This window comes from Geodermatophilus nigrescens (genome assembly GCF_900129495.1).
In the GTDB taxonomy this organism is placed as follows: Bacteria; Actinomycetota; Actinomycetes; order Mycobacteriales; family Geodermatophilaceae; genus Geodermatophilus; species Geodermatophilus nigrescens.
In genome coordinates this window covers 1,183,259-1,296,010 of sequence record NZ_FQVX01000001.1, presented here as the reverse complement: position 1 = coordinate 1,296,010, position 112,752 = coordinate 1,183,259, and the positions used below count along the sequence as shown (strand labels likewise).

Sequence of the window (112,752 nt, the reverse complement as noted above, 5' to 3'; positions counted from 1 at the left end):
GATGGCGGTGACCGGCGCGGCGTCGGGCTCGGTGGTGGTCAGGACGTCGGCGAGGTGCACGACGCCGACGACGTCGCCGGTGCCCGACTCCAGCACCGGGTAGCGCGAGTGCCCGGAGGCCATCAGCTCGCGCAGCCGGCCGACCGTCTCGGCGTCGGACACGGTGCCCACCCGGGGCCGCGGGATCATCGCGTGCTCGACGTCGCGGTCGGGGAAGTCGAGGATCCGGTCGACCATCATCGACAGCTCGGGCGTCAGGTCACCGCTCTCGCGGGACTCGTCGACGATGTGCTCCAGGTCGCGGGCGGTGGCGGCGTGCTCGACGTCGTGCACCGGCTCGATGCGCAGCGCGCGCAGCAGCAGGTTCGAGGCCTGGTCGAACACCCGGATCAGCCAGCCGAGCACCGTCAGGTAGACGGTGGTGGAGGCGGCCAGCCAGCGGGCCACGGGCTCGGGCCGGGCGATGGCGAGGTTCTTCGGGAACAGCTCGCCGAAGAGCATCTGCACCAGCGTGGAGAACAGCAGCGCGAGGACCGCGCCGATGCCGACGCCGACCGCCGTCGGGATGCCGACGCCGCCGAGCAGCGAGCCCAGGGACTCCCCGATCAGCGGCTCGGCGACGTAGCCGACCAGCAGGCCGGTGACGGTGATGCCGAGCTGGGCGCCGGACAGCATGAACGACGTGCGGCGGGTGACCGCCAGCGCACGCTTCGCCGCGCCGTCACCGGCCTCGGCGCGGGCGGCCAGCGTCGAGCGGTCGACCGCCATGTAGGCGAACTCCTGCGCCACGAAGTAGCCCGTGGCGGCGGTGATCGCGAGGACGACCAGGACGCCCAGGAGCAGAGACAGGACCTCGGTCACCGGCCACGCACCCCCTCAGCGGTTCCGGGGGACGTGGCCTGGGGACTGTGATAGGGGCTCATGACTCTCTTCGACGGCCGGATGGGCACAGCGGCGTTGTCCCCCGAGAACGGAGCAGCCCCGGCGCGCGTTCCGGGGACGCCCCCACCGGGAGGCGGGTCACAGGGCGGCGTAGAGGGCGCCGAGGTACGCCTCCGACCGCGGCGACCCGACGATCCCGGGCGCCATCCGGTTCATCATGTAGCTCGTCGTCACGCGGCGGTCGAGGTCCATGACGATCAGCGAGCCGCCCCAGCCGCCCCAGAACGCGACCCGCCCCTCGGGCAGGTAGGGCACGGCGGCCGACGGCGAGAGCCCGAAGCCGATGCCCATCCGGAACGGCACCCCGAGCACGAGGTCGACGCCGTCGGCCTGGACCTCGAAGACGCGGTCGATCGTCTTCTCCGACAGCAGCCGGACGCCGCCGGCCTCCCCGCCGAGCGAGAGCACCCGCATGACGTCGAGGACGCCGCGGGCGTTGGAGTGCCCGTTGAGCGCGCCCATGTCGGCGGCCCGCCACTCCGGGGTGTTGGCCCGGCTCGCGTCGGCGACGGGGCCGGTGAAGCAGCGCACCATCGGGCTGGCCGGGTCGAGCGCGGCGAGGTCCATCGGCAGCGGCGGGGGCGGGACGACCGGCGCGATCCGGCCCTCGTCCTCCGGCCGCGCGCCGATCTGGAAGTCCGCGCCCAGCGGCCCGGCGAGCTCCTCGGCCACGTACCGCTTGAGCGACCGCCCGTCGACCCGCCGCAGCACCTCGCCGAGCAGGTGGCCCTGGTCCTGCGCGTGGTAGCCCGACGCCGTCCCCGGCTCCCACCACGGCGCCTGCGCGGCGAGGCGGGCGACCGAGGTCTCCCAGTCGTACATGTCCTCGAGGGCGAACGGCGGGTCCCAGCCGGCGACGCCGGAGGTGTGCGCCATCAGGTGCCGGACGAGGACGCCGGCCTTGCCGTTGGCGGCGAACTCCGGCCAGTACTCGGCGACCGGGGCGTCGAGGTCGAGGCGGCCCTGGTCGGCCAGCGTGAGGACCGCCAGCGCGGTGACCGTCTTCGTCGTCGACCAGACGTTGACGATCGTGTCCCGCGTCCAGGGCGTCGTGCGCGCCTCGTCCCGCCAGCCGCCCCAGACGTCGACGACGGTCTCGCCGTCGACGTCGACGGCGATCGAGCCGCCGAGCTCGTCGCCCTCCAGCTGCGCGGCGAAGGCGTCGCGAACCCCGCGGAAGCGGTCGTCGAACGTGCCGTGGACCTCGGCCATGAGCCCTCCCGGGGCGCCCGCGCGACCCCGGTGTCGCGTCGGCCGGATCACACCACGGTGCTCGCGGCAGGGGCAACGAGCACGGGCGCCGCGCCGCCGCCCGCCAGGGCCCGCTCGGCAGCACAGCGGACAGGATCTGACCTGCAGGTTCCCCAGGATGGGTGCACCGGCCACCCCGAGACCCAGGGAGCTCCCGTGCAGCCCTTCCAGCTCGACATCTCCGCCGCCGACATCGAGGACCTCCGCGACCGCCTGGCGCGCACCCGCTGGCCCGAGCAGCTGCCCGGCGACACGGGCTGGGCCAAGGGCGTCCCCGTGGCCGAGGCCCGCGCCTGGGCCCGCGACCTGGCCGCGTTCGACTGGCGCGCCCTCCAGGACGAGCTCAACGCGCTGCCGCAGTTCACCACCGAGATCGACGGCGCGACCGTCCATCTCGTGCACGCCCGCTCCGCGCGCGCGGACGCCGTCCCGCTGCTCGTGCTGCACGGCTGGCCGGGCACCGTCGTCGAGCTGGTCGACCTGGTCGAGCCGCTGACCTCCCCGGAGTCCGACGACGACCCGGCCTTCTCCGTCGTCATCCCCTCGCACCCCGGCGTCGGGCTGTCCGGCCGGACCGCCGAGCCGGGCTGGGGCGTCCCGCGCACCGCCCGGGCCTACGCGGAGCTGATGGCCCGGCTGGGCTACGGGTCCTACGTGGTGCAGGGCGGCGACCACGGCGCGGTGCTCGCCCCGCAGGTGGGACGCGTCGACCCCGCCCATGTGCGCGGCGTGCACGTGAACGCCGCGACGGTCGGCTTCATCCCGATGGGAGAGGTCGACGAGGAGACCGCGGCGGGCCTGTCGCCGCTCGAGCAGCGCCGGCTCGCCCGCATCGCCGAGTTCATGACCGACGGCAACGGCTACACCGTCATCCAGGCGACGCGGCCGCAGACGATCGGCTACGGCCTGGAGGACTCCCCCGCCGCCCTGCTGACCTGGATCGTGGAGAAGGTCGAGGCCTGGACGCACGACCCGGCGCGGCTCGGCGACCGGCACTACCGCGACCGCCACCTGGCCGACGTGCTCGTCTACTGGCTGACCCGGACGGCCACCTCCGCCGCCGACGTCGTCTACGCCTCCTACGGCGACCTGTTCGCCGACCCGCTGGCCTTCGCCGACTCCGGGGTGCCGACGGCGGTGCTGGCCTACGCCGAGGACGTCGCCATCCGCCGCTTCGCCGAGCAGGGCAACACCATCGTGCGCTGGACCGACGTCGACGACGGCGGGCACTTCGCCGCACTGGAGCAGCCGGCGAGCCTGGTCGCCGACCTGCGGGCGTTCGTGCGCGGGCTCGGTCCCGTGCGGCGGGACTGACGCCGTCGCCGCCCGGCCGCCGGGGAGGCGATGGGCTCCGTCACCTCCGGGCTCGGCGTCAGCAGCACCGACGCGCTCGCCCTCTCGCCCGCCCCGTCCCCGACGACGCGGGCGCGACCCGGCGCCGCGCAGCTCGTCGTAGCGTCACGCGTCCCCCGGCGAGGACGGCCCTCCCCGTCCCAGCAGGTGCAGCAGCCGCGCGGGCTCGTCGGTGATGACGGCGTCGACGCCCAGCGACAGCACGAAGCGCATGTCCTCCGGCTCGTTCACGACCCAGACGTGCACCTGCGCGCCCGCCCGGTGCAGCCGGGCCACGAGCGCCGGGTGCTGGCGCAGCAGGGCCAGCGAGGGCCCGACGACGCGGCCCGCCAGGTGCGGCCGCCGGGCGGACATCCACGGCCGCACCTGCCCGAAGAGCTGCACGGTGGGCAGGTCCGGCGCCAGCAGCCGGACCCGTCGCAACGCCGTCGGCGAGAAGCTCATGACGCGCACCGCGGCCCGCCCCGACCACTCCAGCGGGCGCCCACCGGTGAGCAGGCCGAACCGCTGCAGGCTGGCCAGCAGCGCCACCTCGACCTGGCCGGAGTGGCGCGTCGGGTGCTTGGTCTCGATCGCCAGCCGCACCCGCCCGGGAGAGGAGGTCGCGTAGTCCAGCAGCCGGTCCAGGGTCAGCACCCGGCCCGCGTCCTCGTCGGCCTCCACGTCGTCGGCCTCCAGGTCGTCGTCCTCCCCGAGCACCGGGGCGGCGACCGGGGCCGCGGCGCGTCGGGCGCCGCGCGGACGGCGGTGCACCACCTGGTACTGCTCGAGCTCGGCCAGGTCCAGTGCCGACACCACGCCCCGGCCGGTCGACGTCCGGTGGATGCGGCGGTCGTGCACGCACACGAGGACGCCGTCGCGGGTCATCCGGACGTCGCACTCGACGGCGTCCGCGCCGAGCGCCACGGCCTGCCGGTACGCCGCGAGGGTGTGCTCCGGCGCGGTCGCGGAGGCGCCGCGGTGGGCCACGACCTCGACCTCGGGACGGTCGGGCGGCTGGGTGCTCACACCGCCTCCGCCGGGACGCCACGACCGCATCGGGCGACGGCAGCGGTGCGCGGCCTGCGGTGGTGCTCCCCCGATTGGACTCGAACCAATAACCCTGCGATTAACAGTCGCATGCTCTGCCAATTGAGCTACGGGGGACGGGCGGGGACGACCCGCGCGCCCGTCGAGAGTACCGCACGCCTCCGGGCGTCCCGCGGAGGCTCCTCCGATCGCGGACGACGGCGTCCGCCCGTAGCGTGATCACCCGGTCCGTGTCCGTCTCGAACCCGGAGGTCCCCGTGGCCAAGTTCTCCTTCCTGCTCGGCTTCGGTGCCGGCTACGTGCTCGGCGCGAGGGCCGGCCGCGAGCGCTACGAGCAGATCGTCGGCCTGTGGTCCGACGCCAAGGACAACCCGCAGCTGCAGGGCCTGGCCGGCATGGCGCAGGCCCGCGCCGACGACGTCGTCAGCTCGGTGAAGTCGAAGATGGGCCGCGACACCGGAGCCGACAGCGACGGCGCGCTCAGCGCCCGCAGCACCGGGACCACGACGATCCCGCCGGCGACGACGACCGAGGCACCCGACCTGACCGCGCTGCCGGCGGACCCGCCGCCCGTCGGCTGAGCCGCACCGCCGGGCGGCCGGGGCGCACTCAGCCCGGCTGCTCGGCGGCCAGCGCCTCCTCGAGCTTCGCCCGCGCGGCCGCCCGCGCCCCCGGGTCGCCGCGGTCGGCGTCGTCGTCGAACACGACCGTCCACTCCCGCGCGGCCTGACCCGGCACGCGGCGGGCCACCAGCAGCACCCCGCCCCCGCCCGGCAGCGGCGAGCGCCGGCTGGCCACCACCGTCTCGTCCACCCGGCGGCGCACCACGGCCGGCAGGTCGCCGGCGTCGGCGAGCGCGTACCGCTCGGCCGCCTCGCGGGCCTGCACCCCGGGCTCGACCTCGGTCAGCGCGGTCACGGTGAACGAGCCGCCACCGTCGTTGGTGGCCGCCCAGCGGGCCGCCCCCACCTCGTGCCAGCGCAGCACGCCGACGTCGCCGGCCTCGCCGAGCGACAGGTCGGCCGGCACGACGCGCAGGCCCCGGCTGGTGGCCACCAGCCAGCCCCGCTCCCGCACCAGCGCGCCCCACGCGAGCACCCGCTCGTCCGGGTCCGGGGACGCCTGGACGACAGCGCGCACCGGCTCCGGCGGGCGGGTGAACCGGCGGCGCAGGTGCGCGGCCAGCCTCACTCGGCCAGCCCGCCGATCGCCCGCTTGCGCAGCGAGATGGCCTTCTGCTCCAGCTCCATGAGCGAGGAGAACAGGCGCATGTACTCGTCGCCCTGCTCGACGGGGTTCATCCGCTGCAGCCGGCCCTTGATGCCCCCGACCTGCCGGTTGGTGTGCATCTCCTCCAGCCGGGCGAGCACCGCCGCCACGTAGCCGGCGTCGGCCTCCCCCACCGACCGCAGCGGCTCCACCGCCAGCGCGGTGAGCTGGGCGCGGGCGGTCTCCCGGTCGCAGTGCGCGGCCACCTCGTCCAGCCACGCCGGCCCGGTGACCGTGGCCGCCGCCGCGCCCCCGGCCTGCGCCACGGCCGCCGCGACCGCGGCGTGGTCGGGATCGGTGAAGGCGTCCACCGGCACCGCGTCGAACGACGGGCCGGCGACCTCGGGCACCTGCAGCGCGGCCTTCAGCGCCTCCCGCTCGACGGCGAGGGCGGCGTCGTCGGGCGTGCGCCGCGGCGTCCGCGGGCGGCGCGGCGGCGCGGTGTCGCCCCCGGTGACCCGGCGCACCCGCTCGAGCACCTCGGCCTCGTCGGTGTCGCCGATCAGCCCGGCCAGGCGCCGCGCGTACGCCGGGCGCAGCGCGTGGTCCTTGACCTGGGCCAGCAGCGGCGCCGTCCGGTCGAGCGCGGCGACCCGCCCCTCGACGGTGTCGAGGTCGTACTCGGCGAGCGTGGTGCGCAGGACGAACTCGATCAGCGGCGTCCGGCGGGCCACCAGGTCGCGGACGGCGGCGTCACCGTGCGCCTGGCGCAGCTCGCAGGGGTCGCGCCCGTCGGGCTCGACGGCCACGAAGGTCTGCGCGACGAAGCGCTGGTCCTCCTTGAACGTCTTCATCGCGGCGGCCTGGCCCGCGGCGTCGCCGTCGAAGGTGTAGACGACCTCCCCGCGGAACTCGTCCTGGTCCATGAGCAGCCGGCGCAGCACGCTGATGTGCTCGGGCCCGAAGGCGGTGCCGCACGAGGCGACGGCGGTGGTCACGCCGGCCAGGTGGCAGGCCATCACGTCGGTGTAGCCCTCGACGACGACGGCCTGGTGCCTCTTGGCGATGTCGCGCTTGGCCCGCTCGATGCCGTAGAGGACGGTGCTCTTCTTGTACAGCGGCGTCTCGGGGGTGTTGAGGTACTTCGGCCCCGGGTCGTCGTCCATGAGCTTGCGGGCGCCGAAGCCGATCACGTCGCCGGTGATGTCGCGGATCGGCCAGACCAGCCGCCGGTGGAAGCGGTCGATGAGCGTGCCGCGCGAGCTCTCCTTCGCCAGGCCCCCGGTGACCAGCTCCTGCTGGCTGTACCCCTTGCCCCGCAGGTGCCGGGTGAGGGCGTCCCAGCCGGCGGGCGCGAAACCGCAGCCGAAGTCGAGCGCCACCTGCCGGTCGAAGCCGCGGTCGGCGAGGAACTGCCGGGCGGGGGCGGCGTCGGGGCTGCGCAGCTGCTCGGCGTAGAAGGCCGCGGCCTCGGTGTTGGCCGCGACCAGCCGGGCACGCTGGCCGGCCTGCGGGCGGTCGGGCGCCCCGGTCGGCCGGCCGCCGTCGTCCTCGTACTTGAGGTCGATGTTGGCGCGCCCCGCCAGCCGCTCGACGGCCTCGGTGAAGCTCAGGTGGTCGATCTGCTGCACGAAGCTGATGACGTCGCCGCCCGCCCCGCAGCCGAAGCAGTTCCCGGTCAGGACGTTGTCCTCGAGCGTGAAGGCGTGCGTGCCGGGCACCTCCGCGCAGTAGACCTCCTCCACGCGGTCGCTCCACTCGACCGACCGGACGACCCAGCGCTTGCGCTCGTCCTTCTTCCGGTTCCCCAGGATCCGCTCGCGGTGGTGTGTGAGGAGGAAGAAGGAGTCGGGCAGGCCCTTCGTCATGAAGCGGACGTTGTAGATGTCGCTCACGACACCGTCGATGCCGAGCCGGGTCTGCTTGGCGACGCCGTAGGTGCCGATGCCGAGGCGCGTGCACAGCGTGCGGACGTACTCGAGGTCGTCGACGCGCGCCGAGCTGAGGATCGCGTCGCCGTCCTCGACCACGCAGCCGTCGGCTGCGAAGTACCCGGCCAGCCACCCGAGCAGGTAGGACGCGTCCTCGTCGAGTGACGGCCGCTCGTCCTTGAAGTAGGCCGGGAGGCCGTAGTAGCGGGTCCCCCGCTCATCGGACCAACTGCGGCACCCCTCGAAGAAGCCGGCGAGCTCGGCGTCCTTCTCGCCGTAGAGGACCGCGATCGAGCCGGCTCCGGAGCGGGTCCCGTCGCCGTAGACCAGACCACGCGCGATGCCGACCGGGGACGGCCGGGTCGCCGGGTTGAGCACCCGGCTCATCGGGAACGACGCCGACAGCTGGTCACCGGGCCGCAGGTCCCTGGTCAGCTTCTCCCGGCGGTCCTGCCGCAGCCTCCCGGACGGGACGAACCAGCGGTGCTCGTCGGTGGCGAAGAGCTCCTTCTCGCGGCCGTTGCGGGACAGGACGACCCGCATGAGCCGTTGCACGCCGTACGAGCGGAACGGGGCCTCCACCCAGCCGCCGTCCCCGTTGAGGACCCGGACCGTCCGTCCTGCCAGCTCGGCGATCGGGACCACGCCGTCCTCGGTGAGGACCCCGGTCTCCCCCGCCAGGCAGTGGAAGAGGTTCCTCGCCGGGGTGACGTGGAACGACGGCGACTTCTCGTCGTGGAACGGGCACAGGCCCTTGAGGCTGCCGCCCCCGGCGCGCTTGAGCTGCAGGTGCTCGCCGACCACCTCGTCGATCCGGCTGCGCTCGCGCACCAGCGCGATGTCCGCTGCCCGGATGCGTCCCCGGCCGGCCATGGGCCCCCTCCGTCGTGCTGCTCGCCGGGACGCCGGCGGGCGTCCCGCACCGATCATCCCCTCCCGCGACGACGGGGCGGTGACCCGTGTGGACTCAGCTGCTCCCCGCCACGGCCCCGCCGGCGACCGCGGCCCCGATCGCCGCGCCGTACGTGCGCCGCTGCAGCACGAGGACCAGCCACAGCAGGAACACCTGGGCGTCGAGGGGCAGGTCCTCGCCGGCGGTGAGCGTCGGCCGCGGTGACCAGCCGCCCGTCGTCCCGCTCTCGGCGACCGTGCGCTCCCCCGCGGTGAACCGGTAGGTGCCCTGCCACCACGAGGCGGGGGCGACGTCGACGACGGCGCCCTCCAGGTCGGCGCGCCAGGTTCCCCGCCACACCGACACCTGCTCGGCGCGCAGCCGGGCGGCGTCCTCCGGCTCGGTCGCCCAGCGGCCGACGAGCGCGCCCCCCTTCCGCCGCTCGAGGACCCACTGCCGGTCCCCCACGACGGCGGCCGAGCCCTCCTTCCAGAAGTCCGTCGACCGTAGCCGGCCGACCGGCTCCCCGTCGCGCAGGACGGGCACCTCACCCCGCTCCGCGCCGGCGGTCCCGGCCCTCCCCAGCTCCAGCACGCTGCCTCCCGCGGTGTCAGCCGATGCCCGGCGCCCCGGCGACGCTCTCCCCGGTCACGCGGTAGAGCAGGTAGGCGGCGGTCTCCCTGAGGATGTACCGGAACTGAGTGCCGCGCGTCTGCACGGCCGGCCCCTGGCGGGTGGGCGAGCTCTCCGCGGTCATGCCGGCGTCCTCGGCCATCCGCTCCGCGCGCATCGCGTGCCACGGGTCGGTGACCAGGACCGCGCTGGACCACCCGCGCTCCGCGAACGCCGCGCCGACCGCGCGCATGCTCTCCAGCGTGTCCACGCCCTCGGGCACCGCGAGCAGCGCGTCCTCCGGGACGCCGGCGGCCCGCAGGTAGTCGCGGCCGGCCTCGGCCTCGGTGAACTGGTCGCCGGCCGCCTTGCCGCCCACGGTGACGACGACGGGCGCGACGCCGTCCTCCCACAGCGACAGCGCGTGCTCCAGGCGCGCCTCGAAGATCGACGAGGGGACGCCGTTGTACTGCGCCGACCCCAGCACCACGATCGCGTCCGACGCCGGCCGCGCGTCCTGCCGGGCGGTCCACCAGATGGCCACCGCCGTCGACACGACCAGGAGCAGGCCGGCCAGGACGGCCGCGGCGAACACCCGCGTCACCAGCGCCCCGACCCGTGTCACCGGTCGAGGATGACACGGGCCGCGCGACGCCCGTGGCAGCCGGGACAGGCGTGGCGCGGGCTCCGCGGGCGCCCGGGAGCCGCGGCGGCCGGACGCTGTCCCGTCCGCGGGGAGATCAGCCGACCAGCAGGAACCCGATCACGGCGAACAGCACGGTCAGGACGACGACGAGGGTGCCGACGTAGAGGCCGGTCCGGTTCACCGGCGACGGCGGCGGCGGGACGTAGTGCGGGAAGCCGGTGGCCGGCGCGGCGTGCCGGGCGGCGGCCTGCTGCGGCGTGGGCGCGTACTGCGGCTGCGGCGGCAGCTGCACCTGGCCCGGGTACACGACCTGGGTGGCCGCGGCCGGGGCCGGGACGGCGGGGGGCGCGTACGGGGCCGCCGGCGCCTGCGGGGCGGCGGGCGCGTACGGCGCGGGCGGCGGATACGGCTGCGACAACGGGGGTTCCTCTCGAGCGGGCCCGGGCGGTCTCCCCCGGCCGGGCGGCGCACATCGTGGCAGCCCCGGGGCGGGCCCGGAAGGGATCCCGGCGCGGCTCGGAGGTCAGTCGCCGGACGTGGTCCCGCAGACCCGCGGGCCGTCCTCCAGCACCACCAGGAGCGTGCTCTCGCTGCCGTCGTCCCAGCGCACGCCGACCTGCCGGGCGTCCTTGCCGTCGAGCTCGCCGGGCTCGACGCCGGTGACCTCGCCGCCGCTCCCGGCGCCGCCGGCCGGGGCGTAGGCGACGGCCAGCTCCTCGGCGGTGCGGCCCTCGGCGTCGGCGCGGTCGCGCTCGGCCTCGCAGAGCAGGTCGCCGGCGGTCTCGGTGTCGCCGGCGGCGAGGGCGGCGGTGAAGACGCCGACCGCCTCGCGCGCCTGCTCGTCCCCCGACCCCTTGACCAGCGGCAGCGCGACGACCATGCCGACGCCGACGGCGAGGGTGGCGCCGAAGACGGCGAGGATGAGCCCGTTGCGGCGGCGCGGGGTGCCGGTGTGCAGCGCCTCGGGGCCCTCGTCGTAGAGGTACGGGCCGGTCATCCGCCGCTCGTCTCCAGTTCCGCGCCGGCGGGCGGCCGCGGGTCGTCGCGGTCGTCGAGCCAGCCCTCGGGCAGCGCCACCGGGCGGGGGCTGCTGGTGCGCCCGCGGGGGCCGCCGAGCACCGCCGTCGGGTAGGGCTGGTCCTCGATGCGGGCGAGCAGGCCGGCGAGCTCGTCGAGCGAGCTCACCATCGCCAGGGCGCGGCGGACGTCGGAGCCGACCGAGAAGCCCTTGAGGTACCAGGCCACGTGCTTGCGGAAGTCGGTGCAGCCGTGCAGCTCGCCCTGCTCGGCCGACAGCAGCTCGGCGTGCCGGTACATCACCCCGGCGACCTCGCGCAGCGTCGGCAGCGCCCGCCGGGACCCGCCGGCGAAGGCGGCGGCGAGGTCGCCGAACAGCCACGGCCGGCCCAGGCAGCCGCGGCCGATGACGACGCCCGCGCAGCCGGTCTCGGCGACCATCCGCAGCGCGTCGTCGGCCTCCCAGACGTCGCCGTTGCCGAGCACCGGGATGTCGACGGTCTCCACCAGCCGGGCGATCGGCGCCCAGTCGGCGGTGCCGCTGTAGAGCTGGTCGGCGGTGCGCCCGTGCAGGGTGATCGCCGCGGCGCCCTCGTCCTGGGCGATCCGGCCGGCGTCGAGGTAGGTGACGTGGTCGGCGTCGATGCCGATGCGGGTCTTGACCGTGACGGGCACGTCGCGGGCGGCGCGGACGGCGGCGCGCACGATGTCGCGGAACAGCACCCGCCGCCACGGCAGCGCCGAGCCGCCGCCCTTGCGGGTCACCTTGGGCACCGGGCAGCCGAAGTTGAGGTCGACGTGCGCCGGGCGGGTGCCGGCCACCTCCTCGTCGACGAGCATCTCGACCGCGCGCCCGACGGTGGCCGGGTCGACGCCGTAGAGCTGCACGGAGAAGCCGGCCGCCGCCTCCTCGGGCGTGGCCCGGATCATCCGCAGCGTCTTCTCGTTGCGCTCCACGAGCGCCCGCGTGGTGATCATCTCGCACACGTAGAGGCCGGCGCCGAACTCGCGGCACAGCGTGCGGAACGCGGGGTTGGTGATGCCGGCCATCGGCGCGAGCACGACGGCGGGGTCGACGGTCAGCGGCCCCAGCCGCAGCGGGGCGACCGCCGGCGCCAGGGTGCTCGTCACGCCGTCCAGGGTAGGTGGCGGCGCCCGGTGGCCGGGGTCACCCGGGCGGGCCTCGCCGCACCGGAGCCGCCGCCACGCGTGCGGGCGGCCGTGCTGGGCACTGCCGGGGGACCACCCCGACCGCCAGGAGGACTCATGAGGATCACCGCCGCCGTCGTCGAGGAGCTGCACGGCCCGTTCGTCGTCCGGGAGGTCGAGATCGACGAGCCCGGTCCCGGCGACGTGCTCGTCGAGGTGGCCGGCACCGGCTTCTGCCACACCGACGGCATCGCGCGCGACGGCGACCTGCCCTTCCCGCTGCCCGGGGTGCTCGGCCACGAGGGCGCCGGCACCGTCGTCGCGGTCGGCGAGGGGGTGACCGGCGTGCGGGAGGGGCAGGCCGTCGTCCTGGGCTGGCCGTCCTGCGGCGCGTGCCGCAACTGCCAGGCCGGTCAGCCGCGCTACTGCCTGCGGATGGGCGAGCTCGTCGGCGGCGGGCACCGCCTCGACGGCGCCTCCGCCCTGCGCACGACGGACGGCGCCCCGCTGTCGAGCCACTTCTTCGGGCAGTCGTCGTTCGCGACGCACGCGATGACCACCGCGTCCTCGCTCGTGCCGGTGCCCGAGGGCCTGCCGGTCGAGATCGCCGGGCCGCTCGCCTGCGGCCTGGCCACCGGCGCGGGCGCGGTGCTCAACACCGTCCGCCCGGAGCCCGGCACGTCGATCGTCGTGTACGGCGTCGGGACGGTGGGGCTGGCCGCGGTCATGGCGGCCCGCAACTCGGCCGCCACGACGATCATCGCCGTCGACCGGCACGCCTCCCGGCTGCGGCTGGCGAGCGAGCTCGGGGCCACGCACACCGTCGACGCCACCGACACCGACGCCGTGCAGGCGGTCACCGACATCTGCGGCGGGCCGGCCGACGCCGCGCTGGAGTGCACCGGCGTGCTGCCGGTCGTCCGGCAGGCCATCGACTCGGTCGGCATGCTCGGCACCGCCGTCCTCATCGGCGGCGCGCCCGCGGGCGCGGAGTTCACCGCCGACCACCTGACGACGCTGTGGGGCAAGACGATCCGCGGGACGCTCGGCGGCAGCGGCCACGGCCAGGCGCTGATCGCCGCGCTCATGGACCTGCACCTCCAGGGCCGCTTCCCCTTCGACCGGCTCGTCGAGTCCTTCGCGCTCGAGCGCATCGAGGACGCCGCCGAGGCCTCCTACAGCGGCGAGGTGGTCAAGCCGGTCATCCGCATGGGCGGCTGAGGAGCGGCTCAGGTTCGGGGGACGGCGCGTCCGGGCAGGGGGGCGTCCCCCACACGGTCCAGGAGGGTGCTCGTGCGCAGGTCGTCCCCCGCCCCGCCGGCGGCCGGCGGTGCGCCGGTCCCCGGCGTCACGAGGATCGCGGTGCTGCGCGCCAACTTCCTCGGCGACCTGGTGCTCACGCTGCCGGCGCTCGAGGCGCTGCGGGCGGCCTATCCGGACGCGGAGGTCACCTACCTGGGCGCGCCGTGGCACCCGGGCCTGCTGGAGGGTCGGCCGGGGCCGTGGGACCGCGTGGTCGTCGTCCCGCCGTGGCCGGGCGTGCGCGACGAGCCGGGCGCCGACCGCGGGAGCCTCGCCGTCCGCCGCTTCCTCGCCGAGCAGCGCGCGGAGGGCTACGACCTCGCGCTGCAGCTGCACGGCGGGGGCGGCAACTCCAACCCGCTGGTCGCCGCGCTCGGCGCCCGGGTGACCGCCGGCGCCCGCGACACCGGCGCCCCGCCGCTGGACCGCTGGCTGCCCTACGCGCACGACCAGCACGAGGTGCTGCGCTGCCTGGACGTGGTGGGCCTGGTCGGCGCCGCGCCGGTCACCCTGGAGCCGCGGCTGGCGCTCACCCCGGGCGACGCTGCCGCGGCCGCCGCCGTGCTGCCGGCCGGGCCCGCGCCGCTGGTGGTTCTGCACGCCGGCGCCCAGGACCCGCGCCGCCGCTGGCCGCCCGGCTGCTTCGCCGCCCTCGCCGACGCGCTCACCGACGCCGGCGCGCGCGTCGTCCTCGTCGGTTCCGGCGACGACGACCGGCGGGCGGCCGACGCGATCCGCGCGGCGTCGTCGGCCCCGCTGCTCGACCTCGTCGGCGCCCTCTCGCTGCCGGCGCTCGCGGGCGTGCTGGCCCGCTGCCGGCTCGTGGTGGCCAACGACTCCGGCCCGAGGCACCTCGCCGCGGCGGTGGGGACCGCGACCGTGGGCGTGTTCCTCGAGCGGAACCTGCTCAACGCCGGCCCGCTCACCCGGGCCCGGCACCGGGTCGCCGTCTCGGCCCGCACCGACTGCCCGGTCTGCGGCACCGACCAGCGCGTCACCCGCTGCGGGCACGACCGGTCACTGGTGGCCGGCGTGTCCCTGGAGACGGTGCGGGCCGCCGCCCTCGATCTCCTCGAGGACGACGGCCCGGCGGTGTCCGGCCCGGTTCAGCAGCCGGGCAGGCGGGCGGCCAGGTAGGACTCCACCTGCGCCAGCCCGATCCGCTCCTGGCTCATCGAGTCGCGCTCGCGCACCGTCACCGCGTCGTCGGTGAGGGTGTCGAAGTCGACGGTGAGGCAGAACGGCGTGCCGATCTCGTCCTGGCGGCGGTAGCGGCGGCCGATCGCGCCGGCGTCGTCGAAGTCGACGTTCCAGTTGCGGCGCAGCGTGGCGGCCAGGTCCCGGGCCTTGGGCGAGAGGTCGGCGTTGCGCGACAGCGGCAGCACGGCGGCCTTCACCGGCGACAGGCGCGGGTCGAGCTTGAGCACCGTGCGGGTGTCGACGCCGCCCTTGGCGTTGGGCGCCTCGTCCTCGGTGTAGGCCTCGACGAGGAACGCCATGAGCGACCGGGTGAGCCCGGCCGCCGGCTCGATGACGTACGGCGTCCAGCGGGTGTTGCTCGCCTGGTCGAAGTAGGACAGGTCCACGCCCGAGTGCTGCGAGTGGGTGGACAGGTCGAAGTCGGTGCGGTTGGCGATGCCCTCGAGCTCGCCCCACTCCGAACCCTGGAAGCCGAAGCGGTACTCGATGTCGACGGTGCGCTTGGAGTAGTGGCTGAGCTTCTCCTGCGGGTGCTCGAAGTGCCGCAGGTTGTCCGGCGCGATACCGAGGTCGGTGTACCAGCGGGTCCGCTCGTCGATCCAGTACTGGTGCCACTCCTCGTCGCTGCCCGGCTCGACGAAGAACTCCATCTCCATCTGCTCGAACTCGCGGGTGCGGAAGATGAAGTTGCCCGGCGTGATCTCGTTGCGGAACGACTTGCCGATCTGGCCGATGCCGAACGGCGGCTTCTTGCGCGCGGCGCCCATGACGTTGGCGAAGTTCACGAAGATGCCCTGCGCGGTCTCCGGGCGCAGGTAGTGCAGCCCCGACTCGTCCTCGACCGGGCCGAGGTACGTCTTCAGCATCATGTTGAAGTCGCGCGGCTCGGTCCACTGGCCGGTGACGCCGCAGTTCGGGCAGGTGATCTCGGCCAGGCCGTTCTCCGGCAGCCGGCCCTTCTTCTCCTCGAAGGCCTCCTCGAGGTGGTCGGCCCGGAACCGCTTGTGGCAGTTCTGGCACTCGGTCAGCGGGTCGGTGAAGACGCCGACGTGACCGGAGGCCACCCAGGTCTGGCGCGGCAGGATCACCGAGGAGTCCAGGCCGACGATGTCGTCGCGGCTCTGCACGACGGTGCGCCACCACTGGCGCTTGATGTTCTCCTTGAGCTCGACGCCCAGGGGCCCGTAGTCCCAGGCGGAGCGGGTGCCGCCGTAGATCTCGCCGGAGGGGAAGACGAACCCCCGGCGCTTGCAGAGGTTGACCACCTTGTCGAGGCGGGCGGGGTCGTGTGTGGTGCTGGCGCTCACGGGCGGGGTGCTCCATCCGGCTGGCGGTCGGCGGTCGACCCGCCAACGGTAGTCGCCGCCGGTCGCCCGCCCGCCGCCGGTCAGGGCCGGGTGTACCCGCAGACGGTCGGGCCGCCCTCGTCGGCGACGGTGACCACGAACGTGGTCTGGCTGCCGGTGTCGAGGGTGACGTCGAAGGTGACCTCGTCGACATCGCCGGCGGGCGCCGCGTCGGTCGCGGTGCCCTCGGTGATCTGGCCGCCGAGGAACGCGTCGAAGTCGGCGAGCAGGGCGTCCGCGTCGGCGAACTGGGCCCGCCCGTCGCCGCACAGGCCCTCGTAGGCGGCCGCGCCGTCGCGGTCGACGACCGACTGCACCCACGACGCCGCGAACTCCGGGCTGGCGGGGACGTTGAGCTCCCCTCCCCCGGTGCCGCCCCCTCCGGGCGTGGGGGTGGACGCCCCGCCGCCGAAGCCGCCCTCGTCGCCCGGCTCCGCCGACGACGACGGGGCAGACGACGAGCCCGGGGACGACGAGGACGACGGGGACGAGGACGCGGTCGACGACGGCGCGGCGACCGGCGCCTCGTCGTCGCGGCCGAGCAGGAGGAACAGCAGGACACCGCCGCCGACGAGCAGGACGGCGAGGGTGGCCAGCGCGGCGATCAGCGGGCCGCGGCCGCGCTTCCGCGGCGGCGGCGCCGGGTAGCCGTACCCGCCCTGCCCGGGCGCCCCGTACCCCGGCTGGCCGGGGCCGCCCCAGGGCGGCTGCTGCCCGTACCCGGGCCCGCCGTACGGCGGCTGCTGCGGGGGCTGCTGGCCGTAGGGCGACTGCTGCCCGTAGGGCGGCTGCCCGTACGGCGGCTGCTGCCCGTACGGCGGCGGCTGCTGCGGTACCGGGCCGCCGAGGCGCAGGGTGGGGTCGCGCTGGTCGGGCGGGCCGCCGGCGAGCCGGTCGGTGGGCTGGTCCGGCGGCACCGGCGGCACCGGCGGGCGGCCCGCGGGCGGCGGCGGGGGGAGGCGCACCTCGCGGGTGCGGTCCGGCGGTGTCCCGTCCTGCGGCGGCTGGGTCATCGCGCCCGTCCTCCCTGCTGGTGCTGTCCGACGCAGGCTACGCACCCGGACGCGGGCGGGCGCGGCGGTTCACCCGGGCGGCAGGAAGGCGCCGGGCTCGTCGACGGCGTGCACCCAGACCGGCGCCCCGGCGATCTTCACCTCGGCGGCCGACAGCGCGCGGCGGTAGGAGCCGACGCCGTCCCAGCGGGTCACCAGCGCCCAGAGGCCCGGGTCGTCGGCGCAGCGGCCGGCCTCGCCACCGAGCCAGCCGGGCCGGGCCGCCAGGGCGGCGAGCAGCCGGTCGAGGTCGGCGGGCAGGCCGGCCGCCGCCTCCGGGGACACCCGCAACCGGGTCACCGCGAACACCGGCCCATCGTGCCCGGGCCGGTGTCCGCGGTGCCGGTCGGGAGCGGGTCAGTAGAAGTCGCAGACCGTCAGGGTCTGGTCCACCCACAGCTCGACGACCTGGGTGCCGCCGCTCTCCAGCGTCAGCTCGAAGGTGGCGACGTCGACGGCGTTGGCGGCGTCGTGCTCGAGGGCGACCAGGGTGCCCGCGGTGATGCCCTCGCCGCCGAGGGTCTGCGTGTAGAAGTAGTAGGTCAGGTACTCGTCGGGGGTGTAGTCGGTGCCCGCCGAGCCGGCGATCGCCGCGGCCTGCAGCGTCGAGCAGGACAGGTCGAAGACCGTGGCGGTGTCGAGGTCGTAGACGGCCTGCACCCAGGCCAGCGCGACGTCGCCGGAGCCGGGGATCTCGCTGGTGTCGGCGCCCCCGCCGGTCTGCTCGGTCATGCCGCCGCCGGAGCCGGTGCCGGAACCGCTGCCGGACCCGGTCCCCGAGCCGCTGCCGGAGCCGCCGCCGGAGCCGCCGCCGCCCGGGGAGCCGGCCCCGCCGGGGACCTCCACCGGACCGCCCATCTCCATGCCGGAGCCGCCCTCGGACCCCGAGCCGCTCTCGGACCCGCTCTCCGGCGCGCTCTCGGACGCCGGCGCGCTCGTGGTGGCCGACGCGGCCTGCGTCCCGTCGTCGTCGCGGCCGAGCAGGAGGAACAGCAGGACGCCGACGCCGGCCGCCACCACGACGACGGCCGTGATGACCCACGGCAGCACGCTGTTCCTCCGCGGCGGCTGCCCGTACCCGCCGGGGCCGCCCGGGCCGGGGCCGTACTGCCCGGGGGCGCCGTACGGGCCGGGCGCTCCGTACTGCCCGGGGGCGCCGTACTGGCCGGGTGCGCCGTACTGGCCGGGCGGCGCGGAGGGGGCGGGGGCGCCGTAGGGGCCGGGGGGCTGGGACATCGTGGGGTTCCGTTCCGGGAGGGAGCGGGCCCGAGGGCCCGGGGAGCGGGAGCAAGCTAGTGACGACCCGGCGTCCCGGCCACGGGTTCGCGCGCGCCTCGGGTCACGTCCCGGTCACGGATCGGAGCGGACACCTCCCCGCGGCGTCGGCGCTGGTCGGGTCCGGTCGGCGTCCCTACACTCCGCCGACGACCCGCACGCGCCGCCCGGGACCCGTGGGCGCCGGCGCAGCGGCACACGGAGGACGACCGGTGGAGTTGCAACAGTTCGGCCCGTATCGCATCGAGTCGCTGCTCGGCCGCGGCGGGATGGGCGAGGTCTACCGCGCCTTCGACACCGAGCACGACCGCACGGTCGCGCTCAAGGTGCTCAGCGAGCACCTGGCCGCCGACAGCGGCTACCGCGAGCGGTTCCGGCGCGAGGCGCACCTGGCCGCCCGCCTGAACGAGCCGCACATCGTGCCGATCCACCGCTACGGTGAGATCGACGGGCGGCTGTTCCTCGACATGCGCCTGGTGCCCGGCCGCGACGTCGCCGCCGCGCTGGCCGAGGACGGGCCGATGAGCCCCGAGCGCGCCGTGTCGATCGTCGGCCAGACCGCCCGGGCGCTCGACGCCGCGCACGCCGACGGCCTGGTGCACCGCGACGTCAAGCCGTCCAACGTGCTGCTCAGCGGCAGCGCCGACGACGAGTTCGTCTACCTCGTCGACTTCGGCATCGCGCGCTCCACCAGCGACGGGCAGGGCCCGGCGCTCACGCAGACCGGCGCGGCGCTCGGGTCGTTCGACTACATGGCGCCCGAGCGGTTCCTCGAGAAGCCGATCGACCGGCGGGTCGACGTCTACGCGCTGGCGTGCGTGCTCTTCGAGTGCCTCACCGGCCGCCGCCCCTTCACCGGCGACGGCCTGGCCACGCTCATGTACGCGCACCTGAACACGACGCCGGTCGCGCCCTCGCAGTTGCGCCCCGACCTGCCCCGCGCGCTCGACGACGTCGTGCAGAAGGGCCTGGCCAAGGAGCCCGACGAGCGGTACGCGACCTGCGGCGAGCTCGCCGCGGCCGCACGGGCCGCGCTGACCTCGGCCGGCGTCACCCCGCGCGCCGAGGCCGCGCCGCCGACGTCGGTGTCCCCGCTGTTCCGGCCGCAGACGGTCGGCTTCTCCAACCCCGGCCCGCCCGGCGGCTACGGCCCGCCGTCGAACCCGGGCGGGTACGGCCCGCCGTCGAGTCCCGGCGTGCCCGCGGCCTACGGCCCGCCGTCCCAGCCCGGGCCCCCCGGCTACCGGCCGCCGTCGCACCCCGGCGCGCCCGGGTACGGGCCGCCGTCGAACCCCGGCCCGCCGGCCGGCTTCGTGGCGCCCCCGCCCGGTGGCTTCCGCCCGCCGACGGGACCGGTCCCCCCGCACGGCGGCGGCGCGACGCCGTCGGGCCAGAAGCAGCCCAACCGCATCCCGCTGGTGCTGGCCGGCCTGGCGGTGCTGCTGGTCCTGGTGGTCGTGGGCGTGATCGCGCTGACCAGCGGCTCCGGAGGTGGCGGCGACGTCGCCGACGACTCGTCGTCCTCGTCCTCCTCCTCGTCGTCGTCCGGCGACACGGGCGGCGGCTCGACCGGGGACCCCGCCTCCCCCGAGGAGCAGCTGCGCGCCGCCCTGCCGGCCGGCTTCGACGCGGCGTCGTGCACCACCGAGCCGCTGGTGGGCGACGGCGACCTCGCCGCGCTCCGATGCGGCCCGGCTACCTCCCAGCCCGGACCGCAGGTCGCCTTCTTCTACCTGTACGAGGACGCGGCCGCCGTCGACGCGGTCTTCCTGTCCGACGTCGCCGACGTCGGCCTCGCACCGCTGACCGGCGAGAACGGCTGCCCCGGCACCCAGGGCCACCAGCCCTACCGCGACGGCGACGGCCAGCAGGCCGGCCGCGTCGCCTGCTGGGTGGACACCGAGGGCGACGCGAACGTGGCCTGGACGCAGGACGACGTCGGCGGCGAGGCCGTGGTGTCCATCCCCGGCGGCGGCGAGACCGGGCTGGCCGACCTGTACGCCTGGTGGCGGATGGGCGAGCAGAGCGACTTCCAGACGCCCTGACGGACGCCCCGCGGCCCCGCACGACGACGGGCCCCGCTCCTCCGGCCGGAGGAGCGGGGCCCGTCGTCGTGCGGGGCGGTCAGGCGGTGGCGGTCGCGGCCAGCCGGTCGAGGCGCTCGGCCACCTGCAGCGCGGTGACCGGCCGCTGCCCGACCGGGGCGAGGCAGGCCGACACCAGGGCGGCCTCGTCGTCGGTCAGGCCGGGGCTGATCGCCGGCTCGGCGCTCATCACCCGGCGGATGGCCAGCAGCGGCTCGCCGTCGGGCAGCTCGCCGTACAGGCCGGTGCCGGTGAGCGCCCGGTTCAGCGTGGCGCCGAGCGCGAAGACCTCCGTGGCGCGGGAGGGCCGGTCGCCGCGCAGCAGCGCCGGGTCGAGGTACTCGACCGAGGCGGCGCTGGCCATGCCGGTGAGCGTGACGCCGGGTGCCAGGTAGCGGGCCAGGCCCAGGTCGGAGAGCTTGCCGCCGTCCTCGGTGAGCAGGATGTTGGCCGGCTTGATGTCGCCGTGGGTGAGGCCGGCCTCGTGCAGCGCGTGCGCGGCGTGCGCGGCGTGCGCCACCGCGCGCAGCACCTCGCCGCGGCTGAGCGGCCGGGCCGGGGCGGCGAGGCTGCCGAGCGGGCAGTACTCCATCGCGTACAGGAAGCTGTCCTGCAGGACGGCGTCGTACACCTTGACCAGGTAGGGCGAGGCCACCTGGGCGAAGGCCCGCAGCTCGCGGACACCCCGCTCGTAGGCCTGCTCGCTGTGCGTCCCCGTGAAGACCTTCACCGCCACGTACTCGTCGGGCAGGCCGAGCCGCGCCGGCGGCCGCGCGAGGTAGAAGCGGCCGTTGTTGCCCTCCCCGAGCACCCGGACCACCTGGTAGTCCGCGATGGTGGCGGGCGCCGCGCCCACCAGGCCGACGGCATCCATCCTGAGTCCTCCTGAAGCTGCTGTTCCCCCCGGGGCGGCCCGGGACGCCGCCGGTGCGGCAGCGCGACAGTGTGCCCCGCCGCCCGCCGTCCGGGAACCCCGATCGGCCCCGTCGGACGCCGCGCACGGAGGGGTCCCGCGTGGCGCGGAGCGCCGATACAGTCCGCGCCCGGTGCGGTGCCGTGACCGGCACGCACCCCATCCCCCGCGCTGTCCCGCGCGGCTCGCGACGACCCCGGAGACCCAGTGGAAGCGCACTCCGTCGCGGAGATCACGGCCTACGTGTTCCTCGACCTCGCCGTGATCATCGTGATCGCCCGCCTCATGGGACGGCTGGCGGTGATGCTCGGCCAGCCCGCGGTCATGGGCGAGATCGTGGCCGGCATCCTGCTCGGCCCGACGCTGCTCGGCGCCCTCCCGGGCGACCTGGACACCGCGCTCTTCCCGCCCGACGTGCGCCCGTTCCTCAACGTGCTGGCGCAGCTGGGCCTGGTGCTGTTCATGTTCCTGGTCGGCCTCGAGGTCGACCTGTCGTTCATCCGCGGCCGCGAGCGCATCGCCGTCTCGGTGTCGGTCGCCTCGATCGTCCTGCCGTTCGCGCTCGGCGTGCTGCTGGCCACCTACCTGCACGAGGCGCACGACGTCTTCACCGCCGACGACGGCGCCACGTCGACGATCTCCTTCGTCGGCTTCGCGCTGTTCATGGGCGTGGCCATGTCGATCACGGCGTTCCCGGTCCTGGCCCGGATCCTCGCCGAGCGGCAGATGCACCGGATCCCCACGGGCGTGCTGGCGCTCGCGTGCGCCGCCGTCGACGACGTCCTGGCCTGGGCGCTGCTGGCGGTCGTCGTCGCGGTCGTGTCGGCCGGGTCCTTCAGCGGGGTGCTGCTGATCCTGCTCTGGTCGGTCGTCTTCGCGCTGGTGATGTTCCTGGTCGTCAAGCCGCTGCTCAAGCAGCTGGTCACCCGGTACGAGCGCCTGGGCCGGCTGACGCCGGAGATGCTGGCCCTCGTGCTCGTCGGCATCCTCGGCAGCGCCTGGGTGACCGAGGAGATCGGCATCCACTTCATCTTCGGCGCCTTCGTGTTCGGCGTCGTCATGCCGCGTCAGGGCGCCGGCGCGCTGAACCACGAGATCATCGACCGGCTCGAGCAGGTGAGCGTCCTGCTGCTCCTGCCCGTCTTCTTCGTGGTCACCGGCCTCAACGTCGACGTCGGCGCGATCGACCTGACCGGCGTCGGCGAGCTCGGGCTGATCCTGCTCGTGGCGATCTCCGGCAAGTTCGTCGGCGCGTTCACCGCCGCCCGCGCGCAGCGGGTGCCCCGCCGGCAGGCCACGGCGCTCGGCGTCCTCATGAACACCCGCGGACTGACCGAGCTGGTCATCCTGAACCTGGGCCGCGAGAACGGCGTGCTCGACGACACCATGTTCACGCTGATGGTGATCATGGCGATCGTCACCACGGTGATGACCTCGCCGCTGCTCAACCTCGTCTACCCGAAGCGGGTCCTCGCCCGGGACATCGCCGCGGCCGAGCGCGCCGCCATGGGGCTGACCGACGCCTACACGGTGGTGGTCGTCGTCGACGACCCGGTGCGCGACGCCGGGCTGGTCGACCTCGCCTGCGACCTGGCCGGCCGGGAGCGTCCGGCGCAGGTGGTGCTCACCCGGGTGGTGCGTCGCTCCCGACCCAAGCCGGAGGTCTCCAGCGGCCTGGGGGCCGACCTCGCGCTCATGGCGACCGTGGCCGGCGAGCTCCGGGCGCTGGCCCGGCGGGTGGAGGAGCGGGGCATGCAGGCCTCGGTGGCCTCCCGCTTCAGCGAGGACCCCTGGGCGGAGGTCACCGACCTCGCCGGCAGCAGCGAGGCCGACGTCGTCCTCGTGCGCAGCGGCTGGGGCATCGCCGAGGGCGCCCTCGCCGACGGGCAGGCGGGCACCCCGTGGCCGGCGTCCCTGCACGGGTCGGTGGTCACGGTGTCCGGCGAGCTCGGCGAGCCGGGCCTGGCCCCGCGCGGCGCGGTGGCGGTCGTGCAGGACGGCGGCGCCGACGGCCGGGCCGCGCTCCGGCTGGCCGCGCACGCGGCGCTCGGCCGGTCGGCGCCGCTGCAGCTGCGCGCCGGTGAGGGCCGCCGCGGGCTGCGCCGCGGGGTGGCCGACTCGCTGCGCAAGGCGGGGGTGACCGTCGAGCCGGAGAGCACGGCGCTGCCCTCCCTGCTGGTCGCCCCGGCGGATGCCGGCACGGTGCCGCCCGCCGACGACCTGACGCCGATCCTGCTGGTGCACGCCGGCACGGCCGACGCCGACCGCGACATGGACGAGACGCTGGCCGGGATCGCCGCCGGCAGTGCGGCCCGGCCCGGGACCGTCTGAGCGCCGGTCCTCCCCGTGGTGGAGCCCGCGTCCCGTGCGAGGGGACGCGGGCTCCGTCGTCTCCGGGCACCTCTCCCCCGCGGCGGCTCGTGCTCTGCCCCGCCTCCGTGGGCAGGGCACGAGCCCGTCCGGGGCACGCCCTCGTGCTCTGCCCCGCCGTGGTGGGCAGAGCACGACCCAGCTCCGGAGGTCAGGTGCCTCCTCCCGGCGGGTCGTGCTCTGCACGCCCCCGCGTGCAGAGCACGACGGTGCGCCGGAGGGGCTGCGGTCGGGGGGCGGTCGGAGGGGACGCGGCCGGACGGGACGGGGACCTCCGGGGACGCGACGGCGCCCGCCTCCCCGGAGGGAGACGGGCGCCGGAGGTGCCGGAGGCGGTGCCCCGCGGTCAGAAGCCGCCGTGCGGGGACTCGAACGCGAACTGGCGGCCACCCATCCGCACGGCCATGCCGGGGGTGAGCCGCACCGGCTGGTGCGGCACCAGCGACGACCAGCCCGGCGCCCCGCGCGGGGCGACCAGGGTGCCGTTGGCCGAGCCGGTGTCGAGCAGCAGCACGTCCCAGCCCTCGAGCCGGATCTCCGCGTGGTGCCGGCTGACCCCGCCGGTGTGGTCGACGACGAGCAGCGGCCGCAGCAGCCCGGACGCCACCCGCTCGTCGGTCTCGGGCTCCCGGCCGAGCAGGTAGTCCATGTCCAGGCTGACGGTGGCGCCGTCGTCGAAGACCAGCAGCCCGAGCGGCGGGCGCACGCCCTCGATCAGGACGGCGGTCTGCTGCGTGGTGCGGATGCCGCAGAGCGCGCAGAAACCGGCGCGGGGGTCGTTGAGGTGCCCGTTCTTGCAGAGGATCCCCTTGACCGTGGCGCGGCCGTCGTCGGGCTCCTCCGCGCCGGCCGAGGCGGGCTCCGCGCCCGGCGTCGGCAGCGGCTCGCGGGGAGGCTCCGCCTCGGCGGGCCCGCCGAACAGCAGCGTCGACTTCTTCGGTGCCGGCAGCTCCACGACCGGCGCCGGCGGCTCGGCGGCGACCGGGGCGGCGTGCCCGTGGTCGTGACCGGCATGGTCGTGACCGGCATGGTCGTGACCGGCATGGTCGTGACCGGCGTGGTCGTGGTCCGCGTGCGCGGGTGCGGGACCGGCGGCGGGCTCCTCCGCGGGCGGCGGAGGCGGCGGCGGCGTCGAGCCCGCCGGGGTGCGCGCCGGCCGCGGCGGGACGAGCGGCAGGCCCGGCTTCGCGGCGTGCGGCGCGGGCAGGCGCACCATCGTCGTGCCCGACGGCGGCGGCGCGGGGGCCGCCGACGGGGCGGGCGCGGGCGAGAGCACCGCGGCCGCGCCCGGGACCGCGCCGGCCTCGAGGTCGGCCAGCGGGTGCGGCGCGGAGTCGGCCGGCGACCCGGCCGACAGGTGCAGCGCCGCGGGCGGCCAGGTGACGAAGCGGTCGAGCACGAGGGTGCCGTTGTCGAGCTTCTCCCCCTGCGCCGGCGTCAGCCGCAGGCCCAGGTCGGGCACCTCGGCGGTGCCGCCGCCGGCCAGCACGAGCGCCAGCCCGTCCTCGGTCGCGGCGGCCACGGCGAACGACGGCGGCTCGGCGACCGTGCCGAGCCAGCTGCGCAGCTCCTCGTGCAGCCGGGTGCCGGGAGCCCGGCTGCCGGCCGCCGAGACGCGGCGGCACAGCTGCACGAGCTCCCCGACGACGGCGTCTCCGGCCGGGGCGGCCGCCGGCGGCGCCGGGACGGGCGCCGGTCCCCAGCCGACCAACGCCGGCCGGGCGGGCGCCGGGGCGGCACCGGCCGGCCGGGGGGTCACGCCGACGACGAGCAGCACACCGGGGACCCGGACGACGAGGTCGGGGCCGGGGGCGACCCGGACGGCGACCTGGTCGAAGGGCGGCACCGTGGCAGGCGCCCCGCTGGTGCCGGTGAGCGGTGGGGTCGGAGCCGACATCAGATGAGCCTCCCACCGTTGATCCGCCAGTGGATGAAGGGGACGCGCATCGGGCCGTTGGCCACCAGCCACACGATCAGCCAGGTGCTGGCGAAGTGGATGACGAACGCGGCGCCGGGCAGCGAGCCGATCCAGGTGACCCCGCCGGCGAAGAGGAACCACACCAGCAGGCCCTCGGGGATGCCGGTGAGCAGGCCGAACAGGGTCGGCCAGTCCTTCTCCCACCGGAACTGCTGGATGCCGTGGTAGACGAACTCCCACAGCACGCCGAGCACGAGGGTGACCACCAGGACGGAGAAGGTGGCGCCGTAGGACGCGGCGAGCGTCGTCCCGGTCGGCAGGACGGGGGTGATGAGCAGGGTCCAGATCGAACCGACCACGGCCAGCAGGAAGACCCTGGTCTGGATGCGGCCGTTCAGGGTGGGCAGCACGGTTGTCTCTCTCGGTCGTCGCGGGTGTCGGGGTCGGGCCGGTCAGATCTGCTTGTTGCGGACCCACTTCCACCACTGGCTGGTCGACCGGCCGGGGCCGAGCTTCTGCGCGAAGCCCGCCCGGATGAGGTCGTCGGCGATCTCCTGGGCGGCGATCTGCAGGCCGAAGAAGGTGTCGACGCCGGGGAACGGGCCGCCCAGGGTGGCGCTGCCGGAGGCGTACATCTTGCCGCCGTTGCGGGTGCCGGTGACCTCGAAGTCGCGCTGCACGTCGAGCCGGCCGACCGGGTTGCGCTGTGCGTTGGAGTGGTCGAGCAGGTCGGCCAGCAGCCGGTGCTCGCGGATGTCGGCCTCGAGGCCGGTGCAGTCGATGACGGCGTCGAAGGTGCCCACGTGGCGGCCCTGGTCGGGCGTGGTGACGGTGACCTCGACCAGGTCGCCGACGGGCTCCATCTCGTCGATCTTGCCGATCATGACCCGGTACCAGCCCTCGGCGCGCCCGCGCCGCAGCTGCTCCTGCCAGTCCCGCCGGACGGGCGTGTTGGTGCCGCCCATCTCCTCGTACAGGCGCTTGCGCTCGGCGCCCTCGCTGTTGCGGACCTGCTGCTTGAGCTGCCCGCCCCACACCGACTTCGGGTAGTTGAAGCCCTGGTAGGCCCAGCCGTCGGCGCCCTTGCGGCGCTTGAGGATGCCGGTGCCGTGCGGCTTGTCCACGTAGGTGCGGAACAGGTGGACGATCTGGGTCTGCAGGCCGCGGGCGTCGCGGTCGTCGATGAGCCGCTGCAGCACGCGCGAGGCGACGATGCCGCCGCCGCGGATGAGGATCGTGCCGGGGCGCTGGTGCAGCCGCTCGTACACGTGCTCGTGCCGCTCGTAGGCGTTGACCACCTTCGAGTAGTCGTTGTGCTCGGTGCGGTAGCGCTGCAGGTCGGGGAGGAACTTCAGGCCCGGGTAGCCGACGGCGATGTGCACCCACTGGCTGCGGTAGGCGATCCGGCGGGTCGGCGTCGCGCCCTCCGGCGGGGTGAGGATGGTGAAGTACCCGCCGCCCGCGCGGCGCCGGACCATCCGGACCTGGCCGTGCACGACCATCTCCGGGTACCGGATCCGGTGCATCTCCTTCTCCATCGACTCGAACGCGTGGCCGGCCTTCGGCGTGTAGTAGTTCGCGAAGATCGGCTCGACCAGCACGTTCCAGGCCTGCTTGACGTTGCCCTGCAGCGCCTCGCGGATGGCATAGCTCGGGAAGCCCCAGATGTTGTCGGGGCACGACGAGGAGTCCGACCGCAGCCGCTCCCCGCGGGGGATCTGCGACACCGTCGTCAGGTACTCGTAGCTCTCCCACGGGGTGCGCAGCGGGGTGAGCACCCGCATCGCGCTCGTGGGGACGCCGCAGATGCGCAGGTAGTCGACGGTGACGAAGGAGCCGATGCCGCCGCCGACGGTCACGAACGGGACGTCGACGATCGGGATGCCGGCCTCGGCCAGCATCTGGTCGGTCCAGACGTCGGTGGCGACGAGGGCGTCGGTGAGGTCGCCCGGCTGCGCCGGGGCGGGGGCGTGCTGGGGGGAGATGGTGCGCTCGCTCACGGGGGGTTCTTCCGTCCTCTGTGGGGAGCCGCCACTGTCGGGGCGACCTCGCGGGACTGTCAACGGATTCCGGCGCGGGTCCTGCGACCTGTCGCCGCAGGTCCCGGCGGCGTCCGCGGCGGTCCCGCGCAGGCACCCGCCGCCTACACTCCGCGACGTCCGTCGTGGCCGGCCCGGGGCCCGCCACCGCCGCGGGAGGCCAGGGTGGAACAGCGCCAGTTCGGTCCCTACCGGCTCGAGGAGCTCATCGGCCGGGGTGGCATGGGCGAGGTCTACCGGGCCTTCGACACCGAGCACCAGCGGACCGTGGCGCTCAAGGTGCTCACCGAGAGCCTGGCCGCCGACCGCGCCTACCGCGAGCGCTTCCGCCGCGAGGCGCACGCCGCGGCCCGGCTGTCCGAGCCGCACGTGGTGCCCATCCACCGGTACGGCGAGTTCGACGGGCGGCTGTTCCTCGACATGCGCCTGGTCCGCGGCCGCGACCTCGCCACCGTGCTCACCGAGGAGGGCCCGCTCGCGCCGGCCCGCGCCGTGTCCGTCGTCGGGCAGGTGGCGCACGCGCTCGACGCCGCGCACGCCGAGGGCCTGGTGCACCGCGACGTGAAGCCGAGCAACGTGCTCGTGTGCTCCACCTCCGGCGAGCCGGCCGAGGACGACGACGAGTTCGTCTACCTCGTCGACTTCGGCATCGCCCGCTCCGTCGGCACCGACGGCGGCACCACCGTGCTCACGCAAGCGGGCTCGGCGGTCGGGTCCTTCGACTACATGGCGCCCGAGCGCTTCCTCGAGCGGCCGGCCGACGCCCGCGCCGACGTCTACTCCCTGGCGTGCGTGCTGTTCGAGGCGCTGACCGGGCGCCGCCCGCACCTGGCCCGCGACCTCGCGCCGCTGATGTGGGCGCACCTCAACGACACCCCGCCGCCGGTGTCGCGCCTGCGGCCGGGGCTGCCGGCGGGGCTGGACGACGTCGTCGCCCGCGGGCTGGCCAAGGACCCCGACGACCGCTGGCGCTCCGCCGGCGCGATGGCCTCCGCCGCCCGGCGCGCGCTGGCCGCCCCGGCGCCCGCGCCCGCCGCCGTCCCCGCCGCCGTCCCGCGGGCCGGCACCGCGCCGCTCCCACCGTCCGCGCCGCGGCCCGTCCCGCCGTCCGGGTCGGCGTCCGTGCCGCCGTCCGGGCAGCCGCCCGTGCCGCCCGCCCCGCGGCCGCTCCCCCTCGCCGGCCCGGCACCCGTCCCCTCCCCCACCCCCGCCCGGCGCCGGCGTCCGGTGCTGCCGGCGCTGCTGCTCACGGCGGCGGCGCTGCTGGCCGCGGCGGTGCTCGTCGTCGCCCTGGTCGCCGGGTCGGGCGGCGCGGCCGGGGCGGACCCGCCGGAGCGCCCGACCGCCGGACCGCAGCACGACGCGCTGCTGGCGATCGTGCCCGCCGACTTCGACCCGTCCTCCTGCCGGCCGGCGCCGTCGGCCGGTGACGGCGACGTGGCCGCGGTCGACTGCGGGCGGTCGGCCAGCGAGACCGGCCCGCGCACCGCCCGGTTCTTCCTCTACCCCGACGGCGCGACCGCCGACGAGGTCTTCACCGCCGACGTCACCGGCCTCGGGCTGCCGGCGCTGGAGAACGGCGCGAGCTGCCCGGCGTCGCAGGGCCACCAGGACTGGACCGTCGACGACGTCGTCATGGGGCAGGTGGCCTGCTACGTCGACGAGACCAACACCGCGGTGCTCATCTGGACCGAGACCGACGACGCCACCGAGGCGGTGGTGACCGTCCGCAACGGCGGCACGGCGGGCCTGGCCATGCTGGTCGAGTGGTGGAACGAGGCCGACCTGTCGGGCTTCGGGGCCTGAGCCGGTCGCCCGCTCAGGCCTTGCCGAACCGCCGCTGGCGGGAGGCGTACTCCTCGCACGCCGCCCAGAGGTGCCGGCGGTCGAAGTCGGGCCAGAGCGTGTCGAGGAAGACGAACTCCGCGTAGGCCGACTGCCACAGCAGGAAGTTGCTGGTGCGGTTCTCCCCCGAGCTGCGCACGAACAGGTCGACGTCGGCCATGTCCGGCTCGTCGAGGAAGCGGGCGACGGTGTCCTCGTCGACCTTGCCCGGGTCGAGCCGGCCGGCGGCCACCTCGCGGGCGATCGCGGCGGCGGCGTCGGCGATCTCGGCCCGGCCGCCGTAGTTCACGCACATGGTGAGGGTGAGGACGTCGTTGTCGCGGGTGAGCTCCTCGGCGACCTCGAGCTCCTTGATGACGCTGCGCCACAGCCGCGGGCGGCGGCCGGCCCAGCGCACCCGCACACCCAGCTCGTGCATCTCGTCGCGGCGGCGGCGGATGACGTCGCGGTTGAAGCCCATGAGGAAGCGGACCTCCTCGGGGCTGCGCCGCCAGTTCTCCGTGGAGAACGCGTAGGCGCTGATCGCCTTCACGCCGAGTTCGATGGCGCCCTCGACGCAGTCGAACAGCGAGGACTCCCCCGCCTCGTGGCCGGCCGTGCGGGGCAGGCCGCGCTCCTTGGCCCACCGGCCGTTGCCGTCCATGACGATCGCGACGTGGCCGGGCACCCGGTCGGCGGGGATCGCCGGCGGGCGGACGCCGGAGGGGTGCGGGTTCGGTGCCTTCACCTCACGCCTCACGGAGCAGGTCCACCTCCCGCCGCGGGGCGACGTCGGAGCGGTCGACGAGCGGCAGGGAGCGCAGCCCGCGCTCGAGGTGCCACTGCAGCAGCGCGGCGACCAGGCCGCTGCCCTCGCGGCACTGGGCCCGCTCGCTGGCCTCGGCCGTCTCCCAGTCGCCGGACAGCAGGGCCTCCAGGTGCTCGATGGTGACCGGGTTGGGCATCGCCGACCCGGTCGGGCGGCACTCGCGGCAGACCGAGCCGCCGGCGGGGACGGAGAAGTGCCGGTGCGGGCCCTCGACGCCGCAGCGCGCGCAGTCGCCGAGCGCGGGCTCCCAGCCGGCCACCGACATCGCGCGGAGCAGGAACGCGTCGAGCACGAGGCCCGCCGGGCGGGTGCGCTCCGACAGCGTCCGCAGCGCCCCGACGACGAGCAGGAACATCCGCAGCGAGGGCTCCTTCTCCTCCGCGGTGAGCCGGTCGGCGGTCTCCAGCACGGCGGTGCCGGCGGTGTAGGCCGGGTAGTCGCCGACGATCGCCGGGCCGTAGGAGCGGATCGACTCCGCCTGGCTGACGATGTCGAGGGTGCGGCCGGTGTAGAGCTGCAGGTCGACGTGGCTGAACGGCTCGAGCCGGGCCCCGAACTTGCTCTTGGTGCGGCGCACGCCCTTGGCCACCGCGCGCACCTTGCCGGTGCGGCGGGTGAGGACCGTGACGATCCGGTCGGCCTCGCCCAGCTTCTGGGTGCGCAGGACGATCCCCTCGTCGCGGTACAGCGACTTCGGCGTCGTGCTCACGTCAGTACCCGAGCCTGTTCAGCTTCTTCGGGTCGTCCTGCCACTCGCCGAGCACGGTGACGTGCAGGTCGAGGTGGACGCGCGCGCCGAGCAGCTGCTCCAGGCCCGCGCGGGCCTCGGTGCCGATCGCCTTGATGACCGACCCGCCCTTGCCGAGCAGCATCGGCTTCTGGCTGGGCCGCTCGCAGTGCAGCAGCGCGTGCACCTCGACGAGCTCCGAGCCCTCCCGCTTGGGGTCGGGCCGGCGGTTCAGCTCCTCGACGGTGACGGCCAGGGAGTGCGGCACCTCCTGGAACACCTTCTCCAGCGCCGCCTCGCGGATGAGCTCGGCGATCTGGCGGTCGGTGTCCTCGTCGGTGACCTGCTCCTCGGGGTACAGCGGCGGGCCCTCGGGCAGCAGGCCGACCAGCAGGTCCTCCAGCAGCTCGACCTGGTCCCCCTCCACCGCGCTCACCGGCACGACCTCGGCGGCCTCGACCAGCTGGCTGGCCGCCACGAGCTGCTCGGCGACCTGCTTCTTCGAGGCGGCGTCGGTCTTGGTCACCACGACGACGACCGGCGCCTTCACCTCCCGCAGCTGGCGGGCGATGAACCGGTCACCGGTGCCCACCGGCTGGTCGGCGGGGATGCAGAACACCACGACGTCGACCTCGGACAGCGTGTCCCGGACGACGTCGTTGAGCCGGCGGCCGAGCAGGCTCTTGGGCTTGTGCAGGCCGGGGGTGTCGACCAGCACGAGCTGACCGGCGGGCCGGTGCACGACGCCGCGGATGGCGTGCCGGGTGGTCTGCGGGCGGTTGCTGACGATGCCGACCTTCTCGCCGACCATCGCGTTGGTCAGCGTGGTCTTGCCCGCGTTGGGACGGCCCACCAGACAGGCGAAGCCGCTGCGGTACGGCTGGTCCGGCGTGCTCACCGGCCCAGTCTCCCACTGCACACCGACACCCCGGCGGAGGCGCCGGCCCTCAGACCGTGGTGCGCAGCACCCCGTCGGGGCCGGCGAGGTGCACGGGCGCCGACGGCGTCAGGTCGTGCACGGCGGCCAGGCCGTCGGCCTCGACGGCGTCGGCGGCGGACACGACCGCCGCGGCCTCCAGGCCCTCGACGCCGCTGGACACCGCCGCGGCGACGGCGGCCTGCAGCGCGGACAGCCGCAGCGAGGGCAGCGCCACCGACGCGGCGACGTAGGTGCGCCCGTCGGTGTCGCGGACCGCGGCGCCCTCCGGCGCGCCGGTGCGGCCGCGCGCGGAGCGGGCGAGCGTGACGAGCTTGGCGTCCTCGGGCTGCAGGTCGGGCACCGGATGAGTGTCCTACCGGTGGATCCGGCCCTCGCGCAGGGGCCCGCCGCGAGCCTGCGAGCGGTGGGGGCGGGAGGGTCCTCCAGGAGCCTTCCACGTCAGCTCTCGGCGCCGGCCGGGACCTCCGCGCGGGTGGCCCCCGACTGGGCGTCGGGATCGGTGTCGGGCGCCTTCGTGACGACGATCGTGTCGATGCGGTTGCGCCGCCCGCCGGTGCTCTCCGCGACCAGCCGCAGCCCCGCCACCTCCGCCGACGAGCCCTCGATCGGCACCAGGCCGAGCTCGCGGGCGAGCAGGCCGCCGACGGTCTCGACGTCGTCGTCGGAGGGCAGCTCGACGTCGAACAGCTCGGCGAGGTCCTCGACCGGCAGGCGGGCGGTGATCCGCACCGAGCCGTCGTCGAGGCGCTCGACCGGCGGGCGCTGCACGGCGTCGTGCTCGTCGGCGATCTCGCCGACGATCTCCTCGAGGATGTCCTCGATGGTGACGAGACCCGCGAACCCGCCGTACTCGTCGACGACGACCGCGATGTGGGTGCGGCGGGCCTGCATGTCGCGCAGCAGCTCGTCGACCGGCTTGGACTCCGGCACGAACGCCGGCGGGCGCATGAGCTCCTCGACCCGCGGGCCGCGGCCGTCGCCGAGGTTCTGCGACCGGCGGACGAGGTCCTTCAGGTAGACGATCCCGACGACGTCGTCGACGTTCTCGCCGATCACCGGGATGCGGCTGAACCCGCTGCGCAGCGCCAGCGCCAGGGCCTGCCGGACGGTCTTGGTGCGCTCGATCCACACGACGTCGGTGCGCGGCACCATGACCTCGCGGGCGATGGTGTCGCCGAGCTCGAACACCGAGTGGATCATGTTGCGCTCGCCGGACTCCACGACGCCGCGCTCCTCGGCGAGGTCGACGAGCTCGCGCAGCTCGACCTCGGTGGAGAACGGGCCGTCGCGGTAGCCGCGGCCGGGCGTGATGGCGTTGCCGAGCAGGATGAGCAGCGTCGCGACCGGCCCGAGGAGGCGCACCAGCAGCCGCACGACGCCGGCGGTGGCCAGCGCGATCGGGTAGGCGTGCTGGCGGCCGAGCGTGCGCGGGCCGACGCCGACCAGCACGTAGCTGACGACCACCATGACGCCGGCCGCGGCGAGCACCGCCTGCCAGCCCGTGCCGAGGGCCCGCACGGACAGCACGGCGACGAGCACCGCCGCCACCATCTCGCAGGCGATCCGCAGCAGGAGCAGCAGCGCGACCGCGCGGGCGCGCTCGCCGAGCACCTGCTCCAGGCGCGGTGCCCGGCGGACGCCGTCGCGACGCAGCTCCTCCACGCGGGCCGGCGAGACCCGCTGGAGCGCGGCGTCCATGGCGCCGAAGGCACCCGCCAGCGGCACCAGGCAGACCGCGACCACCAGCAGGGTGACCGCGCCGGCGCTCATCGGGACCCGGGTCCCCGTTCCGCCGGCTCGCCGGTGACCGGCTGCCGCGGGGCCGAGCGCCAGCCCTCCAGGAGGCGGGTCTGCAGGCCGAACATCTCCCGCTCCTCCTCCGGCTCCATGTGGTCGTAGCCGAGCAGGTGCAGCACGCCGTGCGTGGCGAGCAGCAGCAGCTCGTCGTCCATGGAGTGACCGGCGGCGCGGGCCTGCCGGACGGCCACCGACGGGCACAGCACGACGTCGCCGAGCAGTGCCGGACCGGGCTCGGGGTCGTCCGGGCGGGCGGTGTCGAGCTCGTCCATGGGGAAGGCCAGGACGTCGGTCGGGCCCTTCTCCCCCATCCAGCGCTCGTGCAGCACCGACATGTAGTCGGGGTCGACGCACAGCACCGACAGCTCGGCCATCGGGTTGACGCCCATCTCGGCGAGCACGTACCGGCAGATCCCGGTCAGCTCCGCCTCGTCGACGGCGATCTCGGACTCGTTGGCCACCTCGACCGGCACGGCGCTCAGTTCCCCTGCCGGCGCGGCCGCGCGGGGCGGGCGGGCACGGCGGGACGGCCGGCGCCCTGCTGGTGGGCGGCATCCCAGCGCTCGTAGGCGTCGACGATGTCGCCGACCAGGCGGTGGCGGACGACGTCGGAGCTGGTCAGGTTGGCGAAGTGCACGTCCTCGACGCCGTCGAGGATCTCCCGCACCACCTTGAGGCCGCTCTGCGCGCCGCCGGGCAGGTCGACCTGCGTGACGTCACCGGTGACGACGATCTTCGAGCCGAAGCCGAGGCGGGTGAGAAACATCTTCATCTGCTCGGCGGTGGTGTTCTGCGCCTCGTCGAGGATGACGAACGCGTCGTTGAGCGTGCGCCCGCGCATGTAGGCCAGCGGGGCGACCTCGATCGTCCCGGACTGCATGAGCCGCGGGATCGACTCGGGGTCGACCATGTCGTGCAGCGCGTCGTACAGCGGCCGCAGGTAGGGGTCGATCTTCTCGCTGAGCGTGCCGGGCAGGTAGCCCAGCCGCTCGCCGGCCTCGACCGCGGGCCGGGTGAGGATAATCCGGTTGACCTGCTTGGTCTGCAGCGCCTGCACGGCCTTGGCCATCGCCAGGTACGTCTTGCCGGTACCGGCCGGGCCGATGCCGAAGACGATGGTGTGCTGGTCGATCGCGTCGACGTAGCGCTTCTGGTTCAGCGTCTTGGGCCGGATGGTGCGGCCCCGGCGGCTGATGATGTCGAGGCTCAGCACGTCGGCCGGGCGCTCGGAGCCGCCGCTCTTGAGCATGCCGATGACGCGGCGCACCGAGTCGGGGCGCAGCGCCTGCCCGGTGCCGAGCAGCGCGATCAGCTCGTCGAAGACGCGGACGGCGAAGGCGTTGTCGGCCGGCTGCCCGGTCACGGCGATCTCGTTGCCGCGGACGTGCACGTCGGCCTCGACCTCGCCCTCGACCAGCCGCAGCAGCTCGTCGCCGGAGCCGAGCAGGGCGACCATCGAGACGGAGTCCGGGACGGTGATCGTGGCGCGGACCGCGGTGGGGGCGGCGCTCGCGAGGGCGCTGGCGCTGTCGGCGGCGACGGCCTGCGCGGAGGCCTCACGGGACGTGGGCGCGCCCGGCACGGGGACGTTCGGGGAGGTGTCGGGCAAGAACCCTCGACCCTGCCTTCCTGGCACGGGGATGAGACCTTCCCGAGTCTACCCGCGCGCGTCGAGGGGGAATCCCGCCCGGACGGGCGTCACCGGCCCCGGTAGCCGGCCTTCCCGGGGCCCTCCTCGAGGAAGGAGACGACGGCGCCGCGCAGGTCGTCGGTGGCGAACAGCGGGCCGGAGACCTGCGGCGTCACGTCGTCGGCGGCGCGGACCCCGTGCCGGACGGCGGTGGCCACGAGCCTCTTGGTCGCCGCGTGCGCGGCGGTCGGGCCGGCGGCGACCCGGCGGGCGTACTCGCGGGCCGCCTCGGCGAAGCCCTCGTCGGGCAGCACCCGGTTGACCACGTCCCAGCGCTCGAGCACCGCGGCCGGGTAGCGCTCGCCGGTGAAGATCAACTCCTTGGCCCGCGCGGGTCCGGCGCGCTCGGCAAGCCGCTGCGGCCCGCCCATCGACGGCGTCAGCCCGACGACGATCTCGACCAGCCCGAACGACGCTCGCTCGGCGGCCAGCAGCACGTCGCAGGCCAGCGCCAGCTCGAACGCGGCGGTGAGGGTGAGCCCGTGCGCGGCGAACACCGTGGGCACCGGCAGGTCCTCGACCGTCTGCGCCACCCGCAGCAGCCGGGCCCACAGCGCGGCCCCCTCCCCGGCCGGGTCGGGGCCCTCGGCGATCGCCCGGAAGGCGGTGACGTCGACCCCGCCGGAGACGACCTTCCCGCGGGCCTCGACGAGCACCGCGCGGGCGCGGTCGGCGCGGCCGGGGGCGGTGAGCGCGGCCAGCTCGGCGGCCACCTGCTCCAGCGCGGCGAAGACCGACTCGTCGAACAGGTTCAGCGGCGGCCGGTCCAGCACGACGACGGCGACGTCGCCGTCGCGCTCGATCCGGACGGGGGCGACGGCGCTGTCGGTCATGGCGGCCACCCTGCCAGCCCGGGCGGGGACCCTCCCCGGCGGCTCAGCCCGGAGGCCAGCCCAGCGAGCGGCCGCCGAGGACGTGCAGGTGCAGGTGGTGGACGGTCTGCCCGGCCGCGGGGCCGGTGTTGGCCACCAGGCGGTAGCCGGGCTCGGGCCCGTCCTGCGTCGCGAGGCCCTCCTGGACGGCGACGGCGTGCGCGGCCGCCACGACCTCCGCCAGCAGCTGCGGGTCGGCGCCCACGAGCAGCCCCGCCGTCGCGTGGTGGTCCTTCGGGATGACCAGGACGTGCGTGGGGGCCTGCGGGTTGACGTCGCGGAACGCCAGCGTGCGGTCGGTCTCGTGCACGACGTCGGCGGGGATCTCCCCGGCCACGATCCGGCAGAAGAGGCAGTCGCTCACCTCCCCGACCCTAGGGGGCGGGGGCGGGCGCCGCGGGCCAGGATGGCCCGGTCAGCGCCCGGCGGGGCGGGCCCTGCGCTGAGCGCGTCCTCCCTCACCGCCGCGCCTCCTCCCTCACGTCCCACCACGAGGGAGGAGGCGCCACGATCAGGCGACCTGATCGTGGCGCGTCACTCATGCCCAGCGGGTGCGGACCGACAGGGCGGCGAGCGCGGCGGCGCCGGCGGTGGAGGTCCGCAGCACCTCGGGGCCGAGCCGCACGGCCTGGGCACCGGCGGCGCGCAGCGCCACGACCTCGCCGTCGGTGAGCCCGCCCTCGGGGCCGACGACGACCGCGATCGTGCCGCGGGAGGGCACGTCGATGCCGGACAGCGGCCGGCGGGCCTGCTCGTGCAGCACCAGGGCGAGGTCGACGTCGGCGAGCTCGCCGCACACCTGGCGGGTGGTCATCAGCTCACCCACCTCGGGCACCCGCGGCCGGCGCGACTGCTTGGCCGCCGCCCGCGCCGCCGCACGCCACTTCGCCAGGCCCTTGTCGACGCGGTCCTCGCGCCAGCGGGTGACGCAGCGGGCCGCGGCCCACGGGACGATCCGGTCCACGCCGAGCTCGGTGGCCAGCTCCACGGCCAGCTGCCCGCGGTCGCCCTTGGGCAGCGCCTGGACGAGCAGGAACTCCGGCTCGGGCGCGGGCACCTCGTGGCGGGCGGTCACCTGCACGCGCAGGCCGCGCGGGCCCGCGTCGAGGACCGCGCCCTCGACGACGGTGCCGCGGCCGTCGCCGACCCGCACCGGCTCCCCGGCGGCCAGCCGCAGGACGTCGACGGCGTGCCGGCCCTCGGCGCCGTCGACCAGGACCTCGGCCGCCTCGGGCAGCTCGTCGAGCAGGAACAGCGGCGAGCCGTCCTGCACCGGGCGCTGGTCGTCGGCGGCCGGGGCCGTCACCGGAAGGGCTTCCGGACGCGGGAGAACAGCCCGCCGTGGCCCTCGCCGGCCGGTTCCCGGCGGTCCTCCCCGCGCAGCGCGGCGAGCTCGCGCAGCAGCTTCTCCTGCTCGGCGTCGAGCTTGGTGGGGGTCTGCACGTCGACGTGCACCTGCAGGTTGCCCCGGCCGGTCGCGCGCAGCCGCGGCGCGCCCTTGCCGCGCAGCGTCGTCACGGTGCCCGCCTGCGTGCCGGGGCGGACGTCGACGTCGGTCTCCTCGCCGTCGAGCAGCGTCAGCGGCAGCGTGGTGCCCAGCGCCGCGGCCGTCATCGGCAGCGTGACGTGGCAGTGCAGGTCCTCCCCGTCGCGGGTGAAGACCTCGTGCGGGCGCTCGCGGATCTCGACGTACAGGTCGCCGGCCGGGCCGCCGCCGGGGCCGACCTCGCCGCGGCCGGTGAGCCGGATCCGCATGCCGTCCTCGACGCCGGCGGGCACCTTCACCGGGATGGTCCGGCGGGCGCGCACGCGGCCCTCGCTGCCGCACTCGGGGCACGGGTCGGGGATGACCTGGCCGGTGCCCGCGCAGGTCGGGCAGGGGCGGGTGGACACGACCTGGCCGAGGAAGGAGCGCTGCACGCTCTGCACCTCGCCGCGGCCGGAGCAGGTGGCGCAGGTGGTCGGGTGGGTGCCCGGGGCGGTGCCGGCGCCGCTGCAGGTGCCGCAGAGCACCGCGGTGTCGACGGTGATGTCCTCCGTGGTCCCGAAGACCGTCTGCTCCAGGTCGAGCTCGAGCACGATGAGCGCGTCGTCGCCGGCGCGGACCCGGCTGCGGGGGCCGCGGCCGCCCACCCCGCCGCCGAAGAACGCGTCCATGATGTCGCCGAGCCCGCCGAAGCCGGCCCCGCCGAACGGGGAGCCCGCGCCGGCGCCGGCGCTGCTGTCGAACGGGTCGCCGCCGAGGTCGACGATGCGGCGCTTGTCCGGGTCGGTCAGCGCCTGGTAGGCGCGGCTGACCTCCTGGAAGCGCTCCTTGGCCTCGGGGTCCGGGTTGACGTCGGGGTGCAGGTCGCGCGCCAGCCGCCGGTAGGCCTTCTTGATGTCGGCGTCGGACGCGCCCCGGGCGAGCCCCAGGACGCCGTAGTAGTCGGTTGCCATCAGGTGTTCGAGTCCTCAGCTCTCGGCCAGCAGGTGGCCGACGTAGCGGGCCACGGCGCGCACCGCGGCCATGTTGCCCGGATAGTCCATGCGGGTCGGGCCGACGATGCCGAGCCCGCCCAGTGCGCGGTCGCCGGTGCCGTACCCGACGGAGACCACCGACGCGCCCGCGAGCGCCTCGTGCGCGTTCTCCTCGCCGATGCGCACCAGCACCGTGCCGCCGCTGTCGACCTCGCTGATCAGCTTGAGCACCACGACCTGCTCCTCGAGCGCCTCGAGCAGCGGCCGCAGGCTGCCGGGGAAGTCGACGGCGACCCGGGCGAGGTTCGCCGTCCCGCCGACGACGAGCCGGTCCTCCCCCGGCTCGACCAGCGTCTCCACCAGGGCGGCGCCGACCGCCGCGACGAGCGCCCGCAGGTGCGGCGGGGCGGTGTCGAGCAGCTCGGGCACCTTGCCGCCGGCGTCGGCCAGGCGCGCGCCGGTGAACGCGGAGTTCAGCAGCGCCCGCAGGTCGGCGACGTCGTCGCGGGCCACGTCGGCGGGGCACTCGACCACGCGCTGCTCGACCCGGCCGGTGTCGGTGATGAGCACCAGCAGCAGCCGCGAGCCGGTCAGCTGCACCACCTCGAGGTGGCGCACGGCGCTGCGCGACAGCGTCGGGTACTGGACGACGGCGACCTGGTGGGTCAGCTGCGCGAGCAGCCGCACCGTGCGGCCGAGGACGTCGTGCAGGTCGACGGCGCCGTCGAGGAACCGCTCGATCGCCTTGCGCTCGGCGCCCGACAGCGGCTTGACCGACGACAGCCGGTCGACGAACAGGCGGTAGCCCTTGTCGGTGGGCACCCGGCCGGCGCTGGTGTGCGGCTGGGTGATGTAGCCCTGCTCCTCGAGCACCGCCATGTCGTTGCGGATGGTGGCCGGCGAGACGCCCAGGTCGTGGCGGTCGGCCAGGGCCTTGCTGCCCACCGGGTCGTTGGTGGAGACGAAGTCCTGGACGATGGCCCGCAGGACCTGGAGCCGGCGTTCGTCGTGCGCCACGGTGACACCTCCCCGTACCGGTCGACGTCTGCCGTGCGGGCCGCCGCGGGGCGGCCCCGGCGGCGGTGCCGGCGGCCCCGGAGGGCTGGCACTCGCACGGACTGAGTGCCAGCCCAGCATACGACCGGCGGGGCGTTCCGTCGCGGAGCCGGACGGGCGCCACACCCTCCGGGGGGCGGCGGCGGGCTGCCCGCACGGTGGATAGGGTGGCCGCGGACGGTGCCGGTGCGGGGTGGTCGGACGGAGGTCGGGCCCTGATCTTCAAAGCGGTGCGCAACGGGCGTCCCTATCCCGAGCACGGCCTGTCCACCAAGGACTGGGCGATGATCCCGCCCCGTCAGATCCGGCTCGACACGCTGGTCACCACCAAGAGCGAGCTGGCGCTGGACACGCTGCTGGCCGACGACTCGACGTTCTACGGCGACCTGTTCCCGCACGCCGTCCAGTGGCACGGCGACCTCTACCTGGAGGACGGGCTGCACCGGGCGCTGCGGGCGGCGCTGCAGCAGCGCACGGTCATCCACGTGCGGGTGCTCGACCTCGACGCGCTCATGCCCGCCGACCCCACCCGTCCCCTCTGAGCGCCGTCCCGGCCGACCTCGGCGGCGGGGTCGTGCTGCGCCGGATGGTGGCCGCCGACCTGCCGGCCGTCGTCGCGCTGCTGACCGACGACGTGCTCGGCGCCGGCCGGGAGACCGCCGACCCGGCGCCCTACGAGCGGGCGTTCGCCGCCGTCGACGCCGACCCCGCGCACCTGCTGGTCGTGGCCGACGACGGCGGCACGGTCGCCGGCACGCTGCAGCTGTCGTTCCTGCCGGGGCTCTCCCGCGGCGGGGCGCTGCGGGCGCAGGTCGAGGGCGTGCGGGTGGCCGCGGCAGCGCGCGGGCGGGGGCTCGGCGAGGCGATGCTGCGCTGGTGCGCCGCGGAGGCCCGCCGCCGGGGCGCGGCACTGCTGCAGCTCACCACCGACGTCCGCCGTCCCGACGCCCGGCGGTTCTACGAGCGGCTGGGCTTCGAGGCGTCGCACGTCGGGATGAAGCTGCCGCTGTAGGCCGCGACCGCAGCGGCCGGGGTCAGGTCCAACTCCCCTGTCCGGCGGGGTGGGCCGCTCCTAGCGTCGGCCCATGACTCGGAAGCCGATGCGGTGCCGGTTCGGGATGCACTCCTACGTCCGGCGCCCACCCGACCGCGAGCGGCCCTCCGGGCCGGACGACAAGGTGTGCCGGCTCTGCGGGAAGCAGACCGGCGCCCCGTTCGGGAACGCCCCGTGGGTCTTCCCCGGCTGACCGTCTAGAGCCAGCCCTTGTCCGCGGCGACGCGGGCGGCCTCCACCCGGGTGCGGGCGCCGGTCTTGCCGATCGCCGAGGACAGGTAGTTGCGCACCGTGCCCTCGGACAGGAACAGCTTGCGGGCGATGTCGGCGACGGTGGCGCCGTCGGCGGCCTCGCGCAGCACGTCGGCCTCGCGCCCCGACAGCGGTGTGGCCCCGATGGCGAGGGCCGCGGCGGCGAGGTCGCGGTCGATGACCCGCTCCCCTGCGACGACGGCGCGGATGGCCTTCGCCAGCTCGGCCACGGGGGCGTCCTTGACGAGGAACCCGGCGGCGCCGACCTCCATGGCGCGGCGCAGGAAGCCGGGTCGGCCGAAGGTGGTCAGCACGACCGCGCGCACGTCGGGCAGCTCGGCGGCCAGCTCGCGGGCGGCCTCCAGCCCGTCCTGCCCGGGCATCTCGATGTCGAGCAGGGCGACGTCGGGCCGGTGCTCGCGGGCGGCGGCCAGCACCTCGTCGCCGCGGCCGACCTCGGCGACGACGGTGAGGTCGGGCTCGAGTTCCAGCAGCGCCCGGAGGGCCCCGCGGACCATCGACTGGTCCTCGGCGACGAGCACCCGGATGACACCGGTCGCGCCGTCGGTCACCCCGTCGCTCACGGGGCCGTCCCGGCCGGCACGGGGGCCAGCGGGAGGACGGCGCGCAGCTCGTAGCCGCCGTCGCGCCCGGCGCCGCCGGTGAGCGCCCCGCCGAGCTTGCCGACCCGCTCGGCGAGGCCGGCCAGCCCGGAGCCGGGCTCGGTGTCCTCGGCCGGGCCGCGGCCGTCGTCGGCGACGGTGAGGACCGCCTCGACGCCGTCGTCGGTGAGCGTGACGGCGACCGCCCGGGCGCCGCTGTGCCGCAGCACGTTCGTCGTCGCCTCGCGGACCACCCAGCCCAGCGCCGCGTCGACCGGCCCGGGCAGGGTGGGCACGCGGGCGGGCAGCCGGACGGCGATGCCCGCGCCCGACAGCGCCGAGCGCGCCTCGGCGAGCGCCTGCGCGCAGCTGACCTGGCGGTAGCCGCTCACGGCGTCGCGCACCTCGGCCAGGGCCCGGCGGGCCACCCCCTCGACGTCGGCCATCTCGGTGCGGGCGCGCGCCGGGTCGGCCTCGGCCAGCCGGCCGGCGAGCTCGCTCTTGAGCGCGATGAGCGACAGGCTGTGGCCGAGCAGGTCGTGCAGGTCGCGGGCGAAGCGCAGCCGCTCCTCGGCGACGGCGTTGCGGGCCAGCTCCTCGCGCGCCGCGGCGAGCTCGGTGTTGACCGAGACGAGGTGCCGGGTGCCGAGCAGCGCGAACGCCGTGAGCACGCACATCACCGGCAGGATGAAGAGGTTGGCCAGCTGGCCGTCGGCCGCCACGACGGCGACGCACACGGCCGCGGCGCCGACGACCGCCCACCACACCCGGCGCTGGGGCAGGGCCACCGCCGAGGCCGCCGACACGTAGATCATCAGCCCGGCCCAGGACGGCCCCATCGCGACGGCGAGCCCGACGCCGAGCGCTCCGACCACCGCCAGCCGGACCAGCGTCCCCTCGGTGCGGCAGCCGCCGAAGGACCGGCGGAACACGTCGAGGTAGACGACGGTGAACGCCAGCAGCGCCGCGCCGGCCAGCACGCGGACCGCCAGGGGCCGCTCGGTGGTGACCAGGTCCGCGGCGGGGAACACCTGGAAGAGCAGCCAGGGCAGCGACCAGCCGATCTGCTGCCAGCGGCTGTGGACGTCCACGGCGCGACCGTATCCGGGTCAGCCGGCGGTCGCGGTCAGCGGGCGACGGCGCGCGACCCCGACCGCGAGCGCGGCGAACGCGACGGCGAACCCGGTGAGCAGCGCCAGTGGCAGCACCGCGGGCACCCCGCCGGCGGCGACGTCCCGGCCGGCCTCGGCGTACCAGTACGAGGGCAGGACCCGTGCGAACGCCCGCAGCCCCGACGGGAACAGCTCGACCGGCACCCACAGCCCGCCCAGCGCGGCGAGCACGGTGGTGAGGATGCCGATCGCGCCGCCGGCCGCCTTCTCCTCCAGCGCCCAGCCGAGCAGCAGGCCCAGCGCGACGAACACCGCCGAGCCGAGCCACAGCACGCCGACCAGCCCGGCCCACTCCGCGGCGCCGAGCCGCACGCCGTTGACGAACCGGCCGACCCCGGCCACGACCAGCAGCGGCGGGAGGGTGAGCAGCATGCCGACGGCGACGTCGACGGCGACCACCGTCGTCTGCGGCACCGGCGTCACCCGCAGCTGGCGCAGCCAGCCCGACGCCCGGTCGAACGACAGCCGGACCGTGGCGCCGAGGGCCGCCCCGATGGCGCCGTAGGCCATCATCGCGACCATCGTGGCGGCGGCCTGCTCCTGGCTGACGCCGCCCGGCGCGCCGGCGAAGACCTGGGTGAAGAAGACGGTGAACGCGGCCGGCAGCACCACGGTGAACAGCAGGTACTGCCGGTTGCGGCCGACCCGGCGCAGCTGGAAGGCGAACAGCGGGCTCATCGGGCGGCTCCCGTCGTGAGGCTGAGGACGGCGTCCTCGAGGCTGGCGCCGCGGACCTCGAGGTCGGTCAGCGGGACGCCGGCGTCGAGCAGCCCGCGCAGGGTCGCTTCGACGTCGGTGGTGGCGAGGGTGACGACGCCGCCCCGCCGGGTGCCGGCGGTGACCCCGGGGACGTCGTCGGGGACCCGGTCGGCGGTGAGCCGGACGCTGCGCCCGGCCACCGCGGAGCGCACCGCGGCCGAGGACCCGTCGGCGACGACCCGGCCGCCGGCGAGGACGACCACGCGGTCGGCGACGGCGTCGGCCTCCTCGAGGTGGTGGGTGGCGAAGACGACGGTGGTGCCGCGCGCGGCGAGGTCGCGCATCGTGGCCCAGAAGGCGCAGCGTCCCTCGACGTCCATGGCCGAGGTGGCCTCGTCGAGCAGCAGCAGCGGCGGCTGGCCGGCCAGCGCGAGGGCCAGCATCACGCGCTGGCGCTGACCGCCGGACAGCGCGTCGACCGGCCGGCCGAGCAGCCCGCCGATCCCGGTGGTGGCGACGAGGTCGTCCAGCGGCCACGGGTCGGGGTAGCTGCGGCGCACCAGGTGCACGACCTCCCCGACCCGCGCCTCGCCGGGCAGCCCGCCGTGCTGCAGCATCGCGCCGACGCAGCCGGCGCGGACGGCGTCGGCCGGGGCGCGGCCGAGCACGCGGACCCTCCCGGCGGCCGGGCGCACCAGCCCGAGGACCGCGGAGACGGTGGAGGACTTGCCGGCGCCGTTGGGGCCGAGCAGCGCGACGGTCTCGCCCTGGCCGATGCGCAGGTCGAGGCCGTCGACGGCGAGCACGTCGCGGTGGCGGACGGTGAGACCGGCGACGTCGAGGGCGTCCGAGGGCATGCGCCGAGCCTGGCCGCGGGGCCCGCCCGGGCAGTAGTGCGGGACGTCGTCGTCCCGCCGTGACACCTGTCAGTCGGTCAGGTCGCGGACGACGGCGTCGGCGAGCAGGCGGCCGCGGTCGGTGAGCACCGCGCGCCCCGCCTCGTGCGCGCCCGGGTCGAGCAGGCCGCGGGCGACGGCGTCCGCGGCGCGCAGCCGGCCGGCGTCGGACAGCGCCGTGAGCGGCAGGCCGTCGCGCAGCCGCAGGCCGAGCATGACCGTCTCCAGCGTCCGGTCGGCGGGCTCGAGCACCTCGCGGTCGGCGGCCGGGCTCTCCCCCGCGGCCAGCCGCTGCGCGTACGCGGCCGGGTGCTTGACGTTCCACCAGCGCACGCCGCCGACGTGGCTGTGCGCGCCCGGGCCGATCCCCCACCAGTTGGCGTTGGCCCAGTAGAGCTCGTTGTGCCGGCAGCGGGCGGCGTCGCCGCGCGACCAGTTGCTCACCTCGTACCAGTCGAAGCCGGCGCCGCGCAGCACGGTGTCGGCCTGCACGTAACGGTCGGCGAGGACGTCGTCGTCGGGCATGGGGAGCTCGCCGCGGGAGATCCGGCGGGCCAGGCGCGTGCCGTCCTCCACGATCAGCGCGTAGGCGCTGACGTGGTCGACCGGCGCGGCGAGGACGGCGTCGAGCGAGGCGGCCCAGTCGGCGTCGGTCTCGCCCGGGGTGCCGTAGATGAGGTCGAGGTTGACGTGCTCGAAGCCCGCGGCGACCGCCTCACGCGCGGCCTGCGCGGCCCGGCCGGGGGTGTGCCGGCGGTCGAGGACGGCGAGCACGTGCTCGGCCGCGGACTGCATGCCGAGGCTGAGCCGGGTGAAGCCGGCCGCGCGCAGGGTGGCGAGCGACGCCGGGGTCACCGACTCGGGGTTGGCCTCCGTGGTCACCTCGACGCCGGGCGCGACGGGGAACAGCTCGCGGACGGCGGCCATGACGGCGGCCAGGTCCTCGGCGGGCAGCAGGGTCGGGGTGCCGCCGCCGACGAAGACGGTGGAGACCGTCGGCAAGTCGGGGCCGAGGACCTCCGCGGCGCGGCGCAACTCGGCGATCGCGGTGCCGGCGTACTCGGCGCGGTTGGCGCCGGGGCCGAGCTCGTCGGAGGTGTAGGTGTTGAAGTCGCAGTAGCCGCAGCGCGTGGCGCAGAAGGGCACGTGCACGTACAGGCCGAAGGGCGTCGTCGTCAGGTGCTCGCGGGCGCCGGCCGGCAGTGCGTCGTCCGCCGGCGGCCGCGCCGGCAGCAGCGGCAGGGTGGTGGTCATCTGCTCCCAGTGTGCCGCGCGGCCGCCACCCCGGGCAGGATGCCCGGGTGAGCTCTGCGCCCGTGGGTGAGGACCGGCTGCTGCAGGTGACCGTCGCGGGGGGCGTGGCCCGGCTCGTCCTGGACTCCCCCGCCAACCGCAACGCGCTGTCCCGGGCGATGCGGGCGCAGCTGCGCGGGGCGCTGGACGCGGCGCTGGACGACGACGCCGTCCGCGTCGTGGTGCTCGACCACACGGGGCGGGTGTTCTGCTCCGGGATGGACCTGTCCGAGGCGGCCGGGGCGGGCGCGGGCGACCAGGGCGTGCGGGAGCTGCCCGACCTGCTCGAGACGATCTGGACCTCGCCCAAGCCGGTGCTGGCCGTGGTCCGCGGGCCGGCGCGAGCGGGCGGGGTGGGGCTCGCGGCCGCCTGCGACGTGGTGGTCGCGGCGTCGACGGCGACGTTCGGGATGTCGGAGGTGCGGCTCGGGCTGGTGCCGGCCGTCATCTCCGCCGTGGTGCTGCCGCGGATGCTGCCGCACGTGGCGCACCGGCTGATGCTCACCGGCGAGGTGTTCGACGCGCCCGCTGCGGCCGCCGGCGGGCTGGTGGACCTCGTGGCCGCCGACGACGAGCTCGACGCCGCGGTGGATGTGCAGGTGCGGGCGCTGGCCGCCGGGTCGCCGTGGGCGCTGGCCGAGACGAAGCGGCTGCTGCGCGCGGGCGGGCTGCGGGGCTCGTTCGACGACCTGCTCGAGCTCTCGGCGCGGGCCTTCGCCGGCGAGGACGGGCAGGAGGGCATCGCGGCGTTCCGGGAGAAGCGCCCGGCCCGGTGGGTGCCCTCGCTCTAGCGCCGGGCCCGTCCCCGCGGGACGCTGCGGCCGTGACCACCCCGCCCGAGGACCCGCGCGAGCGGTTCCGCACCCTCCCCGAGCCGGTCCGCTCCGAGGACACCGTGACCTCACTCGACACCGACGCGCGGCCGCTGCTCGACGACGGCGACGCGCGCGACGCGCTGCTCCGCGAGGCCGGCGGCTGACCTCCCGGACCTCTCCGGCCGGGTGCCCTCTCCGGCCGGGTGCCCTCCCCGGCCGGGTCGTGCTCTGCCCCGCCCCCGTGGGCAGAGCACGACCAGCCCTGGGTCAGAGGACGCGACTGGCGACCAGCTGGCCGAGGGCCCGGATGTCGGAGTTGCCCTTGAACTCCAGCCGCACCTTGCCCAGGCCGCTGAACCACAGGTCCAGCTCGGCGTCGAGGTCGAAGGTGCCGGCCGTCTCGACGGAGAAGGCCTGGATCTTGCTGTACGGCAGCGAGGTGAAGTCCCGCTTGCGGCCGGTCATGCCCTGGATGTTGACGGCGATCAGCCGCTTGTCGGTGAAGACGACGAAGTCGCGCACCGTCTTGAAGGCGTAGTACAGCTGCTCACCCGGGACGAGCAGCGGGGCCACGTCGCCGGCGACGTCCTGGGGGTTGCACTGGCTCAGCTTGAAGACCGAGCCGCTGGAGAAGTCGATCACCCGGACACGCTAGGTCGCCGGAACGTCACCGTCCGCCTCCCACGCCGCCGCGGTGTCCCGATACCGCGGCGGGTCGTGCTCTGCCCCGCCTCCGTGGGCAGAGCACGACCGCGCCCGGGACAGGTGTCGCGCTCCGGCCGGCGTACCTCAGCGCAGCCGGCGGGAGGCGTCGGGCAGCCGCTCGGTCACCCCGCGGGCGTCCAGCCACTCCATGAGGGGCACCGCCACGCGCCGGGTCGTGCCCCACGCCGACCGCGCCTGGCTCAGCGTGAACGGCGGCGGCACCGCCGCCAGCCGCTGCCGCGCCGCCGCCTCCACGCCCGGCGCCAGGTAGACGCCGTCGGCGATCCGCACCAGCTGCCCGTCGCGCACCGCCGCCGCCAGCTCCCGGGGGCCCAGCCGCGCGGCGCGCAGCTCCTCGGCGTCCGGCGCCGCGAACGGGTCGGACGCCAGCCGGGCGCGGATCCCGTCGACCGCGCGCTGCACCGCCGGCGGCAGCCCCGCCGCGGCCACCACCACCCGGCCCTCGCGCAGCGCCAGCGGCGGGCGGACCACGAGCGCCACCAGGTCGTCGGCCGGCAGCTCCAGCTCCCGGCGCACGACGGCGACCGGCGGCCCCGGCTCCAGCGGGTGCGCCTGGCGGTGCGCGGCGACCAGCCCCGGCACCCGGCGGGCCAGGGTGTCCACGAGACCCGGCGCCAGCAGCCAGGGCCCGGACCGCACCGCGTCCTCGGGCACCGGCCAGCCCATCGCGGTGAAGTCGTCGGCCCGCACCACCCGGCGCCTGGCCAGGTCGGCCACCGCGCCCGCGGGCCCGGCCGACTGCGCGTCGAGGTCGGCGGCCCGCTGCCGGGCGGCACCGCGGCGGCGCAGCTCCGGCGGGGCGACGTCGCGGACGTCGGCGCCCAGCACCCGCCGGGCACCCGGGTCGCGCAGCAGCACCCGGTCGCCCACCCGCAGCGGCAGCGGCGCGGCCAGCCGCAGGCGCACCGCCGTCCCCTCCAACGGCCGCAGCCGCGCGGCCACCGCCGCCGAGCCCACGTGCAGCACCGCCTCGGCGGGCAGCCGGTCGGCGGGCTCGCGGGCCAGCGTGACGTCGACCTCGGCGGTGTCCCGGAACGCATCCGGCGTGAGCAGCGCGTCGCCGCGGGAGAGGTCCTCGACGGCGATGCCGCGCAGGTTCAGTGCCACGCGCGCGGTCGCCCGCGCCCCCTCCACGGGCCGGCCCAGCGACTGCACCCCGCGCACCGCCACCTCCCGGCCGCCCAGCGCCAGGCGGTCCCCCGCCGCCACGGAGCCCGCGGCCAGCGTGCCGGTGACCACCGTGCCCGCCCCGCGGATCGGGAAGGCCCGGTCGATCCACAGCCGCACCGGCGCCGCGGGGTCGGGCGCCGGCAGGCCCGCCAGCAGCGTCTCCAGCGCGGCCGCGAGCTCCGGCACGCCCCGTCCCGACGGCGCACTGACCGCCACGCCGGGCACCGCACCCATCGACGTGGCCGCCAGCCGCTCCGTGGCGTCGGCGAGCACCGGCCCCGGGTCGGCGATGTCGGCCTTGGTGACGGCGAGCAGCGCGTGGCGCACGCCGAGCGCGTCCAGGACGGCGACGTGTTCAGTGGTCTGCGCCGACCAGCCGTCGTCGGCCGCCACCACCACGAGCGCCGCGGGCACCGACCCGACGCCGGCGAGCATGTTGCCGACGAACCGCTCGTGGCCCGGCACGTCGACGACGGCCAGCACCCGGCCCGAGGGCAGCGTCGTCCAGGCGAAGCCGAGGTCGATGGTCAGCCCGCGGCGGCGCTCCTCCTCCCACCGGTCGGGCTCCATCCCGGTGAGGGCGCGGACCAGCGTCGACTTGCCGTGGTCGACGTGCCCCGCGGTGGCGATCACGTCCACCGGCGGGCCACCTCCAGCACCGCGGCGGCCAGGTCGTCGTCGGCCGACGGAGGGACGCTGCGCACGTCGAGCAGGGTGCGGCCGTCGGCCACGTACCCGACGACGGGACGCGCGCCGCGCCGCAGCGGCTCCGCGAAGGCCTCCGGCAGCGAGACGGCGGCGCTGGGCAGCGGGTGCTCCGGCGCTCCCCCGCCGCCGACCCGGGCGGCGGAGTCGACGGCGCGGGCGTCGATCCCCGCGGCGGCCAGCCGGGCAGCCAGCGCGCCGGCGCGGGCGCGCAGTCCGGCGACGTCGGCGGCCAGCATCCGCGGCACCGGCGGCAGCGGTCCGCGCAGCGTCGCCTCCAGGGCGGCCAGCGTCGTCTTGTCCACCCGCAGCGCCCGGTAGAGCGGGTGCCGGCGCAGCCGCTGCACGAGGTCGGCGCGGCCGAGCACCAGTCCCGCCTGCGGGCCGCCGAGCAGCTTGTCGCCGCTGGAGAGGACGAGGTCGGCGCCGTCGGCGAGCGTGGTCTGCAGGTCCGGCTCGTCGGGGAGCGCCGGGTGCGGGCGGAGGAGGCCGGAGCCGACGTCGGCCACCAGCGGGACGCCGGTGCCGGCCAGCCCGGCGGCGAGGTCGGCGACCGGCACCGCGCGGGTGAAGCCGCGGACGACGAAGTTCGACGGGTGCACCTTGAGCACCGCGCCGGTGCCCGTTCCGACCGCCCGCGTGTAGTCCTCGAGCGCGACCCGATTCGTGGTGCCGACCTCGCGCAGGCGTGCGCCGGTGGCCTCCAGCAGCTCGGGGATGCGGAAGCCGTCGCCGATCTCGACCAGCTCGCCGCGGGCGATGACCAGCTCGCCGCCGAGCGCCGTCGCCACGAGCGCGAGGGCGGCCGCGCAGTTGTTCACCACGATCGCCGCCCCGGCCGCGGGCACGGCGTCGAGCAGCGCCGCGAGCGCCGCCTCCCCGCGCGGCCCGCGGCGGCCGGTGGCCAGGTCGAGCTCGACGTCGGTCGTGCCGCTGGCGGCGACCACCGCCTCGACCGCGGCCGACGACAGCGGCGCCCGCCCGAGGTTGGTGTGCACCAGGACGCCGGTGGCGTTGAGCACCGGGCGCAGCGACGACGCGGTCGGGGGCAGGCCGGCGAGCACCGCGGCGACGGCGTCGTCCGGCGGGAGCTCGCCCGCGCGGACGCGGGACTGGACGGCGCGGACGGCGTCCTTCACCAGGTCGCGGCCCAGCCGGGCGGCGGCCTCGGCCAGCGCCGGGTCGGCCAGCAGCGTGTCGGTGCGGGGCACTGCCCGCCGCGGGTCGGCGCTCATCGCTGTCGCAGCGTATGCGCGCCGGCCCGCGGGGAGGCTGGCGGAGGCGGACGGGAATCGAACCCGCCTGACCGAGCTGCTCGGCCACGTCGGCTTTAGAGGCCGCGGGGGCCACCAGGCACCCTGACGCCTCCGCCGGGCAGCCTACGGCGCGTTCACTCCTCCGCGCAGATCGCGGACATCTCCTCCAGGTAGTCGGCCCAGGGGTCCAGGCCGGCGTCGGCGCGCAGCTGCTCGACGGCGGCCTCGTCGGCCAGCGGTACCGCCGGCTCGGGCCCCTCCGGCGTGCAGGACACCTGGGTGCCGTAGGTCTGCGGCTGCCCGGTGTTCGCCGCGACCCGGTCGGTCAGGTAGGCGAGGTCGCCGGGCGAGGCCCGCCCCTCGTCGACCGCCGCGCGCAGCAGCTCCAGCGCCCGCTGCTGGAACGCCGGGTCGAGGTCGGAGTGCTGGGCGATCGCCCACGCCGCCTCCGCGCCGTCCTCCCCCACCAGGTCGCGGCCGGGCCAGCCGTGCTCGTCGAGGATCTGCGCCAGCCGCTCGGTGCGCGCGGCGTCGCCCTCCGGGTCGGGGCCGCCGGTGCGCCCGCTCTGGTCGCGCTCGAGCATGGCCAGCAGCTCCGCGCGCAGCGCCGGGTCCGAGCCGGTCGGCACCGGCGTCGCCGCGGTGGGCGCGGCGGACCCGGTGGCGGGTGCCGCCGCGGCGGGCGGCGACGCCGTCGACGCCGCCGGTGGGGGCCCGGCGCCGGTCGCGCAGCCGGCGAGCAGCACCAGCAGCGCGGCGGGCAGCAGGCGGGTCACGGGCGGCCTCCCGGGGTCTGCCGCGAGCGTCCTCGCGCGCGCCCGACGTGTCCAGCCGCGGCGGACTAGCGTCGGCCGGGTGACCAGCGCGCCCGCCACCGTCCGGCTCACCCAGTACGCGCACGGGGGCGGCTGCGCCTGCAAGATCCCGCCCGGCGAGCTCGAGGCCGTCGTCGCGGGGCTCACCCGCACCGGCCCGGCCGACCCGGCCGCCGAGCTGGTGGTCGGCCTCGACGACGGCGACGACGCGGCCGTCGTCCGGATCCCTGGCGGCCAGGGCCTGGTGCTGACCACCGACTTCTTCACCCCGGTCGTCGACGACGCGTACACCTTCGGCCGGATCGCCGCGGCCAACGCGCTGTCCGACGTCTACGCCATGGGCGGCACCCCCGTCGTCGCCGTCAACCTGCTCGGCTGGCCGCGCGACGTGCTGTCCGCCGAGCTCGCCGCCGAGGTGCTGCGCGGCGGGCTGGAGGTGGCGCAGGAGGCCGGCTGCCACGTCGGCGGCGGGCACTCCATCGACGACCCCGAGCCGAAGTACGGCATGGCGGTCACCGGCCTGCTCGACCTCGACCGGGTCATCCGGAACGACACCGCCGTCGCCGGCACGCCGCTGTCGCTGACCAAGCCGCTCGGCGTCGGCGTGCTCAACAGCCGCATGAAGGCCACCGGCGAGGTGAGCGAGGAGGCCGTCGCCTCGATGACGGCGCTCAACCGGGACGCCGCGCGGGCCGCCGTCGCCGCGGGCATCCGGGCCGGCACCGACGTCACCGGGTTCGGCCTGCTCGGCCACCTCTACAAGATGGCCCGGGCCAGCGGGGTGACCGCGGTGGTCGACGCCGCCGCCGTCCCCTACCTCGCCGGCGCGCGGCAGGCGCTGGCCGACGGCTTCGTGTCCGGCGGCACCCGGCGCAACCTCGACTGGGTGCGGCCGCACACCGACCTGTCGGCCGTCGGCGAGGACGAGGCGCTGCTGCTGGCCGACGCGCAGACCTCCGGCGGGCTGCTGCTGGCCGGCGAGGTGCCCGGCGCCCCGGTGATCGGCGAGTTCGTGCCCCGGCAGGACGCGGTCGTCGTCGTCCGCTGAGGTCGTCGTCCGCTGACGTCGTCGTCCGCTGACCCCGGCGCGTCCGGGGCGACGCGCCGTCCCCCGGCCCGCCCGCGTCCGGATCCGTTCCGCGGCTCGCGCGCCGCTGCCACCCTCCCGCCCGCGCCGGACCCGGAGGGCCCGGGCGGCGCGGAGGAGGACGACGATGAGGACGAGGACGGCCGCGGCGGTGACCCTGCTGCTGGCTGCCGGGACCCTGGGCACGCTGACCGGCACGGCGGCAGCGGCACCGCCCGGGAACACGACGACGGGGTCGGCCTACGCCTTCCCGCTCGTCGGCGGCGCGGGGGTGTTCCTAAGCGCCTTCGACCCGGACGGGGAGGCGGCGTTCGTGGTGCCGGAGGTGTTCGCCGGCCGCTACGAGTGCGTGACCGAGGAGCGGGTGCCCGCCGCGTTCTCCGGTCTCGGCGCGGTCAGCGCCGCCGGGACGGCGACGCTCACCTGCTCCGGGTTCGAGGTGCCCGACCTCACCGGGACGCTCACCGTCGACGTGGCCTGGCGCGGCCGCGGGCCGGTCACCGCCCAGCCGCCCGTCCCGTCGGAGTGCCGGCTGCGCGTCCTCGAGCGCGCCGCCGACGTGACCGGCTCGGTCACCGTCGACGTCCCCGGGCTGGTCGACGCGACGGCGGCGCTCGACGGGGTCCCCGGGACGATCCGCTCGGCCCTGTCGAACTGCGCGGCACCGCGCTGACCGCGCGTCCCGGTCCGGCGGGCGCGGTGTCGCCCGCCGGACCGGGGTGTCCTAACGTCCGGCGCATGCGCGCCGTCTTCGTCTCCTCGCCCTCGTCCGACGACCCGCTCTCCGTCCTGGAGGTCGGCGAGCGCCCCGAGCCCGAGGTCCCCGACGGCTGGACGACGGTGCAGGTGAAGGCCGTCTCGCTCAACCACCACGACCTGTTCAGCCTGCGCGGCATCGGGCTGCCGCAGGAGCGGATGCCGATGATCCTGGGCACCGACGCGGCCGGGCTCGACGAGGACGGCAACGAGGTCGTCGTCCACGGCGTCGTCGCCAGCCCCGGCTGGACCGGCGACGAGACGATGGACCCCAAGCGCTCGCTGTTCTCCGAGCTGCACCAGGGCACGATGGCCGAGCGCGTCGCCGTCCCCCGGCGCAACGTGCTGCCCAAGCCCGCCGAGCTGTCCTTCGCCGAGGCGGCCTGCCTGCCCACGGCCTGGCTGACCGCCTACCGGATGCTGTTCGTCCGCTCCGGCCTGCGCCCCGGCCAGACCGTGCTCGTCCAGGGCGCCAGCGGCGGCGTGGCCACCGCGCTCGTCGTGCTCGGCCGGGCCGCCGGCTACCGGATGTGGGTCACCGGGCGCAGCGAGGAGAAGCGGGCCGCCGCGCTGGAGCTCGGCGCGGAGCAGGCCTTCGAGACCGGCGCCCGGCTGCCCGAGCGGGTCGACGGCGTCATGGAGACCGTCGGCAAGGCGACGTGGGGCCACAGCGTCAAGTCGCTCAAGCCCGGTGGCGTCATCGTCACCTCCGGCGCCACCACCGGCTTCGACCCGAGCGCCGAGCTCAACCGCGTCTTCTTCACCCAGCTGTCGGTCGTCGGCTCCACCATGGGCACGCGCGACGAGCTCGAGTCCCTGATGCGGATGTGCGCGGTCACCGGCGTGCGCCCGGTCATCGACGTCGAGCTGCCCGTGACCGAAGCCCGCGAGGGGTTCGCCCGCATGCTCGAGGGCCGCACCGCCGGGAAGATCGTCTTCACGCTCTGACGGGGCGCTCCCGCAGCAGCACCAGCGCCGCGACCGCCGCGAGTCCCGCGGCGACCGCGGCGCCGGCGAAGACCGTGTGCAGCTGGGTGAGGACGGCGGCGTTCGCGGCGGCGTCGTACGCGGGGCAGTCGGCCGGGGTGTCGGGGCAGACGGTGAGCGGCGAGCCGATCGCCTCGACCTCGGCGGTGAACCTCCGCAGCGCGACGGCGGTCAGCAGCGACAGCCCGACCAGCATCCCCACGGTCCGGGCGACGACGGCGAGCGCGCTGGCACTGCCGTGCACCTCCGGCCCGGTGACGGCGAGCAGCACCGCGTTGACCGGCGCGATCGCCAGGCCGAAGCCGAGACCCGCGGCGAGCAGCACGACGGTCGAGGTCCACGAGTCCAGCGAGGTCTCGCCCCAGCCGGTCATCGCCCACAGTGCCAGCGCGGCCAGCGCCATGCCGGCCGCGGCGACCAGCCGGGACGCCACCCGCCGGCACAGCCACCCGCCGGCCACCGCGCCCACCGGGACCGCGACCAGCAGCCGCAGCAGCACCAGTGCCGCGCCCAGCTGGTCGCCGGGCGTGGTGGTGGCGCGGGCGAACAGCGGCACGTCGACCAGCGCGGCCACCAGCGCCACGCCGACCAGCAGGTTGACCAGCAGCGCGCCCCAGGCGCCGGCCGGGCGCAGCGCCCCCAGGGGCAGCACCGGGTCGGGCGTGCGCCGCTCGTGCAGCCAGAACGCGACGGCGGCGGCCGCGGCCACCGGCAGCAGGACCGGCCCGTGGGCGACGACCTCGGTGGCCGGGTCGGCCGCGGCGAAGGACCACACCAGCGCCCCCAGCGCGACGACGGCCAGCAGCGAGCCGACGACGTCGACCTCGCGCACCAGCCGCGGCACCCCGCGCAGCGGCAGCACGGCGCCGTCCGGTGCGGCGAGGCTGCGCGCTCCGAGCGCGACCCCGGCGAGGACGGCGACGAGCACCAGCGGCGTCGTCGCCGGGACGCCGTCGAGCAGCGGCACCCAGGCCAGCCCGAGCGTGACGTCCTCGGCCAGCGCGGCCGGCTCGGCGAGCTGCAGGCCGCCCGCGGCGCCGGCCAGCGCGAGCAGCGCGAGCCCCACGGGGTCCGGCCGCCGTCCCCCGGTGACGACGACCCCGGCGGTCAGCGCCAGGCCGAGCAGCAGGTTGAGCCAGAAGACCGCGCGCCAGTCGGCGACGGCGAGCACCGCGGCGCCGGCCAGCGGCCCGAGCACCGCGCCCGCCTCCTGCACCGCGCCGACGACGCCCAGCGGGACCGCGCGGCGCTCCGGCGGCCACCGGTCGGCCACCAGCGCCAGCGTGGCCGGGACGAGCCCGCCGGCACCCACGCCCTGCAGGCCGCGGCCGGCCACCGCGAGCCCGAGACCGTCCGCCGTCGCCGTCAGCAGCGACCCGAGGGCGAACAGCAGCAGGCAGCCGGCCAGCACGGGGACGCGGCCGCGCAGGTCGGCCAGCCGGCCCAGCAGCGGCAGCGTGGCGGTGTAGCCGAGCAGGAAGCCGCCGATGATCGGCGTCGCCCGCTGCAGCTCGTCGATGCCGACGCCGACCCCGGCGAGGATGTCGGGCAGCGCCAGGACGACGACGTAGGTGTCGGCCGCGGTGACCAGGACCGCCAGCGTCGCGAGGACGACCAGCGGCAGCCCCGGGACCGGGCGGGCGTCCTCCCGCGGCTCAGCCGACTGGCGGTGCGGTGATCTCGACATCGGCGCCGGGGTCGGACAGCTCGATCGTGAAGGTGGCGTCCTGGCCGGAGGCGTAGAACGGGCCGGTCAGCTCGGCGCGGCGCAGCTCGCCGCTGTCGGGGGCCACGGAGAAGCGCGCCTGCACCGGCTGGGCCGGGTCCGCGCTGGTGAGCACCTGCTCGACCAGCTCGCCGGGCAGCTCGGCGGTCACCTCGCGCACCACCTCGCCGTCGACCCGCCGCTCCTCGCCCAGCTGCGCCGAGTCGGCCTCGGCGAGCAGCTGCGAGATGCCGGTGTCCGGGTCGAGCAGCGCGCCCGGGTCGCCGAAGCCGAACTGGGCGGGGTCGACCTCGCTGTAGCCGCTGGTGAACGGCAGCTGGGCGTAGACGGTCCCGTCGACGGAGACCACGGCCAGGTCCAGGGAGGAGCCCGCGGCCAGGACCTGCAGGGTGCCCTCGAAGGAGGCCGGTCGCAGGACGTCGCCCTCGCCGCCGGTCAGCGCGGTGCCGGTGGTCGGGGCGCCCTCGCTGGTGAGCACGAAGTGCAGGCTGCTGGTCTCGTCGAGCGTCGTCTTGGCGCGCTGGAGCAGGTCGCCGGCGGACTCCTCCGGCTCACCGCCCCCGCAGCCGGCGAGCGCGACCACCAGCCCGGCCCCCAGCGCGGCAGCGCGGCGCAACAGCATCCCGACCTCCCCGTTCGTGCCGGGTGCGCCCGGCGCGGGCACGGTAGCGCGCCGCTCGGGTCAGGTCCGGGCGGCCGTGGCCGTGGCGCGCGCGATCCGCTCGGCGAGCTTCGGCCGGTCCTTGACCGGGAACGACGCGAGCGCCGGCTCCAGCTGCGCGACCCGGTACCGCTGGGTGGTCAGCGCCCGGAACGCGAGGCCGGTGGTGACGCCATGACCCGGCCGGTGGACGACGGTCACCTCGTCGCCCGCGCCGACGTCGCCGGTCTCGAGCACCCGCAGGTAGGCGCCGGTGGCACCGCGAGCGGTGAACCGCTTGACCAGGTCCGGGACGTCCCAGAAGCGGGCGAAGTTGGCGCACGGGATGCGCGGCGCGGTCACCTCGACCAGCGCCGTCCCGACCCGCCAGCGCTCCCCCACCTCGGCGGCGGTGAGGTCGACGCCCGCCGTCCGCAGGTTCTCCCCGAACCGGCCCGGCGGCAGGTCGCGGCCGAGCTCGGCGGCCCAGACGTCGGCGTCCTCCTGGGCGAAGGCGTAGACCGCCTGCCCCTCGCCGCCGTGGTACTTGCGGTTGACCTGGACGTCGCCGTCGAGACCCAGCTCGTGCACGGCGACGCGGCCCTCCCGCGGGCGCTTGTCGATGCCACTGCGGTCGGGCCGGCGCCCGGGCAGGGGCAGCAGGTCGGAGCCGGAGACGCAGACGGCGAGGAGCCGGCCGCTCACTTCTTCGCGGCGGACGGCTCGTTGGTGGAGAGCGCGGCGACGAACGCCTCCTGGGGGACCTCGACGCGGCCGACCATCTTCATCCGCTTCTTGCCCTCCTTCTGCTTCTCCAGCAGCTTCCGCTTGCGGGTGATGTCACCGCCGTAGCACTTGGCGAGGACGTCCTTGCGGATGGCGCGCACCGTCTCGCGGGCGATGACCCGGGAGCCGACGGCGGCCTGGATGGGCACCTCGAACTGCTGCCGCGGGATGAGCTCGCGCAGCTTCCCGGCCATCATCACGCCGTAGCTGTACGCCTTGTCCTTGTGGACGATGGCGCTGAACGCGTCGACGGCCTCGCCCTGCAGCAGGATGTCCACCTTGACCAGCGAGGACTCCTGCTCGCCCGCCTCGGCGTAGTCGAGGCTGGCGTAGCCGCGGGTGCGCGACTTCAGAGCGTCGAAGAAGTCGAAGATGATCTCGCCGAGGGGCAGCGTGTAGCGCAGCTCGACCCGGGACTCGCTCAGGTAGTCCATGCCGCCGAGCTGGCCGCGCCGGCTCTGGCACAGCTCCATGATCGCGCCGGTGTAGTCGCTCGGCGCGATGATCGTGGCGTTGACGATCGGCTCGAAGACGCGGTCGATCTTGCCCTCGGGCCAGTCGCTGGGGTTGGTGACGGTGTGCTCGGTGCCGTCCTCCATCACCACCCGGTAGACGACGTTGGGCGCGGTGGAGATGAGGCTGATGCCCGCCTCGCGCTCCAGCCGCTCGCGCACGATCTCCAGGTGCAGCAGGCCGAGGAAGCCGACGCGGAAGCCGAAGCCCAGCGCCGCCGACGTCTCCGGCTCGTAGGTGAGCGCGGCGTCGTTGAGCAGCAGCTTGTCCAGGGCCTCGCGCAGCAGCGGGTACTCGCTGCCGTCGATCGGGTAGAGCCCGGAGTAGACCATCGGCTTGGGGTCGCTGTAGCCGCCGATCGGCTCGGCGGCCGGCTTGTGCTGCAGCGTGACGGTGTCGCCGACGCGGGACTGGCGGACGTCCTTCACGCCGGTGATGAAGTAGCCGACCTCGCCGACGCCGAGGCCCTCGACCGGCTTGGGCTCGGGTGAGATGACGCCGATCTCGAGCAGCTCGTGCGTGGCGCCGGTGGACATCATCTTGATGCGCTCGCGGCTGGAGATCCGGCCGTCGACGACGCGCACGTAGGTGATGACGCCGCGGTAGATGTCGTAGACCGAGTCGAAGATCATCGCGCGGGCCGGCGCCTGCGCGTCGCCGACCGGGGCGGGGATCTGGGCGACGATCTCGTCCAGCAGCTCGGGCACGCCCTCGCCGGTCTTGCCGCTGACCCGCAGGACGTCCTCGGGGTCGCAGCCGATGATGTGCGCGATCTCGGCGGCGTACTTCTCCGGCTGGGCGGCCGGCAGGTCGATCTTGTTGAGGACCGGGATGATCGTGAGGTCGTTCTCCAGGGCCAGGTAGAGGTTGGCCAGGGTCTGCGCCTCGATGCCCTGCGCGGCGTCGACCAGCAGGACCGCGCCCTCGCAGGCGGCCAGCGACCGGGACACCTCGTAGGTGAAGTCGACGTGGCCCGGGGTGTCGATCATGTCGAGGACGTACTCGGCGTCGCCGACCTTCCAGGGCAGGCGCACGTTCTGCGCCTTGATGGTGATGCCGCGCTCGCGCTCGATGTCCATCCGGTCGAGGTACTGCGCGCGCATCTGCCGCGCCTCGATGATCCCGGTCACCTCGAGCATCCGGTCGGCCAGCGTCGACTTGCCGTGGTCGATGTGGGCGATGATGCAGAAGTTCCGGATCCGGGCGGGATCGGTGGCAGCGGGAGTCGTCACAGTGCCGCCATCGTCCCACGACCTCGCCGCCCTGCCGAGCACCCGCCCCGGGCCGGGTGCGACGCGGGTTGGGGTGGCGGTCGGGGCGCTGGTAACCTGGCAGGCCGGTCCGCTGACGCATGACGTCCGGACGCACTGACAGACTCCCTTCCTGCGAGACACCGAGGCTCACGCGTGGCGAACATCAAGTCCCAGATCAAGCGGAACAAGACGAACGAGAAGGCGCGGCAGCGCAACGTCGCCGTCAAGTCCGCCCTGAAGACGGCCGTCCGCCGCTTCCGCGAGGCCGCCGCCGCCGGCGACACCGAGGCCGCGACGACCGCCCTGCAGAAGGCCGGCAAGGCCCTCGACAAGGCCGCCAGCAAGGGCATCATCCACAAGAACCAGGCCGCCAACCGCAAGTCGGGCATGGCCAAGCAGCTGACCAGCCTCTGAGCTGCGTCCCAGCGCTCCTGCGACGAGCCCCGTCCCCGTGAGGGACGGGGCTCGTCGCGTTCCGGGGCCCTCCGGCTCGGAACGGCGCGTCCGGGCGGCCCGGCGGCCCGCCACGTCAGCGCAGGCTGCGGGCCCGGGCGTCGCGGCCGGTGGTGGCGCGGATGTCGACGATCCGGCGGATCGCCCGCTCCAGGGCGTAGTCGGCGCTCGCGGCGACGCCCTTCACGTCGGCGTTGAGCTCGGCGGCCACGCCGATGGCCTGCTGCAGCCCGTCGATGCTCCAGCCGCGCGCCTGCGTCTGGGCCTTCTTGACCTTCCACGGCGGCAGCTTGAGCGCGCGGGCCAGGTCGCCGGTGTTGGCGGTGTTCAGCGAGGTCACCCGGGCCGCGGTGCGGATGCCGTCGGCGATCGCGTCGGCGATGAGCACGTGCGCGACGCCGCGGTCGAGCGCCCAGCGCAGCATCTCCAGCGACCCCGTGCGGTCGCCCACCAGCACCCGCTCGGCGACGGTGAACCCGGTGACCTCGGCCTGACCCCGGTGGAACCGGGCGACGGCGTCGGCGTCGATGGTGCCGCCGAAGTCGGCCACGAGCTGGGTGGCCGCCGACGACAGCGCCCGCAGGTCACCGCCGACCGCGTCGACCAGGGCGCCGATCGCGTCGGGGGTGATCCGGCCGCCGGCCGACCGCACCTCGTTGCGCACGAACGCCGCGCGGTCGCCCGGGGAGGAGATCTTGGCGCACTCGTCGACGGCCCCGCCGGCGGCGGTGAGCGTCTTGATGAGGGCCTCGTTGCGCTTGCCGCCGTGGTGGACGACCACCAGCGTCAGCTCCGGGTCGGGGTCCTTGCAGTAGGCGGTCAGCGCGTCGACCAGGGCGCCGGCCGCCTCCTGCACCCCGGACACGACGACGAGGCGGTGCTCGCCGAACAGGGAGGGCGCCAGCACGTCGGCCAGCTGACCGACGGGCAGGCCGAGGGCGGTCAGCTCGTGCAGCTCGGCCTGCGGGTGGCGCTCGAGGACGGCGGCACGCACGGCGGCCACGGCCCGGGAGCGCAGCAGCTCCTCCTCGCCGACGACGGCCCGCAGGCGGGAGGTCGGTGCCGGGGGTGCCGCTGCCACGTCCCGATGGTGTCACGCGGTGCCGACGGGACCGGCGCTCCGGCAGTGCGTGCCGGGGAGCGCCCCCGCCGGGCTCGCTGCCGGCGCTCTCGGCCGCCACCGCGCCGGCACCCGGGGCACCGCGCGCCGCGACGCCCCACTCCCCCGCCGAGCCGACCACCGCGAGGTCGCCCTCCCGGTCGGTGCGGTGCACCTGCATGCCCGCGCGGGACAGCCAGGTCAGCAGCCTCGGCGCCGGGTGCCCGTAGGTGTTGTCCGCGCCGACGCTGACCAGCGCCACCCGGGCGCCCGACGCCGCGAGGAACGCCGGGTCGGCGTCGGCGCTGCCGTGGTGCGGCACCTTGAGGACGTCGGCGCGCAGGTCGACCCCGCGGGCGAGCACCCGCGCCTCGGCCGCCGCGCTCAGGTCGCCGGTGAGCAGCACCCGGATGCCGCGCACGGTGACCCGGACGACCAGCGACAGGTCGTTGGGCTCGGCGGCCGCCGTCGCGATCTCCGGCGGCGGGGCGAGGACCTCCAGCGTCGCGCCGCCCACGGTGCGCACGTCGCCGGGCGCGAGCACCTCGCGGCGCGCGCCGGCCCGGGCGGTGAGCGCGTCGAGGGCGGGCAGGCGGTCGTCGGCCGGGGACAGCGCGCCGGTGGCGACGGTGCCGACCTCCCGGCCCGTGAGCGCGCCGGCCAGCCCGCCGGCGTGGTCGGCGTCGAGGTGGGACAGCAGGACCAGCGGCAGCGCGTCGATGCCCAGCCGGTCGAGGCAGCGGTCGATCGGCCCGACCTCGGGGCCGGCGTCGACGAGCACGCCCTCCCCCGGTCCGGTGGGCACCACCAGGCCGTCGCCCTGGCCGACGTCGCAGGCGACGAGGACGGCGTCGTCCGGCGGCCAGCCGTCGGCCGCCTGCCGCAGCGGCCAGCCGAGCAGCACCAGGCCCACGGCGGCGGCGAGGGCCAGGGCGCGCAGCCGCCGGAACCGCCACATCAGCAGGCCGGCGGCGAGCAGCAGGGCGGTGAGCAGCAGCGCGCCGCGGGTGCCGGCAGGCCAGCCGACCGCCCCGTCGGGGAGGCCCGCCGCGACCCGGGCCACGGCGACCAGCCACCGCACGGGCCAGCCGGCGAGCCAGGTCAGCGTGTCACCCAGCGGCGGCACGACGGCGCCGGCGAGGGCCGCCAGCAGGCCGAGGACGGTGGCCGGCGGCACCGCGGGCGCGGCGAGCAGGTTGGCCGGCAGCGAGACCGGGCTGACCAGGCCCGACAGGCCGGCGACCAGCGGTGCGGTGGCCAGCCCCGCGGCCGCCGCGACGGCGACGGCGTCGGCGACCGGCCCCGGCCAGCCGCGGTCGCGCAGCCGGCGGGACCAGCCCGGCGCGAGCAGCACGATGGCCGCGGTGGCGCCCACCGACAGCGCGAAGCCGGCGTCGCGGGCCAGTCTGGGGTCGAGGAGCAGCAGGACGGTCACCGCGGCCGCCAGCGCGGGCACCGCCACCCGCGACCGCCCCGACGCGAGCGCCAGCAGCCCGACCCCGCCCATCGCCGCGGCCCGGACGACGCTCGCGCTCGGCCGGGCCAGGACGACGAAGCCGGCGAGGGCGACCAGCGCCACTCCCGCCTGCACGCGCCGGTCGACCGCGCGGCGGCGCAGCGGCGCCAGCACGCCGGCCAGCACGATCGCCACGTTCGCACCGGAGACCGCGGTCAGGTGGGACAGGCCGGCGCGGCGGAAGTCCTCCGCGAGGACCGGGTCCATCGCCCGCGTGTCCCCCACGACCAGGCCGGGCAGCAGCCCCGCCGCGGGATCGCCGAGCACCCGCGCCGCCGAGGCGGCCAGGCCGTCGCGCAGCCCGCCCGCCAGTGCCTGGAACCCCGGCACCGCACCGACGGCCTCCGGCGGGCCCCGCGCCGACAACCGGGCGACCACGCCCTCGGCCGGTGCGGCGGCGGTGACCGCGGCTCGGGCGCGCACCTGCTGGCCGGGCAGCAGGCCCGCCCAGCCCTCCACCGGCGCGAAGACGACCACGTCCGCGGTCAAGTGGACCCGGCCGCCCGCGTGCTCGAGGACGAGGACCGTGGCGTCGAGAGCGAGCCGCGGCGTGGCGGCCGCACCGACGAGCCGCGGGTCGCCGTCCACCTCCAGGACCAGCGCCACCGGGCCCGCACCGGCGACGTCGAGGAGCGGCGAGGTGGCCCGCGCCGCACCCCGGACCGCGGCCGCACCGGCCGTCGTGCCGACCGCGGCGAGGACGGCCAGCGCCACCAGGACCCGCGGCCGGTCGCGGGCGCGGAGCAGGACGGCGGCGGTGAGGACCGCGCCGGCCGCCACCAGCGCCGGGACGAGCGGGGGCAGCGCTCCGGCGGCCAGCGTCACGGCCCACACGGCGACGGCCACCGGCACGAGCCGGAGGTCCACCCACGTCCAGCGGCCCTCCCGCGCGCGGCTCACACCCGCACCCGGTCGGCGAGGTCGGCGTAGATCGACGGGCCGATGCCCGGGACGTCGTCGAGCTGCTCGACGCTGGTGAACCGGCCGGCGCTCTGCCGGTGGTCGACGATCCGCTGCGCCAGGACCGGGCCGATGCCCGGCAGCGCGTCCAGGTCGGCCACGGTGGCGGTGTTGAGGTCGACGGGCCCGGCGGTCGCGGCACCTCCGGCCGGCGCGGCCGCCGGTGCGGCGCCGGGCACGCCGACGGCCACCTGCTCGCCGTCGGCGACCACCGCGGCGAGGTTCACCGACGCCGGGTCGGCCTCCGGCAGCAGTCCGCCCGCCGCGGCGACCGCGTCGGCGACGCGCGAGCCCTGCGGCAGCGTGACCAGGCCGGGGCGCACCACGAGACCCACGACCGAGACGACGACGGTGAGCTGCGCATCGGCGGGCTGGGCGTCGGCGGGCTGGACGTCGGCGGCCGCCCCTCCCGGCGGGTCGGCGGGCGGTGGCGACGCCGAGGCCGGGGCGGGAGCCGGCGGGGCCATCTCGACGGCGGGCCGGTCGAGCCAGGTCCAGCCCGCGAGCAGCAGCGCGGCCAGCAGCCCGGCGGCCCACAGCGCCCGGCTGCCCCGCCGGCCGGGGTCGACGCGGACCGTCCGCGCCGGCGCGCGGTGGCGGCCGAGCCCGGGAGGGAGCCCGTCGGAGAGGTCGTCGCCGGGTGCGCCAGAGGCGTCCCGTCCGGCGTCCTCCTCCGGCTCCTCGCCCCAGCGGTCCTCGTCGGGGGCGTCGTGGTCCCGGGGGTCGTCCTCGGGCAGCCAGCCCGACCGCCGGCCCTCCGCCAGCAGCACCCGCAGCCGGGCACGGATGACGTCGGCGTCGTCGTCGCGGCGGGAGGTCAGGCGCACGCGGCGGACGCTAGGCAGCTCCACCGGTCACCACGCCGGTCGCGGCGGGGCTGTGGACGGCGACCGCGCCTGTGGACGCGCGGAGCCGTTCGAGGGGTCCCCGGGTGCAGCCTGCGCCCGTGCCCGCCTCCTGCTCAGCCCTCCCCGGGGTCCTCCGCGGTGCCCTCCGGGGTGTCCTCCGGCTCCTCCGGCGCCACCTCGGCCGGCGCCACGACGACGCCCACCGCGCCGGGGCCCACATGCGCGCCGATCACCGCGCCGAGCTCGCTGACGTGCATCTCGCGGATCCCGGGGAGGGCCTCCCGCAGCTGCGCGGCGAGCTTCTCCGCGCGGTCGGCCGCGGCCAGGTGGTGCACGGCGACCGACGCGCCCGCCCCGCCGGCCGCCTCGACCGCGCGCTGCACGAGGCGGGTCATCGCCCGCCCGGTCGTGCGGACCCGCTCCAGCGGCACCACCGTGCCGTCGACGACGTGCAGCAGCGGCTTGATCGACAGCGCCGTGCCGAGCAGCGAGGCGGCGGGCCCGATGCGGCCGCCGCGGCGCAGGTGCTCGAGGGTGTCGACGACGAACAGCGTGCGGGTGCGGGCGGCGGTGCCGTTGGCGACCGCGGCCACCTCCTGCGCGGTGGCGCCCTCGGCGGCCGCCCGCGCGGCCGCGAGGACGGCGAAGCCGGTGCCCATGGCGGTGGAGCGGGTGTCGACGACGGTCACCACGTGCTCGCCGACCTGCCCGGCGGCCAGTCGAGCGGCGTCCCAGGTGCCGGAGAGGTCGGCGGACAGGTGGACCGACACCACGCGGTCGGCGCCCTCGGCCAGCCGTCGGCGGTAGGCGGCGACGAAGTCGCCGGGCGTGGGCCGCGACGTGGAGACCCGCTGCCCGCGGGTGCCGAGAGCCCGGGCGACGTCCTCCGGTGTGATCTCCTCGCCCTCGCGCCCCGACCGGCCGGCCAGGACGACGTAGCAGGGCACCACCTCGATGCCGTACCGGGCGACGACGTCCGGGGGCAGGTAGGCCGTGGAGTCGGTGACCACGGCGACGGACACCAGGCGAGGCTAGACCGCGCGCCGGCGGTGGCGTGTCGCGGAGGGAGCCGGCGGGCGTCCGGCGGGTGTCCTCAGGACAGCGCGTCGGCGTCCGAGGCGGGCGGCGGGGCGGCCTCGGGGGTGGCGCCGTCGGCGGGCCTCGCGACCCGGCCGTCGCCCTCGGCCGCGGGGACGGCGGCCACCGTGCTGTTGTGCCGCATTAGCCGCCAGCGGTCGCCCTGCCGCGCGACCTCGCTCCAGCCGCAGTTCGACAGCGGGCCGAACACCCGCCGGTGCTCGGGGCCCAGGCCCAGCAGCGCCTCGATCAGCCGCCCGGCCGTGCCGCCGTGGGTGACGACGACGGCGACGTCGACGGGCGGGAGGTCCACGAGCGCGGCCAGCGCCCGGGCGACGACCGCCGCGTTCTCCTCGCCGCCGCGGCCGTGCACCGGCCGGCCGGCGAGCCAGTCGGCGAACTGCTCGGGGTACCGCTGCTCGACCTCGCCGCGGGTCAGGCCCTCCCAGCAGCCGAGCCCGTGCTCGCGCAGCCGCTCGTCGATCCGCAGGTCCACACCGAGGAGGTCGGTGAGGGCCAGCGCGGTGTCGGCGGCGCGCACGAGGTCGCTGGAGACGACGACGGACGACCCGGTGCGCAGTCCGCCCGCCGCGAGGTGCGGCGCGGTGCGGGCGGCCTGGGCGCGGCCCTCGGCGTCGAGCGGCGGGTCCATCTGGCCCTGGAAGCGGCCGGTGGCGTTCCACTCCGTCCGGCCGTGCCGCCAGACGAGCAGGCGCGGGACGGGCAGGGGCGGCAGCTCGGGCAGGCTCATCGGGGGTGTGCGGCCGTCAGCGGCCGGACGCCCCCGGCTCACCGGTCGCGTCCCCGGTCGCGCCGTCCCCGCCGGTCCCCCCGTCGAGCAGCGGGTCGGCCTCGAGCAGGTCGTCGTCGAGGAGGTCCTCGTCGGTCGCGCCGCCCGCGTCGGCCTGCTCGGCGTCCGGGTCGGGCGCGAGCAGCACAGGCGAGGCGCCGGCCGGGTCGACGTCGTCCCCGGAGACGACACCGCCGGAGACCGCACCGTCAGCGACGGCACGGTCTCCGGCCGGGCCGGTGCCGCCGTCGGCGGGCAGCGCCCGGTCGACGAAGGGGATCGTCGGGCAGTCCTTCCACAGGCGCTCGAGCGCGTAGTAGGCCCGCTCCTCGGTGTGCTGGACGTGCACGACGACGTCGACGAAGTCCAGCAGCACCCAGCGCGCCTCGGCGACGCCCTCGCGGCGCACCGGCTTCACGCCGTGGCGGCGCAGCCGCTCCTCGACCTCGTCGACGATCGACTGCACCTGGCGCTCGTTGGGCGCGGAGGCGAGCACGAAGGCGTCGGTGATGGCGAGCCGGTCGCTGACGTCGACGATCGAGACGTCGGTGGCGAGCTTGTCGGCGGCGGCCTGGGCTGCGAGCAGTGCGGTCTCCCGCGCCTCGGCGGAGGCGGTCATCGGGGCATCTCCCGGAGGTCTTCGGTGGGTGGGTCGGCGGGGCCGGCGGCGGGCCGGCCGGTGCGCGGGGCGCCGGGGCGGCGGGCGGTCTGCCCGGTCCGGTACAGCCCGCGCTTCTCGATGTACTGCACGACCCCGTCGGGCACGAGGTACCAGACCGGCATCCCGCGGGCGACGCGGTCGCGGCAGTCGGTGGAGCTGATGGCCAGGGCCGGGATCTCGACCAGGCTCACCGCGCCCTCGGGCAGGTGGCCGTCGGCGAGCGCGTACCCGGGGCGGGTGACCCCGACGAAGTGCGCCAGCCGGAGGAAGCGGTCGCTGTCGCGCCAGCTGAGGATCTGGGCGAGCGCGTCGGCGCCGGTGATGAAGAACAGCTCGGCGTCGGGGCGCTGGGCGTGCAGGTCGGAGAGGGTGTCGATCGTGTACGTCGGCCCCTCGCGGTCGACGTCGACCCGGCTGACGGAGAACCGCGGGTTGGAGGCGGTGGCGATGACGGTCATGAGGTAGCGGTCCTCGGCGGGGCTGACCTCGCGCTCGGTCTTCTGCCAGGGCTGGCCGGTCGGCACGAAGACGACCTCGTCGAGACCGAACAGACCGGCGACCTCGCTGGCGGCGACCAGGTGGCCGTGGTGGACGGGGTCGAACGTCCCGCCCATCACGCCGATCCGCGTCCCAGCCACCGATCGAGCCTAGCCGGGCGGGGCGATGCGGGCCGGACCGGTCCGGCCCCGGTGGAACGGGCGGTGGACGGCGCCCGGTCCGGACGGCCGGGCGCGGTCGTCGCCGCACCCGGCCGCCGGGACCGGGGTCCGGTCACGACCGGCACCCCCGTGCCGTCGGTCGCTCCCCCGGGCTCCGCCGCCGGGGCGGAGGAGCCGGGGTGGCGCCGGACCGGACCCGGCACCGCGCTGACCAACGGAACGAGCGGGATCCGGTTACGGCCGCGGCGCGGATCCACCGTCCCGGGCGTGTCGGGCACGCGTGCCGCCACGGAGCGCACCGCGGCGGTTACGGCTCAGAGGGTGGTGACGAAGTCGGCGAGCTGGGTGGCGTTGCGGCACTCGACCATGTCGATGACCTCGCCGTAGCGGTCGGCCGCCGAGTCGCCGCTCCCCCACAGCCGCCGCGGCTCCGGGTTGAGCCAGTGCGCCGAGCGGGCACGGCGCACCAGGTCGGCGAGCACCGGCAGCCCCGGCTGGCGGTAGTTGGTCCGCCCGTCGCCGAGCACGAGCAGCGACGTCTTCGGCCCGACGGCGGTCGGCCAGCGGTCGGCGAACACCTCGAGGGCGTTGCCGTAGTCGCTGTGCCCGTCGAAGGCCACCACGTCGGCCTCCCGGCCGATCCGGGCGATCGCCTGGGCGACGTCGGCGCCGGGCCGGAAGAAGCGGGTCACCTCGTCGGTGGCGTCGACGAACGCGAACGCCCGCACGCCGGAGAAGTGCTCGCGCAGCGCCTGGGTGAGCATCAGCGTGAAGTGGCTGAACCCGGCGACCGAGCCGCTGACGTCGCACAGCACGACCAGCTCCGGCTTGTGCACCTTGCGCGGCCGGTGGTGGGTGACCACCGGGACGCCGCCGGTGCCCAGCGAGGCGCGCACGGTCTTGCGGAAGTCCAGCCGGCCCTCGCGGCCCATCCGCCGCCGCGCCGACAGCCGCACCGCCAGCCGGCGGGCCAGCGGGGCCACCGCCCGCCGCAGCTCGGCGAGGTCGGCCTGCTGCGCGCGCAGGAAGTCGACCTGCTCGGCCAGCGGCCGCACCGCGCTCTTCGCCACGCGGTCCCGGCCGCGCTCGGCCGCCGCCCGCCGCCGCACCTCGGCGTCGACGGCCGCCCGGAACGCGGCCAGCCGCTCGCGGACCGTCTGCCGCGCCACCTGCTCGGCCAGGCCGCCACGGCCGCCGTCCCCGAGGAGCCCGGCGAGCAGCTGGGCGACCAGGGTGTCGGGCGACAGCGCCCGCATCACCCGGTACCCGAAGAACGACTGCCCCGACGGCGACGCCGGCGCCCGGCCGAGCTGCTCCACGGCCCTCCGGGCGAAGCGGCGCAGCGCCTCGTCGTCGCCGTCAGCGAGCAGGCGGGCGAGCTCGGCGCGCATCCGCTCGGCGAGGTCGCGCTCGTCGCCGTCGCCGTGCCCGTCGGGCAGGTCGAGCGTCGCGCCGTCGTCGGCGTCCTCGTCCGCATCCCCGCTGGCCCCGCCGTCGGGGTCCCCGTCGGCGTCGGGGCCGGACGCGGGGCGGTCGGACAGCGGCCACCACAGGTCGAACAGCACGTCGTAGGCCGGCCGCTGCGACGCCCGCTGCAGCAGCACCGCCGCCAGGCCGTGCCGCAGCTGCTCGCGCTCGAGCAGGTCGACGACGGTGAGGATCTCGGCGGCGTCGACGGCCTGGCTGATGCCGACCGGGATGCCGGCCTCGCGCACCGCGCGCACGAACCCGTCGAGGTGCCCGGCCAGACCGCCCGCGGCGACCGGGCCGGGAGCCGCCGGCGCGCTCATCAGTTGAGCCGCAGCTCGGCGGCGGCCCGGTCCTGGTCGCTGGCGTGCTTGAGCACCACGCCGAGCGTCGCGCGCACCGCCGTCTCGTCGAGGGTGTCCAGACCCAGCTCCAGCAGCGTCTGCGCCCAGTCGAGGGTCTCGGAGATCGACGGCGACTTCTTCAGCTCCATCGCCCGCAGCGCCCGGATGGTGCGCACGAGCTGCTCGGCCAGCGCCGGCGCGAGGTCGGGCACCCGGGAGAGCACGATCTCCCGCTCCCGCTCGGCCGACGGGTAGTCCAGCGACAGGTACAGGCAGCGCCGCTTGAGCGCCTCGGACAGCTCACGCGTGGCGTTGGAGGTGAGCACCACCGTGGGCCGGCGGGTGGCGGCGACCGTGCCGAGCTCGGGGATGGTCACCTGGAAGTCGCTGAGCACCTCGAGCAGCAGGCCCTCGACCTCGACGTCGGCCTTGTCGGTCTCGTCGATGAGCAGCACGGTGGGCTCGGTGCGCCGGATCGCGGTGAGCAGCGGCCGCGACAGCAGGAACTCCTCGCCGAAGATGTCGTCGTGGACGGTGTCCCAGTCCGCGCCGCCGTCCCCCTGCGCCGCCTGGATGCGCAGCAGCTGCTTCTTGTAGTTCCACTCGTACAGCGCCCGCGCCTCGTCGAGGCCCTCGTAGCACTGCAGCCGGATCAGTTCCGCGCTCGTCGCCGCCGCCAGCGCCTTGGCGAGCTCGGTCTTGCCGGTGCCGGCCGGTCCCTCGACCAGCAGCGGCTTGCCCAGCCGGTCGGCGAGGAAGACCGTCGTCGCGATCCGCTCGTCGGGCAGGTACCCCGCCGTGGACAGCCGCTTCTCGACGTCGGCGACGGAGGAGAACTGCGGCAACTGCGTCGGCGGGCGGGGCATCGGACTCCTCAGGGGTGCGGGATCAGCGCGTGTGGCCGTTCCCGGTGACGACGTAGGTGGTGCTGGTCAGCTCGGGCAGACCCAGCGGCCCGCGCGCGTGCAGCTTCTGGGTGGAGATGCCGATCTCGGCGCCGAACCCGAACTCGCCGCCGTCGGTGAACCGGGTGGAGGCGTTGACCAGGACGGCGGCCGCGTCGACCCCGGCGGTGAACGCGGCGATGGCGGTCGCGGAGTCGGCGACGATCGCCTCGCTGTGCCCGCTCCCCCACCGCGCGATGTGGTCGAGGGCCTGCGGCAGGTCGTCGACCACCCGCACGGCCATGTCCATCGACAGGTACTCGGTGGCCCAGTCCTCGTCGGTGGCCGGGACGACGGCGTCGTGCGCGGCGCGGGCGGCGTCGTCGCCGTGCAGCGTCACGCCGGCGTCGGCGAGCGCGCTGAGCAGCCGCGGCAGGAACGGCGCGTCGCGGTGCACGAGCAGCGTCTCCGCGGAGTTGCACACGCTGACCCGGTGCGTCTTGGAGTTGAGCACGACCGCCTCGGCCATGGCGGCGTCGGCGGAGGCGTCGACGTAGACGTGGCAGTTGCCGACGCCGGTCTCGATGACCGGCACCTGCGCCTCGCGGACCACCCGCTGGATGAGCGAGGCCCCGCCGCGCGGGATGACGAGGTCGACCAGCCCGCGCGCGGAGAGCAGCTCGCCCACCGAGGCGCGGTCGGCCGGCAGCAGCTCGACGGCGCCCTCCGGCAGCCCGGCCTTCTGCCCCGCCTCGGACAGGACGGCGACCAGCGCGGTGTTCGTGCCGAACGCCGACGCCGAGCCGCGCAGCAGCGCCGCGTTGCCGCTCTTCAGGCACAGGCCCGCGGCGTCGACGGTCACGTTGGGCCGCGCCTCGTAGACGATCCCGATCACGCCGAAGGGCACCCGGACCTGGCGCAGCTCGAGCCCGTTGGGCAGCCGGGACCCGCGGACGACGTCGCCCACCGGGTCGGGCAGCGCGACCAGCTCGCGCAGCGCCGCGGCCACCCCGGCGACCCGGCCGGCGTCGAGGCGCAGCCGGTCGAGCACCGACGCCGGGGTGCCGTCGGCGGCCGCGGCCTCGACGTCGCGCGCGTTGGCGGCGAGCACCTCGTCGGTGCGCTCGACCAGCGCGTCGGCCATCGCGGACAGCGCGGCGTCCTTGACGTCGGTCGGCAGGGTGCGCAGCACCCGGGAGGCGGCGCGGGCGCGCGTGACGGCGGCCCCGATCAGCGGCAGCTCGGCGGCGTCGGACACCCCCTCACGCTACCCGGCGCCCCTCCCGGCCGGGCGTGTCGCCGATGTGTGAGAATGGTTCTCATGCCCACGATCTCGACGCGCGTGCTCGCCGCGACCGCCGCCTCGGCCACCGCCCTCCTGCTGACCGCCTGCGGGTCCGGCGACGACGCGGCCGCGGCGTCGGACGGCGTCGGCGTCGTCGCGGCCTTCTACCCGCTGCAGTGGGCGGCCGAGCGGGTCGGCGGCGACCGGGTCGACGTCACCTCGCTCACCCCGCCGGGCGCGGAGCCGCACGACCTCGAGCTGACCCCGCGCGACGTCGCCTCCCTCACCGAGGCCGACCTCGTCGTCTACCTCCAGGGCTTCCAGCCGGCGCTCGACGACGCCGCGGCCGAGGCCGGCGACAACACCTGGGACGCCGGCCAGGCGGCCGACCTCTCGCTGACGACCGAGGAGCACTCGCACGAGGGCGAGAGCGAGGAGGAGCACGCCGAACACGCCGAGGAGGAGGGCGGCGAGGAGGAGCACGCCGAGGGTGAGGAGGTCACCGACCCCCACTTCTGGCTCGACCCGACCCGGCTGGCCGACGTCGGCGACGCGCTGGCCGAGCGGCTCGCCGAGACCGACCCCGACGGCGCCGCCACCTACGAGGAGAACGCCGCCGCGCTGCGCACCGACCTCGAGGCCCTCGACGCCGAGATGCAGGAGGGGCTGGCCGACTGCGCGGTGAGCACCCTGGTCACCTCCCACGACGCCTTCGGCTACCTCGCCGACCGGTACGGTCTGGAGGTGGTCGGCATCAGCGGCCTGAGCCCCTCGACGGAGCCCAGCCCCGGGCAGCTCGCCGAGATCTCCACCCTGGTGCGCGAGACCGGCGTGACCACCGTCTACACCGAGACCCTCGTCGACCCCGCCGTCGCCGAGACCGTCGCGCAGGAGGCCGGCGTGCAGACCGCCGTGCTCGACCCGCTCGAGGGCCTCACCGACGAGTCGGCCGGCTCGGACTACCTCGAGGTCATGCGCGCCGACCTGGCCACGCTGCAGGAGGGACAGGGCTGCGCATGAACGACCCCGCGCTACGCCTCGCCGGCGCCACCATCGGGTACGGCGACGTCGCGATCGTCCGTGACGCCGACCTGACCGTGCGGCGCGGCGAGGCCGTCGCGGTGCTCGGCTCCAACGGGTCGGGCAAGACCACGCTCTCCCGCGGGGTGCTCGGCCTGGCCACGGTGCTCGGCGGCACCGTGGAGGTGCTCGGCGCCCCGGTCGGCCGGCTGCGCGAGCGCGGCCGGGTCGGGTACGTGCCGCAGCGCCACACGGTCAGCGGCGCGATGCCGGCGACCGTCCGCGAGGTCGTCACCGTCGGCCGACTGCCCCGCCTGGGGCTGTTCCGCCGGCCCGGTCCGCGCGACCGCGCCGCCGTCGCCGAGGCCGTGGCCGCCGTGGGCCTGGCCGACCGGCTCGAGGACCCGGTGGCCTCGCTGTCCGGCGGTCAGCAGCGGCGGGTGCTCGTGGCCCGCGCGCTGGCCGCCGAGCCCGAGCTGCTGATCATGGACGAGCCGACCGCCGGGGTGGACGCGGCCAGCCAGGCGGCGCTGGCCGGCGTGCTCGCCCGGGTGTCCGCGGGCGGCACGACACTGGTGGTCGTGACCCACGAGACCGGCCCGCTGGCGGGGGTGCTCACCCGCGCGGTCGTCGTCGACTCGGGGCTGCTGACCTACGACGGGCCGCTGGCCGGCGCGGGCGCCCCGGCCGGGCCCGACTGCCACCACCCCGCGGAGGCCGCCGGGCGGCCGGCCCGCGGCTACTCGCTCGACCAGCCGCGCCCGGCGCCCGACGCCGTCCGGGTGCGCGACGGGAGCCGCTGACGTGGAACTGCTCGAGTACGGCTTCATGCAGCGGGCGCTGCTGGCCTCGCTGATGGTCGGCCTGGTCGCGCCCGCCGTCGGCGTCTTCCTCGTCCAGCGGCGGCTGTCGCTGCTCGGCGACGGCCTCGGCCACGTCGCGCTCACCGGCGTCGGCGTCGGCGTGCTCACCTCCAGCGCCCCGGTGGGCACTGCCCTGGTGGCCGCCGTCCTCGGCGCGGTGCTCATCGAGCTGGTCCGCGCGCGCGGGCGCACCAGCGGCGACGTCGCCCTCGCCGTCCTCTTCTACGGCGGCATCGCCGGCGGCGTCGTGCTGCTGTCCCTGGCGCCGCGCGGGCAGGCCACCAACCTCGACGCCTACCTGTTCGGCGCGATCACCACGACCACGGCCGCCGACGTCGCGGTGTTCGGCGTGATCACCGTCGTCGTGCTGGGCGTGGTCTGGCTGCTCGGGCAGCGGCTGTACGCGGTGAGCGACGACGAGGAGTACGCCCGCGCCGTCGGGCTGCCGGTGCTGCCGCTCAACACGGTGCTCGCGGCGCTCGTGGCCTCGACGGTCGTGCTGTCGATGCGGGTCGTGGGCCTGCTGCTCATCAGCGCGCTGATGATCCTGCCCAGCGCCGTGGCCCAGCTGGTGGGGCGCAGCTTCCGCACCACGCTGTACCTGGCGTGCGCGATCGGCGTCGTCGTCAGCGTCTCCGGCACCGCCGGCTCGTACTACACGGGCACTCCCTCGGGCGGCACCATCGTGCTGCTGGCGATCGCGCTGTTCCTGGCCGTCACGGCCGCCGTCGCCCTCCGCGACGCGACGGCGCGGCGGCGACACGGGCGTAGGGTCGTCGTCCACGCCGCCCACCCGCACGAGCACGGCACCGGCTGCGGGCACCGGGCGGTGCCGCACGGCGACCACGTGGACTACGACCACGACGGCCACCTGCACGCGCCGCACCGGACGGACAGCGGCGTGCACTACGACGAGCACACGGACGAGCACACGGGCGACCCGGTCGGGACGCCCCCGGCGGGGAGGACGGAGCGCGCGTGAGCAGCCCGGAGACGACCGAGGCGCCCGCCCGCCGGCAGACGCGCCAGCGGACGGCGGTGCTCGCGCTGCTCGAGCAGCAGGACGGCTTCCGCAGCGCGCAGGACCTGCACGCCCTGCTCCGCGACCGCGGCGACGCCGTGGGCCTGGCCACCGTCTACCGCGCGCTGCAGGCCCTGGTCGACGACGGCCTGCTCGACGTGCTGCGGGGCGACGACGGCGAGGCGTCCTACCGGCGCTGCTCGCCGGTGCACCACCACCACCTGGTCTGCCGCTCGTGCGGGACGACGGTCGAGGTCGCCGACGCGCCCGTGGAGCGCTGGGCCGCCCGCGTGGCCGCCGAGCACGGGTTCACCGACGTCTCCCACCAGGTCGAGGTCTTCGGCACCTGCGCCGCCTGCCACGCCGCTCAGCGGTAGGGGTCGGTCACCTCGCGCAGCCGAGTGAGGGCCGCGCGCAGCTGCGCCGTCGTCTCCTCCCCCAGGTGGGCGGTCCACTCGGCCTCCACCCGCGCCTCCACCTCACGGGCCAGCGCGATGACGGCCCAGCCGCGCTCGGCGATCTGGACCAGCCGGGCGCGGGCGTCGGTGGGGTCGGGCACGTGCCGCACGTAGCCGGCGCGCTCGAGCTGGTCGACGAGGTGGCCCGCCGTCTGCTTGGTCACCAGCGCCTGCTCGGCGAGGTCGGTCAGCCGCGTCCCCTGCGGGCCGATCCGCGCGGCGATGCGCCCCTGGGCGGCGGTGATGTCGTCGAACCCCTCCTCGGCCATCGCCGCGAGCAGCCGGGCCTCCATGGCCCGGTGCGGGTAGAAGCAGAGCAGGCCCAGGTTCTGGTGGTCGGGCTCGGTCACGGGACCCCTTGACGATGGTCAGATGTTCTGACTAGATGGTCAGGACATCGTACCGATCTCGCGGAGACCGCCATGGACACCGACGACGTCTGGCGCACGATCGACTCCGAGCGGGCGAACCTCGCCGACCTGCTCGACGACCTCTCGCCCGCCGAGTGGGAGACGCCGTCGCTGTGCGGCGCCTGGCGGGTCCGCGACGTCGCCGCGCACCTCACGCTGGCGCAGATGGGCCCGTGGCCGGCGACGGTCGCCGCGATCCGCGCCGGGGGCAGCTTCGACCGGATGATCCGGGACACCGCGCTGCGCCTCGGGCCGCTGCCCGACCGGGAGTACGGCCGCCGGATCCGGGCTATGGTCGGCTCCCGCCGGCGGGCGCCGTTCGTCTCCCCCGTCGAGCCGCTCACCGACGTCCTCGTGCACGGCCAGGACATCGCGCTGCCGCTGGGGCGCACGCGGCCGGTCCCGCCGGCCGCCGCGGCCGTGTCGGCGCGGCGCGCCTGGGCGATGAGCTTCCCGTTCGGCGTGCGGAGGCGGCTGGCCGGCCTGCAGCTGCGGGCCACCGACAGCGACCTCGTGCTCGGCGAGGGCGCACCCGTCGAGGGCACGACCGGGGACCTGCTGCTGCTCGTCACGGGGCGCACCGCGACGGTGCACCGGCTCTCCGGGGAGGGCCTGCAGGGACTGCCGGCGGCGCAGGGCCGCCGGGAGGAGCCGAGGAGGGCGACATGACCCTGGGTGTGATCACGGACGTGTCCGCGCCGGTCGAGACCTACGACGCGGTCCATGCGGCGATGCTCGCGCGGATGGACCCGGCGACGACGGGGCTGCTGCTGCACCTGGCCCGCGCGACCGCGGACGGCTTCCAGGTGATCGACGTGTGGGAGTCGCGCGAGGCCTACGAGCGCGGGATCCGGGAGGTGGTCGGGCCGGTGTCCGCGGAGGTCCTGGGCGGCCGGGAGCTCCCGCCCACGACGGTGACCGAGTTCGAGGTCCGCGGCCTGGTGCTCCCCCGGGCCGGCGTCACCGTCTGAGCCGGCCGCCCGCCTCAGCCGCCCAGGCGCATCGGCGGGCCGAGTCCCGCGACGGCGGGCACGAGCGGGACCGGGAGGCCGGCGTCGGGGTCCTCGTCCGGCGCCGGCCCTCCCGCACCGATCCAGCCGGCCAGCGCGTCGGCCCGCTCGCCCTCGTGGACGCCGGCGAGCCAGACGGTCCGCCCGGAGCACCCGCTCTCGCCGTCGCGGTGGGCGACCGCGCCCACCGCAGCCAGCGCGCACGGGCCCAGACACCCGGCGGTCACCAGCACGGCGCCGCGGGTGCGGGCGACGGCCTCCCGCAGCGCCTCGACGGTGCCGGACGTGCCGGAGAGCTCGCGCAGCGCGGAGCAGCGGCGCCCCAGGCACAGGGCCAGGACCGGCCCGCCGGGGTCGGTGACGCGCTGCCGGACCGGGGCGGCCACGTCAGCCGCGCCCGCGGTCGCCGTAGCGGCGGCGGAACCGCTCGACCCGGCCGGCGGTGTCCAGCACCCGCTGGTTGCCGGTCCAGAACGGGTGCGAGGCCGCGCTGGTGTCGACGACGACCAGTGGCAGCACCTCGCCGTCGACCTCGACGGTGGCCGAGGTGGTGATCGTCGACCGGGTGCGCCAGGTGGTGCCGGTCGAGGCGTCGCGGAAGACGACGGTGCGGTACTCGGGGTGGATGCCGGGACGCATCAGGAGTGCTCCTCTGGGACGGTCGGGCGCGCCGTCGTCCTGCGGCCGCCCGTGCGGAGCACACTAACGTCAATGAGTATCGTTCTCATCCCTTGTCGCCGGTCGAGGTCCGTGCGGCAGGATGGCCGGTCGTGACCGGCCCGACCACCACCGCGGAGGCGCCGCCCGCGCCGCCGCGGCGCCGGCTGCTGCCCACCGACGTCCTGGTCGTCGCCTGCCTGGCCATCGTGGCGGTGCGGTTCCTCGCGCCCGGGGCGTTCACCGCGCCGGCGCTGCAGGCGTGGTCCACGGTGTTCGTCGCCGTCTGCCTGCAGGCGCTGCCCTTCCTGGTGCTCGGCGTGCTGCTGTCGGCGGCGATCACCGCGTTCGTCCCGGCCGACTTCTTCGAGCGGGCGATGCCGCGGCGTGCCGGGCTGGCGGTGCCGGTGGCGGGGCTCAGCGGCGCGGTGCTGCCCGGCTGCGAGTGCGCGGCGGTGCCGGTGGCCGGCAGCCTCGTCCGGCGCGGGGTCGCCCCGGCCGCCGCGCTGGCGTTCCTGCTGTCGGCGCCGGCGATCAACCCCGTCGTCCTCGTGGCGACGGCGGTCGCCTTCCCCGACGAGCCGTGGATGGCCCCGGCCCGCTTCGCCGCCTCGCTGGCGGTCGCCCTGGTCATGGGCTGGCTGTGGGCGCGGTTCGGCCGCGGCGAGTGGCTGCGGCTGCCCGCCCGCGCCGGCGCCCCCGCGGGCACGCCCCGGTCCGCGGTGTTCCGGGAGGCGGCGCAGCACGACCTCGTGCACGCCGGCGGCTACCTCGTCGTCGGCGGCCTCACCGCGGCCACCCTCAACGTCGCCGTCCCCCGCGAGTGGCTGGACTCGGTGGCGGGCTCGGCGGTGCTGTCGGTGCTCGTGCTCGCGGTCCTCGCGGTGCTGCTGGCCGTCTGCTCGGAGGCCGACGCGTTCGTGGCGGCGAGCCTGACGTCGTTCAGCCTGACCTCGCGGCTGGTGTTCCTCGTCGTCGGCCCGGTCGTCGACGTCAAGCTCGTCGCCCTGCAGTCGGGGACCTTCGGCCGGCGGTTCGCGCTGCGCTTCGCTCCGGCGACGTTCGCGGTCGCCGTGCTCGCGGCGCTGGCCGTCGCCTGGGTCGTGTGGTGAGGAGCCGGCCGTGGACCGCCTGACCGCCTCCCTGGTGCTACTGCTGCTCGGCGGCGTCACGCTGCGGGTGTCGCTCACCGACGCGTACCTCGCCTACGTGCAGGCCGGCTTCCGGCCGTTCCTGCTCGCCGCCGCGGCCGTCCTGCTCGTGCTCGGCGTGATCGGGGCGGTCCGGGAGCGGCCCGGCCGCGCCCTGGGGACCGACGACCACAGGCACGACCAGGCTCACGACCACGACCACGACCACGGGCACGACCACGGGCACGACCACGGCCACGCGCACGGGCCCCGGGTGGCCTGGCTGATGCTGGCCCCGGTCGCCGTGCTGCTGCTCGTGGCGCCGCCCGCGCTCGGGTCCTTCACCGCCGCCCGGCAGCCGCAGCAGGTGGTGGCCGAGCAGCCGGTCGCGGTGGGCATCGGACCCGACGACCCCGGCGAGGACTTCCGGACCCTGCCGCTGTCGGCCTACGCCATCCGCGCCGTCGCGGAGGACACGTCGGCGTTCGAGGGCCGGCGCGTGCGGCTCACCGGCTTCGTCACCCCGCGGGAGGGCGGCGGCTGGTACGTCACCCGCATCGCCATCCAGTGCTGCGCCGCCGACGCCGTCGCCCACACCGTCGTGGTCGACGGCCCGCGGGGCGACCTGCCCGCCGACCAGTGGGTCGACGTCGTCGGCACCTGGGCGCCGCCAGTCCCCCACCCCACCCGCGGCTGGCCCGAGCCGGTCATCGCCCCGGAGTCCGTGACCCCGGTCGACCCGCCGGCCGACACCTACGCGGACTGACCGCCCGGCCTCAGTTGAGCGCGCGGGTGCCGGGCGGCAGCACCCCGCCGCCGACCATGTCGACGACGGCGTCCTGCAGCGCGGTGAGCGCCACGCGCTGGGTGAAGGGGCCGGTGGAGACGCGGGCGACGCCGAGCTCCTGCATCTCGCGGGCCGGCAGCGCGGCACCGGGCGGGCTGATCAGCGTCAGCTTGTTGCGGCCGAGGCCCTCGACCACCTGCGCGATCTCGTCGCGGTCGACCAGGCGCGGCACGAAGACCACCGGCGCGCCGGCCTCGAGGAACGCCCTCCCGCGGCGGATCGCCTCGGCCACCAGCTCGCCGCGGTCGGCGCCCTGGGCCGCCCGCACGAAGACGTCGGTGCGGGCGTTGAGCACGAAGTCGATGCCGGCGTCGCGCCCGGCGCGGACCACGGCCTCGACGGCGGCCACGGCGTCGTCGAGGGGCTTCATCTGGTCCTCGAGGTTGCCCCCGACGACGCCCTTCCCGATCGCCCGGCGGGTGGTCTCCCCGGCGTCGCCGTAGCCGGCCTCCATGTCCATGCTCACCGGCAGGTCCACGGCGGCGGCGATCCGGCCGACCATGTCCAGGTGCAGGTCGAGCGGGATGTTCTCGCCGTCCTCGTAGCCGAAGGTCGCGGCGATCCCGTGGCTGGCGGTGGCGAGGGCGCGCACCCCCTCGGTGGCGGCGACCACCTGCGCGGAGACGACGTCCCACACGTTGGTGAGGACCAGGATCTCCGGGGCGGTGTGCAGGTCGAGGAGGGTGCGGGCGCGGGTCGCGAGGTCGGTCACGAGACCTGACCGTAAGGCCTCGTCCAGAGGCTCGCCCCGAGCCTGCGAGGGGTGAGGAGGACGAGGTCCTCCATCAACGGTCGCGCAGCGCCCGCAGGGCCGCCTTGCGGGCGTCCCCGGTGAGCCGGTCGAGGAACACCTTCCCGTCGAGGTGGTCGACCTCGTGCTGCAGGCAGCGCGCCATGAGGCCCGAGCCGGACAGCCGCAGCGGCTCACCGTGCACGTCGAACCCCTCGACGACGGCGTGCATCGCCCGCACCGTGGGCGCCCAGATGCCCGGGATCGACAGGCAGCCCTCGTCGCCGTCCTGGGTCTCCTCCGACAGCTCGACGACCCGCGGGTTGACCAGGTGGCCGATTTCGCCGTCGACGTTGTAGCTGAACACCCGCGCGCTCACGCCGATCTGCGGCGCGGCCAGCCCGGCGCGGCCGGGGTGGTCGACGGTCTGCTCGAGGTCGCGGACGAGGGCGGCCAGTTCCCGGTCGAAGGCCCGCACCTCGTCGGCGGGGGTGCGGAGCACGGGGTCACCGAGCTCGCGGATGGGGCGGATCGTCACCCGGGCAGTCTCCCAGCCGCCCGCGGGCGCCCGACCAGCACCATCTCGTCGCGGTGCACCACCTCGCGGCGGTACTCCGGGTCGAGGTCGGGCGTGCGCCGGCCGAGCAAGCCGGGCAGCTCGCGGGCGTCGTAGGCGACCAGCCCGCGGGCGACGACGGCGCCGTCGGGGCCGACCAGCTCCACCGGGTCGTCGGCGAGGAAGTCGCCGTCCACCCCGGTGATCCCGGCGGCCAGCAGCGACGCCGACCGCTCGCGCACCGCGCGCACCGCGCCGTCGTCGAGCAGCAGGCGCCCGCGGGGGCGGCTGGCGTAGCGCAGCCAGAACTGGCGGCCTGACGGGCGGCGGCCCGAGGGCTCGAACAGCGTGCCCACCCGCTCCCCCGCCAGCGCGGCGGCGGCCTGCGGCGTGGAGGTGACGACGACGGGCACGCCGGCGCCGGACGCGATGAACGCGGCCTCCACCTTGGTCGCCATGCCGCCGGTGCCCACGCCGTTGCGGCGGGCGGTGCCGAGGGTGACCGCGGCGAGGTCGGCCGGCCCGGTCACCCGGTCGACCAGCTGCGCCGGGCCGGTGCGCGGGTCGCCGTCGTAGACGCCGTCGACGTCGGAGAGCAGCACCAGCGCGTCCGCGGCGGCCACGTGCGCGACGAGCGCGGCGAGGCGGTCGTTGTCGCCGAAGCGGATCTCCTCGGTGGCGACCGTGTCGTTCTCGTTGACGATCGGCAGCGCGCCCAGGGTGAGCAGCCGCTCCAGCGTCTGGCGGGCGTTGCGGTAGTGACCGCGCCGGGTGAGGTCGTCGGCGGTCAGCAGCACCTGGCCGACGGTGATGCCGTGCCGGTCGAAGGCGTCGGCGTAGGTCTGCACCAGCCGCAGCTGCCCGACGCTGGCCGCCGCCTGGGCGGTCGCGAGGTCGCGCGGGCGGCCCTCCACGCCGAGCGGCGCGAGGCCCGCGGCGATCGCGCCGGAGGACACGAGCACGACCTCGCGGCCCTGCGCCCGCACGGCGGCGAGGACGTCGACCAGCGCGGTCAGCCGGGCCGGGTCGAGCCCGCCGGGCAGCGTGGTGAGCGAGGAGGAGCCGACCTTGACGACGACCCGGCCCGCCCCGGCGATCCCCGGGCGGGCGGTCACGCCTCGTCCTCGCCGGTCGGGTCGTCGGCAGGCAGCTCCTCGCCGGGCAGCTCCTCGTCGGTCCAGGTGTCGGTGACCTCGTAGGGCACCCGGCGGGCCTTCTTGGCCGCCAGCCGCTCGGCGGCGCGCACGCGGTGCGGGGCGTCGATGCGGCTGTCGGTGCCGCGGCCGCCGAGGCCCGCGGTCTCCTCCGCCAGCGGCGTGCCGGCGGGCAGGCTCGGCTGGAAGTCGAAGGCGACATCGCCGATGACGACGGTGTCGCCCTCCTGCGCACCGAGGCGGGTGAGCTCCTCCTCCACGCCGAGCCGGTTGAGCCGGTCGGCGAGGTAGCCCACGGCCTCGTCGTTGCTGAAGTCGGTCTGGCGCACCCAGCGCTCGGGCTTGGCGCCGCGGACGACGAAGGTGTCCTCGTCCTCGGCCGTGACGGTGAAGCCGGAGTCGTCGACGGCGCGCGGCACGATCGTCACCCGCGCGGGCTCCGGCGCCGGCAGCGCGGCCCGGTACTCCTCGACGGCGGCAGCCAGGGCGTAGCCGAGCGCGTCGAGGCCCTCACCCGTCGCGGCGCTGACCGGGAAGACCCGCAGCCCGCGCGCCTCCAGCGCCGGGCGCACCAGGTCGACCAGCTCCCGCCCGTCGGGGACGTCGATCTTGTTGAGGACGGCGACCCGCAGCCGGCCGACGAGGTCCAGCTCGTCGCCGCCGTACTCCGCGAGCTCCCGGGTGAGCGCGTCGATGTCGGTCTCGGGGTCGCGGCCGGGCTCGAGGGTGGCCATGTCGACCACGTGCACCAGCACCGCGCAGCGCTCGACGTGCCGGAGGAACTGCAGGCCGAGGCCCTTGCCGGTGGCCGCGCCGGGGATGAGCCCGGGGACGTCGGCCATCGTGAAGACGGTGTCGCCCGCCCGCACCACGCCGAGGTTGGGCACCAGCGTGGTGAACGGGTAGTCGGCGATCTTCGGCCGCGCCGCGGACATGGCGGCGATCAGCGAGGACTTGCCGGCCGAGGGGAAGCCGACCAGGCCGACGTCGGCGACGCTCTTGAGCTCCAGCACGGCGTCGAAGGCCTCGCCCGGCTCGCCGAGCAGCGCGAAGCCCGGCGCCTTGCGGCGGGGGTTGGCCAGCGCCGCGTTGCCCAGGCCGCCCTTCCCGCCCTGCGCCAGCACGACGCGGGTGCCGGCGCCCACCAGGTCGGCGACCACCTCGCCGTCGACGCTGACCACGGTGCCCTCGGGGACGCGCAGCACGCGCTCCTCGCCGTTGGCGCCGTGCCGGTGGCTGCCGGCGCCGGGGCGGCCGTTGCCGGCCTTCTGGTGCGGGCGGTGGTGGAAGTCCAGGAGGGTGTGGACGTTGGGGTCCACCTCGAGGACGACGTCGCCCCCGTTGCCCCCGTTGCCGCCGTCGGGGCCGCCGAGGGGCTTGTACTTCTCGCGGTGCACGGACGCGACGCCGTGACCGCCGTTGCCCGCGGCGACGTGCACGACGACGCGGTCGACGAACGCGGCCATCTCTGCTCTACCTGCTCACTGCCTGCTCAACGCCGACGAGCGCACGGGCCGGACGGCCCGTGCGCTCGTGGCGGTACGGAGATCTGGTCCCGAGCCTGCGGCTCAGGCGTCGACCGTCGTGATCGAGACGGTCTTGCGGCCACGGCTGGTGCCGAAGGTGACCGCGCCCGGGGTCAGGGCGAACAGCGTGTCGTCGCCGCCACGGCCGACGCCGAGACCCGGGTGGAAGTGGGTGCCGCGCTGGCGCACGATGATCTCGCCGGCCTTGACGACCTGGCCGCCGAAGCGCTTCACGCCGAGGCGCTGGGCGTTCGAGTCGCGGCCGTTGCGGGAGGACGAGGCGCCCTTCTTGTGTGCCATGTCGTCGTCAGCCCTTCGTGATGTCGCGGACGACCACGTCGGTCAGCGGCTGACGGTGGCCCTGACGCTTGTGGTAGCCCGTCTTGTTCTTGAACTTGTGGATGCGGATCTTCGGGCCCTTGCCGTGCCCGACGATCTCGCCGGTCACGGTCACGCCGGCCAGCGCCTGCGCGTCGCTGGTGACGGTGTCGCCGTCGACCAGGAGCAGGGCCGGGAGGGTGACGGAGTCGCCCGCCTCACCCGCGAGACGGTTGACCGTGAACCGGTCGCCCACGGCCACCTTGTGCTGCCGGCCACCGGCCTTCACGACTGCGTACACCACTGAACTCCTCGATCGCTGCTGTCTGTCCCGCGATGCGTCCTGGGCGCACCCCGGCGCGGGCACCGGGTGCTGGACGGGCCGCACCGCCTCCTCGGCCCCGGGAGGGAGCCCGGTCCGGGGCGGTGCAACCCGACCAGCGTACCCGAGCGCCCGGGACCAGGTCGAACGCGGCCCCGGGCGCCCGGAGGTCAGCTGGCGGGCGGGCCCGCCGGGCGGCTGGCGGCCCGGCGCCGGCGCGGGCGGGCGGGCGGGACGGCCGCGTCCTCGGCGCCTGCGGCGTCGCCGGTGCCGTTCCCCGCGACGCCGTCGGCGGGCACCGGCTCGTCGTCCCCGGGGCCGGCGTCGTCCGGGCCGGCACCCGGGGGCACGTCCTCGTCCGCCGCCGCGGCGGTCTCCGGCTCGGGCTCGGCCGCGGCGGGTTCGCGCTCGGTCACCTCGGCCCCCGGGACCTCGGCGCCGAACTGCACCGTGACGTCGACCTCGGCCGGCCCGGCGACCGCGTCGGCCGCGGGCAACTCCGGGGTGGCCTCGTCGGGGACGGTGACCTCGGTGGCGACGTCGGCGGGCGTCGGGTCCTGGGCCGGGGCGTCCTCGGTGGGGACGTCCTCGGCCGGCGCGACGTCCTGGGCGGCGTCGGCGGCGGTGTCCTCGGCGGCGGTGTCGCCGGACGCGGTGTCCCCGGACGCCGTGTCGCCCCCGGCGGCCGCGGCGAGCACGGCGGCGTCCTCGGCGGCGCGCTCCTCACCGGACTGGCCGCGGTTGCGGCGTCCCCGGTTGCGGCGGCCGCCCGAGCGCTGCCCCTCCCCCGAGCCGTTGGCGGCGCCGGACCCGTCGCCGGAGCCGTCGGCGTCCGTCGCGGCCTGCTCGGCCGAGGCGGCCTCGGTGCGCTCGGTCTCCTTGCGCTCGGTCTCCTTGCGCTCGGTCTCCTTGCGCTCGGCGTCCTTGCGCTGGTCACCGCGCTGGTCCCGCCGGCCGTTGCCGCCGTTGCCCCCGCCGGAGCCGCCGGAGCCGGAGCCGCCGCGGCGCTTGTCGTCCACCGGGTCGGTGTGCACCAGGACCCCGCGGCCGCGGCAGTGCTCGCACGGCTCGGAGAACACCTCGAGCAGGCCCTGGCCGACCCGCTTGCGGGTCATCTGGACCAGGCCCAGCGAGGTCACCTCGGCCACCTGGTGCTTGGTGCGGTCGCGGCCCAGGCACTCGGTGAGCCGGCGCAGCACCAGGTCGCGGTTGCTCTCGAGCACCATGTCGATGAAGTCGATGACGATGATGCCGCCGATGTCGCGGAGCCGGAGCTGGCGGACGATCTCCTCGGCCGCCTCCATGTTGTTGCGCGTGACGGTCTGCTCGAGGTTGCCGCCGGACCCGGTGAACTTGCCGGTGTTGACGTCGACGACGGTCATCGCCTCGGTGCGGTCGATGACCAGCGAGCCGCCCGAGGGCAGCCACACCTTGCGGTCGAGCGCCTTGGCCAGCTGCTCGTCGACGCGCAGGTCGCGGAAGACGTCGCCCTCGCCGGTGTGCCGGGTCAGCCGACCGGTCAGCTCCGGGGAGACGTGCGCGACGTAGGCCTCGACGGTGTCCCACGCGTCGTCGCCCTGGACGACGAGCTCGGTGAAGTCCTCGTTGAAGACGTCGCGGATCACCCGGATGGCGAGGTCGGGCTCGCCGTAGAGCAGCGTCGGGGCGTTGCTCGTCGACTGCGACTTCTGCTGGATGACCTCCCACTGCGCCTGCAGCCGGGCGACGTCGCGGGTGAGCTCCTCCTCCGAGGCACCCTCCGCGGCAGTCCGGATGATCACGCCGGCGTCCTCGGGGACGATCTTCTTGAGGATGTCCTTGAGCCGCTGCCGCTCGGTGTCGGGCAGCTTGCGGCTGATCCCGGTCATCGACCCGCCGGGCACGTAGACGAGGAACCGGCCGGGCAGGTTCACCTGCTGGGTCAGCCGGGCGCCCTTGTGGCCGATCGGGTCCTTGGTGACCTGCACCAGCACCTTGTCGCCGGACTTGAGCGCCTGCTCGATGGAGCGCTGCTTGCCGGTCAGGCCGGCGGCGTCCCAGTTGACCTCACCGGCGTACAGGACGGCGTTGCGCCCCTTGCCGATGTCGACGAACGCCGCCTCCATGCTGGGCAGCACGTTCTGCACCCGGCCGAGGTAGACGTTGCCGGCGAAGGACGTCGCCTGCGCCTGGGTGACGTAGTGCTCCACGAGCACGCCGTCCTCGAGGACGGCGATCTGGGTGCGCTCACCGCGCTGGCGGATGACCATGCGGCGCTCCACCGCCTCGCGGCGGGCGAGGAACTCGGCCTCGGTGAGGATCGGCGCGCGGCGGCGCCCGCTGTCACGGCCCTCCCGGCGGCGCTGGCGCTTGGCCTCGAGCCGGGTGGAGCCGGTGACCCCGCGGACGTCGTCGTCGCTGGTCGCGCGGCCGTTGCGGCCGGCGCGCTCGGGACGGTCGTCGTCGTCCTCGGCCGCCGCCTCGCCCGCGGGCTCCCCGCCACGGCGGCGGCGACGGCGGCGGCGCCGGGTGGTCGAGCCGCCCTCGGCCTCGTCGCCCTCGGCGTCCTCGCCGGTGTCGGCGTCGTCGTCGGTGTCCTCGGCGTCCTCGTCGGCGGCGCGCTCGCCACCGCGCTCGCCGCTGCGCCCGGCGTCCTCGTCGGCGTCGGCGTCGTCGCGGTCGGTGTCGTCGGCGGCGTCCTCGCCGCTGCGGCCCCGCCCGCGGCCCCGGCGGCCCCGGCGACGGCGGCGGCTGCTCCCGCCGGCCTCCTCGCGGTCTCCGTCCTCGGCGTCGTCGCGGTCGACCTCGTCGTCGGCGTCGTCGTCCCGGCCGGTGTCCCGGCCGGTGTCGGAGGTGTCCTCGAGCGGGGTCTCCTCGGCGGGCGCCTCGGCGTCCGCGGCGGCGCGGCGGCGGGAGCGGCCGCGGCGGGAGCGCGGCGCGGGCGCGTCCTCGTCGTCCGCGGCGGGCGCGGGGACGTCGTCGAGGCCCTCGAGCTCCTCGACGTCGGGCGACTCGGGCAGCGGGCGGCGGCTGCGGCGGCGCGGGGCAGGCGCGACCTCGGGCTCGAGCGGTGCCACGAAGCTGACGAAGGCCGGCCGCGGCGGTGCCGGCGGCGGAGGTGCGGCCTCGACGTTGCCGGGGTCGGCGGCGCCGGCGGGGCGGGTGGCCCGGCGGCGGGGCCGGGCGATGACGGCGGTGGGCTCCGGGGAGCTGAACTGGGCGCCGAAGCGGGGGCCGACCGGCTCCTCGTCCTCGGCCTCGTCGACGGGGTCCGCGGCGGGGTCCTCGGCGGTGGCCTCAGCAGGGGCCTCGGCGGGAGGCGCCTCCGCGGCGGGGGCGTCCTCGGCGGGAGCCTCCCCGGCGGAGGCCTCCGGCTCCGGGAGCGGCTCGCCGCCGCTCTCGCCGGTCGCCGCCTCCCCGGTGAGGACCTCCGCGGCCGCGGCGTCGCCGGGCGGGAGGTCGGGGGTGCCGCTGCCGGCTCCCCCGGGCGTGGTGGTGGTGTCGTCGTCCTGGTCGGCCACGAGGGCTCGCCTCCTGTGTGGTGCTCCCGGGCGCCGGTCCCCGGCGGGGACAGGCGGCCGCGCAGGAGCACGGGTTGGGCGGGCCGGGCGGCCGCACTGGGTACGGCGGGCTCGCCCGGCCTGCGAAGTCTGTGGGTCGGTCCCGGGTCGGCGGTCGCCGCGGCCGGGGCCGGACTGCAGGTGGTGCGGACTGCAGGTGGTGCGGTGGTCTGGGTGGTGCGGTGGTGCCGGTGGTCTCGGGTGGTACCGGTCGGGGTGCGGCACGTCTGGCAGCCGTGTCGCGCGACGGCGGGTGGCTCCCGGGCTGCTCCGGTCAGACCGCGGCGTGCTCCCCCTGGCAGCGGGTGCGCGCCTCTCGGTCGGGACCGAGCGGATCGGCCACGGTCCCACTGCCGTCGAGCCGGCCCTGCGCCTCACGCACGGCCCGTGGGGGCGACGGCGGGCGCAGGTCGGCGACGGCAGCCAGAGCGGCCACCACGTCGTCGGGTCGAACGGCGGGCGTCACCTGCCGGACGACCACGTGCAGTATGGCACGCCCTGCCGCACCGCCCACGGACGCCGACGCCACGGGGCCGCGCGCATCGACGTCGCGCAGGCCGTTCTTCGTGCGCTTGGCCACGGTCACCTCGTCGCGGGCGAGGAACTCCGCGACCACCGCCGACAGGTGCTCGGGCTCGATCCCGGGCAGCTCGATGCTCCACCGCGCCGCGTCGATCCGGTCGGCCAGCGACCCCCCGCCCTCGGCCGCCTCGACGCACTCGAGGACGTCGATGCCCGGCGGCAGCGACGCGTCCAGCGCCGCGCGGACCTCCTCCGGGTCGCGCCGCTCGGCCAGCCCGATCTCCAGGTACTCGGCCTCGCTGGCCGCCCCGGTGGGCGCCGCCCCGACGTAGCTGATCTTCGGGTGCGGGGTGAAGCCGGCCGAGTAGGCCATGGGCACCCGCGACCGGCGCAGCGCCCGCTCGAGCGCGCGGGCGAGGTCGCGGTGGGATGCGAAGCGCAGCGGGCCGCGCTTGGCGTAGCGCAGCCGCAGCTTCTGGACCGTGGGCGGCGGAGGCGGGCCCTCCGGCGAGCGGGCCACCCGTCAGCGCCCGACGACGGTGAGCGGCAGCAGGCTGCGCCCGGTGGGGCCGATCTGGATCTCGGTGCCCATGGTCGGGCAGACGCCGCAGTCGTAGCAGGGGGTCCACCGGCAGTCGGCGACCTCCTCCTCCGAGAGCGCCTCCTGCCAGTCGTCCCAGAGCCACTCCTTGTCCAGCCCCGAGTCCAGGTGGTCCCAGGGCAGGACCTCGTGCTGGGTGCGCTCGCGGGTGGTGAACCAGTCGAGGTCGACGCCGAAAGCGGCCAGCTCCTCGGCCGCGGCGGCCGTCCACCGCTCGTAGGAGAAGTGCTCGCTCCAGCCGTCGAAGCGGCCGCCCTCGCGCCACACCCGCTCGATGACCCGCCCGACGCGGCGGTCGCCGCGGGAGAGCAGTCCCTCGATCACGCCGGGCTTGCCGTCGTGGTAGCGCAGGCCGATGGAGCGGCCGATGCGGCGGTCGGCGTTGATGGCCTGCCGCAGCACCCGCAGCCGGTGGTCGATCGTCTCGGCGCTGGCCTGCGCGGCCCACTGGAACGGGGTGTGCGGCTTGGGCACGAACCCGCCGATCGAGACGGTGCAGCGGATGTCCCTGCGCCCGCTGGCCTCGCGGCCGGCGCGGATGACCTCGACGGCGAGCTCGGCGATCTCGAGCACGTCCTCGTCGGTCTCCGTGGGGAGGCCGCACATGAAGTACAGCTTCACCTGCGTCCAGCCGTTGGCGTACGCGGTGGTGACCGTGCGGACCAGGTCCTCCTTGGACACGGTCTTGTTGATCACCCGGCGGATCCGCTCGCTGCCGCCCTCGGGGGCGAAGGTGAGCCCCGACCGGCGGCCGTTGCGGGACAGCTCGTTGGCGAGGGTGACGTTGAAGGCGTCGACGCGGGTGGAGGGCAGCGACAGGCCGGTGTTGGTGCCCTCGTAGCGGTCGGCGAGCTCCTTGGCCACCTGCGCGATCTCGGAGTGGTCGGCGCTCGACAGCGAGAGCAGCCCGACCTCCTCGTACCCGGTGGCGCGCAGCCCCTGGTCGACCATCGAGCCGATGCCCGTGATCGTGCGCTCGCGCACCGGGCGGGTGATCATCCCGGCCTGGCAGAACCGGCAGCCGCGCGTGCAGCCGCGGAAGATCTCCACGCTCATCCGCTCGTGCACGCTCTCCGCCAGCGGCACCAGCGGCGTCTTCGGGTAGGGCCACTCGTCGAGGTCCATGACGGTGCGCTTGCCGACCCGGGCGGGCACGTCGTCGCGGGTCGGGGTCACCGCGGCGATCGCGCCGTCGGGGCCGTAGGAGACGGCGTAGAAGCGCGGCACGTACACGCCGTCGACGCGGGAGAGGCGCGCGAGGAGCTCCTCGCGGCCGCCCGGGCGGCCCTGCTCCTTCCACGCCGCCACCACGTCGGTGACGTCGCCGACGACCTGCTCGCCGTCGCCGAGGACGGCGCAGTCGACGAAGTCGGCGACCGGCTCCGGGTTGAACGCCGCGTGACCGCCGGCGACGACGACGGGGTGCGTCTCGTCGCGGTCGACCGCGTGCAGCGGGACGCCGGCGAGGTCGAGGGCCTCGAGGAGGTTGGTGTAGCCGAGCTCGGTGGCGAAGCTGACGCCGAGGACGTCGAAGTCGCGCACCGGGCGGTGCGCGTCGACGGTGAACTGGCCGACGCCGTGCTCGCGCATGAGGGCGGCGAGGTCGGGCCAGACGGCGTACGTGCGCTCGGCCAGCGCATCGGGGCGCTCGTTGAGCACCTCGTAGAGGATCATGAGCCCCTGGTTGGGCAGCCCCACCTCGTAGGCGTCGGGGTACATCAGCGCCCAGTGCACGGCGACGTCGTCCCAGGCCTTGACCTGGGCGTTCAGCTCACCGCCCACGTACTGGATGGGCTTCTGCACCTGGGCCAGCAGGGGCTCGAGACGGGGGTAGAGGCTCTCTCCGCTCATGACCGGTCCAGGGTAGACGCCGTCCCGCCCGGTTCCGACCGCCTCCGTCGGGAGGCGCCGATGCGTGATCGCCTCTACACTGACGGTGACCAGCGGGGGCGGTTCCGAGGGGGAGCATGACCCAGCCGGCCGGGACCACCGGTACGCAGCCCGACGCCGAGGGCGTCGCTCCGACCCGACCCCGCGGCTGGGCGCGGGCGGTCCTCCCCGCGCTCCCGCACGGCCGCGCGATGCCGGCCGAGCAGTGGGACGCCCACCACGCCTTCGTCCTGCGCGCGCTGGCCGTCCTGGTCGCCGCGGTGCCGGTCTACGCGCTGCTGCGGGGCACCGGGCCGGGGCCGGCGGTGCTGGCCACCGCTCCCCTGCTGGCGCTCGCCTCCGTCGCCCGGCTGCCCTCGCTGCACCGCAGCACCCGCGCCGCCGCCGCCGCCCTCGGGCTCATGGCCACCGCCGCGGTGGTGGTGTACCTGTCCGACGGCGCCACCGAGGCGCACTTCCTGTTCTTCGCGCTGCTGCCGCTGGCCGCGCTGTACGCCGCGCGGGCGCCGTTCCTGCTCGCCGTCGGCTTCGTCGCGGCGCACCACCTCCTGCTCGGCACCCTCGTGCCGCACGCCGTCTTCTCGCACTCCGCCGCGCCGCTGCCCATGGCCGCCCTGCACGCCGGGTTCGTCCTGCTCGAGAGCTGGGCCTGCCTGGCGGCGTGGCGCCGCTTCGACGACCGGCGCGAGCAGATCGAGCAGGTGGTCGCCGAACGGACCGGCGAACTGCGCGCCCAGCGCGACGAGCTGGCCCGGCTGGCCGCCGTCGTGCAGTCGACCGACGACGCCGTGGTCACCACCACCGTCGACGGGACGATCACCAGCTGGAACCCCGGCGCGGAGCGGCTCTACGGCTGGCGGGCCGAGGAGGTGCTCGGCCGGCACGCCTCGCTGCTGTCCGGCGGCGCCCCGCTGCCCGCCGACATGACGACGCTGCCGCCCGGCGCCCAGGAGCGGGTGCACCGCCGCCGCGACGGCTCGGTGTTCGACGCCCTGGTGACCTTCTCCCTCATCCGCGGCGAGGACGGCCGGCCCACCGGCGTCGCCGGCATCAGCCGCGACATCACCGGGACCAAGCGCCGCGAGGCCGAGGCCCGCGCCGCCGCCCGGCAGCTGGAGGCGCAGGCCGGCGAGCTCGCCCGCCGCGCGCTGCACGACCCGCTCACGGGCCTGGCCAACCGCGCGCTCATGCAGGACCGGCTCGAGCACGCCCTCGCGGACCGGCGGGTGCGCCGGCACGCGGTGCTGCTGCTCGACCTCGACGACTTCAAGGCGGTCAACGACGAGTGCGGCCACGAGGCCGGCGACGCGGTGCTGGTCGCGGTGGCCCGGCGGCTGGAGTCGCACGTGCGCCCGGCCGACACCGTGGCCCGCCTCGGCGGCGACGAGTTCGTGGTGCTCATGGAGGACGTCGAGGGCCGCCGCGACGTCGTCACCGTCGCCGAGCGGCTGCTCGGGGCGCTGCGCGAGCCGGTGCCGTGGGGCGACGAGCGGTTCACCGTCGGCGGCAGCGTCGGCGTCACCCTCACCGACCCGACCGACCGCCGCGGCATGGACGACCTGCTGCGCGACGCCGACCTCGCGATGTACGTGGCGAAGTCCGGCGGCAAGAACCGGGTGCGGGTGTTCGAGCGGGGCATGCGCGAGGAGGTCGCCGCGCAGGACGAGCTGGTGCGCGACCTGCGCGCCGCCGTCGACGGCGGGGAGCTGCGGGTGCTCTACCAGCCGCAGGTGGACCTGCGCACCGGCGCGGTCACCGGCGTGGAGGCCCTCGCGCGCTGGCAGTCGGGCAGCCGCGGCCTGGTCGAGCCGGCCGGGTTCATCCCGGTCGCGGAGGCCACCGGCGTCATCGACGCGATCGACGACTGGGTGATCGGCCAGGCCTGCGGCCAGCTGCGCGCCTGGGACGACGCGGGCCTGCCCGAGCTGCGGATGGCGGTCAACGTGTCGCCGCGGCGGCTGGCCACCGGCGACCTCGCCGTCACGCTGGCCGCGGCCACCCGCGCCTCCGGCGTCCACCCGTCCCGGCTGGAGATCGAGGTGCCCGAGGCGGTGGCGTCCGGGCCCGACGCCGCGGCCGGCATCCGCGACGTCCGGGCGCTCGGCGTGCACGTGGCGATCGACGACTTCGGCACCGGCTCCTCCTCGCTGGCCCGGCTGCAGGACCTGCCGCTGGACCGGCTGAAGATCGACTCGTCGTCGGTGGCGCTGCTCGCGGCGGGCCAGGCGGCCGGCTCGCTGGCCGACGCCGTCATCGCGCTGGGCAACAGCCTGGGCCTGCAGGTGGTGGCCGAGGGCGTCGAGCAGCCCGGCCAGCTCGCCGCGCTGCGGTCGCTGGGCTGCGACGCCGCCCAGGGGCACCTGTTCGGCTCGCCGGTGCCGGCGTCCGCCGTGGAGCACATGGTGCGCTCGGGCCGCCCGCTCATCGCCGTGGCGTGACGCGCGAGCGTCAGCGCAGCAGCAGCCGCTCCAGGCGGCGGGCGCCGACGGCCAGCCCGGCGACGCCCATGACCACCAGGTAGGCCGCCGACCCGAGCAGGCCCCAGCGGACGTCGCCGGTCACGAGCCCCCGGACCAGCTCGATGCCGTGGTAGAGCGGCGTGCACTCGACCAGCACCTGCAGCGCCCGCGGATAGGTCGACAGCGGGTAGAAGGTGGTCGAGAACAGGAACAGCGGCAGCACGGCGACCTGCACGAACTCGAAGTCCTGCCAGCCGCGCAGCCAGGTGGTGGCGGCGAGGCCCACCGCGGCGAAGGCGAAGCCGATGAGCACCGCGGCCGGCAGCGCGAGCAGCGCCCACCACGAGCCGACCAGGCCCATCGCGAGCATCACCAGCAGGAACGCCGTCGAGTAGACCGCGCCGCGCAGCAGCGCCCAGACGGTCTCCCCCACCGCGGTGTCCGCGGCCGACAGCGGCGTGGCCAGCACGGCGTCGTAGGTCTTGGCGTGCCTCAGCTTGAAGTAGAGGTTGAACACGGCGTCGTAGACCGCGCCGTTCATCGCCGCCGAGGCGAGCAGCGCCGGCGCGACGAACTCCTGGTAGGTCAGCGCCGCGCCGGTGTCGGTGACCACGTCGCCGACCAGGGCACCGATGCCCACGCCGATCGACAGCAGGTAGAAGAACGGCTCGAAGAAGCCGGAGACGAACACCAGCCAACTGCGCCGGGCCACGAGCAGGTTGCGGTACACGAGCTGCCCGGCCCGGCGGGGCGAGAGCGGGTACAGCGGCACGACCCGCAGCAGCAGGGCCACCGGGGCGGGGATCGCGGGCGCGGGGGTCGCGGGGGTCGGGGACGCCGTCACCGGACCAGCCGCCGCTCCAGCGCGCGGGCCGCCAGCGCCGCCCAGGCCGCCGTCCACGCCAGCAGGTAGCCCAGGTGCAGCAGCGCCGAGCCGCCGTCGACGGTGCCCAGCGCCAGCTCCCGCGCCAGGGTGACCCCGTGCCACAGCGGGGTGGCGTACGCGAACCACTCCAGCGCCGCCGGCAGCTGGCTGACCGGGAAGAACGTGCCGCTGAACAGGAACAGCGGGACGACGAGGAAGCGCTGCAGCGCGGCGAACGCGGCGTCCTCCTCCAGCCGGGCGGCCATGGCCGTGACCGGCGCGGCGAACGCCAGCCCGGTGAGCAGCGCGACCGGCACGGCGAGCACCACCAGCGGGCTCTCCGCGGCGCCGAAGAGCAGCAGGACGAGGAGGAAGGCGGTGGCCGACGTCGCCACCCGGAACCCGACGTAGAGCAGGTGCCCGGCGAGCAGGTCGACGGCGCAGGCCGGGGTGGCCAGCACCGCCTCGTAGACGCGGTCCCACTTGATGGCGCCGAGCACCGGGTAGCTCGACTCGCCGGTGGCGGTCTGCATGGCGGCGGCCACGAGCAGGCCGGGTGCGAGGAAGGCGAGGTAGCCGGCGCCACCGGGCACGCCGGGGCCGCGGTCGACCAGCGCGCCGAGGGTCAGGCCCATCGCGGCGAGGAAGAGCACCGGCTCCAGCACGCTGCCGATCGCGCTGCTGCGCCAGTAGTGGCGGTGCGCGGTGAGGCGCTGGCGGAAGAAGGAGACCGCCGCGGCGCTGGGCACGGTCAGTCCACCAGGGTGCGGCCGGTGAGGCGGAGGAAGACGTCCTCCAGCGAGCTGCGCCGCACCAGCGAGGAGACCGGCTGCAGCCCGTGCGCCAGCACCGCCGACAGGGCCGCGTCGCCGTCGGCGGTGTAGAGCAGCAGCCGGTCGGGCAGCACCTCCACCCGCTCGGCCAGCCCGCGGGCGACCAGCGGCGCCAGGGCGTCGGCGTGCGCGGCGGGCCCGGGCCCGCCCTCGGTCAGCGGGAAGCGCAGCTCGCAGACCTCGCGGGTCGACCAGGTGGCGATGAGCTCCGCGGGGCTGCCCTCGGCGGCGATCCGGCCGCGGTCCATGACCACCAGCCGGTCGCACAGCTGCTCGGCCTCGTCCATGTAGTGCGTGGTGAGCACGAGGGTCACCCCGCGCTGCTTGAGCCGGTAGAGCCGCTCCCACAGCACGTGCCGGGCCTGCGGGTCCAGGCCGGTGGTGGGCTCGTCGAGCAGGACGACGTCGGGGTCGTTGACCAGCGCGCGGGCGATGGTCACCCGCCGGCGCATGCCGCCCGACAGCGGCTCGACGCGGTCGCCGGCCCGGTCGGCGAGCTGGACGAAGTCGAGCAGCTCCGCCGTCCGCTCGCGGACGACGGCCCGCGGCAGGCCGAAGTACCGGCCGTAGACCAGCAGGTTCTCGGCGACCGTGAGCTCGAGGTCGAGGTTGTCGGTCTGCGGGACGACGCCGAGCCGGGCGCGGATGGCCGGGCCGTCGACGGCCGGGTCCATGCCGAGGATGCGCAGCTCGCCCGCGGTGGGCGGGGAGACCGCACCCACCATCCGCATGGTCGTGCTCTTGCCCGCGCCGTTGGGCCCGAGGAAGCCGAAGGCCTGGCCGGGCGCGATGTCGACGTCGATGCCGTCGACGGCGGTGTACGTGCCGAAGCGCTTGACCAGCCCCCGGGCCCGGACGAGCGGTTCTGCCATGGCTCCCATGCTCACCCGGGCCCCAGGGGCGCGGTCCACCCGATTACAGACCGGGGAAGAACAGCCCGATCTCGCGCGCGGCCGACTCGGCGGAGTCCGAGCCGTGGACGATGTTGGACTGCACCTCGAGGGCGAAGTCGCCGCGGATGGTGCCGGGGGCGGCCTTCACCGGGTCGGTGGCGCCGGCCAGCGCGCGGAACGCCTCGACGGCGCGCGGGCCCTCGACGACGAGGGCGAGGAGCGGGCCGCCGGTGATGAACTCGACCAGCGAGCCGAAGAAGGGCTTCTCGCGGTGCTCGCCGTAGTGCTCCTCGGCGACCTCGCGGGTCAGGGTGCGCAGCTCGGCGGCCACCAGGCGCAGGCCCTTGGCCTCCAGCCGCGAGACGACCTCTCCGACCAGGCCGCGGGCGACGCCGTCGGGCTTGACGAGGACCAGGGTGCGATCAGTCACGAGGCGGCACCCTACGGGACGTCGCGTGTCAACCCGGGTTGACACCGGGCCGGATGTCAACGATGGTTGACACATGGCCACTCCTACCGACGTCACCACCGCAGCCGCGGCCGACGACCCGGACACCGGCCTGCGCGCCGTCCGGGCGCTGCGCGAGCTGGCAGAGCGCCTCGAGGCGCTGCAGGTCGGCAACGCGCGGGCGCGCGGCTGGTCGTGGCAGCAGATCGCCGGGGCCCTCGGCGTCAGCCGGCAGGCCGTCCACAAGAAGCACGCCCGGAGCAGGAAGGACGTCTGAGGTGTTCGAACGCTTCGCCCAGGAGGCCCGCACCGCGGTGGTCGTGGCCCAGGAGGAGGCCCGCGGCCTGCGGGCCGGGCGCATCGAGCCGGTGCACCTGCTGCTCGCGCTGGCCCGCGACCCCGGCCGCGGCGGGGCGGCCCTGCGCGCCGCCGGCCTCGACCACGCCACCGTCCGCGACGCGCTGACCCGGTCGGCCGGGCCGCTGGACGCCGACGCGCTGGCCGCCGTCGGCATCGACCTCGACCGGGTGCGCGCGGCGGCGGAGTCGGCGTTCGGCGCCGGCGCGCTCGACCGGGCACCGGGCGTCCGCACCGGCCACCTGCCCTTCACCGATGGCGCCAAGCGGGCGCTGGAGGCCGCGCTCCGGCACGTCCTGGCGCAGCCGCGCCGGCGCCGGGCGCGGGTCATCGACACCGGGCACCTCGTCGTCGGCGTCCTCGCCGTCGCCGACCCGGTGGTGCAGCGGGTGCTGCGCTCGCTGGGCACCGACGTCGTTCGGCTGCGGGACGCGCTCGACGGCGCCTCCGACGCGGCCTAGCTGCCGGGGGGCGCCTCCGGCGGCGCGGTGGGCTCGCGGAACGGGGAGCCCAGCAGGTCCTTGCGGATCTGCAGCAGGTACAGCCAGATGAGCAGGAACAGCCCGCCGACGAACCACATCGAGGCGTCGATCAGGCCGGTCAGCAGCAGCGGGACCTGCAGCGCGGTGCCGATCTCCAGGCCGCGCGGCCGCCGCTGGATGCCGCTGGCCAGCACCAGGAGCAGCGCCAGGACGAGCAGGATCGTCAGCCGGGCGCCGCCGAGGCCCGCCTCGGTCTGCGCGATGGCCCGCGGCACGAACAGCACGGCGATGCCCTCGAGCAGCAGGACGGCGGCGGCCGCGCCGCGCAGCGCCCGCGCGGCGCGGACCGGGTCGGGCGCCGTCACGCGGTCCCGCCGAGCACGGTGCGGGCCTCCCCCGCGGTGATCACGCTGCCGGTGACGAGCACGCCGGAGCCGCCGAGGGCGTCGTCGGGACCGGCCTCGGCCAGCTCGATCGCCTCGGTGATCGCCTCGGGCAGCCGCGGCGACACGCTCACCCGGTCGGCGCCGAAGACGTCGACGGCGAGCGCGCCGAGCTCGTCGGCGGGCATCGACCGCGCCGAGCCGTTCTCCGTGACGACCAGCTCGGCGCAGACGGTCTCCAGCTCGCGCAGCATCCCCTCGACGTCCTTGCCGCGCACGCAGGCGACGACGCCGACGAGCCGGGTGAAGTCGAAGGACTCCCGGATCGCCTCGACGGTGGCGGCCATCCCGGCCGGGTTGTGGGCGGCGTCGACGAGCACGCTGGGGCTGGTGCGCACCCGCTCCAGCCGGCCGGGCGAGCGCACGGCGGCGAAGGCGGCGCGCACCGTCTCGACGTCGACCGGCCCGGTGGCCGCGCCCGCGCCGAGGAACGCCTCGACGGCGGCCAGCGCGGTGGCGGCGTTCTGCGCCTGGTGCGCACCGAACAGCGGGAGGTAGACGTCCTCGTACTCCCCGCCCAGGCCCTGCAGCCGCAGCTGCTGCCCGCCGACGGCGACCTTCCGGTCGAGCACGCCGAACTCGGTGCCCTCGCGGGCCACCACGGCCTCCACCTCGACGGCGCGGCGCACCAGGGCGTCGAGCGCGCCGGGCTGCTGGCGGGCGAGGACGGCGATCGCGTCGGGCTTGATGATCCCGGCCTTCTCGCCGGCGATGGTCGTCACGTCGGGGCCCAGGTACTCGGCGTGGTCCAGGGACACCGGCGTCACGACGGCGACCCGCGCGTCGACGACGTTGGTGGCGTCCCACGTGCCGCCCATGCCGACCTCGATGACGGCGACGTCGACCGGCGCCTCGGCGAACAGCGCGTACGCCATGCCGACGGTGACCTCGAAGAAGCTCATCGGGTGCTCGCCGGCGGCGTCGACCATCTGGACGTACGGCGCGATGTCGTCGTAGGTCTCGACGAACCGCTCGGCGTCGACGGGCTCGCCGTCGAGGACGATCCGCTCGCGCACCGACTGCAGGTGCGGGCTGGTGAACCGGCCGACGCGCAGGCCGAAGCCGCGCAGCAGCTCGTCGACCATCCGCGCCGTCGTCGTCTTGCCGTTGGTGCCGGCCACCTGCACCACCGGGTAGGCCCGGTGCGGGCTGCCGAGCAGGTCGACGAGGGCGGCGATGCGGCCGAGCGAGGGCTCCAGCCGCGTCTCCGGCCAGCGCGCCAGCAGCTCCTTCTCCACGCGTGACAGGTCGCTGCTCATCCTCCCCAGGATGCCAGCCACCGGGTTCCTAGGATGGAGGCCATGGTCGCCGACACCCGCACCCCGGTCAGCACCGCTCCGGGAGCCGGAGCGGGCGTACCCGACAAGCCCACCCTCGACGGTCTCGAGGACACCTGGGTGGCCCGCTGGGCCGAGCAGGACACCTACGCGTTCGACCGCGCCGCCGCGCTGGCCGCCCCGCGCTCCGACGTCTACTCGATCGACACCCCGCCGCCGACCGCGAGCGGGTCACTGCACGTGGGCCACGTGTTCAGCTACACGCACACCGACATCGTCGCCCGCTACCAGCGCATGCGCGGCAAGCACGTCTTCTACCCGATGGGCTGGGACGACAACGGCCTGCCGACCGAGCGGCGGGTGCAGAACTACTACGGCGTGCGCTGTGACCCCGCCCTCCCCTACGACCCGTCCTTCGAGCCGCCGGCGAAGCCCGGCAAGGACCAGGTGCCGGTCTCGCGGCGGAACTTCGTCGAGCTGTGCGAGCGGCTGACCGAGGAGGACGAGCGCGCCTTCGAGCAGCTGTGGCGCCGGGTGGGCCTGTCCGTGGACTGGTCGAACGTCTACCGGACGATCTCGGCCACCTCCCGGGCCACCGCGCAGCGCATGTTCCTGCACAACCTGGCGCGTGGTGAGGCCTACGCGCAGGAGGCGCCGACCCTCTGGGACGTCACCTTCCGCACCGCCGTCGCGCAGGCCGAGCTCGAGGACCGCGAGCGGCCCGGCGCCTACCACCGGATCGCGTTCGCCGGCCCCGAGGGCCCCGTCTCCATCGAGACCACCCGGCCCGAGCTGCTGCCGGCGTGCGTGGCGCTGGTCGCCCACCCCGACGACGAGCGGTACCGGCCGCTGTTCGGGCAGACGGTGCGCACGCCGCTGTTCGGCGTCGAGGTGCCCGTGGTCGCGCACCGCCTCGCCGAGCCGGACAAGGGCTCGGGCATCGCGATGATCTGCACCTTCGGCGACCTCAACGACGTCACCTGGTGGCGCGAGCTGCAGCTGCCCACCCGCGCCGTCGTCGGCTGGGACGGCCGCTTCGTCGCCGACGCCCCCGACGGCGTGCCCGCCGACGTCTACGCCGAGCTCGCCGGGAAGACGGCGTTCAGCGCCCAGCAGCGGATCGTGGAGCTGCTGCGGGAGAGCGGCGACCTGCAGGGCGAGCCGAAGGCCATCACCCACCCGGTGAAGTTCTTCGAGAAGGGCGAGCGCCCGCTCGAGATCGTCACCACGCGGCAGTGGTACATCCGCAACGGCGGGCGCGACGCGTCGCTCCGGGACGCCCTGGTCGCCCGCGGCCGGGAGATCCAGTGGGTGCCCGAGCACATGCGGCACCGCTACGAGAACTGGGTCGAGGGCCTCAACGGCGACTGGCTGATCAGCCGGCAGCGGTTCTTCGGCGTCCCGTTCCCGGTCTGGTACCGGCTCGACGACGCCGGCGAGCCGGACTACTCCGCGCCGCTGCTCGCGCCGGAGGCGTCGCTGCCGGTGGACCCGTCCTCGGACGTGCCCGAGGGCTACGACGAGTCGCAGCGCGGCGTCCCGGGCGGGTTCATGGCCGACCCCGACGTCATGGACACCTGGGCGACGTCGTCGCTGTCGCCGCAGGTGGCGTCGGGCTGGGACACCGACTCGGAGCTGTTCGCGCACGTCTTCCCGATGGACCAGCGGCCGCAGGCACACGACATCATCCGGACCTGGCTGTTCTCGACCGTCGTCCGCTCGCACTTCGAGTTCGGTGCGGTGCCGTGGACGCACGCCACCATCTCCGGCTTCGTCGTCGACCCCGACCGCAAGAAGATGTCGAAGTCGAAGGGCAACGTCGTCACCCCGGTCGACGTGCTGGAGCGCTACGGCACCGACGCCGTCCGGTGGCGCGCCGCCGGCGCCCGCCCGGGCGCGGACTCGCCGTTCGACGAGGCGCAGATGAAGGTCGGCCGCCGGCTGGCCATGAAGATCCTCAACGTCGGCAAGTTCGTGCTGGGCCTGGGCGTCACCGCCGACCTCTCCGCGGGCCAGGTCACCGAGCCGATCGACCTCGGGCTGCTGCGCCGGCTGGCCGGCGTCGTCGACGAGGCGACCGCCGCGATGGAGGCCTACAACTACACCCGCGCGCTCGAGGTCACCGAGTCGTTCTTCTGGACGTTCTGCGACGACTACGTGGAGCTGGTGAAGTCCCGCGCCTACGGCACGGGGGCTGCGGCCGAGTCGGCGCAGGCCACGCTGGCGCTGGCGCTGTCGGTGCAGCTGCGGCTGTTCGCGCCGGTGCTGCCGTTCGTCACCGAGGAGGTCTGGTCCTGGTGGCAGGCAGGCTCGGTGCACCGCGCGTCCTGGCCTTCCGCCGATGAGCTGCCCGCGGGCGGCGACCCGGAGGTCGTGCCGGTGGTGGCCGCCGCGCTGGCCGGGGTCCGCAAGGCGAAGTCCGACGCCAAGGTGTCGATGCGCGCCGACGTCGAGTCCGCCACGGTGACCGCGCCGGAGGCCCAGCTGCCGCTGCTGGAGGCCGGCCGAGCCGACCTCACCGACGCCGGGCGGATCGCGTCGCTGTCGCTGGTCGCCGGCGACGGTCCGCTGTCGGTCGACGTCGTGCTGGCCCCGCCCGCCGAGGGCTGATCCCCCGCTCGTCCCGGCCGGGGCTCAGGCGGCGTCCTCGTCCGCCCAGGCCGGGGCGGGTCCCATCCCGAGCCGCCAGCGGGCCGCCTCCTCCGACGGGCTGTGGCTGCCCAGCGCGAGCCGCAGCCCGCGGAGCTGCGCCCGGGCGACGGCGATCTGCGGGGCGCCGCCGCGCCCGCGGCCGGGGACGCCGGCGCACCCGGCCAGCGTCGGTGAGACCAGGTGCGCCGCGGCGCCGGACAGCCCGCGGTAGAAGACCCGCTCGGGGGTGCTCAGCCCGGGCGGGGCGGCGAGGAAGGCGCGCAGCGAGTCGGGGACGGGGGCGAGCTGCGGGCGGTAGGCGGCGAGCGCCTCGGCCAGCTCGGCGGCGCTGCGCGGGAGGTCGGTGGTGCCGAGCTGCTCGGCGCTGCGGGCCCAGTCGCGGACGTAGACGTCGGGCCAGCCGCGGCCGAAGCGGGCGGTGAGGTCGGTGCCGACGGCCTGCTGGGCGGCGAGGAAGGCGTCGGTGAAGGCGAGGTGCACCCAGCGCAGCAGGTCCGGGTCGGACGCGGAGTACGGCCGGCCCCGCACCCTGCCCCGTACGGTGGCGTGCATGCCGCGGACGCGGGCGGCCTCGCGCTCGGCGAGCTCCTCGGACCCGAAGGTGCTCACCACGAGCCAGCGGGCGGTGCCGGCGAGGCGCTTCCACGGGTCCTCGCGGTAGGCGGAGTGCTGCTGGACGCCGGCGAGCGCGAGCGGGTGCGCCGCCTGGCCGAGCAGCGCCGCGACCCCGCCGACCAGCGTGGACAGGTCGCCGTGCACCCGCCAGACGACGCCGTCGGGCTCGAACCAGCCGAGGCCGCTGCCGACGCGGGCGATGTCGCGCACCCAGTCCGGCGCGCCGGTCGGGTCACCCGAGACGCGGGCGCGGAACGCCTCGCGCGCCATCTCCGGCAGGGACGTCAGCGCGCGCACCCCTCCGAGGGTGCCAGCCGCCCGCTCCCCCGGCCCGCCGACCGCGTTGTTCCCGCCGGCGTCACGTCGGCGGTGATGTGCGGTTGCGGCGCCCTCTCGCGCCGAACTGCACCGCAACTGCACATCACCGCCTGTCTGCTCCACAGCTCACCGACACCTCCACAGACCAGCGCAGGGCGGCCGTGCCCGGGCAACGGTCGGCGACCGTGACCGGGTGACCCGTGACCTGCGCCCGCTCCTCGGCCCGTTCGGCGTCGGGCGCACTGCCGACCTGGCCGGCCGGGTCGACCGCCACACCCTCGCCCGCCACGTCGCTGACGGCCGGCTGCTCCGCCCCCACCGCGGTGTCGTCGCGGTGCCGGACTGCTGGGACGACTGGCGCACCCGGGCGCTCGCGGGCGTGCTCGCCACCGGCGGAACGCTCAGCCACGGGACGGCGCTGGCCGTCTGGCGTGTGCTCCCTGACGTCCGCGGCCCGGTGCACGTGTCCGTTCCGGCGGAGCGCCGGGCCCTGCGAAGCCGCGGCTTGGTGGTCCACCGCGCGCACGACCTCGATCCCGACCGGCTCGGTCCTTTCCCGGTGACGTCACTCCCCCGGTCCCTTGTCGACGGCTGGGGGTGGGCGAACGGGCGGCGCGGCTCACGCCGGGCGGTCGACCAGTTGCGCGGCGCGGTGATCGGCACGCTCCGGGACCGTCGGGTGCCGTCGGCGCACCTGCACGTGGAGGTGGAGCGGCGACCCGCGCTCCCCGGCCGCCGCGCGCTGGAGGAGCTGCTGCGGCTGGTCGACCAGGGCTGCCAGAGCGAGCTGGAGATCTGGGGCGTCCGGCACGTCCTGACCGGCTCAGGGATGCCGCGCTTCGTGCAGCAGCACCCCGTGACGCTGGGATCAGGCCGGACGGTCCACCTGGACGCTGCCGTCCCGGAGCTGCGGATCGCCGTCGAGCTCGACGGCGCCGCCTTCCACGGCAGCGCCGAGGACCGCGAGCGGGACACCCGCCGCGACGTCGAGCTGGCCGCCCTCGGCTGGGTCGTGCTCCGCTTCAGTCACCGGCGGCTGACGACCGAGCCGGACGCCTGCCGCCGGGAGATCCTGCGCGTCTGCCGGGCGCGGGAGGCCCAGGTGCTCCGGTGATGTGCGCTCATGGTGCATTCCGCACCGCAGATTTGCCACACCCGCACATCACCGCGGGGACCACCCCCGGGATCGACCACGCCCGGGAACGGCGACGGCCCGCCCCCTCGTCGGGGACGGGCCGTCGGCCGGACTGTCAGCGCGGGGTCAGGCGCTCTTCTCGCGGCGCTCGCGGGAGGGCTTGCGCGGCACGATCGTCGGGTTGACGTGCTCCAGCACGACCTCCTTGGAGATCACCACGGAGGCGACGTCCTCGCGGCTGGGCACCTCGTACATCACCGACTGCAGCACCTCCTCCATGATCGCCCGGAGCCCGCGGGCGCCGGTGCCACGGAGGATCGCCTGGTCGGCGATCGCCTCGAGCGCGTCGTCGGTGAACTCCAGCTCCACGCCGTCGAGCTCGAACAGCCGCCGGTACTGGCGCACCAGGGCGTTCTTCGGCTCGGTGAGGATCTGGATCAGCGCGTCGCGGTCGAGGGCCTGCACGCTGGTGATCACCGGGAGCCGGCCGATGAACTCGGGGATCATGCCGAACTTCAGCAGGTCCTCGGGCATGACCTCGGCGAACGCGCTGGAGGCCTCGATCTCCTTCTTGCCGCGGATCTCCGCGCCGAAGCCGATGCCCTGCTTGCCCACGCGCTGCTCGATGACCTTCTCCAGGCCGGCGAAGGCACCGCCCACGATGAACAGCACGTTCGTCGTGTCGATCTGGATGAACTCCTGGTGCGGGTGCTTGCGGCCACCCTGCGGCGGCACCGACGCCGTCGTGCCCTCGAGGATCTTCAGCAGCGCCTGCTGCACGCCCTCGCCGGACACGTCGCGGGTGATCGACGGGTTCTCGCTCTTGCGGGCGATCTTGTCGACCTCGTCGATGTAGATGATCCCCGTCTCGGCGCGCTTGACGTCGTAGTCGGCGGCCTGGATCAGCTTGAGCAGGATGTTCTCGACGTCCTCGCCGACGTAGCCGGCCTCGGTGAGGGCCGTGGCGTCGGCGATCGCGAACGGGACGTTGAGCATCCGGGCCAGCGTCTGGGCCAGGTGCGTCTTGCCGCAGCCGGTGGGGCCCATCAGCAGGATGTTGGACTTCGCCAGCTCGACGGAGTCGTCGCGGCTGGAGCGCTCACCGCCGGCCTGGACCCGCTTGTAGTGGTTGTAGACGGCGACGGCGAGCGTGCGCTTGGCCTTCTCCTGGCCGATGACGTACTGCTCGAGGAAGTCGTGGATCTCTCGGGGCTTCGGCAGCTCGTCGAACTTGAGGTCCGACGACTCCGAGAGCTCCTCCTCGATGATCTCGTTGCAGAGGTCGATGCACTCGTCGCAGATGTAGACGCCGGGGCCAGCGATGAGCTTCTTGACCTGCTTCTGGCTCTTCCCGCAGAACGAGCACTTGAGCAGGTCACCGCTCTCACCGATTCGTGCCACCTGCTGACCTCCACCTCGGGGGATGCAGGCCCTGGGGGAAGCGGACCTGCAGATGATGTGTCACTGATGTGCCCGTGCTCGGTCCCGCTGGTGGCGGGTGCCGCGAGGACGGTCCTCCCGGCGTTGCCGGCCGGGGATCGGGCGCTCGCCGACGGTACCTGTCACCGCCGACGCCGCGGGGCTCCGACGCCCCGGTGCGCCGGGGGCGCTCGACTCGCTCGTCACTCCCGGCACTGCCCCCCGAACGGTACGGGCTGCGGACGCGACACGCGCGAACTCTTCCCGCACCGTCCGGGGGACGACCGGCTCACGCCGTGGCGAACGCGTTGAGCTTCCGGCTCTGCACGACCTGGTCGACGAGGCCGTACTCCTTGGCCTCGTTGGCCGTCAGGATCTTGTCGCGGTCGATGTCGGAGCGGACCTGCTCGGCGGTGCGGCCGGTGTGGCGCGCGAGGATCTCCTCCATCTGCGTGCGCACCCGCTCGATCTCGGCGGCGTGGATCTCGAGGTCCGACACCTGGCCGCCGGCCTCACCGGAGGGCTGGTGGATCAGCACGCGGGAGTACGGCAGCGCCAGCCGCTTGCCGGGGGTGCCGGCGGCGAGCAGGACGGCGGCGGCCGAGGCGGCCTGGCCCATGCACACGGTCTGGATGTCGGGCCGGACGAACATCATCGTGTCGTAGATGGCCATCAGCGACGTGAACGAGCCACCGGGCGAGTTGATGTAGATGGTGATGTCGCGGTCCGGGTCGGCCGACTCCAGCGTGATCAGCTGGGCCATGACGTCGTTGGCCGACGCGTCGTCGATCTGCACCCCGAGGAAGATGATGCGCTCCTCGAAGAGCTTGTTGTACGGGTTCGACTCCTTCATGCCGTAGCTGGTCCGCTCCACGAAGGAGGGCAGCACGTAACGGCTGGAGGGCATCTGGGGGTTGCTCATCGGGATCCCTCCGGACTCAGTTGTCGGTGACCGGGTTGGCGCTGTCGGTCATGGTGGCGCGGCTGACGACGTGGTCGACGAAGCCGTACTCGAGCGCCTCCTGCGCGGTGAACCAGCGGTCGCGGTCGGAGTCGCGCTCGATCTGCTCGACCGGCTGGCCGGTGTGCAGCGACTGCAGCTCGTTGAGCTCGCGCTTGGTGCGGCGGAACAGGTCGGCCTGGATGGCGATGTCGGCCGCGGTGCCGCCGACGCCGGCGGAGGGCTGGTGCATCATGATCCGCGCGTGCGGCAGGGCGTAGCGCTTGCCCTTGGTGCCCGCGGTGAGCAGGAACTGGCCCATCGAGGCGGCCAGGCCCATCCCGTAGGTGGCGACGTCGCAGTCGATGAACTGCATCGTGTCGTAGATGGCCATGCCCGCGCTGACGGAGCCGCCGGGCGAGTTGATGTACAGGTGGATGTCGCTCTTGGGGTCCTCGGCCGACAGCAGGAGCATCTGCGCGGCCAGCTGGTTGGCGATGACGTCGTCGACCTGGGTGCCCAGGAAGATGATGCGCTCGCGCAGCAGGCGCTCGTAGACCGAGTCGTTGAGGTTCATCCCACCGGCGCCGCCCCGCAGGAGCGGGGAGTACGCCGGGTTCGGGTCGGTGCTCACGGGTGTGGTGACCTCCGTTGGCGGTGGTTCGAGTCGGTCTCGGTGGGCGGGAGCGGGGCCGGCGGCCCTGGCGGGCCGTACCCCCGGCCTCCACCCCGAGTCACGTCGACCCTAACGCGCACCCCCGGGCCCGGAGTCCCGGCGCGGGGGCCTGTTCGCCGTCGGCGCAGCGGGACCCGGCCCCGGACGCGACGACGCCGCCCTCCCCCGCGCGTGCGGGGCAGGACGGCGTCGTCGGACGGTCCGGCGCGTCAGCTCTTGGCGACGTCCTCGGTGTCCTCGGTGGCACCCTCGGTCGCCTCGACGGCGGCCGCGTCGGCGACCTCGGCGTCGGGCGCCTCGTCGGCGTCGGCGTCGGTCTCGGCGGCGGTCTCCTCGGCGGCGGTCTCCTCGGCGGCGGTCTCCTCGGCGGCGGTCTCCTCGGCGTCCTCGGACCCGGCGCCGGCCCGGACGGTCTGCGGGCGCAGCGCGTCGAGGTCGACGGTGTTGCCCGAGGCGTCGGTGATCGTCGTCTGCTCGAGCAGCTGGGCCAGCGCCTTGGTGCGGCGCACGTCGGCGACGAACTCGGCGATGTTGCCGCCCTGCTGCAGCTGCTGGGCGTACTGCTCCGGGCTCACGCGCTGGCGGGAGGCCTGGGCCATGATCTGCGCGGAGAGGTCGTCGTTGTCGACGGTGATCTCCCGGGCGTCGGCGACCGCGTCCAGGATGAACTGGGTGCGGACGGCCTCCTCGACCTGCTTCGACAGGTCCGCGTCGTAGGCCTCGCGGCTCTCGACGCCGCCGGCCTGCAGGAAGGTCTCCCAGGTCATGCCGGCGCGCTGCAGCTCCTGCGACAGCGACTGGTTGCGCCACTCGACCTCGCGGGCGACCAGGCCCTCGGGCACGGGCACCTCGGTGGCCTCGAGCAGGTGCTCGACCAACTTGTCGCGGGCCTGCGCACCCTGCTGCATCGTCTTGGCGCGGCCCAGGCGGGTGCGGACGTCGTCGCGCAGCTCGGCGAGGGTGTCGAACTCGCTCGCGGTGGAGGCGAACTCGTCGTCGAGCTCGGGCAGGTCCTTGGCCTTCACCGAGCGGACGGTGACGGTGACGTCGGCCTGCTGGCCGGCGTAGGGGCCCTGGTGCAGGTCCGTCCGGAAGGTCGCCGACTCGTCGGCCGACAGCCCGCGGACGGCGTCGTCGAGGCCCTCCATGAGCGAGCCGGAGCCCACCTCGTAGGACATGCCGCTGGTGGTGCCGTCCTCGAGGACCTCGTCGTCGACGCGCGCCTCGAGGTCGAGGGACACGTGGTCGCCGTCCTCCGCGGCCCGCTCGACGGCGGTGAGCATCGCGAAGCGCTCGCGCATGACCGCGACCTGCTCGTCGATCTCCTCGTCGGTGACCTCGACGTCGTCGACGGTGACCGCGAGGTCGTCCAGGGACGGCAGCTCGATCTTCGGCGCGACGTCGACCTCGGCGGTGAAGGCGAGGGTGTCGTTGTCGTCGAGGCGGGTCACCTCGATGTCGGGCTGGCCCAGGACGCGGACCTGGTTCTCGCGGACGACCTCGGAGTAGACCTCGGGGATCGCGTGCTGCACGACCTGCTCGAGGACGACGGGGCGGCCGACGCGCTGGTCGAGCACCCGCTCGGGCACCTTGCCGGGGCGGAAGCCGGGGACGCGGACCTGCTTCTTGAGCTCCTTGTAGACCTCACCGAAGGCGTGGTCCAGGTCCCCCCACGGCACCTCGATCGCCATCCGGACCCGCGTGGGGCCCAGTTCCTCGATGGTGCTCTTCACAGCGGCAGTGCTCCTCGGTACGACGGACGGGGACGCCGGGACGGCGCCGGGTCGACCCCCGAGTCTAGAGACGCCGGGGGCGGGGTCGGGGTGGCGGGATTCGAACCCACGGCCCCCCGCTCCCAAAGCGGGTGCGCTACCAAGCTGCGCCACACCCCGTGGCGCCGTCGAGTCTAGGCGGGCCTCCCCGGTCGGACGGCCGGACGCCGTCCCGCCCACGGCGCCGCCTCCTCCAGCGCGGCCGCCACGCGGACCAGCAGGTCCTCCCGGCCGGCCGCGGCGACCACCTGGACGCCGACCGGCAGGCCGCCGTCGGTGGTGTGCAGCGGCAGGCTGACGGCGGGCTGGCCGGTGACGTTGAGCTGCGCCGTCCAGGGGATGAAGGAGGAGACGCGGCGGCCCTCCTCGCGCGGGCCGGCCGCGGTGAACCAGCCGAGCTCCGGCGGCGGGGCGCCCACGGTCGGGGTGACCAGCAGGTCGAAGCCCCGGCCGCCGTCGGGGGCCGGCGTCCAAAAGGCGGCCATCCGGCGGGACCAGGAGCCGAGCCAGGCGCGGGCGGCGAGGTAGTCGGGGGCGGTCAGCCGGCCGCCGGTGACGCGGTAGCGGGCGTTGCGCGGCTCGATCTCGTCGTCGGGGATCGGGCGGCCGACCACGCGCTCGAGGTCGGCGAGGGTGCGGGCGGTGTCGGCGGCGACCGTGGTGTTGAAGTGCCGGGAGAAGTCGTCCTCGAAGAACGCGGCCGGGTGTGCCTCCTCGACGACGACGCCGAGGGCCTCGAGCAGCCGCCCGGCGACGGCGACCGCCTCGCGGCAGGCCGGGTCGTCGAGCCACCGGTCGTCGGGCGGGGAGGCGCACAGGCCGGCACGCAGCCCGGCGACCGGGGCGCCGAGCTCCTCGAGCAGCAGGCGCGGCAGCGGCGGGGCGGCGTAGGGGTCGCCGGGCATCGGGCGGCCGATGACGTCGAGGACGGCGGCGGTGTCGCGGACGGTGCGGGTGACGACCCCGTCGATCGTGGCGCCGGCCCAGCCCTCGCCGACGTCGGGACCCTGGCTCACGCGGGCGCGGGTGGGCTTGAGGCCGACCAGGCCGCACTCGCTCGCCGGGATGCGGATGGAGCCGCCGCCGTCGCTGGCGTGCGCGACCGGCACCATCCCGGCGGCGACCGCCGCGGCCGATCCGCCGCTGGACCCGCCGGTGGAGCGGGCCGGGTCCCACGGGTTGCGGGCGGGCGCGTTGGCGGCGGGCTCCGTGGTGACGGTGGTGCCGAGCTCCGGCACGTTGGTGCGGCCGAGGACGACGAACCCGGCGGCGCGGAAGGCCGTGGCGAGGTGGCTGTCGCGGCGCCAGCGGATGCCGGCCTGCTGCAGCGGCGCCAGCCCGTAGGCGGTCTCCTCCCCCGCCATGTGGCAGCCCATGTCCTTGAGCAGCAGCGGCACGCCGCGGAAAGGACCGTCGGGCAGGTCGCCCGCGGCCTCGGCGCGGGCGGCGTCGAAGCGGTCCCGGAGGACGGCGTCGAGCTGCGGGTTCGTGGCCTCGATGCGGGCGATCGCGGCGTCGACCAGCTCGGCCGGGGACACCTCACCGCGGCGGACGAGGTCGGCCTGCGCGGTGGCGTCGAGCTCGGTGGTCTGCGTCACGCGGCGGACGCTATCGGGGGTGCCGGTACGCTGGTCGGGCACCTCGCGGGTGTAGCTCAATGGTAGAGCCCCAGTCTTCCAAACTGGCTACGCGAGTTCGATTCTCGTCACCCGCTCCACACCTCCGTCCCCGTCCGCGGGGACCGCCGATCCCAGGACCCGCAGGCCCTCCCTCGCCCGCCGGCGGTCGCCCAGGCTCGTCGTCGAGGGCGCGGCGCCGACTCCGTCCGCCCGGCTCCGACCGCCGACGAGACGAGGTCCGCCATGCCCGCCGTGCCCGCCACACGCACCGCCCTCGTCACGGGGGCCAACCAAGGGATGGGCAGGCAGGTGGCACGGGAGCTGGCCGCCGACGGGGTGGCCGTCTACGTCGGCTCCCGCGACCTCGCCCGCGGCCGGGAGGCGGCGGCCGGGATCGGCGGCGGCGCCACCGCCCTCCAGCTCGACGTCACCGACGCGGTCTCGATCGCGGCGGCCGCCGCGCGGATCGGCGAGGAGGCCGGCCGGCTCGACCTCCTCGTCAACAACGCCGGCATCTCCACCACGCGCACCGGCCTGGACGTGGCCGCGTTCCGCGCGACGTCGAGGCCCAGCACCGCCCCGCTCGACGACGTGCGCGCGGTGTGGGGAGTGAACGTCTTCGGCGTCCTGGCGCTGTACCAGGCCGTCCTGCCGCTGCTCCGGCGGTCGCCCGACGCGCGCATCGTCAACGTCACCAGCGCGCTCGGCTCCCTGACGACCGTCGCCGACCCGGCCTTCCCGCTCCGCTCCGCGTTCGAGCCGGTCTACGGCGCCTCGAAGACCGCCCTCAACGCCGTCACGCTGGCCATGGCGCTCGAGCTGGAGGGGACCGGCATCAAGGTCAACCTGGTCTCGCCGGGCTTCGCCCGGACCGCCCTCACCAACTTCGAGGGGACGGACTCGGTCGAGGACGCCGCGCGGGAGGTGGTGCGGGTCGCCCGCCTCGGGCCGGACGGCCCGACGGGCACGTTCACCACGTGGGAGGGCGTGCCCGTCCCCTGGTGACGGCGGCCGCCCCTACTCCGCGATCCCCCGCGTCAGCAGCACGACGGTCACGAACGTCCGGTAGAGCTCCACCGGGTCCTCGCCGGTGATCGTCACCGCGAGCGTCCCGGCCCGCTCCACCCCGACGATCCTCGTGGCCATCTCGGCCAGGTCCGCGTTGCGGAAGGTGACCTCCAGCGTCGCCGGCAGGTCGATCGCCGGCAGCCGCGCGCCGTCGAGGCCGCGCAGGGCCGCGGCCGCGCCCTCGCGGATCAGCCGGCAGGCCTCGTCGGGGTGCAGGCTGTCGGCGGCGAACCGGCTCACCGACCGCTTCACCACGACGGCGGTGACCCCCGGACACACGGCCCGCGCCTCGTCGGCCGTCGTGTCGTCACCGGTCACCAGCACCACCGGCACGCCGTGGCCGAGCGCCACCAGCGCGTTGATGCCCGACTCCCCCACCTCGACGCCGTTCAGCGTCACCCGCGCGATCGCCCGCGGGTTGTAGGTGTGCGACAGCGTGGAGGGCTCCGCGGCCATCGAGCCGTGGTAGCTGACCAGGAAGACGGCGTCGAAGGACGCGTCGAGGCCCTCCATCATGTACATCGGCTTGTGCCGGCCCGACAGGTAGCGCGCCCGCCCGAGCAGCTCGCCGGGCCGCAGGTTCTGCATCGTCGAGTGCGAGTCGTTGACGAGGAACTGCGTGGCCCCCGCGTCGAGGGCGCCGGCGATCGCCGCGTTGACCTCGTCCTGCAGCAGCCGCCGGTAGTGCTCGTACTCGCCGCCCGGGCCGCGGCACTGGTCCCAGTCGACGACTCCGGCGGTGCCCTCCATGTCGGAGGAGAGGTAGACCTTCACCGGCCCATCCTCGACGCAGGGGTTGACTGTCCCCGTGACCACCCTCAGCACCGGGGTCGTCGAGGCCCTCCGCGCCGCGCTCCCCGCCGACCGGCTGCTGCTCGACGACGACGTCGTCGCCTCCTACGTGCACGACGAGGCCGAGTGGGCGCCGCACGGCCGGCCGGTCGCCGTCGTCCGGCCGCGGACGTCGGCCGAGGTGCAGGCCGTCGTGCGCGCCTGCGTGGCGCACCGGGCGCCGGTCGTGACCCGTGGCGCCGGCACCGGCCTGTCCGGCGGGGCCAACGCCGTCGACGGGTGCGTGGTCGTCTCCACCGAGGCCATGCGGGAGATCCGGGCCATCGACCCGGTCGAGCGCTACGCCGTCGTCCAGCCCGGCGTGGTCAACGACGACCTGCGCGCGGCCTGCGCGGCGCAGGGCCTGTGGTACCCGCCGGACCCGGCGAGCGCGCCGTGGTCGACCATCGGCGGCAACGTGGCCACCAACGCCGGCGGGCTGTGCTGCGTGAAGTACGGCGTCACCCGCGACTACGTCCTCGAGCTCGAGGTGGTCACCGGCACCGGCGAGCTGGTGCGGCTGGGCCGGCGGACGGCGAAGGGCGTCGTCGGCTACGACCTCGCCGGGCTGATGGTCGGCTCGGAGGGCACCCTCGGGATCGTCACCGAGGTGACCGTGCGGCTGCGCCCGGCCCGCCCGGCCGAGCGCACGGTCGTCGGCTACTTCGCCTCGGTGGTCGACGCCGGCCGCGCGGTGGAGGCGGTCGGCGCGGCGGGCATCGTGCCGTCGGCGCTGGAGCTGGTGGACCGGCACTGCCTGGCCGCCGTCGACGCCTGGAAGAACATGGGCCTGTCGGTCGATGCCGACGTCGTCCTGCTCGGCCGCTCCGACGCCCCCGGCCCGGCCGGCGACGCCGAGGCCGACGGGATGCTGCGCTGCTTCACCGACGCCGGCGCCACCTGGGCCGCCGCCTCCACCGACCCCGCCGAGGCCGAGGCGCTGTTCTCCGCCCGCCGGCTCGCCTACCCCGCCGTCGAGCGGCTGGGCCCGGTGCTCACCGAGGACGTGTGCGTGCCGAAGGCCGCCGTCCCGGAGATGCTCGGCCGGGTGGAGGCCGCGGCCCGGCGCAACGACGTGCTCATCGCCAACATCGCGCACGCCGGCGACGGCAACCTGCACCCGCTGATCATCACGCCGCCCGGCGACGACGCCGCCCGCGAGCGCGCCCAGGTGGCGTTCGCCGAGATCATGCGCGACGCCGTCGCGCTCGGCGGCACCGTCACCGGCGAGCACGGCGTGGGCCTGCTCAAGCGGTCGGGCCTGGCGCTCGAGCAGAGCCCCGCGGTGGTGGCGATGCAGCGCGCGGTCAAGGCGGCGCTCGACCCGCTCGGCATCCTCAACCCCGGCAAGGTGCTGCCCGACGAGTGAGGCCCGAGCGGGCCGGCGGCCGGCTCAGTGCAGGGCGTGGACGACGGCGTGCCCGCGCCCACGGCCCATCAGCCAGCGGTTCACCGGCGTGGTGACGACGAACGCCACGGCCAGCGCGACGGCGAGCGCGCCCCAGAAGAACGCCGAGTCCAGGCCCGCCTCCATCGCGCCGGGGACGCCGAGCATGACGCCGTTGTCGACGAGCTCCATGACCGCGATCGAGACGGTGTCGGCGGCCAGCGCCACCCGCAGCGCCCGGCGGAACGGCAGCCCGGCGCGCAGCACGCCGCGCATGGTGAACGCGTAGCCGAAGACGAACGCCAGCCCGACGGCCAGCGCGACCGTGGCGCCGGCGGACCACCCGAGCGCCGTGCCGATCACCATGCCGAGCACCTCGCCGATGGCGCAGCCGACGAGGCAGTGCAGCGTGGCCTGCGCGGCCGCGGCCCAGCTGACCGGGCCGCCGTGGGATCCGTGTCCGTGCGCCGCGTAGCCCGCCGTCCCGTGGGTGCCGTGGGTCGTCGCGGGCGTGTGGTCGGTGTGCATGTCCCCTCCTCCGGTCGACGCGACCGTTGTACCCCCCGGGGGTATACAACGCAACCACCCCGGACACGGCACCGCCGCCCCACCCGGGCGGGCGGAGCGGCGGTGGCGAGGAGCGGGCGGCGTCAGGGGACGGCGACGCCCTCCGGGGCCGCGACGGGCAGCCCGAGACGGGCGAACAGGTCGTTGTCGA

Annotated in this window: 110 protein-coding genes, 4 tRNA genes and 1 pseudogene (2 of these 115 only partly in view); 32 read left to right on the top strand and 83 right to left on the bottom strand. The window is 75.9% G+C overall.

Annotated elements, in window-relative coordinates; all coding sequences use genetic code 11:
- On the bottom strand, positions 1-861 hold the 5' portion of the coding sequence (locus BUE37_RS06480; RefSeq protein ID WP_073419215.1) for a hemolysin family protein. 543 nt of this gene lie to the left of the window's left edge; only the first 861 of its 1,404 coding nucleotides appear in the window; its start codon is at positions 859-861; its stop codon lies beyond the left edge, outside the window.
- A gap of 159 nt (positions 862-1,020) precedes the next feature.
- Positions 1,021-2,154 (bottom strand): serine hydrolase domain-containing protein, encoded by a 1,134-nt coding sequence (locus tag BUE37_RS06475; protein WP_073419214.1) that lies wholly within the window; start codon positions 2,152-2,154, stop codon positions 1,021-1,023.
- 195 nt (positions 2,155-2,349) lie between these two features.
- Between BUE37_RS06475 and BUE37_RS06470 the strand changes: the two genes are divergently transcribed.
- Positions 2,350-3,507, top strand: a complete 1,158-nt coding sequence (locus tag BUE37_RS06470; protein WP_073419213.1) for an epoxide hydrolase family protein — start codon at positions 2,350-2,352, stop codon at positions 3,505-3,507.
- Between the two features lie 144 nt (positions 3,508-3,651).
- Here BUE37_RS06470 and BUE37_RS06465 read toward each other — a convergent pair whose 3' ends face one another.
- On the bottom strand, positions 3,652-4,554 hold the full coding sequence (locus tag BUE37_RS06465; protein ID WP_073419212.1) for a glycerophosphodiester phosphodiesterase: 903 nt from the start codon (positions 4,552-4,554) through the stop codon (positions 3,652-3,654).
- A gap of 65 nt (positions 4,555-4,619) precedes the next feature.
- Positions 4,620-4,692 (bottom strand) — tRNA-Asn (locus BUE37_RS06460).
- Positions 4,693-4,832: 140 nt separating this feature from the next.
- Here BUE37_RS06460 and BUE37_RS24150 point away from each other — a divergent pair.
- Complete coding sequence (locus BUE37_RS24150; RefSeq protein WP_217651137.1) at positions 4,833-5,156, top strand: hypothetical protein; 324 nt, start codon at positions 4,833-4,835, stop codon at positions 5,154-5,156.
- Between the two features lie 28 nt (positions 5,157-5,184).
- Here the strand turns inward: BUE37_RS24150 and BUE37_RS06450 are convergent, their stop codons facing one another.
- From BUE37_RS06450 to dusB, 7 genes are all read right to left on the bottom strand, one after another.
- Positions 5,185-5,766, bottom strand: coding sequence for a hypothetical protein (locus BUE37_RS06450; protein ID WP_073419210.1), 582 nt, complete (start codon positions 5,764-5,766; stop codon positions 5,185-5,187).
- The gene (gene dnaG / locus BUE37_RS24390) at positions 5,763-8,588 is read right to left on the bottom strand and encodes a DNA primase (protein ID WP_073419209.1); all 2,826 of its coding nucleotides are present in this window, start codon (positions 8,586-8,588) and stop codon (positions 5,763-5,765) included. The genes BUE37_RS06450 and dnaG overlap by 4 nt, the downstream gene beginning before the upstream one ends.
- Positions 8,589-8,682: 94 nt before the next feature.
- Positions 8,683-9,201 carry a hypothetical protein gene (locus BUE37_RS06440; RefSeq protein ID WP_073419208.1) on the bottom strand — a complete coding sequence of 173 codons (519 nt, stop codon included), beginning with the start codon at positions 9,199-9,201 and terminating at the stop codon, positions 8,683-8,685.
- 16 nt (positions 9,202-9,217) lie between these two features.
- Positions 9,218-9,844: a YdcF family protein gene (locus BUE37_RS06435; protein WP_175562795.1), complete on the bottom strand. Its 627-nt coding sequence runs from the start codon at positions 9,842-9,844 to the stop codon at positions 9,218-9,220.
- 115 nt (positions 9,845-9,959) lie between these two features.
- Positions 9,960-10,283, bottom strand: a complete 324-nt coding sequence (locus BUE37_RS23715; RefSeq protein WP_073419207.1) for a hypothetical protein — start codon at positions 10,281-10,283, stop codon at positions 9,960-9,962.
- A 105-nt stretch (positions 10,284-10,388) separates the two neighbouring features.
- Entirely contained in the window at positions 10,389-10,862 is a 474-nt protein-coding gene (locus BUE37_RS23710; RefSeq protein WP_073419206.1) for a hypothetical protein, read from the bottom strand.
- A complete protein-coding gene (dusB, locus tag BUE37_RS06420) occupies positions 10,859-12,013 on the bottom strand; it encodes a tRNA dihydrouridine synthase DusB (protein ID WP_083628349.1) in 1,155 nt (384 codons plus the stop codon). The genes BUE37_RS23710 and dusB overlap by 4 nt, the downstream gene beginning before the upstream one ends.
- 135 nt (positions 12,014-12,148) lie before the next feature.
- Here dusB and BUE37_RS06415 point away from each other — a divergent pair, with 135 nt between their 5' ends.
- On the top strand, positions 12,149-13,252 hold the full coding sequence (locus BUE37_RS06415; protein WP_073419205.1) for an NAD(P)-dependent alcohol dehydrogenase: 1,104 nt from the start codon (positions 12,149-12,151) through the stop codon (positions 13,250-13,252).
- 72 nt (positions 13,253-13,324) lie between these two features.
- On the top strand, positions 13,325-14,470 hold the full coding sequence (locus BUE37_RS06410) for a glycosyltransferase family 9 protein (RefSeq protein ID WP_139252832.1): 1,146 nt from the start codon (positions 13,325-13,327) through the stop codon (positions 14,468-14,470).
- Here the strand turns inward: BUE37_RS06410 and BUE37_RS06405 are convergent.
- From BUE37_RS06405 to BUE37_RS23705, 4 genes are all read right to left on the bottom strand, one after another.
- Positions 14,440-15,840 carry a glycine--tRNA ligase gene (locus tag BUE37_RS06405; protein ID WP_073419203.1) on the bottom strand — a complete coding sequence of 467 codons (1,401 nt, stop codon included), beginning with the start codon at positions 15,838-15,840 and terminating at the stop codon, positions 14,440-14,442. The genes BUE37_RS06410 and BUE37_RS06405 overlap by 31 nt on opposite strands.
- A gap of 80 nt (positions 15,841-15,920) precedes the next feature.
- The gene (locus BUE37_RS24785) at positions 15,921-16,892 is read right to left on the bottom strand and encodes a hypothetical protein (RefSeq protein ID WP_073419202.1); all 972 of its coding nucleotides are present in this window, start codon (positions 16,890-16,892) and stop codon (positions 15,921-15,923) included.
- A gap of 69 nt (positions 16,893-16,961) precedes the next feature.
- On the bottom strand, positions 16,962-17,240 hold the full coding sequence (locus BUE37_RS06395) for an antibiotic biosynthesis monooxygenase (protein ID WP_073419201.1): 279 nt from the start codon (positions 17,238-17,240) through the stop codon (positions 16,962-16,964).
- 48 nt (positions 17,241-17,288) lie between these two features.
- A complete protein-coding gene (locus tag BUE37_RS23705; RefSeq protein WP_175562794.1) occupies positions 17,289-18,167 on the bottom strand; it encodes a hypothetical protein in 879 nt (292 codons plus the stop codon).
- A gap of 251 nt (positions 18,168-18,418) precedes the next feature.
- Here BUE37_RS23705 and BUE37_RS24130 point away from each other — a divergent pair, with 251 nt between their 5' ends.
- Positions 18,419-20,251 (top strand): serine/threonine-protein kinase, encoded by a 1,833-nt coding sequence (locus BUE37_RS24130; protein ID WP_073419199.1) that lies wholly within the window; start codon positions 18,419-18,421, stop codon positions 20,249-20,251.
- Between the two features lie 79 nt (positions 20,252-20,330).
- Here the strand turns inward: BUE37_RS24130 and BUE37_RS06380 are convergent, their stop codons facing one another.
- Complete coding sequence (locus tag BUE37_RS06380; protein WP_073419198.1) at positions 20,331-21,164, bottom strand: protein kinase domain-containing protein; 834 nt, start codon at positions 21,162-21,164, stop codon at positions 20,331-20,333.
- 246 nt (positions 21,165-21,410) lie between these two features.
- Here BUE37_RS06380 and BUE37_RS06375 point away from each other — a divergent pair, with 246 nt between their 5' ends.
- Positions 21,411-23,534: a cation:proton antiporter domain-containing protein gene (locus BUE37_RS06375; RefSeq protein ID WP_217651136.1), complete on the top strand. Its 2,124-nt coding sequence runs from the start codon at positions 21,411-21,413 to the stop codon at positions 23,532-23,534.
- Positions 23,535-23,919: 385 nt separating this feature from the next.
- On the opposite strand, the gene BUE37_RS06370 is transcribed toward BUE37_RS06375, so the two are convergent.
- Genes BUE37_RS06370 through BUE37_RS06360 form a run of 3 tightly spaced genes read right to left on the bottom strand, consistent with a single transcriptional unit; the run spans position 23,920 to position 27,491 of the window.
- A complete protein-coding gene (locus tag BUE37_RS06370; protein WP_073419197.1) occupies positions 23,920-25,470 on the bottom strand; it encodes an FHA domain-containing protein in 1,551 nt (516 codons plus the stop codon).
- Positions 25,470-25,901: a hypothetical protein gene (locus BUE37_RS06365; protein ID WP_073419196.1), complete on the bottom strand. Its 432-nt coding sequence runs from the start codon at positions 25,899-25,901 to the stop codon at positions 25,470-25,472. Before BUE37_RS06365 ends, BUE37_RS06370 begins: the two co-directional genes overlap by 1 nt.
- Before the next feature lie 42 nt (positions 25,902-25,943).
- Positions 25,944-27,491 carry an FAD/NAD(P)-binding protein gene (locus BUE37_RS06360; RefSeq protein ID WP_073419195.1) on the bottom strand — a complete coding sequence of 516 codons (1,548 nt, stop codon included), beginning with the start codon at positions 27,489-27,491 and terminating at the stop codon, positions 25,944-25,946.
- 204 nt (positions 27,492-27,695) lie between these two features.
- Between BUE37_RS06360 and BUE37_RS06355 the strand changes: the two genes are divergently transcribed.
- Positions 27,696-29,336 carry a serine/threonine-protein kinase gene (locus BUE37_RS06355; protein ID WP_073419194.1) on the top strand — a complete coding sequence of 547 codons (1,641 nt, stop codon included), beginning with the start codon at positions 27,696-27,698 and terminating at the stop codon, positions 29,334-29,336.
- 13 nt (positions 29,337-29,349) lie between these two features.
- On the opposite strand, the gene BUE37_RS06350 is transcribed toward BUE37_RS06355, so the two are convergent.
- The 12 genes from BUE37_RS06350 to hrcA all read right to left on the bottom strand — a co-directional run bounded on the left by BUE37_RS06350 (position 29,350) and on the right by hrcA (position 39,686).
- Positions 29,350-30,114, bottom strand: a complete 765-nt coding sequence (locus tag BUE37_RS06350; RefSeq protein WP_073419193.1) for an isoprenyl transferase — start codon at positions 30,112-30,114, stop codon at positions 29,350-29,352.
- A complete protein-coding gene (gene recO, locus BUE37_RS06345) occupies positions 30,104-30,892 on the bottom strand; it encodes a DNA repair protein RecO (RefSeq protein WP_073419192.1) in 789 nt (262 codons plus the stop codon). Before recO ends, BUE37_RS06350 begins: the two co-directional genes overlap by 11 nt.
- Position 30,893: 1 nt before the next feature.
- Positions 30,894-31,808 (bottom strand): GTPase Era, encoded by a 915-nt coding sequence (gene era, locus BUE37_RS06340; protein WP_073419191.1) that lies wholly within the window; start codon positions 31,806-31,808, stop codon positions 30,894-30,896.
- A 49-nt stretch (positions 31,809-31,857) separates the two neighbouring features.
- Positions 31,858-32,190: a cytidine deaminase gene (locus tag BUE37_RS06335; protein ID WP_073419190.1), complete on the bottom strand. Its 333-nt coding sequence runs from the start codon at positions 32,188-32,190 to the stop codon at positions 31,858-31,860.
- Between the two features lie 98 nt (positions 32,191-32,288).
- Positions 32,289-33,620, bottom strand: coding sequence for a hemolysin family protein (locus BUE37_RS06330; protein WP_073419189.1), 1,332 nt, complete (start codon positions 33,618-33,620; stop codon positions 32,289-32,291).
- Positions 33,617-34,120: an rRNA maturation RNase YbeY gene (gene ybeY, locus BUE37_RS06325; protein WP_073419188.1), complete on the bottom strand. Its 504-nt coding sequence runs from the start codon at positions 34,118-34,120 to the stop codon at positions 33,617-33,619. The genes BUE37_RS06330 and ybeY overlap by 4 nt, the downstream gene beginning before the upstream one ends.
- 5 nt (positions 34,121-34,125) lie before the next feature.
- The gene (locus tag BUE37_RS06320) at positions 34,126-35,256 is read right to left on the bottom strand and encodes a PhoH family protein (RefSeq protein ID WP_245794331.1); all 1,131 of its coding nucleotides are present in this window, start codon (positions 35,254-35,256) and stop codon (positions 34,126-34,128) included.
- An 89-nt stretch (positions 35,257-35,345) separates the two neighbouring features.
- Positions 35,346-36,170 carry an enoyl-CoA hydratase/isomerase family protein gene (locus tag BUE37_RS06315; RefSeq protein WP_073419187.1) on the bottom strand — a complete coding sequence of 275 codons (825 nt, stop codon included), beginning with the start codon at positions 36,168-36,170 and terminating at the stop codon, positions 35,346-35,348.
- A gap of 43 nt (positions 36,171-36,213) precedes the next feature.
- Positions 36,214-36,573: a histidine triad nucleotide-binding protein gene (locus BUE37_RS06310; protein WP_073419186.1), complete on the bottom strand. Its 360-nt coding sequence runs from the start codon at positions 36,571-36,573 to the stop codon at positions 36,214-36,216.
- Between the two features lie 174 nt (positions 36,574-36,747).
- Positions 36,748-37,515, bottom strand: a complete 768-nt coding sequence (locus BUE37_RS06305) for a 16S rRNA (uracil(1498)-N(3))-methyltransferase (RefSeq protein WP_083628344.1) — start codon at positions 37,513-37,515, stop codon at positions 36,748-36,750.
- The gene (gene dnaJ / locus BUE37_RS06300; RefSeq protein ID WP_073419185.1) at positions 37,512-38,648 is read right to left on the bottom strand and encodes a molecular chaperone DnaJ; all 1,137 of its coding nucleotides are present in this window, start codon (positions 38,646-38,648) and stop codon (positions 37,512-37,514) included. Before dnaJ ends, BUE37_RS06305 begins: the two co-directional genes overlap by 4 nt.
- Positions 38,649-38,663: 15 nt before the next feature.
- Positions 38,664-39,686 carry a heat-inducible transcriptional repressor HrcA gene (hrcA, locus tag BUE37_RS06295; RefSeq protein WP_073419184.1) on the bottom strand — a complete coding sequence of 341 codons (1,023 nt, stop codon included), beginning with the start codon at positions 39,684-39,686 and terminating at the stop codon, positions 38,664-38,666.
- Positions 39,687-39,751: 65 nt separating this feature from the next.
- On the opposite strand from hrcA, the gene BUE37_RS24960 reads away from it, so the two are divergent.
- The 3 genes from BUE37_RS24960 (at position 39,752) to BUE37_RS23700 (ending at position 40,972) form a co-directional block, all read left to right on the top strand.
- Positions 39,752-40,267, top strand: a complete 516-nt coding sequence (locus BUE37_RS24960; protein WP_425432412.1) for a type II toxin-antitoxin system VapB family antitoxin — start codon at positions 39,752-39,754, stop codon at positions 40,265-40,267.
- A 32-nt stretch (positions 40,268-40,299) separates the two neighbouring features.
- Positions 40,300-40,737, top strand: a complete 438-nt coding sequence (locus BUE37_RS06285; protein WP_245794329.1) for a GNAT family N-acetyltransferase — start codon at positions 40,300-40,302, stop codon at positions 40,735-40,737.
- Between the two features lie 73 nt (positions 40,738-40,810).
- Complete coding sequence (locus tag BUE37_RS23700) at positions 40,811-40,972, top strand: hypothetical protein (RefSeq protein WP_175562793.1); 162 nt, start codon at positions 40,811-40,813, stop codon at positions 40,970-40,972.
- Between the two features lie 4 nt (positions 40,973-40,976).
- On the opposite strand, the gene BUE37_RS06280 is transcribed toward BUE37_RS23700, so the two are convergent.
- The 5 genes from BUE37_RS06280 to hemW form a co-directional block, all read right to left on the bottom strand.
- A complete protein-coding gene (locus BUE37_RS06280; protein ID WP_073419183.1) occupies positions 40,977-41,615 on the bottom strand; it encodes a response regulator transcription factor in 639 nt (212 codons plus the stop codon).
- The gene (locus BUE37_RS06275; protein WP_073419182.1) at positions 41,612-42,724 is read right to left on the bottom strand and encodes a sensor histidine kinase; all 1,113 of its coding nucleotides are present in this window, start codon (positions 42,722-42,724) and stop codon (positions 41,612-41,614) included. Before BUE37_RS06275 ends, BUE37_RS06280 begins: the two co-directional genes overlap by 4 nt.
- 18 nt (positions 42,725-42,742) lie before the next feature.
- The gene (locus BUE37_RS06270; protein ID WP_073419181.1) at positions 42,743-43,483 is read right to left on the bottom strand and encodes an ABC transporter permease; all 741 of its coding nucleotides are present in this window, start codon (positions 43,481-43,483) and stop codon (positions 42,743-42,745) included.
- Positions 43,480-44,361: an ABC transporter ATP-binding protein gene (locus BUE37_RS06265; protein ID WP_073419615.1), complete on the bottom strand. Its 882-nt coding sequence runs from the start codon at positions 44,359-44,361 to the stop codon at positions 43,480-43,482. Before BUE37_RS06265 ends, BUE37_RS06270 begins: the two co-directional genes overlap by 4 nt.
- 69 nt (positions 44,362-44,430) lie before the next feature.
- A complete protein-coding gene (gene hemW / locus BUE37_RS06260) occupies positions 44,431-45,654 on the bottom strand; it encodes a radical SAM family heme chaperone HemW (protein WP_073419180.1) in 1,224 nt (407 codons plus the stop codon).
- 47 nt (positions 45,655-45,701) lie between these two features.
- On the opposite strand from hemW, the gene BUE37_RS06255 reads away from it, so the two are divergent.
- Together BUE37_RS06255 and BUE37_RS23695 are read left to right on the top strand one after the other, a co-directional pair.
- Positions 45,702-46,484 (top strand): enoyl-CoA hydratase-related protein, encoded by a 783-nt coding sequence (locus BUE37_RS06255; RefSeq protein WP_245794327.1) that lies wholly within the window; start codon positions 45,702-45,704, stop codon positions 46,482-46,484.
- Between the two features lie 32 nt (positions 46,485-46,516).
- Positions 46,517-46,672, top strand: a complete 156-nt coding sequence (locus BUE37_RS23695; RefSeq protein ID WP_175562792.1) for a hypothetical protein — start codon at positions 46,517-46,519, stop codon at positions 46,670-46,672.
- Positions 46,673-46,775: 103 nt separating this feature from the next.
- On the opposite strand, the gene BUE37_RS06250 is transcribed toward BUE37_RS23695, so the two are convergent.
- From BUE37_RS06250 to BUE37_RS06235, 5 genes are all read right to left on the bottom strand, one after another.
- Positions 46,776-47,150 carry a PH domain-containing protein gene (locus BUE37_RS06250; RefSeq protein ID WP_073419178.1) on the bottom strand — a complete coding sequence of 125 codons (375 nt, stop codon included), beginning with the start codon at positions 47,148-47,150 and terminating at the stop codon, positions 46,776-46,778.
- Positions 47,151-47,297: 147 nt separating this feature from the next.
- Positions 47,298-49,043: a selenocysteine-specific translation elongation factor gene (gene selB / locus BUE37_RS06245; RefSeq protein WP_073419177.1), complete on the bottom strand. Its 1,746-nt coding sequence runs from the start codon at positions 49,041-49,043 to the stop codon at positions 47,298-47,300.
- Entirely contained in the window at positions 49,034-50,344 is a 1,311-nt protein-coding gene (gene selA, locus BUE37_RS06240) for an L-seryl-tRNA(Sec) selenium transferase (RefSeq protein ID WP_073419176.1), read from the bottom strand. The genes selB and selA overlap by 10 nt, the downstream gene beginning before the upstream one ends.
- 38 nt (positions 50,345-50,382) lie before the next feature.
- Positions 50,383-50,478: transfer RNA gene (locus BUE37_RS23690), tRNA-OTHER, on the bottom strand.
- A 21-nt stretch (positions 50,479-50,499) separates the two neighbouring features.
- A complete protein-coding gene (locus tag BUE37_RS06235) occupies positions 50,500-51,141 on the bottom strand; it encodes a DUF6624 domain-containing protein (protein ID WP_217651135.1) in 642 nt (213 codons plus the stop codon).
- Between the two features lie 79 nt (positions 51,142-51,220).
- On the opposite strand from BUE37_RS06235, the gene selD reads away from it, so the two are divergent.
- The 3 genes from selD (at position 51,221) to BUE37_RS06220 (ending at position 53,971) form a co-directional block, all read left to right on the top strand.
- Positions 51,221-52,228: a selenide, water dikinase SelD gene (gene selD / locus BUE37_RS06230; protein ID WP_073419175.1), complete on the top strand. Its 1,008-nt coding sequence runs from the start codon at positions 51,221-51,223 to the stop codon at positions 52,226-52,228.
- Positions 52,229-52,394: 166 nt separating this feature from the next.
- Positions 52,395-52,940, top strand: a complete 546-nt coding sequence (locus tag BUE37_RS06225; RefSeq protein ID WP_139252829.1) for a hypothetical protein — start codon at positions 52,395-52,397, stop codon at positions 52,938-52,940.
- A gap of 65 nt (positions 52,941-53,005) precedes the next feature.
- Positions 53,006-53,971, top strand: a complete 966-nt coding sequence (locus BUE37_RS06220) for a zinc-binding dehydrogenase (protein ID WP_073419173.1) — start codon at positions 53,006-53,008, stop codon at positions 53,969-53,971.
- Here BUE37_RS06220 and BUE37_RS06215 read toward each other — a convergent pair.
- Genes BUE37_RS06215 through lepA form a run of 4 tightly spaced genes read right to left on the bottom strand, consistent with a single transcriptional unit; the run spans position 53,961 to position 58,907 of the window.
- Positions 53,961-55,697, bottom strand: a complete 1,737-nt coding sequence (locus BUE37_RS06215) for an MFS transporter (protein WP_083628340.1) — start codon at positions 55,695-55,697, stop codon at positions 53,961-53,963. The genes BUE37_RS06220 and BUE37_RS06215 overlap by 11 nt on opposite strands.
- Positions 55,666-56,358 (bottom strand): LppX_LprAFG lipoprotein, encoded by a 693-nt coding sequence (locus BUE37_RS06210; protein ID WP_073419172.1) that lies wholly within the window; start codon positions 56,356-56,358, stop codon positions 55,666-55,668. The genes BUE37_RS06215 and BUE37_RS06210 overlap by 32 nt, the downstream gene beginning before the upstream one ends.
- Positions 56,359-56,418: 60 nt before the next feature.
- Entirely contained in the window at positions 56,419-57,081 is a 663-nt protein-coding gene (locus BUE37_RS06205; protein ID WP_073419171.1) for an MOSC domain-containing protein, read from the bottom strand.
- Positions 57,078-58,907 carry a translation elongation factor 4 gene (lepA, locus tag BUE37_RS06200; RefSeq protein WP_073419170.1) on the bottom strand — a complete coding sequence of 610 codons (1,830 nt, stop codon included), beginning with the start codon at positions 58,905-58,907 and terminating at the stop codon, positions 57,078-57,080. Before lepA ends, BUE37_RS06205 begins: the two co-directional genes overlap by 4 nt.
- Positions 58,908-59,081: 174 nt before the next feature.
- On the opposite strand from lepA, the gene rpsT reads away from it, so the two are divergent.
- Entirely contained in the window at positions 59,082-59,342 is a 261-nt protein-coding gene (gene rpsT, locus BUE37_RS06195; RefSeq protein ID WP_073419169.1) for a 30S ribosomal protein S20, read from the top strand.
- Positions 59,343-59,457: 115 nt separating this feature from the next.
- On the opposite strand, the gene holA is transcribed toward rpsT, so the two are convergent.
- From holA to BUE37_RS06140, 10 genes and pseudogenes are all read right to left on the bottom strand, one after another.
- Entirely contained in the window at positions 59,458-60,375 is a 918-nt protein-coding gene (gene holA / locus BUE37_RS24380) for a DNA polymerase III subunit delta (protein ID WP_245794389.1), read from the bottom strand.
- Between the two features lie 415 nt (positions 60,376-60,790).
- Positions 60,791-62,221: pseudogene (locus BUE37_RS24375) on the bottom strand (ComEC/Rec2 family competence protein); the annotation flags it as partial.
- 671 nt (positions 62,222-62,892) lie between these two features.
- Positions 62,893-63,783 carry a ComEA family DNA-binding protein gene (locus BUE37_RS06175; protein WP_073419167.1) on the bottom strand — a complete coding sequence of 297 codons (891 nt, stop codon included), beginning with the start codon at positions 63,781-63,783 and terminating at the stop codon, positions 62,893-62,895.
- A 134-nt stretch (positions 63,784-63,917) separates the two neighbouring features.
- Positions 63,918-64,826: a DegV family protein gene (locus BUE37_RS06170; RefSeq protein ID WP_073419166.1), complete on the bottom strand. Its 909-nt coding sequence runs from the start codon at positions 64,824-64,826 to the stop codon at positions 63,918-63,920.
- 71 nt (positions 64,827-64,897) lie between these two features.
- A complete protein-coding gene (locus BUE37_RS06165; RefSeq protein WP_073419612.1) occupies positions 64,898-65,632 on the bottom strand; it encodes a histidine phosphatase family protein in 735 nt (244 codons plus the stop codon).
- 16 nt (positions 65,633-65,648) lie between these two features.
- Complete coding sequence (gene rsfS / locus BUE37_RS06160; RefSeq protein ID WP_073419165.1) at positions 65,649-66,290, bottom strand: ribosome silencing factor; 642 nt, start codon at positions 66,288-66,290, stop codon at positions 65,649-65,651.
- Positions 66,287-66,970, bottom strand: a complete 684-nt coding sequence (nadD, locus tag BUE37_RS06155) for a nicotinate-nucleotide adenylyltransferase (RefSeq protein WP_245794325.1) — start codon at positions 66,968-66,970, stop codon at positions 66,287-66,289. Before nadD ends, rsfS begins: the two co-directional genes overlap by 4 nt.
- A gap of 335 nt (positions 66,971-67,305) precedes the next feature.
- Entirely contained in the window at positions 67,306-68,781 is a 1,476-nt protein-coding gene (locus BUE37_RS06150; protein WP_083628335.1) for a vWA domain-containing protein, read from the bottom strand.
- Positions 68,781-69,668 (bottom strand): AAA family ATPase, encoded by an 888-nt coding sequence (locus tag BUE37_RS06145; RefSeq protein ID WP_073419163.1) that lies wholly within the window; start codon positions 69,666-69,668, stop codon positions 68,781-68,783. Before BUE37_RS06145 ends, BUE37_RS06150 begins: the two co-directional genes overlap by 1 nt.
- Before the next feature lie 22 nt (positions 69,669-69,690).
- Entirely contained in the window at positions 69,691-70,944 is a 1,254-nt protein-coding gene (locus BUE37_RS06140; protein WP_175562791.1) for a glutamate-5-semialdehyde dehydrogenase, read from the bottom strand.
- Between the two features lie 63 nt (positions 70,945-71,007).
- Between BUE37_RS06140 and BUE37_RS06135 the strand changes: the two genes are divergently transcribed.
- Genes BUE37_RS06135 through BUE37_RS06120 form a run of 4 tightly spaced genes read left to right on the top strand, consistent with a single transcriptional unit; the run spans position 71,008 to position 74,252 of the window.
- Positions 71,008-71,991 (top strand): metal ABC transporter substrate-binding protein, encoded by a 984-nt coding sequence (locus BUE37_RS06135; protein ID WP_073419162.1) that lies wholly within the window; start codon positions 71,008-71,010, stop codon positions 71,989-71,991.
- The gene (locus BUE37_RS06130) at positions 71,988-72,794 is read left to right on the top strand and encodes a metal ABC transporter ATP-binding protein (protein WP_073419161.1); all 807 of its coding nucleotides are present in this window, start codon (positions 71,988-71,990) and stop codon (positions 72,792-72,794) included. The genes BUE37_RS06135 and BUE37_RS06130 overlap by 4 nt, the downstream gene beginning before the upstream one ends.
- A 1-nt stretch (position 72,795) precedes the next feature.
- Positions 72,796-73,836: a metal ABC transporter permease gene (locus BUE37_RS06125; protein WP_073419160.1), complete on the top strand. Its 1,041-nt coding sequence runs from the start codon at positions 72,796-72,798 to the stop codon at positions 73,834-73,836.
- On the top strand, positions 73,833-74,252 hold the full coding sequence (locus tag BUE37_RS06120; protein WP_073419159.1) for a Fur family transcriptional regulator: 420 nt from the start codon (positions 73,833-73,835) through the stop codon (positions 74,250-74,252). The genes BUE37_RS06125 and BUE37_RS06120 overlap by 4 nt, the downstream gene beginning before the upstream one ends.
- On the opposite strand, the gene BUE37_RS06115 is transcribed toward BUE37_RS06120, so the two are convergent.
- Positions 74,243-74,683 (bottom strand): MarR family winged helix-turn-helix transcriptional regulator, encoded by a 441-nt coding sequence (locus tag BUE37_RS06115; protein WP_245794323.1) that lies wholly within the window; start codon positions 74,681-74,683, stop codon positions 74,243-74,245. The two genes, BUE37_RS06120 and BUE37_RS06115, sit on opposite strands and share 10 nt — an antisense overlap.
- A gap of 72 nt (positions 74,684-74,755) precedes the next feature.
- On the opposite strand from BUE37_RS06115, the gene BUE37_RS06110 reads away from it, so the two are divergent.
- Positions 74,756-75,412 carry a maleylpyruvate isomerase family mycothiol-dependent enzyme gene (locus BUE37_RS06110; protein WP_073419158.1) on the top strand — a complete coding sequence of 219 codons (657 nt, stop codon included), beginning with the start codon at positions 74,756-74,758 and terminating at the stop codon, positions 75,410-75,412.
- The gene (locus BUE37_RS06105) at positions 75,409-75,714 is read left to right on the top strand and encodes a hypothetical protein (RefSeq protein WP_073419157.1); all 306 of its coding nucleotides are present in this window, start codon (positions 75,409-75,411) and stop codon (positions 75,712-75,714) included. Before BUE37_RS06110 ends, BUE37_RS06105 begins: the two co-directional genes overlap by 4 nt.
- A 14-nt stretch (positions 75,715-75,728) precedes the next feature.
- Here the strand turns inward: BUE37_RS06105 and BUE37_RS06100 are convergent, their stop codons facing one another.
- Together BUE37_RS06100 and BUE37_RS06095 are read right to left on the bottom strand one after the other, a co-directional pair.
- Positions 75,729-76,139 carry a hypothetical protein gene (locus BUE37_RS06100; protein WP_073419156.1) on the bottom strand — a complete coding sequence of 137 codons (411 nt, stop codon included), beginning with the start codon at positions 76,137-76,139 and terminating at the stop codon, positions 75,729-75,731.
- Position 76,140: 1 nt separating this feature from the next.
- Positions 76,141-76,392, bottom strand: a complete 252-nt coding sequence (locus tag BUE37_RS06095; protein ID WP_073419155.1) for a type B 50S ribosomal protein L31 — start codon at positions 76,390-76,392, stop codon at positions 76,141-76,143.
- 131 nt (positions 76,393-76,523) lie between these two features.
- Here BUE37_RS06095 and BUE37_RS06090 point away from each other — a divergent pair, with 131 nt between their 5' ends.
- A complete protein-coding gene (locus BUE37_RS06090; RefSeq protein ID WP_073419154.1) occupies positions 76,524-77,522 on the top strand; it encodes a permease in 999 nt (332 codons plus the stop codon).
- Positions 77,523-77,532: 10 nt separating this feature from the next.
- Positions 77,533-78,306: a TIGR03943 family putative permease subunit gene (locus tag BUE37_RS06085; RefSeq protein ID WP_073419153.1), complete on the top strand. Its 774-nt coding sequence runs from the start codon at positions 77,533-77,535 to the stop codon at positions 78,304-78,306.
- A 10-nt stretch (positions 78,307-78,316) separates the two neighbouring features.
- On the opposite strand, the gene BUE37_RS06080 is transcribed toward BUE37_RS06085, so the two are convergent.
- The 9 genes from BUE37_RS06080 to BUE37_RS06040 all read right to left on the bottom strand — a co-directional run bounded on the left by BUE37_RS06080 (position 78,317) and on the right by BUE37_RS06040 (position 89,506).
- Entirely contained in the window at positions 78,317-79,099 is a 783-nt protein-coding gene (locus BUE37_RS06080; RefSeq protein ID WP_073419152.1) for an isocitrate lyase/PEP mutase family protein, read from the bottom strand.
- A gap of 73 nt (positions 79,100-79,172) precedes the next feature.
- Positions 79,173-79,655: a peptide deformylase gene (gene def / locus BUE37_RS06075; RefSeq protein WP_073419151.1), complete on the bottom strand. Its 483-nt coding sequence runs from the start codon at positions 79,653-79,655 to the stop codon at positions 79,173-79,175.
- On the bottom strand, positions 79,652-80,788 hold the full coding sequence (proB, locus tag BUE37_RS06070; protein WP_073419150.1) for a glutamate 5-kinase: 1,137 nt from the start codon (positions 80,786-80,788) through the stop codon (positions 79,652-79,654). The genes def and proB overlap by 4 nt, the downstream gene beginning before the upstream one ends.
- Positions 80,785-82,293: a GTPase ObgE gene (obgE, locus tag BUE37_RS06065; protein WP_073419149.1), complete on the bottom strand. Its 1,509-nt coding sequence runs from the start codon at positions 82,291-82,293 to the stop codon at positions 80,785-80,787. The genes proB and obgE overlap by 4 nt, the downstream gene beginning before the upstream one ends.
- Positions 82,294-82,395: 102 nt before the next feature.
- Complete coding sequence (gene rpmA / locus BUE37_RS06060; protein WP_073419148.1) at positions 82,396-82,653, bottom strand: 50S ribosomal protein L27; 258 nt, start codon at positions 82,651-82,653, stop codon at positions 82,396-82,398.
- A 7-nt stretch (positions 82,654-82,660) separates the two neighbouring features.
- A complete protein-coding gene (gene rplU / locus BUE37_RS06055; protein ID WP_073419147.1) occupies positions 82,661-82,972 on the bottom strand; it encodes a 50S ribosomal protein L21 in 312 nt (103 codons plus the stop codon).
- 191 nt (positions 82,973-83,163) lie between these two features.
- Positions 83,164-86,493: a ribonuclease E/G gene (locus BUE37_RS06050; protein ID WP_073419146.1), complete on the bottom strand. Its 3,330-nt coding sequence runs from the start codon at positions 86,491-86,493 to the stop codon at positions 83,164-83,166.
- 313 nt (positions 86,494-86,806) lie between these two features.
- On the bottom strand, positions 86,807-87,574 hold the full coding sequence (locus BUE37_RS06045) for a TIGR03936 family radical SAM-associated protein (protein ID WP_073419145.1): 768 nt from the start codon (positions 87,572-87,574) through the stop codon (positions 86,807-86,809).
- 3 nt (positions 87,575-87,577) lie between these two features.
- Entirely contained in the window at positions 87,578-89,506 is a 1,929-nt protein-coding gene (locus tag BUE37_RS06040) for a TIGR03960 family B12-binding radical SAM protein (RefSeq protein ID WP_073419144.1), read from the bottom strand.
- A 116-nt stretch (positions 89,507-89,622) separates the two neighbouring features.
- Here BUE37_RS06040 and BUE37_RS06035 point away from each other — a divergent pair, with 116 nt between their 5' ends.
- Entirely contained in the window at positions 89,623-91,983 is a 2,361-nt protein-coding gene (locus BUE37_RS06035) for a putative bifunctional diguanylate cyclase/phosphodiesterase (protein ID WP_073419143.1), read from the top strand.
- A 10-nt stretch (positions 91,984-91,993) separates the two neighbouring features.
- Here BUE37_RS06035 and BUE37_RS06030 read toward each other — a convergent pair whose 3' ends face one another.
- From BUE37_RS06030 to ndk, 4 genes are read right to left on the bottom strand one after another with little or no spacing between them, the layout of a single operon-like run.
- Positions 91,994-92,848 carry an ABC transporter permease gene (locus tag BUE37_RS06030; protein WP_245794321.1) on the bottom strand — a complete coding sequence of 285 codons (855 nt, stop codon included), beginning with the start codon at positions 92,846-92,848 and terminating at the stop codon, positions 91,994-91,996.
- Entirely contained in the window at positions 92,845-93,618 is a 774-nt protein-coding gene (locus BUE37_RS06025) for an ABC transporter permease (RefSeq protein WP_139252827.1), read from the bottom strand. The genes BUE37_RS06030 and BUE37_RS06025 overlap by 4 nt, the downstream gene beginning before the upstream one ends.
- A gap of 2 nt (positions 93,619-93,620) precedes the next feature.
- The gene (locus BUE37_RS06020) at positions 93,621-94,574 is read right to left on the bottom strand and encodes an ABC transporter ATP-binding protein (protein ID WP_073419142.1); all 954 of its coding nucleotides are present in this window, start codon (positions 94,572-94,574) and stop codon (positions 93,621-93,623) included.
- A 43-nt stretch (positions 94,575-94,617) separates the two neighbouring features.
- Entirely contained in the window at positions 94,618-95,025 is a 408-nt protein-coding gene (gene ndk, locus BUE37_RS06015; protein ID WP_073419141.1) for a nucleoside-diphosphate kinase, read from the bottom strand.
- Positions 95,026-95,098: 73 nt separating this feature from the next.
- On the opposite strand from ndk, the gene BUE37_RS06010 reads away from it, so the two are divergent.
- Together BUE37_RS06010 and BUE37_RS06005 are read left to right on the top strand one after the other, a co-directional pair.
- Positions 95,099-95,320, top strand: a complete 222-nt coding sequence (locus BUE37_RS06010) for a helix-turn-helix domain-containing protein (RefSeq protein ID WP_073419140.1) — start codon at positions 95,099-95,101, stop codon at positions 95,318-95,320.
- A 1-nt stretch (position 95,321) separates the two neighbouring features.
- Positions 95,322-95,861: a Clp protease N-terminal domain-containing protein gene (locus BUE37_RS06005; protein ID WP_073419139.1), complete on the top strand. Its 540-nt coding sequence runs from the start codon at positions 95,322-95,324 to the stop codon at positions 95,859-95,861.
- On the opposite strand, the gene BUE37_RS06000 is transcribed toward BUE37_RS06005, so the two are convergent.
- Positions 95,858-96,247: a DUF4233 domain-containing protein gene (locus BUE37_RS06000; protein WP_073419138.1), complete on the bottom strand. Its 390-nt coding sequence runs from the start codon at positions 96,245-96,247 to the stop codon at positions 95,858-95,860. The genes BUE37_RS06005 and BUE37_RS06000 overlap by 4 nt on opposite strands.
- Positions 96,244-97,584, bottom strand: coding sequence for a bifunctional tetrahydrofolate synthase/dihydrofolate synthase (gene folC / locus BUE37_RS05995; protein ID WP_073419137.1), 1,341 nt, complete (start codon positions 97,582-97,584; stop codon positions 96,244-96,246). Before folC ends, BUE37_RS06000 begins: the two co-directional genes overlap by 4 nt.
- Before the next feature lie 42 nt (positions 97,585-97,626).
- On the opposite strand from folC, the gene valS reads away from it, so the two are divergent.
- Positions 97,627-100,212 (top strand): valine--tRNA ligase, encoded by a 2,586-nt coding sequence (gene valS, locus BUE37_RS05990; RefSeq protein ID WP_073419606.1) that lies wholly within the window; start codon positions 97,627-97,629, stop codon positions 100,210-100,212.
- A 24-nt stretch (positions 100,213-100,236) separates the two neighbouring features.
- On the opposite strand, the gene BUE37_RS05985 is transcribed toward valS, so the two are convergent.
- Positions 100,237-101,166 carry an oxygenase MpaB family protein gene (locus BUE37_RS05985; RefSeq protein ID WP_217651134.1) on the bottom strand — a complete coding sequence of 310 codons (930 nt, stop codon included), beginning with the start codon at positions 101,164-101,166 and terminating at the stop codon, positions 100,237-100,239.
- 214 nt (positions 101,167-101,380) lie between these two features.
- Between BUE37_RS05985 and BUE37_RS24780 the strand changes: the two genes are divergently transcribed.
- Positions 101,381-102,301, top strand: a complete 921-nt coding sequence (locus BUE37_RS24780; protein ID WP_073419136.1) for a DUF559 domain-containing protein — start codon at positions 101,381-101,383, stop codon at positions 102,299-102,301.
- A gap of 147 nt (positions 102,302-102,448) precedes the next feature.
- On the opposite strand, the gene clpX is transcribed toward BUE37_RS24780, so the two are convergent.
- The 6 genes from clpX to BUE37_RS05950 all read right to left on the bottom strand — a co-directional run bounded on the left by clpX (position 102,449) and on the right by BUE37_RS05950 (position 108,727).
- Positions 102,449-103,723 carry an ATP-dependent Clp protease ATP-binding subunit ClpX gene (gene clpX / locus BUE37_RS05975; protein WP_073419135.1) on the bottom strand — a complete coding sequence of 425 codons (1,275 nt, stop codon included), beginning with the start codon at positions 103,721-103,723 and terminating at the stop codon, positions 102,449-102,451.
- 307 nt (positions 103,724-104,030) lie between these two features.
- Entirely contained in the window at positions 104,031-104,663 is a 633-nt protein-coding gene (locus tag BUE37_RS05970) for an ATP-dependent Clp protease proteolytic subunit (RefSeq protein WP_073419134.1), read from the bottom strand.
- A 16-nt stretch (positions 104,664-104,679) separates the two neighbouring features.
- Entirely contained in the window at positions 104,680-105,315 is a 636-nt protein-coding gene (locus BUE37_RS05965; RefSeq protein ID WP_425432411.1) for an ATP-dependent Clp protease proteolytic subunit, read from the bottom strand.
- Between the two features lie 251 nt (positions 105,316-105,566).
- Positions 105,567-107,090 (bottom strand): trigger factor, encoded by a 1,524-nt coding sequence (gene tig, locus BUE37_RS05960; RefSeq protein ID WP_073419133.1) that lies wholly within the window; start codon positions 107,088-107,090, stop codon positions 105,567-105,569.
- Positions 107,091-107,175: 85 nt separating this feature from the next.
- Positions 107,176-107,249, bottom strand: a tRNA-Pro gene (locus BUE37_RS05955).
- A gap of 14 nt (positions 107,250-107,263) precedes the next feature.
- Entirely contained in the window at positions 107,264-108,727 is a 1,464-nt protein-coding gene (locus tag BUE37_RS05950) for an amidase (RefSeq protein ID WP_073419132.1), read from the bottom strand.
- Positions 108,728-108,772: 45 nt separating this feature from the next.
- On the opposite strand from BUE37_RS05950, the gene BUE37_RS05945 reads away from it, so the two are divergent.
- Positions 108,773-108,846, top strand: a tRNA-Gly gene (locus BUE37_RS05945).
- A 145-nt stretch (positions 108,847-108,991) separates the two neighbouring features.
- Positions 108,992-109,753: an SDR family NAD(P)-dependent oxidoreductase gene (locus BUE37_RS05940; RefSeq protein ID WP_073419131.1), complete on the top strand. Its 762-nt coding sequence runs from the start codon at positions 108,992-108,994 to the stop codon at positions 109,751-109,753.
- 12 nt (positions 109,754-109,765) lie between these two features.
- Here the strand turns inward: BUE37_RS05940 and BUE37_RS05935 are convergent, their stop codons facing one another.
- Entirely contained in the window at positions 109,766-110,590 is an 825-nt protein-coding gene (locus BUE37_RS05935; RefSeq protein ID WP_073419130.1) for a M55 family metallopeptidase, read from the bottom strand.
- 34 nt (positions 110,591-110,624) lie between these two features.
- On the opposite strand from BUE37_RS05935, the gene BUE37_RS05930 reads away from it, so the two are divergent.
- The gene (locus tag BUE37_RS05930; protein WP_073419129.1) at positions 110,625-112,016 is read left to right on the top strand and encodes an FAD-binding oxidoreductase; all 1,392 of its coding nucleotides are present in this window, start codon (positions 110,625-110,627) and stop codon (positions 112,014-112,016) included.
- Between the two features lie 24 nt (positions 112,017-112,040).
- On the opposite strand, the gene BUE37_RS05925 is transcribed toward BUE37_RS05930, so the two are convergent.
- Together BUE37_RS05925 and BUE37_RS05920 are read right to left on the bottom strand one after the other, a co-directional pair.
- Positions 112,041-112,562, bottom strand: coding sequence for a DUF4396 domain-containing protein (locus tag BUE37_RS05925; protein ID WP_073419128.1), 522 nt, complete (start codon positions 112,560-112,562; stop codon positions 112,041-112,043).
- Positions 112,563-112,684: 122 nt separating this feature from the next.
- Positions 112,685-112,752, bottom strand: the end of a protein-coding gene (locus tag BUE37_RS05920; protein WP_083628332.1) for a sigma-70 family RNA polymerase sigma factor. It continues 934 nt past the right edge of the window; 68 of the gene's 1,002 nt are visible here — the last part of the coding sequence; the start codon falls outside the window, past its right edge; its stop codon occupies positions 112,685-112,687.

Excerpts from the sequence above, each read along its gene's own strand:
- BUE37_RS06165 (WP_073419612.1), bottom strand. The coding sequence starts at position 65,632 with ATGAGCCTGCCCGAGCTGCCGCCCCTGCCCGTCCCGCGCCTGCTCGTC.
- BUE37_RS05925 (WP_073419128.1), bottom strand. The coding sequence starts at position 112,562 with ATGCACACCGACCACACGCCCGCGACGACCCACGGCACCCACGGGACG.
- BUE37_RS05940 (WP_073419131.1), top strand. The coding sequence starts at position 108,992 with ATGCCCGCCGTGCCCGCCACACGCACCGCCCTCGTCACGGGGGCCAAC.
- BUE37_RS06225 (WP_139252829.1), top strand. The coding sequence starts at position 52,395 with ATGAGGACGAGGACGGCCGCGGCGGTGACCCTGCTGCTGGCTGCCGGG.
- BUE37_RS06415 (WP_073419205.1), top strand. The coding sequence starts at position 12,149 with ATGAGGATCACCGCCGCCGTCGTCGAGGAGCTGCACGGCCCGTTCGTC.
- BUE37_RS06020 (WP_073419142.1), bottom strand. The coding sequence starts at position 94,574 with ATGGCAGAACCGCTCGTCCGGGCCCGGGGGCTGGTCAAGCGCTTCGGC.
- BUE37_RS06150 (WP_083628335.1), bottom strand. The coding sequence starts at position 68,781 with ATGAGCGCGCCGGCGGCTCCCGGCCCGGTCGCCGCGGGCGGTCTGGCC.
- BUE37_RS06315 (WP_073419187.1), bottom strand. The coding sequence starts at position 36,170 with ATGACCGACAGCGCCGTCGCCCCCGTCCGGATCGAGCGCGACGGCGAC.
- hemW (WP_073419180.1), bottom strand. The coding sequence starts at position 45,654 with ATGACCACCACCCTGCCGCTGCTGCCGGCGCGGCCGCCGGCGGACGAC.
- BUE37_RS06270 (WP_073419181.1), bottom strand. The coding sequence starts at position 43,483 with ATGAGCCCGCTGTTCGCCTTCCAGCTGCGCCGGGTCGGCCGCAACCGG.
- BUE37_RS06215 (WP_083628340.1), bottom strand. The coding sequence starts at position 55,697 with ATGTCGAGATCACCGCACCGCCAGTCGGCTGAGCCGCGGGAGGACGCC.
- BUE37_RS23700 (WP_175562793.1), top strand. The coding sequence starts at position 40,811 with ATGACTCGGAAGCCGATGCGGTGCCGGTTCGGGATGCACTCCTACGTC.
- BUE37_RS06040 (WP_073419144.1), bottom strand. The coding sequence starts at position 89,506 with ATGAGCGGAGAGAGCCTCTACCCCCGTCTCGAGCCCCTGCTGGCCCAG.
- selA (WP_073419176.1), bottom strand. The coding sequence starts at position 50,344 with ATGAGCGCCGACCCGCGGCGGGCAGTGCCCCGCACCGACACGCTGCTG.
- BUE37_RS06105 (WP_073419157.1), top strand. The coding sequence starts at position 75,409 with ATGACCCTGGGTGTGATCACGGACGTGTCCGCGCCGGTCGAGACCTAC.
- valS (WP_073419606.1), top strand. The coding sequence starts at position 97,627 with ATGGTCGCCGACACCCGCACCCCGGTCAGCACCGCTCCGGGAGCCGGA.
- BUE37_RS06135 (WP_073419162.1), top strand. The coding sequence starts at position 71,008 with ATGCCCACGATCTCGACGCGCGTGCTCGCCGCGACCGCCGCCTCGGCC.
- rsfS (WP_073419165.1), bottom strand. The coding sequence starts at position 66,290 with ATGACCGCCTCCGCCGAGGCGCGGGAGACCGCACTGCTCGCAGCCCAG.
- BUE37_RS23710 (WP_073419206.1), bottom strand. The coding sequence starts at position 10,862 with ATGACCGGCCCGTACCTCTACGACGAGGGCCCCGAGGCGCTGCACACC.
- BUE37_RS06475 (WP_073419214.1), bottom strand. The coding sequence starts at position 2,154 with ATGGCCGAGGTCCACGGCACGTTCGACGACCGCTTCCGCGGGGTTCGC.
- folC (WP_073419137.1), bottom strand. The coding sequence starts at position 97,584 with ATGAGCAGCGACCTGTCACGCGTGGAGAAGGAGCTGCTGGCGCGCTGG.
- BUE37_RS06220 (WP_073419173.1), top strand. The coding sequence starts at position 53,006 with ATGCGCGCCGTCTTCGTCTCCTCGCCCTCGTCCGACGACCCGCTCTCC.
- BUE37_RS06210 (WP_073419172.1), bottom strand. The coding sequence starts at position 56,358 with ATGCTGTTGCGCCGCGCTGCCGCGCTGGGGGCCGGGCTGGTGGTCGCG.
- BUE37_RS06010 (WP_073419140.1), top strand. The coding sequence starts at position 95,099 with ATGGCCACTCCTACCGACGTCACCACCGCAGCCGCGGCCGACGACCCG.
- dnaJ (WP_073419185.1), bottom strand. The coding sequence starts at position 38,648 with ATGGCAACCGACTACTACGGCGTCCTGGGGCTCGCCCGGGGCGCGTCC.
- BUE37_RS06095 (WP_073419155.1), bottom strand. The coding sequence starts at position 76,392 with ATGCGTCCCGGCATCCACCCCGAGTACCGCACCGTCGTCTTCCGCGAC.
- rpmA (WP_073419148.1), bottom strand. The coding sequence starts at position 82,653 with ATGGCACACAAGAAGGGCGCCTCGTCCTCCCGCAACGGCCGCGACTCG.
- dnaG (WP_073419209.1), bottom strand. The coding sequence starts at position 8,588 with ATGGCCGGCCGGGGACGCATCCGGGCAGCGGACATCGCGCTGGTGCGC.
- BUE37_RS06130 (WP_073419161.1), top strand. The coding sequence starts at position 71,988 with ATGAACGACCCCGCGCTACGCCTCGCCGGCGCCACCATCGGGTACGGC.
- BUE37_RS06035 (WP_073419143.1), top strand. The coding sequence starts at position 89,623 with ATGACCCAGCCGGCCGGGACCACCGGTACGCAGCCCGACGCCGAGGGC.
- BUE37_RS06370 (WP_073419197.1), bottom strand. The coding sequence starts at position 25,470 with ATGTCGGCTCCGACCCCACCGCTCACCGGCACCAGCGGGGCGCCTGCC.
- obgE (WP_073419149.1), bottom strand. The coding sequence starts at position 82,293 with ATGGCCGCGTTCGTCGACCGCGTCGTCGTGCACGTCGCCGCGGGCAAC.
- BUE37_RS06110 (WP_073419158.1), top strand. The coding sequence starts at position 74,756 with ATGGACACCGACGACGTCTGGCGCACGATCGACTCCGAGCGGGCGAAC.
- BUE37_RS06265 (WP_073419615.1), bottom strand. The coding sequence starts at position 44,361 with ATGCCCTCGGACGCCCTCGACGTCGCCGGTCTCACCGTCCGCCACCGC.
- BUE37_RS05970 (WP_073419134.1), bottom strand. The coding sequence starts at position 104,663 with ATGAGCAACCCCCAGATGCCCTCCAGCCGTTACGTGCTGCCCTCCTTC.
- BUE37_RS06330 (WP_073419189.1), bottom strand. The coding sequence starts at position 33,620 with ATGAGCGCCGGCGCGGTCACCCTGCTGGTGGTCGCGGTCTGCCTGGTG.
- BUE37_RS23705 (WP_175562794.1), bottom strand. The coding sequence starts at position 18,167 with ATGTCCCAGCCCCCCGGCCCCTACGGCGCCCCCGCCCCCTCCGCGCCG.
- BUE37_RS06145 (WP_073419163.1), bottom strand. The coding sequence starts at position 69,668 with ATGCCCCGCCCGCCGACGCAGTTGCCGCAGTTCTCCTCCGTCGCCGAC.
- BUE37_RS24785 (WP_073419202.1), bottom strand. The coding sequence starts at position 16,892 with ATGACCCAGCCGCCGCAGGACGGGACACCGCCGGACCGCACCCGCGAG.
- BUE37_RS06380 (WP_073419198.1), bottom strand. The coding sequence starts at position 21,164 with ATGGATGCCGTCGGCCTGGTGGGCGCGGCGCCCGCCACCATCGCGGAC.